The sequence below is a fragment of the Saccharopolyspora dendranthemae genome (genome assembly GCF_007829955.1).
Lineage (GTDB): Bacteria > Actinomycetota > Actinomycetes > Mycobacteriales > Pseudonocardiaceae > Saccharopolyspora > Saccharopolyspora dendranthemae.
The window spans coordinates 402059-515208 of sequence record NZ_VIWX01000002.1; the positions used below are offsets into that span (position 1 = coordinate 402059).

Below are 113150 nucleotides of genomic sequence, written 5' to 3' on the forward strand. Positions count from 1 at the left end.
AACGCCGCGGACGGAGCGGAGGACGACGAGGCCGGTCCCGATGTCGAAGCGCTGCGCGGGATGGAACCCGGGCAGGCCCACCGCACGATCCTCGACGCCCTGCGCGGTCGCATCCGTGCTCTCACGGGCTTGGCGGAGGCCGACATCGACACCGCCGCACCGCTGACCCGGCTCGGCCTGGACTCGCTGATGGCGATGCGCGCCAGAACCGCGTTCGAGCGCGACTTCGGCATGACGGTCCCGATCCCCATGCTGCTGCGCGGAGCGAGCCTGACCGAGGTGGCCGCTCACGTGGCCGCCGAGCTCGGATTGCGACCGGTGGAGGAACCCGAGGAGGGCGAGCCGGTGCGGTCGGTGCTCGAACCCCGCGAGCAGGTCGAGCGGTGGGTCGCGACGGTGTGGCGCGAGGCGCTCGGCGTCGACACCCTCGACGTGCACGACGACTTCTTCGCCCTCGGCGGTGACGACGCCTCCTCTCTGCAGGTGCACGACCGCGTCCTCGATCAGCACCCGGGGGCGCCCGGTCGCGCGGAGCTGTTCGCGAGGCCGACCGTCGCCGCGATGGCCGACCTGCTGCGGCCGTTGGTCGAAGCGGCCGCGGAACCGGTGCTGGCGCTGCGCGACCGCGGCGACCGCACGCCGCTGCTGCTGTTCCACCCGGCCGGTGGATCCACCGGCGTCTACCGGCCGCTGGTGGACCTGCTCGACGACCAGCAGCCCTGCTACGGCTTCGAGCGGCTGGACGAGGCGAGTTCGGTGGAGGACATCGCCGAGCGGTACATCGGGATGCTGCGCGAGATCCAGCCGGGCGGACCGTACCGGCTCGCCGGCTGGTCGTTCGGCGGCTGCCTGGCCTACGAGGTCGCCCGCAGGCTCACCGAGCTCGGCGATCAGGTCGAGTTCGTGGCCATGATCGACAGCATCCTGCCGCTGCCCGCGCCGGAGAAGACGCAGGCGGACTTGCTGCTGGACCGGTACGGCAAGTTCGTCGACTACGTCGAGCAGACCTACGGGACCAGCCTCGGCATCCGCGTCGAGGAGCTGGGCGGGCTCTCGGAGGACGAGCAGATCCGCTTCGTCATGGACCGCATCGCCGAGCGGGTCCCGGACATGGGCGAAGCAGTGCTGCACCACCAGTACACGTCCTACGTGGACGCCCGGATCGCCGAGCGCTACCGGCCGCGCCCCTACCCGGGGCGGGTGGTGCTGTTCCGCTCCAGCGAACCGCATCCGCTGACGACCTCGCTGGACCCGCGCTACCTGCGCACCGATGAGTCGCTGGGATGGGACGAGTTCTGCTCCGACCTGCGCATCGTGCGGGTGCCGGGCGACCACGTCTCGATGATCGACCCGCCGCACGTCTCGGTGATCGCGCACCACCTGGAGGGAGAACTGGCATGTTCGAAGCGCCTGTCGACCGCACGACCACCGCGGATCGGATAGCCGATCTGGCCGCTCGCCACGAGGAGGTCACGGAGGCGGCCGAGAAGCGCGCGCGGGACCGCCAGCACGCCAAGAACAAGCTCACCGCCCGGGAACGGATCGACCTGCTGCTCGACGCCGATTCGTTCGTGGAGCTCGACGAGTTCGCCCGGCACCGCTGCACCGACTTCGGGATGGACCGCAGCCGGCCCTTCGGAGACGGCGTGGTCACCGGGCACGGCACCGTCGACGGTCGCCCGGTGTGCGTGTTCTCGCAGGACTTCACGGTCTTCGGCGGGAGCATGGGGGAGACCTTCGGGCGCAAGGTGCTCAAGGTGATGGAGCTGGCGATGAGCATGGGGTGCCCGGTCGTGGGCATCAACGACTCGGGAGGCGCCCGGATCCAGGAAGGCGTCGAGTCGCTGGCGTACTACGCCGAGCTGGGCAGGCTCAACACCCACGCCTCGGGAGTGGTGCCCCAGCTGTCGATGATCACCGGACCGTGCGCTGGTGGCGCGGTGTACTCACCGGCCATCACAGACTTCACGGTCATGGTCGAGAACACCTCGCACATGTTCGTCACCGGCCCGGACGTCGTGCAGGCGGTGTCGGGCGAGCGGCCGGACCTGGACGAGCTGGGCGGCCCGCGCACCAACGGCGAGGTCTCCGGCAACGCGCACTACGTGGCCTCCGACGAGGAGGACGCCTTCTCGTGGGTGCGGACGCTGCTCGGCTACCTGCCGGCCAACAACCTGGAGCCGGCACCGACCTACGAACCGGAGGAGCCGCCGCACCAGGACGTGGAGCTCGACCGCATCGTGCCCGACTCCGAGCACCAGGGCTACGACATGTACGAGGTCATCGAGCGCATCGTCGACGACGGGGAGTTCCTGGAATCGCACTCCCGGTTCGCACCGAACATGATCTGCGCGTTCGCGCGGATCGAGGGCAGCACCGTCGGCGTGGTGGCCAACCAGCCGACGCGGCTGGCCGGGGTGATCGACATCGACGCCTCCGAGAAGGCGGCGCGGTTCGTGCGGTTCTGCGACGCGTTCAACATCCCGCTGCTCACCTTGGCCGACGTGCCCGGGTACCTGCCCAGCGTGGCCCAGGAGCGCAGCGGGATCATCCGGCGCGGGGCGAAGCTCATCTACGCCTACGCGGAAGCGACGGTGCCGAAGGTGACCGTGGTGGTGCGCAAGGCCTACGGAGGCGGTTACGCGGTGATGGGGTCCAAGCACCTGGGCGCCGACGTCAACATCGCCTGGCCGACCGCGGAGATCGCGGTGATGGGAGCGCGCGGTGCTGCGGCGATCCTGCACCGGAAGCAGTTGGGGGAGGCCGAGGACGATCAGCGCGGCGCCCTGCACGAGCAGCTCACCGGCGAGTACGCGGAGGCGTTCGCCAACCCCTACCGGGCGGCCGAGCGCGGACACGTCGACATGGTCGTCCAGCCCTCTCGGACCCGGTTCCACGTTGCGCGGTCATTCCGGTTCTTGCGAAACAAGCGGCAGTCGTTGCCCGCCAAGAAGCACGGGAACATCCCGCTGTGAGCCGGTTGGTGCGGGTGCTGGCGGTGCTCGTCGTCTCGGCCCTGGCGGTGGCGACGGGCACGACCGCGTCGGCGCTTCCCGCGACCTCGGCGGACGACGGAGCCCGGGTCGTCCGGGAGTCCGTGGTGGACCGGCGCACGATCGACCTGGAGATCGCCTCGCCGGCGCTCGGTGCGACGGCGATGGTCCGGCTGCTGCTTCCCACCCGGTGGGCGGCGCAGCCGCACCGGACCTGGCCGGTGCTGTTCTTGCTGCACGGTTGCTGCGAGACGGCCGACTACCAGGCGTGGACGTGGTTCACCGACGTCGAGGACTACACCGTCGAGAAGGACGTGCTGGTCGTCATGCCCAGCGGTGGCCCGGCCGGGATGTACTCGCCGTGGTGGAACTTCGGCGAGCACGGGAGCCCGGACTGGGAGACCTTCCACGTCACCGAGCTGCGCCAGATCCTGGAGCGGCGCTACCGCGCGGGCACCGCCCGGGCGGTGGCCGGCGTGTCGATGGGCGGGTACGGCGCCCTGGCCTACGCCTTCCGGCATCGGGGGATGTTCGGCGCCGCAGCGTCGCTCAGCGGAATCCCGAACACGCTCAACCCCGGTGCGCCCGCGGTGATCAAGGGGCTGCTGGTGCGCGAGGGATTGAATCCGCTGGCGCTGTGGGGAGACGAGGTGATCAACCGCCGGATCTGGTCGGAGCACAACCCGTTCGACCACGTGGCGGAACTGCGCGGCATCGGTGTGCACGTCTCCTCCGGCAACGGGCTGACGGGGCCGCTGGATCCGCCGGGGCAGGCGGACCCCCTGGAGGCGGCGTCGCTGGCCACGTCGAAGAGCTTCACCGATCGGCTGGCGGCCGAGGGAATTGCGGTGACCGCGCACTTCTACGGCACCGGAACGCACGATTGGCCCTACTGGCAGCGGGAACTGCGGGCCGCGTGGCCGGTGCTCGCCCCGGCTCTCGGGTTGAATTCCTCGCCCGGTGGAATCGGATACGGGCCCGACGGGAATTCGTCAAAACGGACCGATTAGTCGCTTTGAATAAATTCCCCCGCCGCTTCCGCCCTGGAAAACTGGGAAAAACGGTGATGTGAAGCTTCTTCGCAAAGCCCTGGTCATGATGCTTAAGTAGGAGCCCGGTGGTGCCGGCGCGGTGTGCGAGCGGGTTTTGTCATCTTCTGCACAAGTGGAATCCGCAAAATTAGCACCGGCCAAAAGAATCGCCACCCGAATAGCCGAAAGCGGCATGTGCGGACGCAAACCGGAAGGGTGATGCGTTGACAGTTCCAGCTGTCGTCCATATGTTCTCATGATTGCGAACGCGTTATCGAATGACACGCGTTGAGCCCCGATTAGCTGCGCTTGGGGGAGAGATATGCCGATCGACGTCGGGTCCGGAGCTGTCCGGGAAGGGGGGTCGCGCGGGAGGAGTCCGTTCAGCGGCGCCGGCCAGCGGACGGATTCCCGGCGTCTGATTCCGGCTTCGCACAACGAGATGAAGACGGGGATCGCCGAGAAGGGCCGTGCTAGAACGCTGTTCACCGCGCTGCCGAAGGAGATCGGCGAAGGGTTCCGGCCCTACGTCGCTCCGCTGGCCAAGGCGATCGTGCGCGAGATCCAGGGCGTGGTCCCGGAGTACGCACAACCCTTGGACACCGCCTTCGGCGTGTACTTCACGCGCGGAATCGAGCACGCGATCCTCCAGCCGCTCAACAACATTCGCGACGACGGAGAAGACGGAGTCGACAGCTGGTCGGAGTACTTCCGCCTGCTGGGCAAGCTGGAGTTCGCCGCGGGTCGTGGCCTGGAGAGCCTGCAGACCGCCTACCGGGTGGGCGGCCGGGTCGCCTGGCGGCACTTCGCGGAGTTCGGCAAGCGTCTCGACGTCCCCGTCGACATGCTGTGCCTGTGCGCTGAGGCGATCTTCGCCTACGTCGACGACCTGTCCGCGCTGTCGATCCAGGGTTACACCACCGCCCAGGAGCGCGAGGTGGGAACGCTGGCCCGGCGCAGGCGACGACTTCTGGAACTGCTGCTGGCCGACCCGCCGGCGTCACCGCAGGCGATCGGGGACCTCGCCGACAGCGCCCGCTGGGACGTTCCCGAATGGGTCACCCTGATCGCCTTGGAAGCCGGTTCCGACGAGTGGGAGCAGGACCCCGCGCAGCCCTTCGGCGAGGTGCTGTCCAACGTCGACGGCGGCGCGCCGTACATGCTCGTGCCCGGCGAACCGGCCGACCCGGAGGAGCTCGCGGCCGAGCTCGGCGGGAGGCGCGCCGCGATCGGACCGAAGGTCCGGCTCGGCGATGCTGCCCGCTCGCTGCGCTGGGCGCGTCAAGCCATCGACCTGGTGCAGCGCGGAGTCCTGCCGGACCGCCCGCTGACCCGCTGCGCCGAACACCTCACCTCGCTGTGGCTGCTCAGCGACGAGTACCTGGTCCGCCAGATCGGGGCCCATTGCCTGGCTCCGCTCGACGAGCTCACGGTCAAGCAGCGGGCGAGGTTGAGCGAAACGCTGCTGGTCTGGCTCCAATCGCGCGGCAGCGCGAGGGAACTCGCGGAACGGCTGGGGGTGCACCCGCAGACCGTCCGCTACCGCATGAACAAGCTGGAGCAGCTCTTCGGCGACCGCCTCAACGACCCCGAAGACCGGCTCACGATGGAAATCGCCCTCCGCGCCGAAACCCTGCTGGCCCGCAGCGCCTGACCGATCACCGAAGACCTGCTGCTCGCCGCGCCGACGAGGTGGCGAGTGCCGGTGCGGCCCGGGATCCTGGCTCAGCTCGTCGGTGTTCCGGGTACTTCCTGGTCACTCCACGATGCCGCGGGTGACCATCTGGTACAACGGATCGACCGCGCTCTGCACCGTCGTTCGATGGCCGGATCACTCGCCCAGGAGGAGCCCGCATGTCCCCCTTCGAGCCGTTGGACATGGCCGTGCTCCGGCTGATCGCCGAGGAGCCCCGGGCCGGTGTCCGCGAGTACGCCCGCCGGCTCGGCGTCGCCCGGGCAACGGTGCAGTCCAGAGTGGACAAGCTGCAGCGCCTCGGCGTCCTGATCAGCTGGCAACCGCAGTTCGACCCGGCCGCGCTGGGCTACCAGGGCCTGGCCTACGTCCGGCTCAATCTCGCGCAGGGCAAGCTGGATCGCGCGCTCGACGGCCTCGGCCGGATACCGGAGGTCGTCGAGGCGAACGCGGTCGCCGGTGACGCGGACCTGCTGTGCCGGGTCGTCGCCAAGGACAACGCGGGGCTGGAGGAGGTTCTGCAGCAGATCATCGCCGTGGAGGGCGTCGAGCGGATCTCCACGGAGGTCGTGCTGAGCCGGCGCATCAAGCCGAGGCTCTCGCCGCTCATCCGCAAGCTGCACGACGAGATCGGTCGCTGACCCCGCGGCGAGGACCGTCCTCGGTTGCCGATGCGCACGCAACCCAGCCGATCTCAGGGCCAGTGGTGCAATTCGATCGCGCTTTCAGCCCACCACGGCCTACCACCTGATCAGCGCATCGCGGGCTGACGTCCGGTTGTGCACCAGGAGCACACTGGGAACGACCGTTGGCCCAGGTCCTGGATCGCTTGTCACCGAGGGAGGTGACCAGTGGTCCATATATGCGCGAACCAGTTGAACAACCGGGCAAACGGTGCTTAACGTGAGCTGCGTCTCGTCCCCGAAGCGCAGGAAGAGGTGCCGGCTTGAGCTCGTCCATCGACACGCCGACCCGCGAGCCGTTCTCGCTCGACGCCCGGTACCTGACCGAGGACGGCCCGGTCTACCTGACCGGTGTGCAGGCGCTGGTGCGCGTCCTGCTCGACCGGAGCCGGCACGATCGGCGCCGCGGCCACCTCGGTTCGCTCTACGTCAGCGGGTACGAAGGGTCGCCGCTGGCCGGTTACGACCTGGAGATCCAGCGGCGTGCGGCGCTGATGGCCGAGCACGGCGTCGTGCACGCCCCCGCGCTCAACGAGGAGCTCGCCGCGACGGCGCTGGCGGGCACCCAGCTCGCCGGTCAGGTCGCCGAGCTCAACACCGCTGGCGTCACCGGTTTCTGGTACGGCAAAGCGCCCGGTCTCGATCGGTCGACCGATGCGATCCGGCACGCGGCGATGGTCGGCACCTCGCCCCGGGGCGGCGTGGTCGCGCTCGTCGGTGACGATCCGAGCGCGAAGTCGTCCAGCGTGCCCTGCTCGTCCGAGCCGGCGCTGGCCGACCTGCAGCTGCCCACGTTCTACCCGGCCGATCCGCAGGAGGTCATCGATCACGGCCTGCACGCGGTCGAGCTCTCGCGGGCGAGCGGGTTGTGGACGGCGATGAAGATCGCGACCAACGTCGCCGACGGCGGCTCCACCGCGCTCGTCGACACGACGTGGACCCCGCCGGTGATGAACGGTCTTGCCGGTGGTCTGCGCGCCTACTCCCACATCCCGCACGCGCGGCTGCTCGGACCCGACCTGGCCGAGCTCGAACGCAGCCTCCACCAGATCAGGACGCCGATCGCGCTGGAATACCTGCGCCGCAGCGGCGTCAACCAGGTGCTGGGCGCGAGGAGTTCCGCGCGGATCGGGATCGTGGCCGCGGGCAAGACCTACCTCGACGTCCGGCAAGCGCTCGACGAGCTCGGACTGGTCGAGGACGCCTGGGAGCGGCGGGGCGTCCGCGTGCTGAAGCTGGGCGCGGTCGTGCCGGTGGAGCCCGAGATCGTGCGCGAGTTCGCCTGCGGGCTCGATGAGATCGTGGTGGTGGAGGACAAGCGCGCCTTCCTGGAAGTCGCGATCAAGGAGATCCTCTACGGCACGGCCACGGCACCGCGCGTGACCGGCAAGCGCGATCCGGGCGGTGCCCGGTTGTTCAGCGACGTCGGCGAGCTCGATCCGGACTCGGTGGCAGCCGGTCTCCGGCGGAGGCTGCGGGACAACGGCTGTGATCATCTGTCCACGAAGGACGGAGAACGCCGGGAGCGGATCATGCTGCCGCTGGCGGCCCGGACTCCGCACTTCTGCTCCGGTTGCCCGCACAACTCCTCGACGAAACCGCCGGAAGGGGCGTTGGTCGGTGGTGGCATCGGCTGCCACGCGATGGTCCTGCTCATGCCCGAGGAGCAGGTCGGCTCGGTCACCGGCATCAGCCAGATGGGCGGGGAAGGCGCGCACTGGCTCGGGATGGCCCCGTTCGTCAACGAGACGCACTACCTGCAGAACCTCGGCGACGGCACCTTCGCCCACTCCGGCAGCCTCGCCATCCGGGCGGCGGTGGCCGCAGGCGCGCGGATGACGTTCAAGGTCCTGTTCAACTCAACGGTGGCGATGACCGGAGGGCAGGACGCCGTCGGCGGTCGTGGCGGTCTCCCGCAGCTGGTCGGTACCGTGCTGGCCGAAGGAGTGAGCCGAGTCGTCATCACCGGCGAGCGCCCGGAGAAGGTGCGGAAGACGTTGCGCCGCGCGGGAGTGGGCGATCGCGACCGGGTGTCGGTGCGGCATCGCGACGAGCTCGTCGAGGTGCAGGCCGAGCTGGCCGGTGAATCGGGCGTGACCGTGCTGGTGCACGACCAGGAGTGCGCGGCTGAGAAGCGGCGCAAGCGCAAGCGCGGCACCCAGCCGACCCCGACCACCAAGGTGATGATCAACGAGCGGGTGTGCGAGGGCTGCGGTGACTGCGGGCAGAAGTCGAACTGCCTCTCGGTCCGCCCGGTCGAGACCGAGTTCGGCCGCAAGACGCAGATCCACCAGTCCTCGTGCAACCTCGACTACTCGTGCCTGGACGGGGATTGCCCGTCGTTCCTCACCGTCGTGCCCGATCCCGACGGGCGCGCTGCCGTGCGGGTCGCTCCGCCGGTCGGCCCGCTGCCCGACCCCGAAACTCAGGTCACGGCCGCGAACTTCACCGCGCGCATCACCGGTGTCGGCGGTACCGGCGTGGTCACCGTGGCCCAGGTCCTGGCCACCGCCGCGGCGATCGAGGGCAAGCACGTGCGCGCGCTGGACCAGACCGGCTTGGCGCAGAAGGGCGGCGCGGTCGTCTCCGACATCAAGGTCAGCACCGCGCCGATCGCTAGAGCGGCCAAGGTCGCCGACGGCGAGTGCGACCTGTACCTGGGCTGCGACTCGCTGGTGGCCACCGATCCGGTCCAGCTCAAGGCGACCAGCCCGGCTCGCACGATCGCCGTGGTCTCCACCGCCGAAGTCCCCACCGGCAGGATGGTCGTCGACCCCGCCTCGACCTTCCCGGACCAGGCCGGCATCCGCACCGCCGTCGACGAGCAGGTGGCGCGAGCGCACCACGTGGCCGCGGACCAGCTGTCCGCGGAGCTGTTCGGGGACGAGCAGTTCGCGAACATGCTGCTGGTCGGGGCCGCCTACCAGGCCGGAGCCCTGCCCCTGTCCGCGGAGGTGGTCGAGGAGGCGATCCGGCTCAACGGGGCGCGGGTCGAGGAGAACCTGCTGGCCTTCGGCCACGGACGCCGCGCGGTCTCCGGCGAGCAGGCGCCGGAACCGCAGGTGACCAGCCTCGACGACCTGATCGACAGCCGGGCCGAGGAGCTCACCGGCTACCAGAACGCCCGCTACGCCGGCGACTACCGGCGCTTCGTCGACCACGTCCGGGAGCACGAGCGCGCGGCCGTGCCCGGCAGCACCCGGCTGACCGAGGCCGTGGCGCGGCACCTGTTCAAGCTCATGGCCTACAAGGACGAGTACGAGGTCGCCAGGCTCTCCCTCGACCCCGCGCTGGAGGATCGCGTGCGCGAGCAGTGGGGTCCGCGGGCGCGGCTGAGCTACCGGCTGCACCCGCCCGCGCTCCGCGCCCTCGGGATGCGGCGGAAGATCACCCTCGGGCCGTGGATCCGGCCCGCGTTCCGCGCGCTGCGCGGACTCCGGCGACTGCGGGGCACCGCCCTCGACCCGTTCGGCCGCGCCCACGTCCGCAAGGTCGAACGCGCTCTCATCGGTGAATACCGGGCGGCCGTCGAAGAAGTTCTGCCGCTCCTGGCCGAAACCACCTTGGCCACCGCGGTCGAGCTCGCGGAACTCCCCGACGTGATCCGGGGCTACGAGCAGATCAAGCTCGACTCGGTGGAGGAGTACCGCGAGCGGATGCGCGGAATCCGCGGGACCCTGACCGAACTCCCGGCCGAGGTGCAGGTCTGAGGTCTCGCCGGAGCGGGTGAACGGGTTCGAGGGAGGCCAGCCATGACGACGATCGCGATCATCGGTGCCGGTCCGGGACTGGGCGCCGCCGTGGCGCGCAGGTTCGGGCGAGAGGGCCACTCGGCTGCGGTCATCTCGCGCACGAAGGCCAACGTCGACCGCCTCGCCGCAGAGCTCGCCGAGGACGGGGTGCGGGCGCGCGGGTACGAGGCCGACGTCGTGGACCGGCAACGCCTGGTGGACGCGCTCGAGGCAGCTGACCGGGAGCTGGGGCCGATCGAGGTGCTGCAGTACAGCCCGGTCCCGCACCGCGACTTCCTGCGCCCCGTCCTCGACACCGCCGTCGAGGACCTCGGTGCAGCGCTCGAGTTCTCCGTGCACGGCTCCGCCACCGCCGTGCGCCAGGTCCTGCCGGGCATGACCGAGCGGGGCAAGGGCACGATCCTGCTGGTCAACGGTGGGAGCGCGGCGGTCCCCAACGGCAAGGTCGCGGGTACCTCCGTCGCCTTCGCCGGTGAGTCCGCCTACGGCGAGATGCTGCACGACGCCCTCGCGACCCAGAACGTGCACGTCGGTCAGCTCGTCGTGCCCGGAGCCATCGGCGGGGGAGACCCGCTGTTCGCGCCGGACGCGCTGGCCGAGCGGCTGTGGACGATGCACTCGCAGCGCGGGAACTTCCGCGTCACCGTCGGCCCGGCGTGACGGGCAGAAAGCCTCTGGCCACCTGCTCGCGGCGGGCTGATGGTCGTGGACGTCGGGTTGCGCGGAAGGAGTTGATCATGACGATGCACAGCACGCAGGCGGTCGAGAGCCGCGATTTCGACCGCCCTGATGACGTGCGCGAGTTCGAGCACGGCCGCGCAGAGGTCCTCGACATGGCCGGGGGCACCATCGGGCGTTTCGTGCTGCATCCCGGGTGGCGGTGGAGCCAGGACGTCAAGCCCATGGCGGGGACCGAGTGGTGCGAAGCGCCGCACTTCCAGTACCACCTGTCCGGGACGTTGCACGTCCAGATGGCCGACGGCCAGGAGTTCGACGTCGAGGCGGGCTCGGTCAGTTCGCTGCCTAGGGGTCACGACGCCTGGGTCGTGGGCGATGAGGACGTCGTGATCGTCGACTGGTGCGGAGCCAGCGACTACGCCAGGACCGGGTAGCGCTTCAGAGCGCGCGGCGGGTTCGCTCCGAGCCCGCCGCGCTCGCGCGTCCGCAGCTGTGAGCCCCGAGACGAACGGGCTGCTCTTCGGCGTCCGAAGTGGTTGCATGACGGGTCGGTAGCGGGACCGCTCGGTCCCGCGGAGACGAACCCGACAGACCGGAGGAACGGAACCGATGGGCCACGGGGCTTTCGAGCAGACCTACGCGGCGAGCGAGGACCGCTACGAGAAGATGGAGTACCGGCGCGCGGGGGCTTCCGGCCTCGACCTGTCCGCCTTCTCGTTCGGCCTGTGGCAGAAGTTCGGCACCGACTACCCGTACGAGACGCAACGCGAGATCGTGCTGCACGCCTTCGACCTCGGGATCACGCACTTCGACAACGCCGACCGCTACGGTCCGCCGCACCGCGCCGCGCAGAAGTGCCTCGGGAAGGTGCTGGCCAAGGATTTGGCGCCGCACCGCGACGAGCTGCTCCTGTCGACCAAGGCCGGCAACCCGATCGGACCGGGGCCGTACCAGAAGGGCGGTTCCCGCAAGTCGCTGCTGTCGTCGCTGGACCACAGCCTGCGCGATCTGGGCACCGACTACGTCGACATCTTCTACAGCCACAGCCCGGACGAGAGCACTCCGCTGGAGGAGACGGTGGGTGCGCTGGTCAGCGCGGTGCAGCAGGGCAAGGCGCTCTACGTCGCGCTGTCGAACTACCAGCCCGAGCGCGCGCATCAGGCCGCCGAGCTGCTGCGGGAGGCGGGCGTGCCGCTGCTGGTCCACCAGCCGCGCTACTCGATCTTCGACCGCACGCCGGAGAACAGCGGTCTGCTCGAGCTGGCGCAGCAGGACGGCTTCGGGCTGGTGGTCTACTCGCCGCTGGCGCAGGGGCTGCTCACCGACAAGTACCTCAAGGGCGTTCCCTCGGGGGCACGCGCGGAGAACAGCGCCTTCCTGTCGCCCGACGTCATCGACGACACCTACCGGCAGCGGGCCTCGGCCCTCAACGACCTCGCCGCGCAGCGCGGTCAATCGCTGGCGCAGCTCGCCCTCCAGTGGGTCCTGCGACGCCCCGAGGTCACGTCGGCCCTGATCGGCGCGAGCTCCGTCTGGCAGCTCGACCACAACGTCGAGGCCCTGCAGTTCCCGCCGCTCACGGACGACGAACTCGCCGTCATCGAGCAACACGGAATCCACGGCACAGGCCTCAAGAAGTAGAGCTCACCTCACCATTTCCCAGTTTTAGTCCAAACCGAGCCATGATCATGTCCGAAATGTCTGCTCAGTTAGGACTAAAACTGGGGGAGGGGAGCTCTTCTGCGGTCGGAGGCTGGGCGCCTGGGCGTGAGCAGGTGAGGGCGGCGGCGGTGGCCGCGTAGGTCAGGGCCTCCCGCCACCGGTCCGCTCCCATGTCCGCGACCACCGGGCGCTCCAGGGCGTCGTTGTGGGACAGCCAGTGCAGCAGCGCTGCCTGGACGGTGTCGCCGGCGCCGATGGTGTCGACGATCGCCGCCTCGCGGCAGGCGACGTCAACGCGACTCCCGTCCGGGAGGACGACCGAGAGCCCGTCGGCGCCGCGGGTGAGCACCACTGCCGCCGGGCCTGCACCCGCCCACCGGCGCACCGCGTCCGACACCGGTTCGGCGTCCGGGGCGAGCCAGTGAGCGTCCTCTTCGGACACCTTCAGCAGGCCGAGGTGAGGCAGCCAGCGCTCGAACCGCTCGCGGTACGCCTCGGCGTCGTCGATGAGGTCCGCCCGCACGTTGGGGTCCAACGCCACGAACACACCGCGCGCCGACTCCCGCCGCAGCAGCGATTCGTAAGCGCTGGCACCGGGTTCCAGCACCATCGACAACGTGCCCAGCGACAGCGCGCGCACCTGCGGCGGGAGGGTGCCGGGATCGGTGACGAACCGGTCGGCCGTGCCCTGGACGTAGAAGCTGTACCGGGCCGACCCGTCGGAGCCGGGGGAGGCGACGGCGAGCATGGTCGGTTCGGGGCCGCGCTGCAGCAGGCTCGTGTCCACTCCGGACTCGCGCAGGCCGCTCACCAGGGCCTCGCCGAAATCGTCGGTGGAGATCCGCGACAGCATCGACGCGGGTGAACCGAGCCGCGCCAGCGCGATCGCCACGTTGTGCGGTCCGCCCCCGGGGTGCGAGGTCCGCACCGGCAGGTGCGCGGCGGTCACGGGTTCGGTGGCGACCAGGTCGATCAGCGCTTCGCCTCCGACGACGATCATGATGGGCTCCTTCTCGGGTGCGGTTCAGCGGCAGCCGCAGGAATCGCGGTGCACGAAGCGGGATTCCAACCGGCGTTCCACCGGATCACGGGTGGGATCGTCGAGCCGGTTCAGCAGCAGGCGGAGCGCTTCGGCTCCGATCTCGCGGCTGGGCTGGGCGATGGCGGTGAGTCTCGGTGTGAACAGGTCCGCCCAGGGGAAGTCGTCGAAGGCCACCAGCGCCACGTCGTCGGGAACCATGCGGCCGAGATCGCGCACCGCCCGCATGGTGCCGATGGTCATCGCGTTGTTGGCCGCGATGATCGCCGTCGCCGGGCTCGGCGAGGTGAGCAGGGCGGTGGCGGCGCGCCGGGCGGATTCCGATTCTGACGCGCCCTCCTGGCACAAGTCCGGATCCGCGTCGATGCCGTTGCGGCTCAAGCCCTCCCGATACCCGGCCAGTCGCTCGGCGGTGGTGCTCAGACCTGCCAGCCCGGCCACGAAGCCGATGCGTCGGTGTCCGAGCCCGGCCAGGTGGTCCACCAGCGATGCGGTGGACTCGGTGTTGTCGGTGCTGACCTGGTCGTAGCCCGCCGTCACGACGCGGTCGGCCAGGACGGTGGGCACATCGTGCTCGGCGAGGTAGCGCATCGTCCGCGAGGGCTCCGGCGACGGCGCGAGCACGATCCCGTCGATGCGGCGCTGGTGGAGGTGGGAGACGACGCTGAGCTCGTGCTCCGGGTCGTCGCGCGGGTCGGCCACCAGCAGGCTGTAGCCGCGATCGACCGCCTCGGCTTCGATGCCCTGGAGGATCTCGGTGAAGTAGGGGTTGCTCACCGAGGAGATGGCGACCCCGATGGACAGGGTGCGGGCCGTGGCCAGCGAGCGGGCGAGCGTGTTCTGGATGTAGCCGACCTGCTCGATGGCGTTGCGCACGGATTCGGCCGTCTCCGGTCGCACCTTGCGGGTGCCGTTGAGCACGTAGGACACCGTCGCCGACGACACTCCTGCGACGCGTGCGACATCCGCGATCGTGGCCACGGGCGACTCCCTCGTTCCCAGTTCGGGTTGGGAATTTAACATGGAGTTAAGCGCTTGCCTAAGCGCTTAACCGAAGTTAGCTTTTGCGGCACATCGCGCCGGGGCGGCCCAGTCCGAGCACCCCTCGGCCGGTGCGCGGACCAGCGAGCGTGCGCCGAGGCACGCCGGACGGGATGAGTGATCGTGCAAGCCGTAGTGATCGAAGGACCAGGCAAGGCCGCAGTCGCAGACGTCGCGGATCCGACACCGGCGGCCGGGCAGGTGATCGTGCGAGTGCACGCCTGCGGCCTGTGCGGCACCGATCTGCACCTGGTCGATGGGGTGCTGCCCGTCGAGTACCCGCTGACCCCGGGGCACGAGTTCGCCGGCGAGGTCGTGGAGCTGGGCGAGGGCGTGACCGGCTTAGCGGTCGGTGATCGGGTCGCGGTCGACCCGAACCTGCCGTGCGGCATCTGCCGCTGGTGCCGTGCGGGCCGCGGGAACCTGTGCACGGTCTGGGACGCCATCGGCGTGAGCAAGGCCGGAGCCGCCGCCGAACTCGTCGCCGTGCCCGCGGGGATCTGCTTCTCGCTGCCTTCGACGGTCTCCTACACGGCTGCGGCGATGGTGGAACCGCTGTCCTGCGCGGTCCACGGCCTGAGCCGATTGCCCCGGCTGCCCGGATCGCACTACCTGATCTACGGAGCAGGCACGATGGGCCTGCTGATGGCCGCGCTGGTGCGCCTTGCCGGGGCCGCATCGGTGTCGATGGTCGACATCAACGACTCCCGCCTGGGCTTCGCGCGGTCCTACGCCGCCGACCGCGCCACCACCCGCGCCGACGCGCTGGAGCAGCAAGATGGCTACGACGTGGTCATCGACGCGACCGGTGCGGTGCCCGCGATCGAGGACGGTTTGGGGCGGGTCCGCAAGGGCGGCACCTTCCTGCAGTTCGGCGTCTCGGACCCGAACGCGACCGCGAGCTTCTCGCCGTTCCGCGTCTACCACGAGGAGATCGACATCCTCGGTTCCATGGCCGTGCACAACGGTTTCCAGCCGGCCATCGAGCTGATCGCCTCGGGCGCGGTCGATGTCGAACCACTCGTGTCGGCGACGCTCCCGCTGTCGTCCTACACCGAGGCGATCCAGAAGTTCCGCGCCGGAGAAGGTCACAAGATCCACGTGAGCCCCACCGCGCGCTAGGGGCGGGTCAGGAGCGCCGGTCCCGCACGTGGAACAGCGGTTGCGGCCGGATTCCTGGCAGCTCCCAGGCGTCTCGCCACCAGGCGCGTGGTGAGACGCCCTCCTGCAAAATCAACGAAGGGTTCGTGCAATGACGCCAACCACCCCCGCGCCAGGGCGCTCGCGCACGCGCAACGCGATGATCTGGATATTCGGGGCGCTCGGCGGCATCTTGTGGGGTTATGACACGGGAGTGATCTCCGGTGCCATGCTGTTCATCAAGCAGGACATCCCGCTGTCCCCGCTCCAGCAGGGACTCGTGGTCAGCGGGTTGCTGGTCGGTGCGATGGCGGGTGCGGGCGCGTCCGGCCGCCTCGCCGACGCGTGGGGCAGGCGACGGCTGATCCTCTGGGCGGCCGTGGTGTTCACCGCCGGAACCGTCGGCGCGATGCTCGCGACCACGGCGTGGATGCTCGTCGCCTTCCGGTTCGTGATCGGCATCGGTGTGGGCATCGCCTCGGTGGTCGTTCCGCTGTACCTGACCGAGCTCGCGCCGAAGCAGTCGCGCGGCGGGCTCACCTCGCTGATGCAGCTGCTGGTCACGATCGGCATCCTGGTCGCCTACGTGACCGACTACGCGCTGGCCGACAGCGGTGCCTGGCGCTGGATGCTCGGTCTCGGCGCGGTCCCGGCGGTCCTGCTGGGCATCGGCATCTACTTCCAGCCCGAGAGCCCGCGCTGGCTGGTCAAGCACGGTCGCGCCGACCAGGCCCGCGAGGTGCTGACCCGGCTGCGGGGGACCGGTGCCGAGGAGGTCGAGCAGGAGCTGGACGAGATCCAGGCCGCCGACCGCGAGAAGGAAGCCGAGAACGCCGTCGGCGTGCGGGAACTGCTCACCCCGCGGCTGCGCAGGGTCGTGCTGCTGGGCCTGGGCCTGGTGTTCTTCCAGAACTTCATCGGGATCAACACGATCATCTACTACGCCCCGACCCTGCTGACGACGCTGGGCTTCGGCACGTCGGGCGCGATCCTGGCCAACGTCGGCATCGGTGTGGTCAACGTGCTGATGACCTTGCCCGCGCTGCGCATGATCGACCGCGTCGGCCGGAAGTCGCTGCTGGCGGTGGGAAGCATCGGCATGCTCGTGTCGATGCTGGTCCTCGGCGTGGCCAACGTCGTCGGCGTCTCCTACGGTCCGCTGCTGGTCGCGGTGACGCTGGGCAGCATCCTGGTCTACATCGCGTCGTTCGCGGTCTCGTGGGGCCCGGTGCAGTGGGTGATGCTGCCCGAGCTGTTCCCGCTGCGGATGCGCGGTTCCGCGGTGGGGATCTGCCTGGTGTTCAACTGGCTGTTCAACATGGCCGTCGCGCTGGTCTTCCCGGTGCTGCTGGACATCACCGGTCCTGGCGTGATGTTCCTGTTCTTCGCGCTGATGGCGGTGTTGTCCTTCTGGTTCGTCCAGCGCGGACTGATCGAGACCAAGGGCAAGAGCCTGGAGGCCATCGAGCAGGAGGTCCTGGGAACCGCTGACCCGGCCGAGCCGGCCGAGAAGCAGGCCGCCCACGCCTGATCCCACGAGAACGAGGTCCCGTCACTCGGCGTGGCCTCGTTCTCGTCTCCGGGCTAGCGGTTCGCCACGCGGCGGGCGAGCTCGTCGAGGACGTCCGCGACCGCATCGGGAACCTCGTACATGGGGCTGTGACCCGCCTCCACGATCCGGAGGGAGGAATCCGGTGCGCCCTCGGCCATGCCCTCGGCGACGTTGAGCGACCGGACCGGGTCGAAACGGCCGTGCACGACGGACACCGGCATGCGCAGGGAGGCCAGCTCCGGTTCGAGGTCGATCACGTGCTGGCTGCGCAGCGCCTCCAGAGCTGCCACCAGCGGGATCGAACGCCCGTAGTCCCGGAGTCGCCGCAGGTCATCGGGCGTGGGAGAGGTGCGGAACGACCGCTCGAGCACCGCATCCACGACCTCGGCGGTCCCGTTCCGCTCCATGTCCTCGATCAGCGAGGCGACGTCCCCGTGGCACTTCATGTTCGGCCCGGTGTTGAGCAGCATCAACCCCGACACGAGGTCAGGACGCGTTGCCGCCAGCTGCAGCGCGATGGCGCCGCCGGTCGAATGACCCATCACGATCGCGGGAGCCGAGATCAACCCGGCGACCCATTCGGCCGCGCCGGAGAGGCTGCGGTCAGCTGCGTCGGTCATCCACGACAGCGCCCGGACCTCGAACCGCGGACCGAGCAGTTGCTGGAGCGGCTCGAACACCAGGGGAGCGCAGAAGGTCCCGGGCAAGGCGAACACGGTCCGCGCCATGAATCCCCTCCGCTCTCAGCAGCCCGCAGCGTAGACGTAGCAGCGCAGCCGAGGCTCGCGGTCGACGGACCTACCACCCACCAGGTTGACACCGGGCAGAGCGGTGCTGAGCAGTCCCGGGATCGCCGCGACCGGTTGCAGGTAGGTGTCCACCGAGGCCGGGTCGACGTGCGGCATCAGCGGCTGCCCGCAGACCGAGGAGTCGACCCGAGCGGGGTCGGCCGGGCCGGGGTTGTTCAGCGCGTCCTCGACCAAGGCGTAGGTGACCGGATCGATGGTGCCGACCAGCAGGTGCGACGAGGTGTTGGTGGCGCAGACGTCCTGGGTCGCGACGTTGGAGATCAGCCCTCCACCGGTGTGCAGCTCCGAGGATTCCGGAGGTGTCACCACTTCGTCGAACCGCGAGTACACGACGGTGTAGCTGATGCCCTCGAAGGTCTCGGTCCTGCTGTTGAGCGCCCGCATGAACTCCGAACCGGCGAGCTGCTGCCACACCGCGGGCTCGCACTCGGCTGGTGCGGGCCCGCAGCCCTTCAACGACTGGGTTCCGTGGTTGGAGGGTGCCATTCCGATCACGTCGTCGACCAGAGGACGCAGGTCGGGCCAGAAGCGGAGTGACCAGCGCATGTTCATGCCGCCCTGGGAGTGTCCGAGGACCGCGATGCGCTTCCCGGTCAGCCGGTGCACCTCGCGGACCGAGTGCGCCAGGTACTCGCCTGCGACCTGGATGTCGCCCAAAGTGTGCTCGGGCATCGTCACCGCGCACCAGAACCTGTCCTGCTCGGTGAAGGCCTTGGCGTAGGTCCAGGAGTAGTTCTGCTCCGGGGTGACGCTGGTGGCCGGGTTGAGCAGCACCGGCTGTTGCCCGCTGCCCGGGTCGCCGTGGCAGCGCAGCGCCTCCCGCAACTGCTCCGGCGGGACGCTCAGCTCGGGACCGGGACGATCGATCGGAGCGAATCCGGAGGTGGTGCCTGCCTGAGCGAAGGCAGGCGCCAGGCCGAGCAGCAGGGCGAGACCCAGTGAGAGCACGACGATGTGCACCCGACGACTGATCATGCCGCGTACAACGACGGACCCGGCCCGACGATGCGGTCCGGCCGGGAATTGAGGCTACGACCGCTGCTTCTCGCCGATGCCGAACCACGCGTAGGGCCGCATCTTCTCCGCCTCGGCGATCGACTTCGGGCAGGTGATGAGGTCGGGACGCAAGTCCGGCAGCTGAGCGACGCCCGGGGCCAGCAGGTTCCACTGCTCGCCGAGTCCGGTGAACCAGTCGGTGAGGGTGTCGCGGTCGCGCAGCCACAGCGGATTCGGCGTCACGTCGCACTCGGTCCGGAACCGCTCCATCGACGCGCGCGCCGCGGGATCGGGGACGTCGGAGGCGAAGTGCGTCACGGCGATCCGCGAGCCGGGAGCGAGTCTGCTGCCGTACCGCCGCAGGACCTCGGGCACGTCGCCGTCCGGGCCGATGAACTGCAGCACCGAGACCGCGAGCAGGCACACCGGCTGATCCAGGTCGAGCAGCCGCTTCGTGGTGGCGTGGGCGAAGACGTCCCGCCAGTTCAGCAGGTCGGCCTCGACGACACCGGCCCAGTCGGTGCCGCGCAGGTTGACCCGGGTGTGCGCGGTGGCGACCGGCTCGCAGTCGACGTAGACCACGCGAACCGGTTCCTCGCTGTGCTCCCGGAGGATCTCGTGCACGTTTCCCATGGTGGGGATGCCGGAGCCCAGGTCGAGGAACTGGCGGATCCCCGAGTCGAAGGCGTCCACGACGGCCCGCTGCAGGAACGAGCGGTTCTGCCGCGCCACACCGGCGATCTCCGGCCACATGCCGAGCAGCCGCTCGCCGAAGACGCGATCGATGGCCCAGTTCGAGCTGCCGCCCAGGAACCAGTCGTAGATGCGACCGGGATTGGGGCGTGACACGTCCAGGCCAACAGCATCGCGGGACTGCTCGGCCACGGACGTCCTCCTCGGTTCGGTGTGCTCGACGATCATCGCATCTCGACCGGGAAGTTCCGCGGTGGGACTCGCCACGAAAACGCCGGAGCGAGAACCGGAATCGCCTGATCCGGATTCCCGGCGGCCGGTCTGGTCCGGAAGCGGGCTGTTGGTCCGTTCGCGCGCACTCGTCGGGATCTGACACCGCGGGCGGGAGGTCGTCGCTGGTCCCCGGCGCTGCGGGCGGACCAGGAGGTGACACCGGTGGCGAGACGTCGTGAAGTGGCCGGGAGGCGTGGTGCACGGCAGAGCTCGCCCTCGGAATCCTCCGGGCGCCGTGGGAGCGGCGTGCTGCCGAAGATCTGGCTCGCCGTCGGTGGCACGGCGGGGATCATGGCGATCATCGCCGTTCTCGTCGCCGTCTACGCCCGTCCGATCGAACGCTCCTGGGACGACTCGAAACTGCGCGGCCCCCGCGCTCCTGGTCGAGGACGTGAGGAGCGTCGTGAGGGACAGCTCCGACGGCTGGGTCTGGTACTTCCCCCAACGCATGGCGGAAGCCGAAGTCGACGCGCTGGCCGTCGAAGGTCCGCAGGAGGGGAAATCTCCTGAACTCCAACGACCTCATGGAGAGAGCAGGAGGCATCAGGCTCTCCTTCGGGGATGGGGACGCGAGCGCCGGTCGCTACCACCTGAGCCTCGTCGGCAACCGCACCGACCCGGGTCCGGATCAACGACACGAGGGTCAAGGTCCTCGAGCGCAGACCGCCGCCCGTCGACGGAACGCTGATCTCGATCCTCAACCAGGGCGGAGCGAACACCGACAAGGTGGTCGCCGATCTCGACGGACCCGACCACCGCGCGTACGCGAGCGAGGGGAACGCCTCCTGAGACCGCGAGGCGACCTCGCCGTTCCTCGAGAGCACAGCAGGTACGCCGTCACCGGAGAACCGCTGCCCTCCGAGATCGAAGCGACGACCCCCAGCTGCTGGTGCACCTGGGAGCTGGAGGTCGACGTCTCCTGGGCGACCAGAAGGAGACGGTGAAGGTCGGCACCGATTCGTCCGGCAAAGCGCTCCAGGCGATCTGCTCCGGAGCCGACCTCCACTACCAGTCGCAGTACCAGATCAGCCTCTCGACCGGAGAGTTCATCGACTGCGCGAAGGAGGTCGCAGGAGACCCAGAAGAACTCACCAGAGCCGCCGGCGGCGTCCGCTGCCCGGCCTGACTGGGCGGCGAGCAGATAGTTGTAGCGAGTGGTCTCGGGATGGTTCACCGAACGCAGGCTGCGGTCCCAGTCCCGCAGGAATCCGGCCCACACGCTCGACAGGCCTTCGGTGAGCCCGCCAAGATCAAAAACAGCCATTCCACAACTCCGCAGTCAAGGTGTCCATGAGCGGCATGCTTGACCACAGGAAGCAGAACAAGAACAGAAAAAGAGGGCTCCCACAGGCTCTGACCTGCGGAAACCCTCTCACCGGTCGGGACGGCGGGATTCGAACCCACGACCCCTTGACCCCCAGTCAAGTGCGCTACCAAGCTGCGCCACGTCCCGGCCACCCCGTGGGGTGTGACGATAGCTTACCCCACGGTTCCGGCGGCGATCATGACCCCCTGCGTGGTTGCGTTTGCGCAGGTCATCGGCTGTGGGCCAGCTGGCACGCTACCTCGTCGAGCACTCACCGGACTCCGACGCCGACGATGCCGCGGAAGACCCGGCCGATGTCACCCGTGATCACATCGAGGCATTTCAGGCCTGGATGATCGAGATCCGCTCGGCTTCGACGGCGGTGAACAAGCACAAGGCGTTGCGGGTGTTCTTCGGCTGGCTGCTCAACGACGAACGCGAGATCGACCGCTCGCCGATGGAACGGGCCCGCAAGCCCGCGACTCCGGCCAAGCTGATCCCGGTGATCGAGGGTGATGTGACCTCGCAGCTGCTGGAGGCCTGCACCGGCAAGGACTTCCTGAGCCTGCGGGACCAGGCGATCATCCGGCTCTTCGCCAACACCGGTGCGCGTTTGTCCGAGGTTGAGGTTCCCCCGCGATGCCGGAGACTTGGTTATCCGGCGAGGGCTGGGGCTGGTTGGATGCTCTCGGCTTCATGTTGGGTGTGGTGGGCTTGCTCGTGTTCGTCGGGGGACAGTCCGCCGAGATCGTGCTGGATACGGCGGGGGTTGTACCAGCCGTCGATGTAGCGGAACAGTGCCGCGTCGGCCTCGGCTCGGGTGGCGAAGGTCGTGCCCGGCCAGTACACGAGCTCGATCTTGATGGTTGACCACAGGTTTTCCGCGAGGGCGTTGTCGAAAGAGTCGCCGACGGAACCAGTAGAGGGTGCGATGCCGGCATCGGCGAGACGTGAGGTGAACCTGATCGCGGTGTATTGACAACCCTTGTCGCCGTGATGAATTAACTGTCCATTCTGGACATTGCGGTGTTGCGCTGGCCAGTTGAGTCCACCCGGTGTTCAAGCGCCTCCACCTGTGCGACAGGGTCTCGTGCTATTTGTCGTTAGAGGTAGCGAATGCGGACAGGGTCTGCTCGGCTGCGGCATCACCGGCGGTCGCCGGGACCAGCCCAATTTCGTCGAGCCCGGCCTGCTCGTAGGCCAGCAGTCTGCCTCGTATCGTCTCGTGGTCGCCGACGACGCCGAGTGCTTGGACGGCTTCCAGCGGTAGTGCGTTGACCAGCTCGTCGCGAGGCGCGCCACTGGCGGCTCGTGCGACTTCGTCGCCGAACCCCGCAGCGGTGAACATCTCCGCATAGCCGGGCACAGCGAGGTATCCCGTGACGTGGTCCAGCAGTTGTGTCACTGACCGACTGTCCGGAGCGAGGGCGGCCGGTAGCCATGCGGCCAAGCGAGGCGTGGGGCGTCCGGACCGGGCTGCGGCGTCGTCCAAGCGAGAGCGGAAGGCGGATACTTGCTCGGGCGACACGGTGTCGATCAGTACGCGGTCGGCGTGGGCAGCAGCGGTGGCAAGAGCTCGGTCTCCGAATGCGGCAACGCTCAGTGACCCGCCTGCCGGCGCATGACGGCGTCGAAACCCAGCCTGGACCACCAGGTCCCCTTCTGGCAGGTCCGCTCCGAGTCCGCCGGTGAGCGCTGGCGCGATGGCGGCGGCCGTCGACTCCAGGAGTGTGGCCGCTCCTCCGCGCGACCGCCCGTGCAGCCCGCGCACCACTCGCCCGCTCGAGGTGCCCAGCGCCACGCCGACAGGTCGACCGGTGAGCGCGGCGACGGACTCCGCGCCGCGCGCGATGGTCGCCGCGTCTCGCACCGAGACCGGGACCGGGCCTACCGTGATCGCGATCTGCTCGGTGGCCGATCCGATCGCAGCGGCCAGCGCGAACCCGTCCCAGGTCGGACCGGATTCTCCCACCCACAATTCGCGGTAGCCGAGTCGGTCGGCAGTTGCAGCGACCGCGACGGCGTCAGTGGGTCGACTCTTGTCTTCGCGGCCTGCGACGACAACGCTGACGTCCACAAGCTTCTCCGATCATGCTGGGCAGGTACTGCGACGCTACCGCGACACACAAGCAGTTTCCGGCCGGAACGGGGTGAAATAGCGGTTCAACTACACATCGGCCGATTTCACAGGCACAGATCCCGGTGTGACCTACGGAGTGTCGAATTTCGAGCGGCCGTGCCAACTGCGCGTGACCCACGTCGAACACTGGAACCGATCGAGCGCGGCCTGAAAGCCCCCACGCGCCAGCGGCGGCCCGCTGTAACAGGCGCTGACGCGCGGCCCCGTAAGAGGATCGACGAAGGGAACGCCCCTGCGCGTGACCAGGCTGGGTCAGGCCGTGCAGATTCCGGGAACGGCGCTCGCGGCGCACACGTGCGGGGACGCCTCGACGCTGTGCGGGTATCGCGCAACTGCAGCCTGGAACTCCGGCGCGGTGAAGGCGGCGCGCAGTGCGCCGGTCGATTCCCAGGTCGCCATGTTGACAAACGTTGCGCTGCCGCCGGTTCCGCGGTAGAGCTGGGTGCGGATAAAGCCCGGCTGGCGCTTCATGTAGGCGGCGTCGTCTGCCCAGACCTGTAGGAAGCGCTCGATGTCGCCGGCGTCCATGGTGAAGACGTTGATCAGCTCGATCGGCCCGTCATCGCCGCCGAGTTGGTCGGCGTAGGCGACATGTCGGTCCATTTCGCGGAACTTCATGTGGTGGCCCTCCTCATCGGGTCGTGCGGTTGTTCGTGCGTCGTGGTGGCGGACGTGAGCCGTGCCGATAGGGTGCGTAGCAGGTGGGATGCGGCCTGTAGATCGGCGGCGGAAAGACCGGTCGTGAGTCCGCCGATCCAGTCCTGCTGGGCGGCAGCGAGGCGCTCGTAGGCCGCGGCGCCGTGGCCGGTGAGGTCGAACAGCGGGGAGCGCGCGTGCTCGACGTTGGGCTCCGAGGCGAGCATCCCGTCGGCGACGAGCCGATTGACCGAGACTTGGACGCTCTGTCGGGTCAGACCCATCTGGCGCGCGATGTGCGGAACCGGCAGGGGCTCGTGGGCGAGCGCGATGGCGCCGAGTACCTGCCAGCGTGCGGACGTCAAACCTTCAGCGTCGGCCAGGCGATCGCCGGCCGCGAGGAGCAGGCCGTTGATCCTGAACACGTCGAGTACGAGCTCCGTGCCGGCCGATGCTGTATCAGTCATGACAGTAGACTGTCAATGCGACAGGGTCCTGTCAAGATGTGGCGGTCGAGGATGCCGTCGATGATCCTGCGCCTGCGGACGACGTCGAGTCCGTCCCGGAGATCCGGGGGAGTGAGGTGGAGTGGTGATCTCGTCACGGCACGCCAGAACGACCGGTACTCCCTTCAACGAGGCAAGGGGCTATGCGTCGTGAGTTGCTGTGCGCCGGGTAGCTGCTTGCCATCGTCGGGGGCGACGGCGATTTGCGTGTCGAAGGCTTGGCATGGACCTCCGCCGGGACATTGGCGCTGGAGTGCGATGGCCTTGAGGATGTCGTCGCGCTGCACGGGACGTTCGAGCCCATCGGAGTCCTGCCTCTCGCGGAGCGTGCTGATGGTGAGTTCCGCAGAGGACGAGCGCACCGGGGTCGACGGTCACGGGGTCCGGCCCGGGTTCTGGCCGCCGCGGAAGGTGCGGCGGTAGGTTGCCGGCGGAGTGCCCACGACTCGTTGGAACTGTCGGCGCAGGGTCGCGGCGGTGCCCATCCCGGTCTGCTCGGCGATCCGCTCGATCGGCACATCGGTGTGTTCAAGGAGCTCCTGCGCGCGCTGCACCCGTTGAGCGAGCAGCCACCGCAGTGGAGTGGTGCCCGTGGCTGCGAGAAACCGGCGACTGAGGTGACGATCGCTGATGTTGCTGTGCCTCGCTAGATCGGTCACGGAGATCGGTCGGTCCAGGTTGGCCAAGGCCCACGACAACAACTCTCCGAGATCCTCGCGGGGCCCTTCCGGCACCGGTGCGTCGATGAACTGGGCCTGGCCGCCGGCCCGGTGCGGCGCGACGACCAGCCGCCGGGCAAGTGCGTTCGCGACCGCCGAGCCGTGGTCGGTCCGCACCATATGGATGCACAAGTCGATCCCTGCCGCCTTTCCGGCCGAACTCAGCACCCGGCCTTCGTCGACGTAGAGCACGTCCGGATCAACGGTGACCGCCGGATAGTCACGCGCCATTCGCTGGGCGTGCATCCAGTGCGTCGTGGCCCGCCGGCCGTCCAGGAGCCCAGCCTCGGCCAGCACGAATGACCCAGTGCAAATCGAGGCCACCCGGGCACCTGCGTCGTAGGCCGCGCGGACCGCCTCGACGAGCTCGCCCGGCGGACATGCGCTGTCGTGACAGGCTGGCACGATCACCGTGTCGGCCGTCACGAGCGCGTCCAGTTCGAACGGGGTGTCGGCGCGTAGCCACCCTCCCACTTGCGCTCTCGGGCTGGCACACACCCGTAGCTCGTACCAGGGGTCCACAAGATCCGGACGGTCGATCCCGAACACCGCACACGGCGGGGCGATTTCGAAGACCGGCATCCCGTCCGTCACGGCCACTGCCACCGTATGCATGTCCGGAACTGTACGGACGTCGTCGGTTCCGCCGCTCGCGGACGAGTGCCCGCCCAGGCCACCATCACAGGCGATGCCATCGTCAGAGGACCGGACGTACGACAGCGCCGATCGGCGGATCGGGGTCCCGCACGGGGTTGCGCTCTACGTCGGCGCGATCCTGGGCGCCGGGGTTCTTACGCTCCCCGCGCAGGCGGCGCGCCTGGCCGGGCCTGCGTCGATCCTGGCGTGGTTGGCCCTGGTGCTGTTGTGCATACCGGTGGCGGCCACGTTCGCCGCTCTCGGCGCGCGCGAACCCGACAGCGGCGGGATCGCCACCTTCGTCACACGGGCATTCGGCGGGAACGCCGGTGCCGTCGTGGGCTGGTGGTTCTACTTCGCGCTGCCCCTCGGAGCCGCCGCGGTTGCCTACGTCGGAGGGCAGTACGTCGCGCACGCGTTGTCCGCCGGCCCCGGCGTCGGCTACCTCGTCGGCGCGATCATCGTCCTGACCGGCCTGGCGACCAATGCCGCCGGGCTGCAGGTCTCGGGCCGGGTGCAGCTGGCCCTGATCGGCCTGCTCGGCCTCCTGCTGCTGGTCACCATCGCCGTCGCCCTCCCATATTCCGAGCCCGCGAACCTCACCCCCTTCCTCCCGAACGGATGGGTCTCGGTCGTGCGCGCCGCAGGGGTCCTGTTCTTCACCTTCGCCGGGTGGGAGGCCGTCACCCACCTCTCCGCCGAGTTCACCGACCCACGCCGTGACCTTCCCCGGATCACTGTCGCCACCCTGATCACTGTCGGGGTCCTCTACCTGGGCCTGGCGACCACCTGCGTGCTCGTGCTCGGCACCCGGCTACCCACCAGCAGCACGCCGATCACCGTCCTGCTGGAGACGGGCGGGATGGGCGGGGCAGCGCGGATGCTGACCGGCGTCCTGGCCTTCCTGCTCACCGCCGGAGTGATGAACGCCTATCTCGCGGGCGGAGCTCGGCTCGGCGCGGCCCTCGCGCGTGACGGCAGCCTTCCGCACTGGCTGGCCGAGGGGAACCGACCCGGTAGTACACCGCGCCGGAGCCTGGCGCTGCTCGGCGCGGCGACCACGGCCGTTGCCATCGTCGCGCTCGCCGCACGAGCCGACCTCGGCGACCTCATGCTCGCCGCATCGGCCTGCTTCATGGCCGTCTACGTGGCAGGGCTCTGCGCCGGCGCCCGGCTCCTGCCCGCCGGCTCTGCCGTTCGTGCCGGCGCCGGCACGGCCGCCGTGGTCATGGCGATCGTGCTCGCCTTCACCGGATGGTTCCTCCTCCTGCCGATCTCGCTCGCGTTGGCCTTTATGAGCTTCCGGCTGCTCACCCGTCACACACCACGCCGGCGACCAGAGACGGTCCCGCCCGAGAGAAACGGTGCTCTCTGATGTCCCAGCACGTCCCCGCGTGGGTTCGCGACCCCGCTGCGACGCATCCCGCAGCACGGGCTCGACCAGAAGCCGATGCTGCACGCCTGGTTGGACGTCGGCCGGAAAACCATCTTCGGCAAGACCCGCTTGGGCGCCCAGCAGGCGATGACTACCACCGATACCCACCGGTACGGACAGGCCAGAGCCCAGGCGTGGGACCGGCTGCATCCGCGGCTGACTCATCGATCAGCCTGGAGGGAGCACACCGGGCCGCTGCCCATCATCGAAGGCACGGTCATCAGGCTGTGCGTCGATCACCTTCCCAGCGGCGGCGAAGCCGAACCGGTGTGGTTGTGGTGTCCAAAGTGGATGCAATTGCAGCCGATGTTGATCGATGCTGGCAGGCATTCTTGCGCCGCTTCGACATCGAACACACCTTCCGATTGTTCAAACAGACCCTCGGCTGGACCGTTCCGAAGCTGCGAGAGCTCGAGGCTGCCGACCGCTGGAGTTGGCTGATCATCATCGCTCACACCCAACTCCGACTCGCCCGGCCACTCGCGACTGACTTCAGGCGCCCTTGGGAAAAGCCAGCCCCACCCGAGCAGCTCACGCCCGCACGCACCCGGCGCGGGTTTCGGAACATCCGCACGAAGACCCCGTCTCCAGCGGGTGCACCGAAACCCTCCCGGCCCGGCCCGGGACGACCACCCGGCTCCACAAACCACCGCACCGCTCCACGCCACGACGTCGGACGCATCCTCGCCACCGGCGAGAGATACAAACGCCCACCCGGGTCTTTCGCAGGAACGGTGTTTCCAGCGTGTTGATCAGTAGGTTTCGGCGTCCGGCCAGCGGTCACCGAAGGTGATGGCGAAGGCGTCGAGGACTGGCTTCCAACGTGTCGTCCATCGGGTGCGGCCGGCTCCGGTGGGATCCAGGCTGCGGGTTACAAGATACAGGCATTTCAGCGCTGCCTGTTCGTTGGGGAAATGTCCTCGTGCGCGGACCGCTCGACGGTAGCGGGCGTTGAGGGATTCGATTGCATTGGTGGAGCACAGCACTTTCCGGATCTCGACGTCGTAGGAGAGGAACGGCGTGAATTCTTCCCAGGCGTTGCGCCACAATCGGATCATGGCCCGGTACTGCTTGCCCCATTTCTCATCGAGATCGTCAAGAGCGGCCAGTGCCGCGTCCGGGTTCGGTGCGGTGTAAATCGGTTTGATGTCCTTTTTGACCTCATCCCATTTCTGCCGGGGAACGAGCCGGAAAGTGTTGCGAATCAGATGGACGATGCAGGTCTGGACGATGGTGTGCGGCCACACCGAGGCGACGGAATCCGGGAGTCCTTTCAAGCCATCACAGACGCAGAAGAAGACATCGGTGATGCCGCGATTTTTCAGATCCATCAGGACCGACAGCCAGAACTTCGCGCCCTCGCCGCCGGTGCCCATCCACAGCCCCAGCACGTCCTTGCGGCCGTCCACAGTGACCCCGATCGCCGCGTAGACGGGCTGGTTGGCCACCTGACCGTCCCGGACCTTGACCACGACAGCGTCAATGAAGATCGCGGCGTAGACCGAATCCAGCGGACGGTTGCGCCAATCCTCCATCTCCCGTACGACCGTGTCGGTGATACGGGAGATCGTGTCCTTGGACACCGACGCCCCGTAGATTTCCGCGAAATGCGCGGAAATTTCCCCGGTGGTCAATCCCTTCGCATACAGTGACAACACCACCTCGTCCACACTGCCGAGACGGCGCTGCCGCTTTCGTACGATCCGCGGCTCGAATGTTCCTTCACGATCCCGCGGAACCGTGATCTCGATCGCGCCGGCCGCATCGGAGATCACGGTCTTCGGACGGGAACCGTTGCGCACATTCGCTGAATCCCGGCCCGAGTCGGCACGGTTTTTCTCATGCCCGAGGTGCTCGGTCAGTTCCTCGTTCAACGCCGTTTCCAACACATTCTTGGTGAACAGCTTCAAAAGCCCATCCGGACCGGTCAAATCCAGGCCCTTGTCCTTGGCCATCGCCACCATCTCGGCCACAGCGGCCTGCTCAGGAGACAACGTCCGATCCGACTTGCCGATCTTCTTCCGGTCTGCGCTCACAGCGTCAGAGCTCATCACTCACAGTGCCCATCCCGCCGGACCCACGCCCGGCGCGTCAGGCTGGAAACACCGTTACCCCGACAGTCCCCCCCACCCACCACAACAAGGGGTCGTGAGTTCGAATCCCGCCGTGGGAGTGTCCTGATCTTTGTGTGTGGGGCGGTGATCCGACAGGCTGGAAGCGTCCGCTTTCGGCTGGAAGGGGATCATCGTGACCGATGACGACACGACAGCAGCGCAGGATGGCGAACCCGACGAGAGCGCCTCGGGTGGGTTGGATGTGCAGCTGGCCAGGGATTTGATCGAGCGAGCCCAAGCCGAGGGCGTGTCCCTGGTGGGCCCGGACGGACTGCTGGCCGGGGTCACCCGGACGGTGTTGCAGACCGCGCTGGAAGCCGAGATGACCGAACACCTCGGCTATGACAAGGGCGATCCCGCCGGCCGCGGAGCTGGTAACCACCGTAATGGCAGCTCGGCGAAAACGGTGCGGACCGAGGTTGGGCCGGTGCCCATCGAGGTCCCGCGGGACCGGCGGGGTGAGTTCGAGCCGCAGATCGTGCCCAAACACGCTCGCCGTATCCAAGGTTTCGACGAGGCCATTATCTCGTTGTATGCCAAGGGCTTGACCACCGGTGAGATCCAGGCGCACTTGGCTGAGATCTATCAGACCGAGGTGTCCAGGGACTTGATCAGCCGGGTCACCGACCAGGTCGTCGACGAACTCAAGGTCTGGCAGAACCGGCCACTGGATCGCGTGTACCCGGTCGTGCTCATCGACGCGATCCACGTGAAGATCCGGGAAGGCCAGGTCACCAACCGACCGGTCTACGTCGTGGTCGGCATCAACTGCCAAGGCGAACGCGACGTGCTCGGACTCTGGGTCGGCACCGGTGGTGAAGGAGCCAAGCAGTGGATGAGCGTGCTCACCGAACTGAAAAACCGCGGTGTCGCCGATGTGCTCATCGCCTGCTGCGACGGCCTCAAGGGACTTCCTGAGGCGATCAACGAGGTCTGGCCGTTGGCCACGGTGCAGGAATGCGTGGTGCATCTGGTGCGGGCCAGCCTGCGTTATGCCTCCCGGGCTCATTGGGGTGCGATCACCAAGTCACTGCGCACGGTCTACACCGCCCCGACCGTCGAGGCCGCCGAAGAGCGGTTCGACGAGTTCGAGCAGGTCTGGGGCGCGAAATACCCGGCGATCATCCGGTTGTGGCGCTCGTCGTGGGAGCAGTTCACACCGTTTTTGGCGTTCCCTCCGGAGATCCGAAAGATCATTTACACCACGAACGCCGTGGAGAGTCTCAACGCCCGGTTCCGTCAGGCCACCCGCCGGCGCGGGCATTTCCCGTCCGAGCAAGCCGCGCTCAAGGTGCTCTACCTGGTCATTCGCTCACCGCAGCGCAACCGGACTAACGTCACCGGGCGGACGCACGGCTGGAAACAGGCCCTGAACACCCTCGTGATGTTCTACGGCGACCGGATCAGCCTCAACTAGAAACCGACCACCGCCTCACCCACGAAAAATCAGACAGACCCCCCAGACGCGTCCGAATTCGGTGCTGGTGTATTGCCGGCCCCCGGTCTCTGTGGAACCACCCCGTTAATCAGACGGACCCGTCTGGGTGCGATCTGTAATTGGGACCCATCGATGTGGTGGGCCCTGCGGGTGGGTGTAGGGCATGATCGGTGTCATGTTCTCCGGGTTTCGTGAATGGTTCCGGGAGGTCGCCGACGGAGTCAGCTTGCGTGGTCGATGTGGTGGGGTCGGTCCGCCGGTACTGCTGCTGCACGGGCACCCGCGGACACACACCACATGGCATCGGGTGGCGCCGCTGTTGGTCGAGGCCGGTTACAGCGTCGTGTGCCCCGATCTGCGAGGCTATGGACGGTCTTCGAAACCGGCGACGACACCGGATCACGAGCCTTACTCGAAACGGGTCATGGCCGCCGACATGGGGAATCTGATGCGCGGGCTCGGGCATGAACGATTCGCGGTGGTCGGCCACGATCGCGGAAGCTACGTCGCGATGCGCCTCGCCTTGGATGCGCCTGACCGCGTCAGCGCACTGGCCGTGCTGGACTGCGTCCCGATCGGCGAGGCCCTGGCACAGGCTGACGCCCGCTTCGCCACGGCATGGTGGCACTGGTTCTTCTTCGCCCAGCCCGAAAAACCGGAACGTGCGATTCTGGCCGACCCCGAAGGCTGGTACGGCGGTGACGTAGTACAGATGGGCGAGCACAACTACGCTGACTACCTTGCCGCGATCCGAGACCCAGCGACCGTGCGCGCCATGCTCGAAGACTACCGCGCCGGGCTTGGTCTCGATCGTGCCGCTGATGATGCCGATCGAGCTGCCGGCCGTCGGATTGACTGCCCCACACTGGTCGCCTGGTCCTCACGCGATGATTTGCACGACCTCTACGACGATGTCGTTGCGATCTGGCAGAACTGGACCCACACGCTGCACAGCACGGTCATCGACAGCGGCCACCACATGGCCGAAGACGCTCCCGGCCCACTAGCGGACCAGCTCACTAGGTTCCTCAGAACCGAGTACGAATAACGAACTCCGACTGGCACCACAGCGTTTCACTGCCAAAAGGAAGGGTCTGAACAGGGTTTGGTTGACACCCGATGTGTGAGGCTTCGGCCTTGCTTGGAAGGATGTCGTCGTGCCCAAGCCCTATCCGCAGGAGTTCCGTGATGACGTGGTCGCCGTGGCCCGTCGTCGCGAAGCGTCGCTGACGCAGGTGGCCTCTGATGCGCCGTCTCAGGTCGGTCTTCATGATCTTGCCGGCGGCGGATGTGGGCAGCACGTCTAGACCTCGGCGTGGCGGATCTTCTTATGTGGGAGGACCTGTTCGGCGACGAACGCCTTCACCTCGTCGATGTCCAAAACCGCGCCGATTCGGGGTACGGCGAACGCGACGGGTTCCTCGCCGTTGGACGGTGTTGGTCGGCCGACGACCGCGGCGGCCGCAATGTCCGGATGTGTGGAGAGCACACCTTCGAGCTCACGCGGTTTGACGCTGTATCCTCGTAGATCAACATGTCTTCGACTCGGTCGGTGATGAAGACGAATCGCTCGTCATCGCGACCCGTTGAGCTGGTCGTCGTGGCGGCCGTGCGTGCTCACCGGGTCTGCCGATTCGATCGCGTAAGCGACTGCGAGCGTTCGGGTCGGGCATTGGAGCTTCGCGAGAATGCTCGAAACCAGCCGTTTCACGCCGTGTTCGGAGATCGCGAGTTCACGTGCGATGCGCTTGTTGCTCTGCCCCTTCGCCATCTCGGCGAGGACGTCGTGCTCGCGGGGTGTCAAGGCGTTGACCAACGACCTCTCCGGCTTCCTCGCGCTTCGACCGCTGTCGCACCTCTGCGAGCTCCGTCGCAGAAAACGGACCATGAAGTCCGCAGTTCGTGAGTGCTTCATGCTCAGCTCCAGCTATCGACGGGCAGGTCGCTGAGACAAGAGGGCCCTCCCTTGTGAACACAACCGGCTCGTCGTCCCGTGCGATCTGCCTGCCCGAGGTTTGCCTGCTGGGCTTGCTGGGTACGAGGTGTGCACGAGGTGCAGGGTTCTGCGACCGGCTTCGGCGTCCGCACACGTGGTCGCATGGCCGCTCCACACGCTGGAAGGGAAGGACATGGCGAACAACGCGCACTTGGTCACCGCCGGTGAGAGCCCGGGTTCTTGGTTGGTGATTCGCGATGACCGAGGCTCCACCATCACCGAACTGGAGTTGCCGCACTCGGTCACCGAGCCCGCTCAAGCCGAAAAGCACTTGCACGAGGCCGGCTGGAGCCGGAGTGCGAGTGCCGAGTGGACCCGGGCCGACGACGGCTGGGTCGTGCCAGTCGTTCCTTCATGAGAGATGACCGCGCTGTTGGCCGTCAGGATCCTTGAGGGAGCTACGGCCGAGTTTGGAGTAACAGGTCGAGCTTTCGTTGCGGCAGGTGTACGAGCAGGAGGATCCCTCGCGCTGGACGAACCGTGGGATGCCGCGCTCGGCGCTGGGGTCGATGCGCACTGGACGCGGTTGCCGGAACTCGGAGCGTACGTCCGCGAAAAGGCCCGCGCCGTCCGGATGCTCGTTGTCGTGGCCGACCAAGGTGCGCAAATCAGGCAAGAGATCCTTGGACAGCAGCACGAGCCGCGCGAGATGGACACCGAGTGCTTTGAGGGCAGTTCCGTTGAGGGCGTGCACAAGCCCTCCGGAGGCGCCCCTCTCGCACAACCAGATCCAGCGGCGTGCCGATGAGGCGGTTCTGCGCAACGCCAAGGACATCGCCGCGTACCTGCACAGGGCTGCGTCGACTGCCGTGGCTCCATGGCAAGTCGGACAACCGCTCGCGACCTGCGGTCGTTCACCCGCCGAAGCAAACCGCCCGCTCGCCGAGTGGACGTTCGGCGACATCGCTCCATCGTGATCTGGAGAGAGTTGAGATCAGGAGCCTGTCCACCGGGGCGGGCGCTTCTCGGTGAAGGCGCGCGGCCCCTCCTCGGCGTCCGCCGAGGTGAGCATCGCCTGGTAGTTCGGCAGGTCGCCGCTTCGCAGCAGGCGGTAACCGGATTCGACGTCGAGGACGCCGGTGCGGCGGGTGATCTCCTTGACCGCAGCGGTTGCCAGCGGTGCGGCAGCGCAGATCTGCTGGGCCAGCTCCGTGGCCTCGGCCATCAGGTCCCCGGCTGGGACGACCCGGTTGACAAGGCCCCACCGCGAGGCCTCGGGAGATGTCATGCGGCGGCCGGTGAGCAGCAGCTCGGAGGCGATCGCTGGTGGCAAGCGCTTCGGCAACCGGAGCACGCCGCCGGAATCGGCGACCATGCCCAGGTTCACCTCGGGGAGCGCGAATTCCGCGTGCTCGGAGGCGACGATCAGGTCGGCGGCGAGGGCGAGCTCGAAGCCACCGCCCACGGCCAGCCCGTTGACCGCGGCGATCACCGGCTTGTCCAGGTCGAAGAACTCGGTGAGCCCGGCGAAACCGGTGGGCCCGTGGTCGGCGTCGATGGCCTCGCCCTCGACGGCGCCCTTGAGATCCCAGCCCGCGGAGAAGAACCGCTCGCCCGCTCCGGTGAGAACCGCGACGCGCAGCGAGTCGTCCCGCCGCAGGCGGTCGAAGGCCGCGTGCAGCGCTCGGCTGGTGGCGACGTCGATCGCGTTGGCCTTCGGTCGGTCCAGGGTCACCGTCAGGACCCCGCCGTCGATGTCGATCCGCACCTGTTCAGTCATCGGACTCCTGTCTCCGTAGTCGTTGTGTGGGAGCGGCCTACCTCTGCTCGGGGCCGCGAGATCCACCGAGGTGCTGTTGTATGTCAGGGATGGCTGCTGAGGAAACCGCGGTGCGGGGAGCAACCCTGAGATGACCGGTGCACCGCGTCGTGACCGCTGGTCAGATCGGCCCGCAAGACACGCTCTGCGCAGCACTCGTCTTCCGGACCAGGACGTCTACCGCCACGGTCGAGTTCTGAAGGGCCAGCAGCGGGTTCACATCCAGTTCCACGAGGCGGTCTTCGCCGTGCGCGTACTCGACGATCGCGGTGATCGCATCCAGCAGGGCCGGCACGTCCGCGCCGGCCCCTCGGAAACCGGCCAGCAGCGGCCAGACCCTCAGGCCGCGCAACGATTCTTCGATCTGGTCGCGAGTCGCGGGCAGCAGCAGAGTCACCGAATCTCGCACCAGTTCCACCAGAACGCCGCCCGCACCGATGGTCAGGGCCAGTCCGAACTGCGGGTCGCGGTACACGCCAACCAACAGCTCGGCGACCGCTCCTGGGATCATGCGTTCGACGAGGAAGGTATCTGTCAGTGCGGTCATCTCGTCCACGACGTTCCGCACCTGCTCCCGGCTGGTCAGGCCGACGCGCACGCCGCCCACTTCGCTCTTGTGCGCCAAGTCAGTCGATACTGCCTTGACCACCACCGGAAAATCGAGTTCCGCGGCAGCTTCTGGTGCGCCGGCGGCACAGGTCAGCACGCCTTCGGGGACGGTGAGACCGGCTGCCGCCAGCTCGCGTTTGCCCGCGTGCTCGTCCAGCTGGTGGGACTCGCCGGTGACCGCTACCGGAGCTTCCAGCGGAACCATCGATCCCGCTCGCCGCTGCGCGGTGCCGATTTCCACTGAGGCGGCGAGCGCTGCGAGACAGTCCCGGATGCCTTGCATGGGTGCGATCCCCGCTTCGAGCAGTCGTGCTCCGACCGCTTCGGGAATTCCCTCGGGAAGGGAACTCACCACGCATGCCGAACCGCCCACCTGGTGGTGCGCCGCGAGGAACGCGTCTGCGGTCACCGTCCAGGGACCGTCGACGCAGCGGTCGTCGCGGGGAAAGTCGACCAGCAGCAGGTGGCAATCGAGGCCGGTTTCGAGCAGCTCGGTGAAGCATGCCGTCTGCGCTGTTGGATCACCCCAGATGTAAGCGTTGTAGTCGAGGGGGTTCGCTACCGCGACCCGATCGCCGAGAAGGCGCCGCAGCCGCGTCTCGGTGTCTGCCGGGAGGGGTGGCAGTTCGAGCCCGTGCCGGTCGGCCAAATCCGCCACCAGCGCCGCCTCGCCGCCGGAACAGCTGGCGGAGGTGATCCGGTTGTCAGCCAGCGCGCCGTGCACGTGCAGGAACTTCAGGGTTTCCAGGAAGGTGTCAACGTTGTGCACGCGGGCCATGCCCAGTCGCTGGAACAGGGCATCGCAGAGAGCATCCGAGCCCGAGAGGGAGCTGGTGTGGCTGAGGCTGGCCTGGGCCGCGAGTTCAGAGCTGCCCGTTTTCAGCACGACCACGGGGATTCCGGCGCGCAGCGCCTGAATCCCGATCCGCGACAGGCCCGAGACGTCGTCGATGCCCTCCAAGTGAAGACCGATCGCGGTGATGCGGGGGTCCGAGAGCATCGCCTCAACGATGTCCGGAACGCCGGTCACCGCGCTGTTGCCCATGGTGATCAGTTGTGCGAGAGGTAGGGAGCGGCGCTGCATGGTGAGGTTCTGACCGATGTTCCCGCTCTGGGTGATCACGGCGACTCCGCGCTCTACCCGCTGTCCGCCGTGCTGGTCCGGCCACAGCGCGGCGCCGTCCAGGTAGTTGAGGGTGCCGATGCAGTTCGGGCCGACCACGGCCATTCCGGCGGCCGCCTCCACCAGTGACTGCTGGAGATCCGCGCCATCGCTGCCGAGTTCCGCGAAGCCGGCCGCGTGGCAGACCACCCCGCCGCCGCCACGTGCCGCGAGCCCGGCGACCACGTCTACGGTCGCCTCCCTCGGCACCGCGACGAACGCCGCGTCCGGTGCGGCCGGAAGTTCGGCGGCACTGCGGTAGCACGGCAGGCCCTCGATGGCGCTCCGGGTCGGATGCACCGGCCAGATCGGCCCGGTGAAGCCGATGCGGCGGCACTGGCGGATCGCTTCGGCCGCGGCGTCACCACCGAACACGGCGATGTGCCGGGGCGCCAGCATTCGGCGGATGCTCTCCTGCCGGGATGCGGAGATGTGGTGGCGGTCATCGCTCATGGAACACCCTCGGGTTTCTCCGGCACGGCTGAACGACGCTCCCGGTGAAGCGGGACGGTCGCTCGCGGACTTGGACGGCTCACGCGCCCAGCGGGCGGAGCAGGGAGCGGGAAATGATGTGACGCTGGATCTCGCTGGTGCCGTCCCAGATTCGCTCCACGCGGGCGTCGCGCCAGAACCGCTCGATGGGCAGCTCCGCCATCAGTCCCATCCCGCCGAAGATCTGCAGGGCGCGGTCGGTGATCCGGCCCAGTGCCTCGGAGGCGAACAGCTTGGCCATCGCCGCGTCCTGGTCGGTCATGTGACCGTTGTCGAGATTCGCGGCGGCGCGCAGGGTGAGCAGTTCCGCCGCGTCCAGTTCGGTGGCCATGTCCGCCAGCTGGAACCCGACGCCCTGGAACTTGCCGATGGGCTGGCCGAACTGGTGTCGTTCGGCCGCCCACTGGGTGGCCATCTCCAGCACCCGCCGCCCGCGGCCGACACTGGTGGCCGCGACGCTCAACCGGCTCGCTCCCAGCCACTCAGCCATGAGTTCAAAGCCCGCGCCGTCCTCGCCAAGTCGCTGTGCGGCCGGCACCCGGCAGTCCTCGAAGACGAGTTCGCACTGGTGGTAGCCGCGGTTGGAGACGCACGCCGACCCGCGTCGAACGGTCAGCCCGGGGGTGTCGAGGTCCACCAGGAAGGCGGTGATCAGGTTCTTCGGACCGCGCGAGGTCTGCTCGGTCCCGGTGGCGGCGAACAGCACCACGAAGTCGGAGACGTCGGCGTGGCTGATGAAGTGCTTGGTGCCGTTGAGCACGTAGTCGCCGCCGTCGCGCACCGCGCGGGTGGTCATGGACCGCACGTCCGAGCCTGCGCCGGGTTCGGTCATGGCCAGGCAGTCGTGGCGCTCACCGCGGATGGCAGGCATGAGGTAGCGTTCGCGCTGTTCGCCTTGGCAGGCTTCCAGGATGTTGCTCGGACGGGCGACGAGCATCTGCAGCGCGTAGCTGGTGCGACCGAGTTCTCGCTCCACGAGTGTGATCCCGGTGGCGTCCAAACCACCGCCCCCCAGTTCAGCGGGCATGTTGGCGGCGTACAGCCCGGCTTCGAGGGACTTGCGCTGGATGCGTTCGGAGATTTCGGGCGGGACTTCGTTCAGGCGCTCGACTTCCTCTTCGTGCGGTTCCAGTTCAGTGGCCACGAACTTGCGCACGGTGTCGACGATGATGCGTTGCTCGTCGTTCAGGGCGAAATCCACGGTGTGCTCCTCGAATGCTGTTCTCTGGACCGCACATCGGGTGCGGGCGCTTTCGTCCTTGGGCTTGGTTCAGAACCGGCACCGGCCGTGCGGGTGGCGCGACCGCCCACGTTCCTCTGGGCTCCGTGCGCACTGCTGATGTAGGCCCCATGCGACTCGTCGCGGACGCTCGCCAGCAGTCGGTGCGAATTCCCCTGCGCGCAACGACACAACCGTGCCGTCACAGGCTGAAACCCCGCCCGTGCGCGGGGAACGGCGGTTGCCCCGGAAGGTCACGTCAGCGTCGGATACCCATGGGCTTGCCGACGACGTCCGGGGTGGTGAGGGTGGCGTGCGACCGGCGGATCGTTGCCAGCCGTTGTTGCAGTTCGGGTGGCATCTCGCTGGACTTGCCACGCGCGATGTCGACGTGCACGAGCAGTTGCTCGGCTGAGGCCAGAAGCGCGTCGGTTTCCCCGTGGCGCATCTCGTGGAAGACGTGCAAGCGCTTGGCGTCGTGGTCGAGCAGGCGCAGGCTCAGCACCAGCGGCTCGCCTTCAGCTACCTCGCGGCGGTTGTGGATGTGCGTCTCGACCGTGTAGAGCGAGTGCCCGCCTTCCCGGTAGTCCTCGCCGATCCCGAGATACCGGAAGAAGGCATCCGAGTTGTCGCCGAACACCCGCAGGTAGCAGGACTCACTCATGTGCCCGTTGTAGTCGACCCATCGTGAGCTGACCGGGGTCTGGTGCAGGTGCAGCGGCGCCGGAACTTCCGCGCTGTCGTCCCACGGGCGATGCCCGCTTCCTTCGTAAGGGGTAACCAATCGATCCATGAAGACTCACAATGTGCAGTGGTTGTTCGCAATATGCGACGGTACGAGGTGTCAGGGGAGCCGTCAAGGCGGTTCGTTCGGGCTGGTCAAGCCGATGGCTCCATGCGCAGCGCTGCGAAACCAGTCACCTAAGGTGGGGTCATGAGTGTGGAAGTGACCCACGGCCAGGACGAGCCCAGGTCCTCAGCTGGCCGCGTGCAGTCCGTGGACCGCGCGGTCGCGCTGCTCAACGCCGTGTCAGCGAGTTCCCCCGGGGGGCGGCCAGCGGCCGAACTCGCCGCGGACTGCGATCTCAACCGGGCCACCGCGTGGCGGCTGCTGGCCACCCTGGAACATCACGGGCTGATCGAGCGCGATCCGGTGACCAACCGCTACGCGATCGGCTTCGCGGTCAGCCGCATGGCGGCTACTGCGGGCGTCGACGTTCTCGTTCGCCGCGCACACGACGTGTTGGAACGACTCAGCCTGCAAACCAGCGAGACGGCGAACCTGGCCGTCGTGCAGCGGCTCGGTCTGACCTACGTCGACGAAGTGGTACCGCCGGTGGTCCTCAGCGCCCGCTGGCTGGGACGGCAGGTGCCGATCCACGCGACGTCGGCTGGAAAGGCGTTTCTCGCGTGGCTTTCGGAGGACGAGGTCGAAGCCATCCTCGCCTCCCCGTTGCCCGAGTACACCCCGACCACCAGGACCGACCGGGACGCGCTGCGCACCGACCTCGAGGAGGTCCGGGAACAGGGCTACAGCGTCAGCGTTGGTGAGCTGGAGTCGCAGGTGTACGGCGTCGCGGCACCGGTCTTCGATGCCAGCCAGCGGCCTTTCGCCATCGTCAGCGTCTGGGGTCCCCGCGACCGCGTGCCAGAGTCCCGCTTCGCCGAACTCGGTTCCCTGGCGCGCGAAGCCGCTGCTGAGATCGCCGCCTCGATGCGCTGATCTCGATGCCCTGCGGGTTCGTCATCAGCCCGGGAAGAGGCGCTTTCGCGCTTGTGACCGGCAACCAGCGAACCGGCGTGCTGTTCGCGCGCCCGTTCCAGCGTCGGCGCCTCGTGGCCGATGACCACCAACCATGGTCATTGACCAGGAGACGACCCGAGCGCAGTTGCGGTGTTCGGCAGGGGAGACGTCGCTCGCTGGTCTGGAAACCCCCAGGTGCGATGGAAATCGCACCGCGCAGGTTCAGCCCGGTGTTCCGCTGGTCGGCTGCGGCGGTGAACAGGGCTGCGTGCCCCTTGGCTGTGGCCTGCCAGAGCGCCGCAAAGCTCGGGTTCATGCTGGAGCGCACCCCTGGTTGGCCGCTGGATTGAGCGATTTCGCCCTCGTCGTGCAACAACGGGTACGCGTCGAAGACCGAGATAGCAGGCGGATCGTGTCCTCGTCGAGGTCGGCCCGACGCCGGGCGAATCCGGTCGCGGGGACCGGGTGCTCGCCGACACCTTCGGTGTGTCCTGCGATAGCACGCGAGCCAGTACCTACCCGGCCCAGCACCGCTATGGATCCTGTACCCCGCTGTCTGCTACTCGGGTCCCGAGTCGGCGAGGCGCGGCCCCCGGGGTGGGAAGCAGGAAAGGGGGTGTGCAGGGAGGAGTTCTTCGATCGGGGTGGGTTTGCCGAGGTAGTAGCCCTGGGCTTGGTCGCTGCCGAGGTCGCGGAGGAGCTCGAGCTGGCGGGCTGTTTCGATGCCTTCTGTCACGACTTCGAGCCCGAGGGAGTGGGCCATGGTGATGATGCTGGTGACGAGGACCCTGAGATCATCGGAGTCGTCGAGGTTGGTGATGAACGACCGGTCGATCTTGAGGCTGTCGAAGGGGAGTCGTTGCAGCTGCGCCAGCGAGGAGTGTCCGGTGCCGAAGTCATCGATGGCTAGGGACACGCCCAGCTCGCGCAGCTCGTGCAGGACGCGCGCCGCCGTCGAGGGGTCGTGCATGATCGCGTTCTCGGTGACCTCGAAACACAGAGCGCGGGCTGCCAGGCCGGAATCCGCGAGCACCTGCTGGACGGTGGAAACCAGGCCGGGATCTTCGAGCTGGCGTGGGGAGAGGTTGGCGTTCAGTCGGAGCTCAACCCGGTGGCGCTGGCGTTGGGCGGCGAGTTCGTGGGTGGCCATGCGCAGCATGTGCGCGCCGATGGAGTTGATGAGATCGCTTTCCTCGGCCAGTGGGATGAACTCGCCCGGCGAGACGGTGCCGTGCACCGGGTGCCGCCACCGGAGCAGGCCTTCCACGGCCACCGTGCGGTCAGTGCGCAGGTCGATGATGGGCTGGTAGGCGACCCAGAGCTGGTCTTGTGGCGCGGCGTGGTGCAGGTCCTGCTCCAGGACCAGGTGCCGCTGCATGCGTTCCCTCAGCTCGATGTCGAAGAACGCGTAACGCCTGCCGCCTTGTGTTTTGGCCTGGTACATGGCCACGTCGGCATCACGCAGGAGGTCCTGACCAGACCGGGGGTCGTCCGGCTGGAACCTCAGCACACCGATGCTGCCGGTGACGTGCAGCTGCCTGCCCTGCAGGTGGATTGGTTCGGCGAGAGCCCGGAGCAAACGTGAGCTGAGCTGTTCGAGCTTGGTGCGATCACTTGCGTCTGGGGTCAGCACCACGAACTCGTCCCCACCGAGCCGGCCGACCACAGCCTCAGTGGGCGACGTGGACACCAGCTGTTGCCCGACGATCCGCAACACCTCGTCTCCGACACCGTGCCCGAGGGAATCGTTGATGAGCTTGAAGTTGTCCAGATCGACGAACAGCGCAGCCATCGGGTGCGTCCGCTGCGGGTGACTGAGGTGGCGCAGCACCAGGGAGCGGTTATCCAGCCCCGTCAGTGGATCGTGGGTGGCCTCGTACTCCAGGCGTTCCCTGGTGGCACGTTTCTCGGTGATGTCGGTAAACGAGGTCACCACCGCATGGGGCGGCCGGTCTTGCCGGCCCAACAGACGGGTGGTGACCGACAGCCACACGCTGCTCCCGTCGGCCCGTTCGAGCCGGAGCACCCGTGCGGTCTGCGACACTCCGCTGTGCTGGGTCGACACCGTCGGGTAGGCCCGTAGCGGCTGCCCGGCCTCGTCGAACACCAACCAGGTCTCAGGCGCCGAGCCGACGATGGCCGAGCGGGGCGCGCCCAGGATCTGCTCGGCGGCGGGGTTGGCCGAGACGATGAAACCGGTTGGGGCGACCACGAGGATGCCCTCGTCAAGCGCGTCGACGACGGTAGCGAAGTCCTGTTCGGCCCGTCGGCGCGCTGTCTCGTCGGCACACACCAGCACGAACCCGGAGTCCATCTTCGCGACCGAGAGCCGGATCACCAGGGCGGTACCGTCGCTGCGCCGGTGCCGTGCTTCGGTGACCCCACCCGCGGCCAGCAGCGCTTCGGGCTGCAAGGGTGCGCCGACCAGCTCGGTGACGGGCCTGCCCAGCGCCTGGTCGGCGGGCAACGCGTAGACGGTTTCGGCGGCGGGGTTCCAGCTGGTGACCACGCCCTTGCGGTCGAGGGCGATGATCGCGTTGTTGACGTGGTCCACCAGGGCTGCCTGGTAGCGAAGGGTTGCCTCGGCCGCTCGGTCTCTCGTGATGTCGCGTCCGATGACCTGCACCGCCGGATGTCCCTCCCAGGTGATGCGCACCGCCACCAACTCCACCGGAACCATGGTGCCGTCGAGGCTCCGCAGCTCGGCCCGCGCCCGCGGTGTGGCCGCGCCCGAGGTCGCCAGCGCCGCGATCCGCTCGCGCATCTGGGGGATCGAGTCTGGAGCGACGAAGTCGGTCAGCGGGCGCCCGAGGAGCTGCGCGCTGGACTCGGCGCCGAGGACGGTGGTCATGGCGGGGTTGGCGTAACGGATGACCCCGTCCTGATGCACGCAGATCGCATCGGGACTGAGTTCGACGAGCAGCCGGTACCGGCCGGCGAGATCGGTCAACGCCTGCCGGTCCCGATGCAGAGCGGTCACCTCGCGGACCAGCCCGACCAGGCTCCTGGGGTGCCGGTCACCGACAGGGCGGGCGTGGAAGTGGAGCACCCGCGTCTGCCCCTCCGCGGTGGCCACGGACTGCTCCATGTCGAGGCCCTGGCCCGCCACGGTCGTTCGCGTTGCCACTACCCATGGCGCGAGGAGCTCCACCAAGAGGGCCTGGATGTCCTCCTCGTCGGCCCCGGGCATGCCGAGGAGCACATCCATCCCAGCCGTCCAGTTGACCTGCCCCCCAACGAAGTCGAACGTCCAGCTGACCGCGCCCTGCACGGACAACGCCACCTCGAGGAGCTCGCGGTCTAGCCCAGAACTGCCCGAGAGCCCGCCGTCGTTCGGGTCAATCTCCATGAGCCATCCAATGAAGACTCGGTGTCCTCACTCGCCGCCTGGGCCATTCGGCCCGTGGTGGCCCTAGCACCTCACGAACCGGCGCCAGCAGTCTTGCGCGTTGTGCCGACGTCCGCTCTCCACCCCGGGGTTCCCCATCAGCGCTGGTCATCAACCGTTCCCGGAGATGGCGACGACCACAGGGGCCGAGCGCGGGCATGACCGATCTTGAACGCGAAGCCACAGAAGCAACACGTAATGTAGCGAAATGGTGCCGAATTCAATTGATCTTCATCCAAAAGGTGCGTATCGGAGAGAGCGCAAACACAGGCGGTAGCGACCTGGGCTTTCTGCTCTTCACTCTGGCGTGAGAGACCGGGGTTTTCCCGCAGGAACCACAGCGCTTCGATCCCAGCCACCACGGCAATGTCGATCGGGCTCAGCGAGCTGCGGCGACCCCGGACGTGGTCCGCCACCCGCACGGGTGCAGCGGTGATCGCAATCCGGGAGGCGAGCAATGACCGACCAGCACTGCGGACTCAACGGCATCGGAGCGGTGACCGGTTACGGCTGGGGGCGCGAATCCCTCTGGAACGGGTTGGCCACCGGTCAGGTGGCCGCTCAGCTGGCCGAGGGGCACGGTCCCGACCGGGACGAAGCAGCGTGGGTGGCGACCGTTCCGGAAGGCGGCGACGAGCTGGACGGGCCGAGTCGTTTCGCCAGGGCCATGCGAGCCGCTGGCCGCGAGGCGATCCTCGACGCCGAAAGCCGGGGCTGGGAGCCAGGACGACGGGTGGGGCTGCTGCATGCGGCCGTGCTCGGCGACGTGGATCTGTGGCGGGACTTCTACGGCGTGCGTGACGCGGACGTATCGGTCCGCGACTACCTGGCGCTGATGCCCTCGACCCCGGTGTCGACGTTCATGCAGGAATTCGGCTTCCACGGCCCGGCGATGAACATCTCGACAACGTGCGCCTCCGGCAACGCGGGCTTGATCACCGCGAAGGCCTGGCTGGACGCAGGCGTGGTGGACGACGTGATTCTCCTGGCCACCGACCTGTCCTCCGCGCCCGAGACCGTGCTGCACTTCAACCGGCTCGGGGTGGCGGTCACAGACACCGAGCCGCTGCAGGCGTGCAGGCCGTTCCAGGAGGGCAGCCGGGGCTTCATCATGGGCGAGGCGTCGATCGGCATGGTGCTGTCGAAACGGTCGCCGAACCCGTACCTGAGGGTGCTCGGCGGCGCGATGTCGCACGACGCCCACCACGTCACCTCGGTGGATCCGGGTGCGACCGAGCTGAGACGGTGCTTCTCCGATGCGCTCTCCAACGCCGGGGCGGAGCTGTCGCAGGTGCGCTACCTCAACTCCCACGGGCCGGGGACCCAGCAGTGCGACCGCGCCGAAGCGGCCGTGGCCGACGAGATGCTGCCCCCCGAGGCCGAGCTCTACTCGGTCAAACCCCTCGTGGGCCACTGCATGGCCGCAGCCTCAGCGGTGGAGATCACCGCGACCGCCCTGGGCTACGACCGCGGGCTCATCCCGGCCCCACCGCAGGCCGCCCCCGCCCACCCGCGACTGCTGAACGGCCCCACCACCCCCGCCGACGGCCTCACCCTGAAGTCCTCGCTCGGCATGGGGGGCCACAACTCCGCGGTCGTGCTCGCTCCGCCGGCCTGAACCGCGGCTTCCCGCTCCCTCCTTCTGTGCGCTCCTTCAGAAGCCGGCGCGGCCTCAAGGGCGCGGTGCCGCTGATGGAGGAGGACGGCCGGGCGGGACGATACGAGGCCGTGGCTCGCATCGGGGAGCGCTACCACCTCTTCCGAGCCGAATGATCACGTCGCGCGGGCGGCCCGAGAGCGTTATCCCGGCTTCAACTGCTCCTCTGTCCGAAGTGGACTTGTTCGATGGCGATCTGGCACCGGAGCCGCGCACCTGTTCGTCGAAATCGACCAGGACGACACCAACTTCATCCTGCGCATGTGGGACGAGGCACCCGACGGCCGACGCCAGCTGATCACGACCGGCTACCTCAAGGCCTCGCACCGGGAACTCGACGAGCGCAGCGGAGAAGGCGACCCCTACCACCCGCACACCCGCGCCGTACCGGTCGAACCCGGCATGATCGAGGAGTACGTGCTGCGCCTCTACCCGTTCGCCGCCACCTTCCTGCTCGGGCACAAGCTCATCGCGGAGCTGTCCTGCGACGAGCCGCTGGCCGACGCGCACAACGCGATGCTCCCGCCGGACGCCTTCCACCTCCCGGTCGGTCGCCCGGTCACGCACAAGGTCTACCGAGACGCGCGCCACCCGTCCCGGCTCGTCCTGCCGCACACAGCATGAGTGCCCGCGCCTGGCGCGGCGGAGCTCAGAGCGCGGTCTCCACGCGGGACATGCGTGCTCACAACCCTCGCGCCGATTGGGGTCAGGTCCAGCTGTCCCTGCAGAGGTCGGTCATGTGCCGCAGCCGCTTGACGGGGGCTGGGCAAGGTCGCGCGGTCCTGCCGTGTTCTTGATCGGCTGCCCCTGGTCCCGCCGCTCGTTGGCGAGACCGAGAGGTGACAGCTCAACAGCGGGACGGTAGGGCGCGTTCGGGCTTCGCCTCGGGTTGCTCGGCGGTATGAGGGTGTTGGCGCGTGTGAGCCGTTCCGAATCGGGGTACGGAGACGGTGAGGCAGGCGGGTGGCCGCTGGGTATGTGGTCCGCCGGTTGGAGTGGACCGCTCACTCGCTTGTCCGGAGGTATGACCCGACTGGAGTGACCGCCAACTACCGTGAGTGGAGCCCATGAGCACGTACGTGATTGCCAATCCGACCACCGGCAAGATCGAGCAGGAGTTCGACGAGTTGAGCGATGGGGCCGTCGCCGGGGTCTTGGGTCGTTCGGACGGTGCCTACGCCAGCTGGCGAGCGACAACTGCGGAGGAGCGCGCGCAGAGCCTGATACGGGCGGCCGATGCCTATGACGCTCGCCAGGACGAGTTGGGCAAGCTGATCTCGACCGAGATGGGCAAGCCGATCAAGGAAGCGGTGGGCGAAGTCCAGCTTGCCGGCGCGATCTACCGCTGGTACGGCGAGCATGGGCCGGAGCTGCTGAAGACAGAGGTGCTTGATCCGCAAGGATCTGAAGAGTCGTTGGTGCAAACCGAGCCGATCGGCTCGCTGGTCGGGGTGATGCCTTGGAACTACCCCTACTACCAGGTGGCTCGATTCGTCGCACCGAACCTCATGGTGGGCAACACCATCATCCTCAAGCACGCGCGGATATGCCCGGGCTCGGCGGAAGCCATGTCCGAGATCTTGCACGCTGCCGGTGTTCCTGAGGACGCTTACATCAACGTGTTCGCGAGCAACGACCAGGTCGCCGACATGATCGCTGACCCTCGCGTGCGCGGGATTTCGCTGACTGGCAGTGAACGGGCAGGTGCGTCGGTGGCCACCACCGCCGCGCGGAATCTGAAGAAGTCGGTCCTGGAGTTGGGCGGCTCCGACGCATTCATCGTGCTCGATGACGGCGACATCGAGCACACCGCCACCATCGCCGCTCGGGCGCGTCTTTCCAACACCGGCCAGGCCTGCAACTCTCCGAAACGAATGATCGTGCCCAACGGCAAGTTCGATGAGTTCGTCTCGACGGTCACACAGGCCTTCGAGTCCGCCCGGTTGGGTGATCCCACAGACCCGAGCACGCAGGTTGGCCCGCTGTCCTCGATCACCGCCCGCGACGGCGTGGTGCAGCAGGTGAAACGCGCGGTCGAGCAGGGCGCCACGCTGCACACCGGTGGCGACGCGCTCGAAGGGGAGGGAGCCTTCATGCGCCCGGCCGTCCTCACCGGCGTCACCAAGGAAATGGACGCCTACGCCGAGGAGATCTTCGGGCCCGTGGCCGTCGTGTACGGCGTCGATTCGGCCGACGAGGCCGTCGAGTTGGCCAACGACGTGGGCTTCGGGCTCAGCGGTTCGGTGTGGGGCAGCGACATCGACCGCGCCCAGCAGATCGCCGACCAGCTCGAAGTGGGCATGGCCTACGTCAACGAGCACGGCACCACGTTGCCCGGTCTGCCATTCGGTGGGGTGAAGCGCTCCGGTTTCGGCCGTGAGCTCGGTCGCTGGGGCATGGGCGAGTTCGTCAACGTCCGACTGCGCCGGACCTCCAAGACCAAGAAGTAGCCCTTCCTGAAATGGAGTGTGGGGAGGGCCGTCTGACGTTCCGCCAGTGGTCCCATCGCGGTTCCGCGCCGGGTGTGCCCTGATGGGACGGGGTTCTCCTCATCTCCAGGTTGGTTCAAGCACTGCCATCGTGCATCTCGTCTGTGGGACGTCGTCCACACCGCCTGGTCGATCTCATCGACGGTCGAGTTGGTTGCGCAGCGCGCGGTTCCGAGGTTCCTGTGCCTTGACGCCGTTGGCCGGTACGCGCACGCGGGTAGTGAGGCGTGCGGCAGGAGGCTGCTTTGCAACCAGGCCCGGCGGCTCGGTGCTGCTCCCGTTGTCTGCCTGCTCTGCACCGCGACCGGGTTCGTCGAATGCGGGCCGGCGCCCCACGACCCACTATGGGTGGGCGCCCGCTCATGCAGGCGCACGCCAGCATTGCGCTCGATCTCGATGTGGTGAACCCCGAAGCGGATGTCGAAGAGGGAGATACCGATGCCACAGCAGGAGATGCTCGGACGACGATTGGCGCGCCGACTGACCTGGTTGGACCCGGTCGAGGACAAGCTCCAACCGCTGGTGCGCGGCGCGCTTCGAAAGGCCATGCCGTTGAGGAACTTCCTTGATGGGACCTGGCTGGGCGCTCCGCTGCACCCCGCGTTGACCGACATCCCGGTGGGAGCGATGACGACGGCCCTGATCCTCGATGTCGCGGGGTCGGTCTCGGGGTCGCAACGATGCGGCGTGGCCGCGGACGGCGCGCTGTCAGTGGCGGTGCTGGCGACCCTTCCTGCGGCGCTGACCGGTACCTCCGACTGGCGTGACCTGAAGGGTGAGCCTAGGCGGGTCGCGAGCGCGCACGCCTTGCTCAACGCTAGCGGCCTCGTGCTGAACATCGCGTCCCTCGTGGGACGAGTGCGAGGCCGTCGCCGATACGCCAAGGCGAGTGCCGGAGCGGCGTTCGCGCTGACCTCGATCGCGGCTCACATCGGAGGTGAGTTGAGCTATGGCATGGGTGTCCGGGTCAACCAAGACTCGGCGCACGCCGGTCCTGTGGAGTTCACCGAGGTCCTCGCGGATGCGGACCTCGCACCCGATGAGTTCAAACTGCTGGAGGTCGCCGGGGAGCGCGTGCTGCTCGCGCGCTCGCGCACGGGCGATCCCCTCGCGATCGCGGCAGTCTGCAGTCACGCCGGCGGCCCGCTCGAGGAGGGCGAGAGGGACGGTGATCGGGTGATTTGCCCGTGGCACGGCTCCTGCTTCGAGATGGAGACCGGCGAAGTCGTCCACGGACCCGCCGTCTTCGCGCAGCCTCGGTACGAAACCCGTGTGCGAGCCGGTCGGATCGCGATCCGACGCGCTGAGTCCTGAGCGCCCAGAAGCGACCGGCACGGCGGTGCTGCGCGCCGCCCTGCGCGTGTACTCCGGGTTCGGCCTGCCCGCGGGTGAGCAGACCGGTGCACCGCCATACGAGCTTGCCGTCGGCGCCCTTGAACTGCACGTTCGAACATGGCCAGGGCACAGACGCAGGGAGGCTACGGAGATTCGGGCAACGTCGTGCGCAGCTTCGGGGGCAGCAGTCGCTGGTCGCCGAGGGCGGCCAGACCGGCATGGTCGATGGTCTCGGCGGTCTCGGCGGCGAAGTCGGCCAGCTCCTCCACGGCGATGGAGTGCGGGGGATGCTGGCTGTAGGGCCGGATGTGCTCGGTTGCCCGGCGCAACAGAGCGGTGGCTCCGGTAGCGTTGCCTCGGCGTAGGTGGGTCAGGCCGACGGCGAGTTGGGCCAGTCCCTTCCACAAGGCACGCTGCGTGCTGGGCGCGGTCTTCCATGCCCCTTCGAGGACTTCGTGGGCGTGGAACGGGCGTCCGTCGTCCAGGAGTTGCTGGGCCTGCTGCAGGCTCTCCTGCGGGGTGAGTACGAGGTCCTCATCGATGCGTTCGACGCCCGGGGTGCCGTGCGGCAGCGGGCGGCCGAGCCCATCGCGCGGACGGGCACTGCGGGCCCGACCCTGTGCATCTCGGTCGCGTTCAGCCATAGCCCCGAGTGTCCCAGGCCTCTCGCTCTCGTCTCAGGGGCCGAGACGAGGCAGCCCCGGTTGATCCAGGAAACCGGCTCCTATGCCGTGCCGTTGCCGCGTCCGACTCGGTGGTGAGCCTCCTGAGTTCGAGCGGCTTCGTGAACCCGCGTACGCCGTCCGCGCGTCGAGCGTGAGCGTCGGCTCACAGCCCGTGGCAGCATCGGTGACCAGCGTGGCCGTTCTTCCGGGTTGCACACGACCCGGGGCGCCGCAATCGGGGGAGCGCGCCGCCGTTCCTGAACGATCGCAGGGTGCATACCGTCCACGCTGGTCCTCCGCACGGGCTGAGCCCCCTGCGTGCATGTGGAGGTGGCAACGTGATCGATGAGCGACATGCGCGAGAGGACGTGCGAGCGGCTCTTACGTGGGCTCCCTGCGTACATCCTGCTCGTAGCAGCGAAGTTCGAAACCGGAGAACGCGGGGACGCCGTCGGGCGCGCAGGTTCGCTGGTGCTACTGCGCGGACTTCCGCCTGGGACGGGGGTGCTGCCAGGTCACGGAAGGGAGAGGTGTGAGCGCCGAACGTCCGGTCGGGCCAAACGTGCCGCGCGATTGGGAGCGCGCCACCAGTGGCGGTCCCCGTCCGTTCACCTCGTGGATCGCCTACCGGCGGCCGCAAGATACCCCCTACCTGTGGGAGTCCCGGCACTCCGGCAAGGGCGCAGGCCCGGTCACTGCTGCAGGACGGGTGGCACCGCACACGCCCGAGGCTGAGGATTCGCCCAACCCCTGGTTGCAGTTCTGGGCGCCGCAGCGGCTGGCCTGGTGGATCGCGCTGGTCTTCCTGGTCGGCTCGCTGCTGTTCATCGCAGGAGCGGCCGGATCGTTGGTGCCGTCGGCGTTCGGCGGGCAGCACCGGATGGCCATCTACGCCGAGTCCTGCTACTTCCTCGGCGCGCTGCTGTACACGATCAGCATTTACGGGCAGGTGTTCGAGAGTCTCAACGCCGATGACCGGATAGGCCCGGACGGCGTTACGCATGCCCCGCAACGCTACCGCTGGTTCGGCTTCGAGCCTCAGAAGCTGTCGTTCTGGACGCCGTCCGTGCTGCTCATCGGGTCGCTGATGTTCAACTACGAGACGACGTTCGCGCTCGGTGCCAACCTCGAGCTCCTGCCCAAGGCGGGATTGTGGTGGACCAGCTTGATCGGCAGCGTGCTGTTCCTGGGCTCCAGCTTGCTGCAGCTGGCCGAAGCCGGGCACGGTCACTTGAGGTTCGATCCAAGGGACGTCTCGTGCTGGGTCGGGCTGATGTTCGTGCTCGGCTCGATGGGGTTCATCGTCGGGTCGTTGCCGGGGTTCCCGGACACCGGGTTCCCGACCGCGGAGAATCCCGCGGGGGCGTCGATCGTCAAGGTGGGGTTCTTGGTCGGCGGGGTGGCGTTCCTGGTGGGCAGCTACCTGATGCTGCCGGAGCTGTTCATCCAACTCCGCTCTCGGGGGAGGCGGAAGTGATCGCGGACCGGCACATGCTGGGCAGAGCGCGTTCGCTTCGGTCCTACGCGGGCTTTTGTTCCACCTGTCTGGCGAGGATTCCCAGCGTGGCGCGCAGCCCCGATTCCGGGATGACGGGGAAGATGCCCTTCTCCCGGTATCGCTGCTCGATCTGGCTCCAGTCGTAGTAGGAGGTCACCAGTGTCCCGTGCTCGCTCGGTTCGAGCCGATAGCCGTAGAGGTGCTTGATCGGGGGTTGGATGGTCCCGGAGATCGTCCATTCCAGGAGCCGGTCCTGCTCGAAGCGGGTGATGATGACCCGGACGTCATAGGTGCCCATCGGGTAGTCGTTGAGGGCCTCGCGGTCCATGTGCACCAGGAAGTCGTCGCCCACCTGCCGCACAGGCTTTCCCTCGGCGGACTGCAACATCCCTGAGCTGTCGATCGTCACGTGCCCGGTCGGCTCGCACAGCAGCGCGAAGACTCGCCGCGGAGGTGCTGCGACTTGTCGGCGCACCTCGAATCGTTCTGTCGTCATGGTCATCAGACTGGCACGTCGCACGGCGAGGTGTCCTGGGGCCGCGGAAGGTCCCAAGTCGTGACGTTGTTGCGTCCGGCCGAGCGAGTGATCGGCTTGCCGAGGCCGATGCGCTGGGAATTCGGAGGGAGGACATGCCCCTCTCTTCTCGCCAAGCGGGCGATCGCCCCGTCGGGACCACTTTTCAGCACGGGCCGTGGGACGAACGCCAGATCGCCGAGGCGGGTGACTGCGAATCGTTGCCAGTCCCACTGCTCGCTCGCACAGCGGTGCCGGTGGCCGCGCGAGCCCGCCCTCGTGGCCGGTACCTGCGGCGCAGCCCCGTGCACCGATGGCACCGCGTGGTCATGGCCACCGCGTGGCCGTGATCGTCGATCAACTCGGCAGTGCGCGTCGTGCGGTTCCCGCAGCGGGGGCAACCCTGTTCGGCCACTGCGGCGCTAACCCGAACCTCCGGCCGCCGCTCGTTCATGCCGGCGGGCGCGTGCCGCGCCGAAATCCGCTCAGCTGACGACACGAACCGGCCCCTCACAGGCAGGCGTCAGCTCGGCGACCGCTGCGGCGAGGGTGGCGTAGGTCGGGATGGTTCCGCTCCATCCGGCGGCGCGCAGCGCCCGCTCCACGCAGGGCGGTCCGTCCACGATCCAGACCCTCATCGCGCGGTGGTCGGCACGCTGGCGGACATGGGCCACCATCTCCAGCCCGGCCACGCCCATGAACCGCAGCCCGGACAGGTCGAGGACCAGCGTCTCGATGGTCGAGGACAACCGCGGTGCCAGCAGTTCGTACAGGCCCGGGGCGGTATTGGTGTCGAGCTCGCCCGCGATGTGAACCACGACCGACGTGCTGGTGGGGCGCCACAGCTGCAGCACGAGGTCCTGGCTTCCGCGCGGCACCAGCTGTTCGGCAGATCCGCTGAGGATGCGATCCGGAATGGCGGTCTCGCGTGCGGAAAGAGCGGTCACGATTGCCTCCTCGAAAACGAGGGCAGCAAGCGAAGGGAACAGACGACCCGTTGACGACATCCCCATCCCACATCGGGTGCAACGCGGGAGGACGACCCCGAAAGACAGACGCGAACACTTCGATCAAGCTGTCGCGTTCATTGGGGCGGGCTGGATGCTCAACCGACCAGTTTCAACATCCCAGAGCGGAGGCCGTATGTCCACCCGGGGGCCACGGCCCTCTCAGAAGATTCGTTACCGCCGCAGCGCGTCGGTGGAGCGGGCAGTGCAGGTGCGTCGCGACTCGTCCTGGCTGGAATCCCCGGTCGAGGAGTCGATCAGCCGGGCAAGTTGATGCTGAGCTTCGACGAACTCCTCGACCAGGCGGTGGGCATCGGTCTGCAGACCCCGGTAGACGGCCCACGGGCCGGGGCCGTCGAGTTCCGTGCTCTTGGCCTGTTCGGCGAGTTCGCTGTACGCCCGGCGCGCCCGGGCGGTCGCATCGCCGAGTCGATCGGCTTGGTCGGCGGCGTCGGTGCTGTGCATTTCACCGATCGCGCCGGCGGCCTCGGCCGTGGCGGCCAGCACTTCGCCGTAGCTGCGGAGGAACCGTTCGCGTTCCGGCTGCAGCGCAGTGTTCTCCTGGACGGCGAAGGTCAATCCTCGCATGGCCAAACGCAATTGACCGGTGGCTCGTTCCAGCGTGTTGATGATCGTGCGGTAGCCCTCGAACGAAGCCGGGTAGGCCAGGAACAACCGCCGCGGATTGAACCGCCGAACCTCGACCGCCCGGCTCACCGCAGCGCTTGCCTGGGCGACCGCGTGCGGGAACCGGTTGGCCTGGTGCAGCCAGGTCTCGGCCTGATCCTGGTCCGGGATCCCTTGATCGAGACCCTGGGCCACGTCGGTGAGCATTTCGCGCAACGAGTGGGCAAGCGCGCTGACGCCGAGCCGGGCGCTGCGATACCGCATAGGCGGTGCGATCACCAGGTTCGTGACCACTCCGATCACGCAGCCCATGAGCACCAGGCCGGCGATGCTGCCCAGCTGAACGAAACCCGACGGGGACGTGCCGCCCTGGGTGAACGAGGCGTAGGCGAACAGCGCCGTCACGCCGACCTGCGGTCCCTGCTGGCCGAGCTTGCGCCACCGCCCCAACACGAGTGCGACCAGGATCAGCACGGCGAAGGTCAGCGTCGCGGCGCCCATGACCGGCGTCACCAACCCGGCCAGCAAGACGCCGAAGACCATCGCGCCCGCGTAGCGAATCGACTGGTCCAGGGATTGGGAGATGGTCGCTTGAACCATGAGCAACGCGGCGAACGGGGCGAAGGTCGCCGTCGGAGCCCGCAAGAGGTTGTTGGCGATCACCCACGCCACGGTCGCCGCGATCACGCTCTTGATGATCAGCAGGAGGACGTCACGATCCGGCCCGGTGTGCTCGAAAGCCCGCTTGAGCACGCACATCAGCCGGTGGAATCGCGTCCGTGCCCTGGTCTTGTTCCGCCGTGCGCCGCCTCCGCTCTCGACCTGGTCCGGTTCGGTCATCGCTCGCCTCTCCGCAGCACGTCGTTCGGCCATCCCGGGGCGATCCCTTCCGGGCGACGCGTTCTCATCGGCCCGCCGGAGACCCCGGATCTGATGAAGATCGCCACCAGGGCGCTTACCCGCGGTGACGCGTTCGCAATCGGCGCAAAGGCGTGATTTCTGCCCGAGGTCGCGTCAGGGCGTTGTGGGTGCTGCGGTGGCTTGACCGAGGACGGAGCCTGGATCGAGACTTCCGGGTGGCGATGCCGCGGGCGAGTTCGGGGAGGTGCGGGCGTGGTCGCGCAGCAGCTCGTACGCGGTGCGCTGGGCAGACCGCCGTGCTCTGCCAGGAATCCCTCTCGCGCTGGTCGGAGAGGAGGATTCCGGCGGCGACGTTGAGGTGTTCGCGTGGCGTTCTCGGCCAGCATTCGAGGAAGTGCAGCAGGTCGAAGTCGTCGGCCGGGGCGCTGCTTCGGACACGCTCATCTCGCCCGCAGATGAGGCTCATCCACGAGGCGCCGGGCAGCCTCCGGCGTAGGTGGTCAGCAGTGGCTCCAACGCCCGGCGCCGCTGTTCGCTCATGTCCCGGTCCGCTCCGGCGCATCCCCCGCGCGGTCGTGTCAGCACGAGGTCTGAACTGACACGACCTAAGCCACCTGCGCACCCGGGCACACCGACGGCCTGCCCCTGGGGTCTCCCCATTCGGGCAAGTCTAAGCGTGCGGCGGGCTCCCGATGTTCGTCGCCGGTCAACCGGCCGGCCGCGTGACGAGCTCTATTCCTGTGCCGTCAGCGGTCAATCGCCCGCTGACATGCGTGGCGACCTCGCCTGGAAGATGCGCGTCTTCGACCTGCTCGCACGGCTGAAGCGGTCTCGAGAGGCCTGGCCGCCGTCACCGTGCCGATCCCTGATTCGACGGTCGAGGCTCTTGCTGCTCAGACGCATCGGGCTCGGCCGAGGTCGATCGCTGTCCACGCCATCGCGGTGGCGCCGTCGAGCACCGCCTGGTCGGCGGCCTGGGTGATGCACGCCGCGGTGAACTCGGGCTGGTGGTTCACCGCGGGCAGGCAGTCCAGTCCGAGCATCGGGTGGATGGTGGGGACGGCATGGGAGACGTTGCCCATGTCGGTCGCCGCACCCGCAGGGGAGCCGCCGGACAGGTCCGGGAAGACACGCCCGAGCGCTTCCGCGTTGGCCCGGTACATCTGCAGCATGTCCGGGTCCGGCCGCAGGTCGGCGTAGTCGAGGGAGAGCGGTGTGGTGGTCAGGTCGCAACCGGTGGCCAGCGCCCCGGCCTCGAAGCAGTGCTGCACGCGCTGCTTGAGCTCGGCGAGGGCCTCCATGGTGGACGACCGGACGATCCACCCTCCGCGGCTCGCGTCGGGGATGATGTTCGCCGCGGTGCCGGCCTCGGTGACGACGCCGGCGATGCGGTCCTCCGGGCTCGTCTGCTGGCGGAGCAGCCCGACCGCGACCTGCGCGACCGTCATGGCGTCGGCGGCGTTGACACCGAGCTGCGGATAGGCACCAGCATGCGCGGGCTTCCCGCGGTACGAGACCTCGAACTGGGAGACGGCGGAGCCGGGCATCGCGGCCATCTCCACTGCGGCGGGATGGACCATCATCGCCGCGTCCATCCCAGCGAACGCGCCGCGCTCGAGCATGAGGATTTTGCCTCCGCCGCCCTCCTCCGCCGGTGTTCCGAGGACGGTCACCGTCAGCCCCAGGTCGTCGGCCAGACCGGCGAGCGCGGCCCCAGCCCCGACAGCGGCGGCGGCGATGATGTTGTGTCCGCAGGCGTGACCGATGTCGGGGAGGGCGTCGTACTCGGCGCAGATCCCGATGTGGAGCGGGCCCGTTCCGACGGTCGCGCGGACGGCGGTCGGCAGGTCGTAGCAGCCGTGCTCGACCTCGAACCCGGCCGCAGCCAGCGCGTCCGCCACCCATGCGCTCGCCAGGGTCTCCTCGAACGCCAGCTCTGGGTGGGCGTGAACGCGGTGGGAGAGCTCGACCAGCCGGCCGCTCCATGCGCTGACCGCGTCAGCGGCGTGCTGCTTGGCGCCGGCCGCCAGTGCGGTGTGGGTGGAGGCCGGGCGGGTCGGGCCGATCACCTGGTGGAACGCCTCGTCGCGGGAGTTTTGCCCGCGTCCGCCGATCAGGTTCTGCAGGGTCTTCACAGGGTACTGCTCCTTCGCTGGGTCGGCGGGCGGTCAGCCGATGCGGTCGGCCATCAGTTCGCCGACCATGATCGATGCCAGGTTGGTGTTGGCCCGCGGGACGGACGGGAAGATCGATGCGTCGACCACGCGGAGGCCCTCGATCCCGCGCACGCGGCAGGAGGGGTCGACCACCGCGGAGTCGTCCTCGGGCGCACCCATCCGGCACGTGCTGGTGCCGTGCTGGGCGTCGACCGCGGTCGCCAGCAGGTGGCCGTCGAGCTCCGCGTCGTCGTTCAGCACCGCGAACAGGTCGCTGTTGGCGGCCTCGACCGACCTGTCGACGATGGTCGCGGCCTCGGGACCGCAGGCCAGTTCGGCCAGGGCGCGGACGCCGTCGCGCAGTTGCGCGAGGTCGCGGTCGTCCGACAGCATCCGCTGCCGGACTTCGGGCTGGGCCTGCGGTTCGGTGGATTTGAGCGTGAGCACGCCGCGTGAGTGGTTGTGGTTCAGCCACACGCCGAAGCCGCCCGCTGGGAACCGCGTGTCGGCGTTCGCCATCGACAGCACGTTCATGTTCAGCGACACCAACATCATGTCGTGGGGCGCGCTGCCGGGCGCCCCGCTGCTGTAGCGGACGCAGACGTTGGTGTGGCGGTCGTCGTCGGTCTTGATCGCGGCCTCCGCGGTCAGCGGAAGTCCGACGACGATCATCGGGTGGTCCTGCATGCCGCGGCCGACCGGGAGGTCCGCCCGGATCGGGATGTCGAGGCGACGCAGGTCCTCCGCCGGGCCGATGCCCGACCGCAGCAGGATCGCGGGGGAGTGGATCACTCCGGCGCTGAGCACGATCTCGTCGGCGTACTCGGTCGTCGCCGTGCCGTCCGCGATCACGCGGACTCCGACGGCCCGGCGGCCCTCGAAGACGACCTGGTCGACCAGTGCGTCACCGCGGACGGTGAGGCCGGTCAGCGACCGAACCGGTTCGAGATAGCCGTCGTTGACCGTGACCCGGCGGCCGGCGCGGGAGTTGATCGGGTACGGCGAGACCCCGGCCGCGCCGGGCGCGTTCACGTCCGGCGCCCAGGAATGCCCGGCGGCCTGGGCCGCTGCTGACAGCGCGGCGTCGACCCCGCCCCATCGCTCCGGCGGCATCCGGGTGATCGGCGTCGGCCCGCCGCGCCCGTGGTAGGACTCGTCCCCGAATTCCTCGTCGTCCTCGAGCTTCGCGAAGTAGGGCAGCACGTCCTCGGGCGACCAACCGGCGCAACCGGCGGCGGCCCAGTCGGCGAAGTCCTCCATCGGCGGGCGGATGGCGATCTGCCCGTTGATCGACGAACTGCCGCCGGCGCCCCGGCCGCGCCAGTACGGGGTCTGCGACTGCGTGTCCGTCCGAGCCGAGTTGACGCCCTCCCAGACCAGGCCCGCGACGGCGGTGGGATCCATCAGCGCGCGAGCGGGATTCGGCGATCGCCATGCCTCAGGCATCTGATCCTGCCGGTAGTCGGGGCCGGCTTCCAGGAGCAGGACGCGCTTGCCGCGCTCGGCCGAGCGAGCGGCGAGGACCGCGCCCGCGGACCCCGCTCCCACGACGATGATGTCCCAGCCCACGTCTGCCACGGCGAACCTCCAGCGTTCGGCACAGGAGCGCGGACCCGAGGGATGTCCGGACCGCTGCTGCACGGTAGAGTGCCCCGCAGGCGAAGTTCAGTCAAGAGTGAATGTTCATTCTGATCTGATCGATTGGAGTCCGGTGATGTCCAGCCGCGTTGGCGACGATCCTCCCGGCGATGCGAACGCACTGATCGAGGACTTCGGGCTGCGCATCGGGAGCGCGATGGGTTGGCCGCCGATGGCTGGGCGGGCCGCGGGCGTGCTGATGCTCAGCGAGAGACCCATGACGATGGCGCAGCTCCAGGACGTTCTCCGCGCGAGCAAGGGCTCGATGTCGGAGACGACGCGCCTGTTGGTGCTGAGCGGGACCGTCCGGCGTTTCAAGGAGCCGGGATCCCGCCAGTACGTGTACGAATGGCGTGACGACGCCTGGGTCGGCTGCTTGCAGCACCAGGTCGAGGGGACGACCGACCTGCTGGCACTGGCGGAGAACGCGCAGGCGCGAGGGGCGGCGCTCCCCGAACGGCAGCGCGCGCGCCTCCGCGAGATGCACGAGTTCTACACCTTCATGGTGCAGCGTCTCGAAACGCTTCTCGACGAGTACAGAGCGTTCCGGGAGAACGGGGCTTGAGGAATCTGCGCTTTGGATCGCGCACTGGGCCTCATCCGAGTTCGTCACCGCGTTGATCTCGCCGAGCTGCGCGCCTTCGCCCACCTCGTCGGGAAGTCCTGGCCCCGCAGTGCGCCTAGCGCACACGACGTTTGTCCGGTTCGCCTAGAGTGGGTGGCGTGCGGGAAGTGTTGAACGCCGAACTGGAAGCCCTCAATGAGCATCTCGCGGCCATGGCCGGACTGGCCGCCGTGGCGATGCGGCAGGCCACCCAGGCCCTGACCACAGGTGATCTACCGCTCGCAGAGCGAGTCATCGCCGCCGACGCCGAGCTCGACGCCGCCCGAGACACGTGCGAGGAACACGCCCAGCGGCTGCTGGCTCTGCAATCCCCGGTTGCCGGCGACCTGCGCACTGTGATGGCCACGCTGATCTGCGCGGTGAAGATCGAACGCATGGGCGACCTCGCCGCCCACCTCGCCGATCTCGTCCGTCGCCGCCACCCGGAACCGGTCGTGCCGGACGCCCTGGTCGAAACCGTGGACACCCTCGGCGAGCTGACCGTCACGATGGCCGACCGGCTGCACGATCTCATCACCGGTGAAGCCGCGCGCGGCTTCACCGAGATGGACGACGCCGACGACTCGGTGGACGCCCTGTGCGCCAGGCTGATGTCGATGATCACCAGCGAAGACTACGAACACGGCGTGGCCGCAGCGGCGAACCTCGCATTGCTGGCCCGGTTCTACGAACGCTTCGCCGACCAGGCCGTTTCCGTCGCCCGCCGCCTCGAATTCGTCACCACCGGCACGCTTCCCTGAGCAACAGCGCGAAACCGCCAGTGCCGGAGACCGAACAGGCGGTGACTACCGCCACTCGACAGAGCTGACGTCTCGAAGGCGACATAACATCCAATGTGAGCCGGTGGACGAGTCCTGATGAATGGTTGCTCCTACCAGCATCGCCGAGGGGCATCGGGAAGCCCAGAGTGGTCGCGGGCTCGGAGTGACTCCAGGCGCTCCGAGCCCGCGACGTCGTGTCAGTTGGTCCGCGTGGCGGTCAGCAGCTGCACTTGGCCCATGAGCGGCTCGATCCCGGCGGGCAGCGGCCTGCCATAGCTCTGCGCGCGTTCGGATGCGGTGTTCGCCGTGGTGGTCCAGCCTTCGTTGCGGAGGCGTTCGGCCGGATCCTGTCGTGGTGCGTCGTTGTAGAACAGTTCACGCGGGTCGATGCCGATGCGTTCGGACAGGGACTGGAACTTGGGGTCGTCCATCACGGCGTCCATGGACTGGGCGACGTGTTCCACGGCAACGCGGCTACCGGGCGCCGAGAGCTTCTGGATGTCGGCGAACAGCGCCTCCTCCGCTGCCGCGGGGAGATAGGGCAGGAGTCCCTCAGCCAGCCACGCAGTGGGAAGGTTGGGGTCGAAGCCGGCCTGGATCAGCGCTGTGGGCCAGTCGTGCCGGAGATCGACACCGATGACGGTGCGCCTGCCGCGGGATGCTCCGGTGGTCTGGTGCCGGGACAGCACGTCGTCCTTGAACTCGAGCACTGCGGGCTGGTCGATCTCGTACACAGCGGCGTTCTCGGGCCACGCCAGTCGCAGCGCGCGCGTGTCGAGCCCAGCCGCCAGCACCACAGCTTGCCGCACACCAGCCGTCGAAGCGTCGGTGAAGAACTCGTCGAAGAACCGGGACCGGACGCCGATGTAGGTGGCCTGCTCCCGCCAGATCTCGTCCCCGAGGAAGTCGGCGGGCAACGTGTCCGCAGGTACCTCGTCGACGAAGGCCTGAGCGTAGGGGTCGTGCACGAGACCGTCCTCGCGAGAGGTTTCCACCGCGCGTCCCGCGGCCACGCCGAGTGCCGTCACTCCGACACTGGTCGCGATGTCCCACTCGTCGTTTTCCGCGCGCATCAATGCACCTTCCGTTGTTGGGGTGATCGCCTCTGCTGCCGCGGGCTCAGCGCCGGGTGGCGCGCAGCGGCCAGATCGGGAGCAGCACGCGACCGCTGTCATCGACCTTGGCGCCGTCCACATTGACCTCGAAGCCCATCTCCCGGGTGGTTTCCGGGTCGAGCTTCTGCAAGACGTCCGGTGTGAAGGCGCTCGTGTAGTGGTCGGCGGTGATGTCCCAGTGCTGCGCGAGATTCGCCCGCAGGTCGTCCGGTGCGACCACCACCGGCATGCGGAATCCTGCGGATTCCACGTCCGCGCCACAGCACCGGGCAGTGCCGCACGTGCAGCTGCGCGCGGCCCAGCGCGGCCGGGCCGGTTGCAGGCGAACGTGATGCGCTGGAGGTGATCGGCCGTGCTGGGTGGGCAGCGACCAGCAGCTGGGCCGTCGAGCGAGTCCGGAGTGTCACGACGGGTTGTGTCCGCGCGCGCCGTACACCTGCGTGGCTACCTCGTGGTGGAGGTCTTCGAGTTCGGTGAGCTGTTGCTGGGCGCGATCGAGCAGCGTTCGCAGGTGTTGCGCGTCGAGGTCGGTTTCCCGCTCGGCAGCCGCGAGGAGGGTGCGCCAGGCGCTCGCCTTGCCCTGCACTCCCAAGTAGAGGGCTTCGATCTCGATCAACGCGCTCAACGGGGAGCGTCGGAACACTCCTGCGTTCGGTTTGAACCGGCCCGCCTTTTCGCCCAACCACGCCGCGAACACCTTGTAGTGCGCAGGTTTCGCACCGAGCGTGGCCATGATCTCCTGCAGGCTTCGGCGATCTGCACGGACTTCTTCGGTCAGCGCCCTGACGCGCGCCGAGATATCGGGTGTTCGTCCCTGATTGGCGCGCGCGGCGCGAGCGGCCAGCTCCACGCCACCGGTGGCACCGGCGAGGTGGTCGTTGAGGTAGATCGACAGCAACCTCCGCTGCGAGACGTTCGCCGGTGGTGTGTCCATGAATGAGCCCCTTCTCAGCCGGTGAGGGTCTGACCTTGAAGAACGTGCTGTCGCTACCACGTGTGTGATGTGCTCAGCGTGGGTCCCATACGGCCCGGTCATGATCTGGCGGTACCCGGGGCGCTGAGCCGGCGGTGGATCGCGGCCATCAGCCGCTCGGGCATGATTCGCGAGATCGCGACCTGCACCCGGTTGCTGCGCGAGCCGGCGACCACGGAGTCGCGGCCGGCGACCATCGCGGCGTAACCCTGACGCGCGACGGTCACGGCGCTGTCCTTGGGGCCGGCCCCGATCTTGGTGTCTCGCATCCGGGCTCGGTTGAAGAACTCGGTATCAGTGGGGCCGGGCAGCAAGGCGGTGACAGTCACGCCGGTTCCGCGCAGCTCCTCGCGCAACGCCTGCGCGAAGGACTGCACGAACGCCTTCGAGGCGTTGTAGACGGAGAGGAAGGGCCCGGGTGCGGTCGCCGCGATCGAGGAGGTGAACAGCACCCGGCCGTGGCCTTGCTCGACCATTCGGGGAACGAGCAACTTCGCCAGGTGCACCGTGGAGCGCACGTTGAGGTCGACCACTCGCAATTGATCGTCGAGGGCGGTCTCGCCCGCGAAGGACCCGCCGGAGCCGACGCCGGCGTTGAGCACCACTACGTCGATCGGTCGCCCGGTCGCGGCGGCCCGCCCGGCGAGCTCTTCGACGCCACCGCGCTCGGTGAGGTCGACCTGCACGGTCTCCACGTTCGCGCCGATCCGCTCCATCTGGCGCGCGGTGTCGTGTACCTGGGCGTTCTCCGCGGTCAGCAGGATGTCGTGGCCGTCCTGTGCGAGGCACCGCGCCAACTCCCGCCCGATGCCGGTCGATGCGCCGGTCACCAGGGCCATCGGAGTGCGAGTGTCCACGTCTTCCTCCCAGGCGCTCGGCGAAAGGGGCCGTAATCCGGGTTGCCGTGGCCGTTGCGCCTCAAACACCTCGGAAGCCGAGCGGGCCGCGGTATCGGCTTGGACGAGCCGGAGGGACAGCCCTAGTACCAGTCATGGCTTATATAAGTGGGGAGTGCTATTCTAGTCGCCGTGCACGCGTTCGACGTTCTCGGTGACCCGGTGCGACGCCGGGTTTTGGAACTGCTCGCCGATGGCGAGCAGTCCTCCGGCGCGATCACCGCCGCCGTCCAGGAGGAGTTCGGGATTTCCCAGCCGGGGGTCTCGCAGCATCTGCGCGTGTTACGGGAGCACGGGTTCGCCGTGGTCCGAGCGGAGGGCACCCGGCGGCTGTACGCGGTTGATACCGCGCCCCTGCAGGAGGTCGATGAGTGGTTGGCCCACTTCCGCAAGTTCTGGACGCAGCGCCTGGATGCGCTGGCGACCGAACTCGCCCGAGGCAAGCGCGAACGAAGGAAAGCACCATGAACGACATCGTGGACAGGATCAACGTCGTCCACCGGGAACTGGGCGCAAAGAACATCCCCGCCGGTGAGGGCAAAGTCGTGCTGCTGCGGCGCAGCTACGACACGACGATCGACGACGTCTGGGACGCCTGCACGGACCCGGAACGGCTCAAGCGCTGGTTCCTGCCGGTCACCGGCGAACTCCGAGTCGGTGGGACGTACCAACTCGAGGGCAACGCGTGGGGTGAGATCCTGCGCTGCGAGCCGCCGAGCCTGCTGAAGGTGACGTGGATCCTCGGTGAGAACACCTCGGAGAAGGACATCTCCGAGGTGGAGATCCGGTTGACCACGGGGGGCGATGGTGCGGCGGTCCTCGAGCTCGAGCACGCTGCGGTCGTCGACCCTGATTTCTGGGGCAGGTTCGGACCGGGCGCGGTCGGTGTCGGCTGGGACACCGGCCTGTACGGACTGGCCGAGTACCTGGGCGGCGAGGACTTCGAGGAGAACGCGTGGCAGCACACGCCCGAGGCCAAGGACTTCCTGACGCGCAGCAGTCAAGCCTGGGGAGAGGCCCACCTCGCTTCGGGCGCCAGCCCGGACGTGGTGGCTGCCGCGGTCGAGGCCACGACGAACTTCTACGCACCCACGTCTTAAGCGACGAGGTCACTGCGGCGCGCTCTGCAGCAGGTGTTGGCCGACCAGGTCATGGTGCGCTTGAAATCAGGGCCTCGATCGCGTCATCGGCGGAGCGAGCGATTGAGCTCGTCGTGTCGATCCGGATCGCCTCCGGCCATTCGTCGGTGTCGCCGCGAAGCGACTGGGCTACGCGCTCATCGGCGTCCGAGGCCGTGCGGTGACGGTGGCGGAGGCGTTCGGCAGTGGTCGTGCTCGGGGCCGTGCACTGCAGGGCGACCGCTGTGCTGCGCGTGCGCCGGGCCGCGTCGACTGCGAGTTCTCGATGCTGTTCCCGCGACCACGAAGCGTCCAGCACGACGGATTCGCCGTGGGTGAGCAGCTCGGCTGCGCGGTCGGCGAGTTCCCGGTAGGTCCGATCGGTGTGTTCGGGAGCGTACAAACCGGACTGGTAATCCGCCGCGGCGGAGTCCGCGGAGGAGAGCCCCGCCAGCTCCTTCCTGACGCGATCGCTGGACAACGAGTGGAGGCCGAGGCGGGCGGCGACCTGTTCGCTGAGCGTGGTCTTCCCGGAACCGGGCGGACCTCCGATCATCACCAGCTGCGGTACTGCCCTCCGAATGTGGTCGGCGGCCAAGCGGAGGTGGTCGCGAGCGTCTGCCGCCGTCGCGTCGTCGCCTGGTGCGTGCTTGGCGCAAGCGACCTTCGTCCGAACCAGTGCGCGGTAAGCGGTGTAGAAATGGCCCAGCGACGTGGGAGCAACATCGCCGCTGTACTGTCCGTACCAGCCCAGGAATCTTTGCGCGAGGTCGGGAGCTCCGCGATACTCCAAGTCCATCGCGAGGCAGGCGGCGTCGTCCCAGGCGTCCAGCCGGCGCAGCTTGTCGTCGAACTCGAGGCAGTCGAGGATCCGCGGGCCGTCGTCGAGGCAGAAGATGTCCTCCGACAGCAGGTCCCCATGTCCATCGACGATGCGGCCGGCGTGGACGCGCCGCTCCAGCAGTGGCGCTCGTCCGTCCAGGAAATCGCGACCGCGGTCGGCGATCCCGCCGAGCATTTCCGCATCTAGCAGCCCGGTACCGAAATCCCGCAATCCGGCGATGTTGTCGTCCCAGCGCTGCATCACCGCATTCGGAGAGCCTTCCGCTGAAACCGGTTCATCGCGCTCCGCGCGGACGTGGAAATCCGCCAGCTCCTCGGCGATCTCACGAACCGCGCCATCAACCGGAGATCCGGTTTCGACGAGTGCGGCCAATGACCGCTCCTCCGGCATGCGGCGCATGACGAGCGCGTGGTCGCACGGGTCGTCGCCCGAGGGGCCGATGTCCACCAGGCCCAGGTACACGTCAGGGGCGAGGCGGCGATTGAGCTCCAGTTCGCGCCGGCACGCCCACAACCTCGCCTCCCGATCGCGGAAGTCCAAGAACCCCAGATCGATCGGCTTCTTCAGCTTGTACACGCGATCACCGATGAAGATCACAGCGCCGGCGTGGGTTTCGGCGGTGCTCACGTACCGGTCCTGCGCGGACGTTCGGTTCTCCGTGCTCACTACGACCTCCTCCTCGCTCCCGCGGAAAGCAGCCGATCTCGACGGGGCCAGGCCTTCGTGTGACTGTTCGATCGCACGGCGTCGGTCGTAACGGTATTCCCCACCACGCCCGCGCTCACCCTCGCGCGCAGGGCTCGTAGCTGCGAGTTCCGCCAGACGTGAGCTGCGCAGCGCTGGGATCCCGTCGCGGCATGGTTTGCGAACGAGCGTGTCCGGGTAGAGCACGAGCGTGGCTATCGCGACGACGAACCCGAGCACTGGCGAACTGATCCGCGAATTCGACGCGTTGAACGACCGGCAGGTGCGGGAAGCTCTGGAACGTGCGACAGCGGCGTTCGAGGACTTTCGGCTCACCACGTTCGCGCAGCGCAGCCGATGGATGCACCGGGCCGGTGAGATTCTGGACGAGGAAGCTCAGGAGCTGGGTGAGCTCGCGACGCTGGAGATGGGGAAGACCATCACAGCCGCGGTGGCCGAGGTGCGCAAGTCCGCCGCCGGGTGCCGCTACTACGCCGAGCAGGCCGAGCGGATGCTCGCCGACGAGTCCTGGCCCATCGAGGGCGATGCGGTGTTCACCCGTTACGAGCCGCTCGGCCCCGTCCTGGCGGTCATGCCCTGGAACTTCCCGTACTGGCAGGTCTTCCGCTTCGCCGCGCCCGCGCTGATGGCGGGCAACGTCGGGTTGCTCAAGCACGCTTCGAACGTGCCGCAGGTGGCGCTGGCGATCGAAGACGTTCTGCGCCGAGCCGGGTTTCCCGACGGTGTGTTCCAGACGTTGTTGGTTCCGTCCAGCGCCGTGGAGGGACTCATCGAGGATGAGCGCGTGCGCGCGGTGACGCTGACGGGAAGTGAGGGAGCCGGCCGTCAAGTCGGGGCGGCCGCGGGCCGCAGCATCAAGACCAGCGTTCTGGAACTCGGCGGTAGTGACGCCTTCATCGTGATGCCCTCGGCCGACCTGGACGACGCCGTGAACAACGCTGTGGCGTCGAGGCTGCTGAACAACGGGCAATCCTGCATCAACGCCAAGCGCTTCGTGGTGCACGACGACGTCGCCGGGGAGTTCACGCGCCTGTTCGTCGAACGGATGGAGGCGCTTCGAACCGGTGACCCGACCGACTCCGGCACCGACCTGGGCCCGCTGTCCTCCGCTGAGGCCGTGGACACACTCGACCAGCAGGTCCGCGACACCGAGGCGGCCGGGGGCCGGGTGCTCGCCGGTGGCAAGCCGCTCGGCGGGCCGGGGTTCTACTACCCGCCGACCGTGATCACCGACATCCCAGACGGCTCTCCCGCGCACCGGGAGGAGTTCTTCGGCCCGGTCGCGCTGCTGTGGCGGGCCGCTGACATCGACGAGGCCATCCGCATCGCCAACGACTCCCGATTCGGCCTCGGTGGCAGCGCCTGGACCAGGGACCGCGAAGAGCAGCTGCGATTCGTGAACGAGGTCGAGACCGGGATGATGTACATCAACAAGATGACCACCTCCACGCCCGAAGTTCCCTTCGGCGGAGCGAAGGACTCCGGCTACGGACGTGAACTCGCCGAATTCGGCACTCGGGCGTTCGTCAACGCCAAAACGGTGTGGATCAGCGAGCAGCGCTAGTGACAGGTGTGCTTCGCCGAGCACGCGAGGAGAACCCGATCCAGCGGATCGGCCGGACAGCAACCGCGACGAATCCGTGTGCGCGGTTACCAGGACGCACGTCGGCTTCTACTGGTGGGACGTCGTGATGTGGACCGTGGTGGTGACGCCGGCTTCCTCGGCGAGGACGGTGCAGTAGGCGGCGGCATAGGCGTGGCTGACCAACACCGATGCGGGCTCTCCAGCTACGGGCGGGCGGGGTTCTGCGTGCCGGGAGCCGAGTACGAAGTCCTGGCGGACGCCCGTGCCGGCATCGGTCAGCGTGGCGTGGCGGTTCTGGACCAACCAGGCGGCTACGGGTGAATCAGCGGGCTCGATGTGCACGCTGGCTTGGCCCTCGCGACTGAGTTGCCACGCCGAGCAACGCTTCATCAAGTCGCCTGCGGCCCACCGGCCAGCGGCGCAAGCCGCCCGATGTAGATCCTCCCATTCATCGCAGGGCTGCGGCATCTCCGGCGCTTCCGGAATCATGCTGGTCATTCCCGTCTCCTCCTCACTGCGAGGCGCGTTCGCGAAAGGGAAGCCCAAGACGAGCTCGACTCTCGGCTGTCTCCTGCCACGAGAATTCCCAAGCCGGAGCACGTGAAACCTGTCCGGGCGGGCCGGCGGCGAAGCATCGACCCCGACGTCGTGCTCTGCTCGGACCCGCGCTGTTCCCACGCGTTCGGTGAGGAGTGGGGTTGCTGGTTCGGTGCTGCGGGCGTCGTCGATCACGACGCTTCGTCACTGGGACGAAAACCCTTCTGCCGTCGGGAGTGACGCGTTCACGCAGGCGATTCACCACGTCGTCGAGCAGGTCTCCGGATTTCCAGCCGCGATCGGCTTGTGCTGAGCGCTCTGCACCGCAGCGGATCGCACCGGGCTGGTCAGCCGGGGTGGTCGAGGCGGAGGTGAACGCCGCCGAACCGGTGCGCAACCATGCCGGACGGAGCCAGAACGACGCTGTCCGCCTCGCGTGCCGGGCCCGGCGCACGACCCTCCAGGCTCTCCGTGACGAGTCGATCCATCCGCGCGGCGCAGTGGCGGTAGAAGCGCAGCTGCGTGCTCCTGCCGAACGCGGCCCAGCCCAGTCGCGTCAGGGGGGCCAAGCCGGGGGAGTGCTGTGAGTAGCCGGAAACGAGGAACTCCACGCGGCCCGAGGTGGGGTGCTTGATCACCAGGTAGCTCATCTTCCCGCGTTCTATGTGCCCTTCGAGGGTTTCGTACGACCAGCCCCACACCCGCTCGGGGCTGGACTCGTCGAGCACCTCGGTAACGCGCACACCCATGTGGAACCGCAGCCCGTAGAAGGCGCCTTCCAACAGCATGTCCCGGCCCAGCAGCGGGGAATCGCGCCGGTAGATCGCACGAATCCGACGGGGAACGGCGAACTCGTAGTCGCGGACCAGCCGGCAGGCCGTCTCCCAGACACCGCCGGGCTCGGGTGGGCCGGGTTCTTCCGAGCCGAGGGAACGGCGGTGGGCATCGAAGTTCCAGGCCGGCTCGCGCACCTCCGCGGCCGAGTAGTTGACCTGTCGTCGTCCCAGGTCCTCCAGTGCCGCGAGGTGATCCACCCCGGCGAGCAGGTCACCCCGCGAGCCGGTCACTCCACCTCGCGGAGGCTGTCGCCGACCAGCCACAGGGTGGGCGGCCACAGTCCGACGAACAGAGCCCTGCGCTCGGCGTTGCCCCGCTCCGCCTGGTCGACGGTCTTGGCCCGGATCCACAGGCCGATGCAGAGGCCTATCGCTCCGATGGAAGCAATCTGCAAGTACGCGCTGCGCAGACCGATCCGGTGTAGTAGCGCGATCACCGATGACACCTCGCTGACGTGTGATCCTGGCTCGACAGGGGGACCATGCCAGCATCCCTGTTTCCAGCTGGTTCCGCGAAGGGAACGAGATGGCCAAGACCACCGGGTACATCACCCTGCTCGCGAAGTGGCTGATTGGCGTGGCGCTGATCTCCTGGCGCTACCTGTGGCAGACCACGCCTCTGCACCGGAGCGAGGTGTGCGTGCACACCGATGAGCGGTTGCCGCCGGAGGTCCCTGAGGAGCTGCTCGACGAGCGCTGCCAGCCGGCCGTGGCAGGGGTCGGCGAGCTCTACCACCGCCTGTTCAGCGTGCGGGTCGTGGATGGAGCACATCATCCCGACGAACTGATGCTGCGGGTGAAGGAGGACCTCAACTGCGCGGCGCCCACCGAAGTGGTGCGGTTCTACAAGACCAGGGGAGGCATGGACGACATGCGTCTCGGCGACGAGTTCGTCGTGCGCATGCCCGGTCCCTGGGACGGGCCCGTGCGCGTCGTGGCTTGCGGTCCCGACCGCTTCCGCTTCGTCACGTTGAGGGGGCACCTCGAAGCGGGGCAGATCGAGTTCCGCGCCGTGACGGAGGACGACACAGTGCTCTTCGAGATCGAGACGTGGGCCCGGCCGAGCAGCAGGCTGGTGCACCTCCTCTACACCCGGCTCCGGTTGGCCAAGGAGATGCAGCTGAACATGTGGGTGCGCTACTGCCTGAGCATCGCGAGCGTGTGCGGAGGCCGGGCCAGCGGAGGCGTGCGCATCGAAACGAAACGCGTCCTCGCCTGAGGCCGACGTCGTGCCGACCGCACCCGCGACGATCCCGCGCACCACGTGAACCATTCGCAACCATTTTCGCCTACGTCGCCCCGGTGTACCAGGCGGATTGACGGAAACGTGCCGGTTCAGGTGGCGCGTTGGGGACGCTGGAGCCAACGCCGGGCCACCACCCCGCCGACGACCGCTGCGCACGCTCCGCCGATGCTGTTGCTCAGCACGTCCTGCCCGACGCAGGAACCGGTGTCGAACATTCCCTGCGCCACCTCGAAGACCACCGAAGTGGCCACGCAGAACAGCACGGCGCCCACGATGCGACCGGTGGCCAGAGCGGCGAACAACCCCAGTGGCATCAGCATGGCGACGTTCAGAGCCGCCTCGTTGAGCCCCGCTGCGCCCGAGGTCAGCGCGCAAGCGGAGAAGTTCAGCTCGACGAACTGAAAGGGCTGGCGGCCCTGGGTCACCGACAAGGCCAGCGCCAGGCTGACCCCGGCGAGCACGGCGGGCACTCGGCGCCAGCCGCGGCGGTGGGCCACCAACCACGAGGCCGATCCCAGCAGCACGGCCCCCACCGCGAAGATCACCAGCACGCTTCGCTGCCCGAGCACCGCTCCGGCCACGGACCCCAGGGCCTCGTGTTCCATCCACACCTCTCTGCACGCATCACAGGCGGTGCGGCCACAACGACGGGCGAGCACACATGCCAAGCCCTTGCCTACCCGAAGCAACACCGGCCCAAGCCGGCGGGGGCCCGTGATCCTGGTCATCCTGCCCGGTGCTTCCGAACCTGACCCGAGACGCAGGGCAGGGCGTCTCCACAGTTCACCGGGAGCACTCCGGGACGCGTTCGCGAGTGCCAGGTCCGCCGTGAGTTCAGCGACGGGGTGAAGGTTCTCCGGTAGGAATCCACGAGGGGCCCAGTTCTCCCGAAACTGCTCGATGGGTTCCTGCTCGACCGCGGTTCCAGGTGCTACCGCGCGTTCGCCGGTGATCCAATCGGGGTACTGGGAGTACCCGGCTGAGTGGACACTCCCAGGTGGGTCGCGGTGGGCTTAGCGTCGAGGGCATGACGATTTCGACGTTCAGGCTGAACAACGACGTGGTGATGCCATCGATCGGGTTCGGCGTCTTCCAGTCGGCGCCGGAGGAGACGACCGCAGCGGTGGCGGAGGCGTTGCGGGTCGGCTACCGGCACATCGACACCGCCGCGGCTTACGGCAACGAGCGGGAGGTCGGTGAGGCGGTCCGGCGTTCGGGTCTGTCCCGGGACGAGGTGTTCCTGGAGACCAAGGTCTGGATCACCGATTACGGTTACGATGCGGCGTTGCACGCCTACGGCAAGGCGGTCGGCAAGCTCGGAGTCGAGCAGCTGGACCTGCTGATCCTGCACCAGGCGTTGCCCGGTGAGTTCGACCTGACGATCCAGGCCTACCGGGCGCTGGAGAAGCTGCACGTCGACGGCAAGGTCCGCGCGATCGGTGTCTCGAACTTCATGCCCGGCCACCTGGACCGGCTGCTGGCTGAGACCGAAGTCGTGCCTGCGGTGAACCAGATCGAGGTGCACCCGTACTTCCGGCAGTCCGAGCTGCTGGGCTACGACGCCGAACGCGGTATCCTCAACCAGGCTTGGTCGCCGATCGGCGGGATCACCTTCTACCGCGACGGTTCCAAGGGCTCCACGTTGGAGGATGCCGTGATCCGCGGGATCGCCGATGGGCACGGCAAGACCCCGGCGCAGGTGATGCTGCGCTGGCACCTGCAGCAGGGGCGCCAGGTGATCCCGAAGTCGGTCACCCCGGCGCGCATCGCGGAGAACTTCCAGATCTTCGACTTCGAGCTCACGGCTGATCAGCTCGCCGCGATCGACGGTCTGGACACCGGTGTTCGGGGTGGCCCGGAGCCGGAGAAGTCACCCGCGAGAACTTCGGCGTCGAGATCCCGGAAGCATGAGGAGGAGTCGCACGATGCACACGCGCACGCTTGGTCAAGGTCTGGAGGTCTCGGCGATCGGTCTGGGCTGCATGGGCATGTCCCAGAGCTACGGGCCCAATCCCGGTGACCGCGGTGACATGATCGGGGTGATCCGGTACGCCGTCGAGGAGTCGGGGGTCGACTTCTTCGACACCGCCGAGGTTTACGGCCCGTACGTCAACGAGGAGCTCGTCGGCGAGGCGTTGCGGCCTCTTCGGGACCGGGTCGTGATCGCCACCAAGTTCGGGTGGGACATCCAGGACGGGAAGATGGTCGGCACGAACTCCCGGCCGGAGCAGATCCGTCGCGTCGCCGACGAGTCCCTGCAGCGACTGGGCATCGACGCGATCGATCTGTTCTACCAGCACCGGGTGGACCCGAACGTGCCGATCGAGGACGTCGCAGGGACAGTGGCCGAGCTGGTGCAGGCCGGTAAGGTCCGGCACTTCGGGCTGTCGGAGGCCGGTGCGGGCACGATCCGCCGCGCGCACTCGGTGCACCCGGTGACCGCTGTGCAGAGCGAGTACTCGCTGTGGACCCGCGACCCAGAACCCGAGGTGTTGCCCGCCTGCGCCGAGCTGGGGATCGGGTTCGTGCCCTTCAGCCCGCTCGGAAAGGGATTCCTGACCGGTACGGTCAACACGTCCGACTTCACCGAGGGCGACATCCGCAACACCATTCCGCGCTTCGCCGCCGGCAACCTCGACGCCAACCGGTCCCTGGTCGACCAGGTCCGCGCGCTCGCCGAGGACAAGGGTGTCACCCCAGGTCAGGTCGCCCTGGCCTGGCTGCTGGCCCAGCAGCCGTGGATCGTCCCGATCCCCGGCACGCGCCGCCCCGAGCGCATCGACGAGAACGCCGGTTCCACCCAGGTCGCCCTGTCGGCCGATGAGGTGGCCGACCTCGACGCCCTCGCCGCCCGAACCGGGGTCAAGGGCGACCGCTACAACTCTGCGGGCATGTCCATGGTCGGCCTCTGACGAGCTCGACGGTGAGGTGCTCCGGCCACCTCGTTTACAGCTCACGTGAACGGGAGGAAACCCGCCGAACCGCGGCGCCTTCAGCGGGTTTCCGCCGGAGCGCCGGCCGGGGGAGGACCGGGTTTTCCAGGTAACACCAGTACCTGGTTGTGCTGCGGCCAGTGGCTTACGTTGGGTGCATGGACCAGAGCGACCACCGCGCCGAGGTCCGCGAGTTCCTCAGCTCGCGGCGGGCGCGCATCACACCGGAGCAGGCCGGTTTGCCGGCCTACGGCGGTAATCGGCGGGTCAAGGGCCTGCGCCGCGAGGAGGTCGCGATGCTCGCGGGGGTTTCGGTGGACTACTACGTCCGCATGGAGCGAGGCACCCTGGCCGGTGCCTCCGACAACGTGCTCGACAACCTGGCGCGGGCGCTCCAGCTGGACGAGGCCGAGCGAGAACACCTGTTCGGCCTGGCCCGCGCGGCGGGCCCTGGCCGTCGGCGGCGCACCACCGTGCCGACCAGCGTGCGTGCGACCGTGCAGCAGGTCCTCGACGCGATCAGCGACGCTCCGGCGTGGGTGCGCAACGATCGCCACGACATCGTGGCGATGAACACCCTCGGTCGTGCGCTGTACGCGCCGGTGCTGGCCGATCCCCGGCGCCCGGCGAACACCACGCGGTTCGTCTACCTGGATCCGGCCGCTCGGGATTTCTTCGTGGACTTCGACAAGATCGCCAACGATGCCGCGGCGATGCTGCGCCTGCAGGCAGGCCGCAATCCGCACGACCGCGCGCTGATCGAATTGGTGGGGGAGCTCTCGACGCAGAGCGAGCTGTTCCGCGAGCGGTGGGCCTCGCACGACGTGCAGCTGCACCGCAGCGGCCGCAAGCGCCTGCGCCACCCGGTCGTCGGTCAGCTCGACCTGGACTACGAGTCGATGGAACTGCCCTCGGAACCGGGACTGACGCTGAACATCTACACGGCACCGTTCGACAGCCCGACCGCGGATGCGTTGAAGATGCTCGCCAGCTGGGCCGCCACCCAGGACCACAACGAACCCGACCCGGCCGAGGCCGAGAAGAGCTGACCTGGCACCGATTTGTCCACTGAGGACGAGCGGAACATCGAAACCATCGATGAACGGCACGAAGTCGAGCCGGTGTGATGGGAGAAGAGCACTGGCACGGCGGGACCGAGAAGACGGTGATGGCCCACCGAAGAGCAGTACCTGGCTGCCCACGATCTCGGTTGACTCGGGGCGGAGCCAGCAGGCACGCGTTCTCGCGCTCCCGAAGCCGACGGCATGCGTGTGTCATCACCGGATCCGAGGGGTACTCCTGATACCTGGCACGACGGGCCCTGTCACGCGTCGACGCGACGCGATGGACTGGGTGTGCAGGCAAGACTGTGGAAGTGAGTGCTCATGAAAGCGACTTTGATCTACGGCGCGGGCGACGTTCGCGTGGAGGACGTACCCGACCCGAAGCTGCAGCATTCGACCGATGCCCTCGTTCGAGTGCTGCGCACGTGCGTCTGCGGCAGCGACCTGTGGCCGTACGGGTCGAATCCGACGTCCGAGCACGGTGATCGGATCGGGCACGAGTTCCTCGGCGTGATCGAGGAAACTGGTTCGGCGGTGTCCGGGTTCAAGCCGGGCGACGTCGTGGTGGCGCCGTTCGTGTGGTCGGACAACACCTGCGACTTCTGTGCCGAGGGTTTGCAGACGTCCTGCCGGCACGGTGGTTTCTGGGCCGCCGGCGACGTCGACGGTGGCCAGGGTGAGGCGGTCCGCGTGCCGCAGGCGGCGGGCACGCTGGTGAAACTGCCCGTCGGTGAGGATTCGGCGCTGCTGCCCTCGCTGCTGACGCTGTCCGATGTGTTCCCCACCGGCCACCACTGCGCGGTGACCGCTGGGGTGAACCAGCGCACGACCGTGACCGTGGTCGGTGACGGCGCCGTCGGTCTGTCGGCGGTGCTGGCTGCGAGGCGGCTCGGCGCGGAGCGGATCATTCTGATGGGGCGGCACGCTGACCGCACCGACCTCGGTCGTGACTTCGGTGCCACCGACGTCGTCGCGGAGCGCGGTGACGAGGGCGTCGAGAGGGTCCGGGAACTGACTCGTGGTGACGGCACGCATCGGGTCCTGGAGTGCGTGGGGACGAAGCCGGCGCTGGAGACCGCGTTCGGAGTGACGCGCAAGGGTGGTGCGGTCAGTCGGGTCGGTATGCCGCAGTACGAGGAGGGGCCGATCGGGTTCGACCCGATGTTCTTCGGCAACATGACCCTCACCGGCGGTGTCGCGCCGGCGCGTGCCTACATCGAGGAATTGCTGCCCGACGTGCTCGAGGGGAAGGTCGAGCCGGGCAAGGTGTTCGACCGCACCGTCCGCCTCGACGAAGTGCCCGAGGGCTACCGCGCCATGGCCAACCGCGAGGCGTTGAAGGTCCTGGTGCGGCCGTGAGCGTCCGGATTCTCGAAAGGAATTGGGGATCCGGTCTGCACAGCGAGTTCCTCACCCCGGTCCGCCCGGGCGAGGACGCCAGGCGCGTGGTCGACCGCAGTGGCGACGTCGCCCGCCGCTCGGCGCAGAACTTGGAGATCTTCTTCGGCCGGGAAGCACCGCGGAGCGCGGTCGCTCTGTTCGACCGCTCTTGAGCAGCTCCCCCAACCGGTGGTGTTTGGGTCACGGGTGCCGTGGGAACTCCTGTGTGCAGCGACGGAAGGTGGCCCCTGCCATATTTCCCGGCGGGCATGGAAACCGAACCGGTTTCAGGCGCGTCGCGGACGACAGGGCGCCCGGCTCAGGAAGTGGGAAACGCGTTGTCAACAGAAACGTCTCCTCCCCCGGACACATCAGCTCCTCCCACGGCGCTCTCACCGCAGCAGCGGCACGTCAGCACCTACACCGCGTTGTCGCGCATGGTGCGGCAAGAGGGGCTGCTGCGCCGCCGTTACGGCTACTACTGGACGCGCATCGTGGCGGTGGTGGCCTCCCTCGCGCTGGTGGGGGTCGCGGTGGCACTCCTCGGCGATACCTGGTGGCAGCTGGTGCCGGCGGCGGTGCTGGGTTTGGTCAGCGCCCAGTTCGGCTTCCTCGGCCACGATTTGGCCCACCACCAGGTGTTCACCTCGAAGGGGTGGAACGTCTGGTCTGCCCGGGTGATCTCCGGGCTGTTCACCGGACTGAGCTACACCTGGTGGAAGGGCAAGCACAACAAGCATCACAGCGCCCCCAACCAGGAGAACCGGGATCCGGACATCGGGCCGGGCGTGTTGGCGTTCACCCCGGCCGACGCCGCACCGAGGACCGGTCTCGCGGCGCGGTTGACCCGCCACCAGGGTTGGGCGTTCTTCCCGCTGCTCACGCTGGAAGGGCTGCAGTTGCACGTCGCGAGCGTGCGGACGCTGCTGGGGCAGAAGACGGACCGGTACCGGTGGGTGGAGCTGTGGTTCATCGCCGTGCGGCTCGGTGGATACGCGGCGGTGCTGCTAGCGGTGCTGCCGGTGGGCAAGGCCGCCGCGTTCGCCGGTCTGCAGCTGGCGGTGTTGGGCGTGTTGCTGGGTGGGGCGTTCGCGCCGAATCACAAGGGCATGCCGATCGTGCCCGCCGACATGAAGGTGGACTTCCTGCGTCGCCAGGTCGTGATGTCCCGCAACATCCGCGGCGGTGCGTTCACCGATTTCATGATGGGCGGGCTGAACCATCAGATCGAGCATCACCTGTTCCCCAGCATGCCCCGCCCGAACCTCAAACTGGCCAAACCGCTCGTGCAGGCCCACTGCGCCGAACACGACGTGGCCTACGTCGAGACCGGCCTCTGGCGCTCGTACCAGATCGTGGTGCACTACCTCAACGCGGTGGGACTTCGCGCGCGTGACCCCTTCCAGTGCCCGCTGATCCAACGCTACCGAGCCTGACCGGACTTCAGAGGATCCCGCGGCTCAAAAGCAGCAGCGCAGTGCTCTGAGGCCCTGCGGCCGTTCGAGCGAGCGACACCAGCGCTGTGCGTCAGCTCGGGTGCTGGGGCACACTGTAGATATCCAGGTGTGTTGGGACGGCAGCGTCCACGTGACGTTGATCGGGTGGTGGGGTGTCCGACGAGAGCGACGCAACCGCAGGGCAGTTCCGGGACGACGAAGGAACACCTTCCGATGAGTTCGGTTTCCCGGCCCGGGGGTGGCGGATGCTCGCTCGCCACCGTCCGCCGGGTTTCGGGCGGAGCCGACTGTGGCGGAGCCCGTTGCGCGGCCCGTGGTTGACGTCGGTGTTCGGTGCGGTCCTGTTGGCTGGTCTGCCGCTGGTGATCATCACCGGGCTCCTGTCGTACATCGCTTACGGGCCGCAGTTCGGGCAAGCAATGCCTCCCGAGGTGGGGTGGTTGCGGCTGCCTTCGTTCGACTGGCCGACCCGGCCTGCCTGGCTGTATCGGTTGAGCCAGGGTGTGCACGTCGGGCTGGGCTTGGTTCTGATCCCCCTGGTGCTGGCCAAGCTGTGGTCGGTGGCCCCGAAGCTGCTGAGTTGGCCGCCGAGCCGATCAGTGGCCCAGCTCTTGGAACGGCTGACGTTGCTGCTGCTGGTCGGCGGCGTGTTGTTCGAGATCGTCACCGGGGTTCTGAACATTCAGTACGACTACGTTTTCGGGTTCAGCTTCTACACGGCGCACTACTTCGGGGCGTGGGTGTTCATCGGAGCCTTCGTCGCGCACGTCGTCCTGAAGGTCCCCCAGATGATCAGAGGACTGCGATCCCGATCGTTTCGGCAGATGCTGAGGACGTCTCGGGCGGAGACCCGCCCGGAGCCGGTCGAGGACGACCTGGTCGCGCGCGAGCCGTCCGAGCCCACGCTGTCGCGGAGAGGCGCGCTCGCTCTGGTCGGCGGTGGTTCGCTCCTGATCGGTGCGCTCACCCTGGGGCAGAGCGCAGGAGGATTCACTCGGCAGAGCGCGCTGTTGCTGCCGAGAGGCCGGGTCAGCGGTGAGGGGCCGAATGGCTTTCCCATCAATCGCACTTCGGAGGCGGCGGGTGTCACCGCGGAGTCCACCGGCCCGACGTGGCGGCTGGTGCTCCTGGGTGGGCCGATGCCTGTCGAACTCGACCTTGCCGGGCTGCGGGAAATGGCGCAGCACTCGGCGAAGCTGCCCATCGCATGCGTGGAGGGTTGGTCGACGACACAGGTGTGGAGCGGTGTGCGGCTGCGTGATCTCGCGACTCTCGCGGGGGTGTCGACGCCGTTGTCCGCGCATGTGAGATCCCTGGAAGCTGCAGGCGCGTTCAACCAGGCGACGCTGCAGGCGAACCAGGTGAGCGATCCAGATTCCTTGCTGGCGCTTCGCGTCAACGGCGCGGAACTGTCGCTGGACCACGGGTACCCGGCGCGGGTCATCGTCCCGGCGCTGCCTGGGGTGCACAACACGAAATGGGTCCAACAGCTCGAGTTCCGGGAGGGCTGAGATGGCCGGGGGAGGGTGGTTCACCAAGCTCTACGGAGCGGGTCCCGTCCATCTGCTCGCGGTCGTCGGCTGTTTCGCGCTGGCCTCCTACAGCGCCCTTCTGGTCTGGGAGGAACCACAGGTTGTGCGGATGGCCGTGTGGTTCGGTGCGGCTGTCGTGGTGCACGATCTGGTCTTGTTGCCGGTGTACTCGCTGGCGGACCGGGCCCTGGCCGGATCGTTGCGCTCGCCCCCCAAGGCGCGGGTGCCGATCGTCAACCACGTTCGGTTGCCCGTGCTGGCCGCCGGGCTCCTCTTCCTGGTGTTCTTCCCCGGTGTCGTCCAGCAGGGAACGGCGACGCATCTCGCCGCGACCGGTCAGGACCAACAGCCCTACCTCGGTCGCTGGTTGGCTCTCAGCGCGACGTTCGTCGTGGTGAGTGCGGCCATCTACGTGATTCGCAGGGTGATAGCACTCCGAAGGGAGCGCAGCCGCGAGTCCTCCGGCGTGGATGATCCGACCTGAGCCCATCCTCTGATCAGCGGTGCTGACTACTTCCGTCGTGGCTGCGGACCGTGCGTGGTCGGCGGTCGTGCCAGGACCGCCCCGAGCCGGAAAAGCCGATCCGGCAAGCAGCGCCGGGTTCTGGACGAGCGTGTCATGCGCGGAGTTCGGCTGTGCCGAACTCCTTCATGCCGTCGTCGAAGTCGATCTGGGGCCGGAAGTTCAGGTCCTGCTCGGCTCGCGCCGGGTCGGCGGTGATGTGGCGGACGTCGCCGAGGCGGTACTGGCCGGTGGTGATCGGGCTCGGTCCGTTGGCCGCCTGCGCGAGGGCGGTGGCCATGTCGGCAATGGTGCGCGGTTGCCCGGAGCAGATGTTGTAAGTGGTGAACCCGGGTGATTCGCCTTGGATTGCCGCCAAGTTGGCGCGGGCAATGTCGTGGACGTGGATGAAATCCCGTCGTTGGGCGCCGTCTTCGAAGACCTTCGGTGCTTCGCCCAGTGCGAGTGCCGAGCGGAAGAGTGAAGCGACTCCTGCGTAGGGGGTGTTGCGGGGCATTCGTGGTCCGTAGACGTTGTGGTACCGCAGTGCGACAGCGGACCCCCCGGTGTGGCGTGCCCACACAGCGGCCAGGTGCTCTTGGGTCAGTTTGGTGACGGCGTAGGTGTTTCGGGGGTCCAGCGCCGCGTCTTCCGGGATGAGTTCGGGGTCCAGGGGACTGCCGCATCGCGGGCATCGCGGTTCGAAGAGCCCGCGGTCGAGATCGGCCGGTGTGCGGGGGCCGGGTTGCACCGGGCCGTGGTCCGGGCAGGAGTAGCGCCCTTCTCCGTACACGACCATCGAACTCGCGAGCACCAGCCGACCGATGTCGGCGTCGGCCATCCCGGCGAGCAGGTGGGCGGTGCCGAGGTCGTTGTGCGTCACGTAGTCCGGCATGTCGCTCATGCCGGTTTCCAGTCCGACCATGGCGGCTTGGTGGCAGACCACGTCGATCCCGGTCAGCCCGCGGCGCAGAACCGCGGGGTCCCGGATGTCGCCCCGGACGATTTCGTAGCCCTCAAGGTGATCGGGCACGGTTTGACTGCCGTGCGCGGCGGGGAGCAGCGCGTCCAGGAGCCGAACGCGGTGTCCGCGGGCGTGCAGGACGTCGGCGATGTGCGAGCCGATGAATCCAGCTCCACCGGTGATGAGTACGTGCATCTCGTGCTTCCTTCCACCATCGTCTTGGTTCAGCAGGCGTGTGAGGTGGCTACGGGTGTTCGGACGTCGGTGCCGGCGGCGCTGAAATCCGCGGCGGTCCCTGCCAGCCCCATCGGGAGGTCCACGTCGATTCGGTGTCGTAGCCGTCGGTCCGCAGCGGGTAGGCCACGGTCTCGACCTGCCCCCACTGCTCGTTGCGGGGTTCGTCCTCGCTGCCGAGGAGCCGGGTGGGGACTTCGCTGCGGGTGCCGAGTTCGTTCACCCCGGTGAAGCTTCCGCCGACCGCCCGTGCGTAGGCGGCCTCGCCGGCGAACTTCAGAGTTTCGGGCGGGTTGAACAACAGCCTCGGTGGTTGGACCAGACCGTCACCAACGGCGGCCAGGTCGCGCACGCACGGCAGCGACCAGGTCATCGACCAGTCCACATAGGTCGGTTCCGGACTGGGCCTCCGCATCAGGAATTGCCGAAGCGGCACCGCCTCCCTGATGCGCGGCCCGGTGACGGCCATCCAGCCCGCCGGGTCGGTGGTGGCGTCGGTGGCTCGAACGCGGACGCGGTCGGCACCGGGAGGAACGGCTCGCGAGTCGAGGTGCAGGGTCCGCCACTCCGGGTTGTCCTGCGGTTGCTGGGTGATGACGTGGTCGGTGGGGTAGGTCGCGCGTTTGTCGGAGTCCTTGTAGGAGTCGTCGATGATCCGTTGGCCGAGCGGGCGAGGTGCGCCGCCGGGCTGGGACCGCGCGAACTCCAGGGCCAGGCTGTTCCCGTCGCCGGTTCGTCCCGAGACCGTCACGGCGAGTTCTCGGTCGGTGAGTGATGCGGGCAGGGTGAACCACCGGCTGGTCATCGATCCGGTGCTGATCGCTCCGCCGGTGAGGCTGCCCCACGACCAGCGCGCCGCACCGGTACCGGGTGGGTCGGGTGGGTCCGAGGCGAAGCCGGCATCAGGGGTGAATCCGCGCAGCTGATCGGTTCCTTCGCCGGGTTGAAGCGTTCCGTTCGGGATTTCAGGTGTGGCGATGAGTTCGTCCATGATTCCGCAGTTCGGGTCGCCCCGGGTCTGCGAGAGGTTCTGGCCGCCGAGCGAATAGCTGTCCTGCTGGCGCATCGGCGCCACGGCGAACGACACCAGCAACATTCCCACCGACGAGACGACGGCCGCGACGGCCAGCACTGCTGGTGCGCGAAGGATCATCCGCGCACCAGCGCCGGGATGGCTGCGGCTTCGCAGCAGCCCCACCACGAGCATCGCAGCGGCGAGCAACGACCAGCAGAGCGGGCTGTTCAACGGGCGCAACGGCTGATGTCCCCACAGCACACCGAACTGCGAGTGCAGGAACCAGTTGTTGGTACTGGAGAACGAGGTCGCGGCGGCGACGACGGCCAGGCCGGTGCCGATCAGGCCGATCACGACCGCGCCGGAATCGTGCTGCCATCGTCGGCACGCGACCACGAGCACGACGATCGAGGACACCAGCGCCGCGGCGCCGATGCCGGCGAACGCGCCGAAGTAGTGCGTCCACTTCGACGGGGTCAACCACAACAGCGCGATGCTGATGGCCGTGCAGGCGGGTGCGACGTGGATCAGCCGCATTCCGGGCAGGCGCCGGGCTCCGCGAGCGACCAGCAGCGCGGTGCAGACCAGCAGGGTCAGCATGAGCAGGACGGGAACACGGCGGGCGATCGACCCTTCGAGGTCGAAGCCGAGGAGGTGGTCGTACCGCTGCACTTCCTGGAACCAGGGCACGTTCGGACCGTAGAACTGGTGCAGTTCGGTGGCTCTGGCCGCCCCGAACCAGGACTGGTCGGCGAACATCGCGATGAGGCCGACCGCTGCCGCCGATCCCAGCAAGGCCAGCTGTGGGATCGTCGACCACACCGGTCGAGCCGGGTCGCGTTCCCGCAGCCGGCGCAGAATTCGCGGTGCGAGGACGAGGAACGGGACGAAGCTGGTGAACCCGACGGGGCTGGCCGCGGTCGCCAATCCCGCTGCCAGCGCGCCCAGACCGAGCAGGGCGTGTCCGTCGGCCCGGGTCGCTCCGCGGACAGCGCAAGCCAGGGCGACTGTGCCGCCGAGGGCGGTGAGCGCTTCCGGCCGGGTTCCCATCCCGAACGGCAGCCACCAGGCCAGGAAGCTCAGCGCCAGCAGGGCGCGGATACCGACCGCGCGGCTCATCCGGGGCAGCAGCACCGGCGCCGCTCCCCGGCTGAGCACGAGCCAGGTCAGCAGGCCGGCCAGCACGCTGGGGATCCGCAAGACCATCGGATCGCCGCTGATGGCGACGAACGGTTCGAGCACGTGGTGGGCCAGGGCGAACGGGTCCTCGGAGGTGTTCTCCCACCGGTAGTAGTTGCTGGCGACCCCGGTCAGCTGGCTTTGACGGGCGATCACGCTGGCGAAGCCGTCGTCCGGTGTCGCGGGCCCCAGCACGGTCCAGAAGCCCAGCACGCCGACCACGCCGACATCGACCGCGCGAGGCGGCCATCCGCCCCGAAGGCGTGACATGGCCCGTCGGACCAGGCGGCGGCCCGGTGCTCTCCTTCGGTGTTGCCGGTCGGCCGAGACCAGCAACGCCAATGCTGCGGTGGCCAGCGCGAGTTGGATGACGATGAGCACGACCTTGGGCGCACTCGGCGTGTTGCTGAACCAGTCGCTGGTCGTAGCGCGCACCGTCAGGGCGCTCGCCTCCTGCGGTGGGAGGTCGGTCGCCAGCGCGTCGACCTCTTCGACGTGCGCCTGCGGCTCCGTGCGCACCTGATCGCCTGCTCGCACGGTCGTTCCGCTCGCATCGGCGTCGAGCACCACCGAGCACTCGCCGTCCGGGACTGGAGCGGACAAGATCTCCCGCCCGCCGACCAGGACGAGAATTCGATCGTCTGCGGTGGTCACCGCGAAACCCTCGGTGGGGCGTCCGGGAGCGGTGCTGCTGACCAGGGTTGTCGGCTCGGCTCGTTGCTGGCCCGAGCGCACCGCGGAGCAGGGGAGGTCCAGGTGCACCTGCGCGGGGGCGTACGGCACGAACAAGGCCATCGTGGACTCGGCCGGGCGTCCGTTCGGCGGCCAGCTCACGGTCGTGCTCTTCGCGAGTACCGGCATGAACGGAACCAGCAACGCCGCGATGATCCCCAGACTCCCGACCAGCAGGGCCGCCCAGCGCCAACTCGTCCGCTGCGGGTGTTCCCGCTGGTCGACGAGCGTGGCGGAGTCGCCGTCGGTGGACTTCACCGGGCCTTGTCCTCCCCGTGGCCGTTGTCGTCGGGCACCGTGCGCTCGACGTCCTTCGACGACCTGGTTCGGCGCCCCCGGGCGAGCACGGCGCCGCCGGCGAGGAGAACGGCCAGCGCGGAGACGACGAGGATCGACACCGGCGACTGCAGCGACGTGGCTCGGTCTCCCAATGTGACCAGCACGACCGTCACCGGCATGATGCCGATGCCGGTGCCGATGACGTACTGGTGCAAGCGGACCGGAGTGATGGCGAAGGCGTAGTTGACCAAACCCAGCGGGACGACCGGCACCAGGCGCGTCACCGCGACCGCCCAGGTGCCGTGCCGCTGGAGGAATCCGCGCCGCGCACCAGCAGCCGGGTCCACGGCCGCTGCGGTACGGCCACCGCCGAGCAGGAACGCTGCGGTGGATCCGAGCATCGCACCGCACCACACGACCGCGATCCCGATCGGTATCCCGAACAGGGTTCCGGCGAAGGCGGACAGCACCGTCATCGGCAACAACGACACCGTGGCCGTTGCGTACACCAGCACGAACAGCAGCGGCGCCCACGAGCCGAAATCGGCGACCCAGGACTGCGCGGTCGCCAGCGTCGGCACGCCGTTGCGGAGGACCCCGATCCCGACCGCACCGACGACGAGCAGCAACGTCCCCAAGCGCGTCCAGGCGGACCACATCGGCCGAAACCGGCTCGTAGGGGCCGGGTTCCGATCGGCGGAGGCGGTGCCGCCGGTCGGTGATCGCTGATTCATCCGAACTCCTCGTCCGTCGTTCAACGGACTGCCCCTCGGGGGATCACGATGGGCCGAAAGCCGATTCGGGTATCTGCTGAACCTGGGCATCCGTTCGCCCCACGACGTAGGCGGTGCCGGTGCGCGGGTCCGAGGCGACGTCGTCGGGCTGGCGTACGGTGGCCAGCGTCTTGGGATCGCGCAAGGAACCGTCCGGGCCGGTTCGCCAACGCACCACCTGGTTCGTGTTCGACAGCGCGGTGTAGAGCAGTCCCCGACCGGGATCGGAGCTGAGCCCGTAGGCCCTACCGGGAACTGTATTCCGGCTGATCTGCCGCGGCATCCCGGTGACCTGGTAGGTCAACACGGCATTGCCGCGCGTGTCCGCCACCGCGACCCGACCCGCTCCGATGGGTCGGACGTGACTGGGCCCCGCACCGGCGGGCAGTTCCGCGATCTCGGCCATCGTGGTTGGCTCGATGATGTGCAGGGTGTTCTTCCGCACGTCCACGACGACGAGCCTGTCGCCGCTGATCGTGAGGCCGCCGGGTTGAGCGAACCCCGGGATCTCGCGGGACATCTTCCCGTCCTGCACGACCCCGACGCTGCCACCGCCCTCGTTGGACACGAAGAGGCTCCGGCCGAACGACGCGGCGTCGTGCGGCTGACGACCCACCTGGACCTGCTCGGTGATCGTGCCCTGCGGCAGAGCGACCCGGATGAGCATGTCGGTGTTCTCGGCCGACAGGAGCAGTTCTCCGGGACGGGACGACGAGAGGTGCCGCGCAGCTCCCGGCGTCGCAACCGTGCGCACCTCCCCGGAATCAGGGTCGACCAACGCCACACCGTCCGGTTGCCGCAACGCCACGGCCAGAATGCCGGTAGCCGGATCCACGACGGCGCCTTCCGGAGAACCACCTGGAAGTGGCAGGATTCGCCCAGGAGGCAGCCCCGAGACCGGTCGTGCTTCTTCGGGTTCGGCCGGTGGAGGAAGGGGCCCGCCGGGTGTGGTGTGCGGCGGAGTGGCCGGTGGTTCGGGCGGTGGTGGAGCGCTGGGCCCGCCGCACCCCGGAAGCACGGTCATCACCAGGGCCACTCCACCGAGGCGCATGCCCCAGGTCGTGGTCGTTCGGTACGTTCGCTGCATGATCTCCCCTCGCACTGGTCCTGCGGTCCGTCACAGGTCCGGAAGGCCCGGTGCGGTCGCCTAGATCCGGATCAGTTCGGCGAACCACCGATCGTCGCGGTGGGCCGTCCACCCGGTTCGAAAGCCGGCGGTTTCGGCGATCCCGTCGACCGCATCCATCCCCACGTGCGCCCAGCGGAACCAGCTGCCGCCGCGGATGCTCCCGCGTCTGCACCGCACGCCGATGCCCGGTGGTTGGAGTTCGACGACCGCGCTGCCGCCGTGTGCCAGCAGCTGGTGGATCCGGCCGAACAGGCTCACCGGGTCGCCACCGATACCCACGTTGCCGTCGGCCAGCAGCACGTGACGCCAGCTCCCTTCGCCCGGAATTCGCTCGAACACGCTGCGGCGCATGACAAAACCCCCGCGTTCCGCGGTCATCCGCGCCGCCACCCCGGAGGTATCGATGCCGATCGCAGCAGTTCCCCGGACGGTCAGCGCCCGAGTCATGCGTCCAGGACCACAACCGACATCCAGCGTGGGCCCGAGGCACCGGTCGAGCATGAGGACATCGGCGGCATCCGGTTCGCCGTTCCAGCGCCGCACCGGCAATTGCTCGCGTTCACCGCTGTCCAGGAGCAGGCAACATTCGTCGGCGAGCAACGCAGGATCGAACGCACTCGCGTTCACGGTCGGCCGCCGATGTTCATCGCCACCTGCTGGACCGCTGTGGCGAAGCGAGATTCCGGTACCGACTTCGCGACCTGCTGGGCGTCCACCATGGTGTCCACGTCGGAGAGCTCGGCGAGCAGCTCGACGCGAAGCCCGGCCGCGCGCAATGCTCGCAATGTCCGGTCACCCGTGTCCGGCCGTGACATCGGAGCGCTCCGCAGTGCCTCGGCGAAACGAGGTTCGCGCAGGCCCAGTGCCCACCACCCACCGTCGCTGGCCGGGCCGAGCACGGCATCCGGTCCCGCGGCGCGGTGCAACGGCTCGGCGCCCGCAGCGAGGAGTTCGGGAGTCACCTGCGGGGTGTCCATCCCGATCTGAAACACCGGGCTCTCCGGGAACGCGCGCCCGGCATCCGCGTGCGCCGCTGCCAGGCGGTCACCGAAAGCGGCGCCACGCTGTGCGAGCACGGTCGCTCCGGCGAGGGCCGCGGCGATGTCGCCCGCCCGTTGAGCAGCCGCGATCTCGCCCGTCCAAGCCACGATGGGCTCGGCGCGCATCGTCTTGATCGCGTCCAAGGTGTCCAACAGGCTGGCCGCGGCGATCTCGGCGGCCTGATCGGCGGTGGCGGGCGGCGTCAGCCTCGTCTTGGCCTTCCCGGGCACCGGAGCCTTCGCCACGACCAGCACGACGGTCCGCGAGGTCATCGCAGCACCCCCAGCATGTCGCGCACCGCGCGGGCGGTCCCCAGCGCAGAACCGGTTACCTTCGACTGCGTTCCGGCCGATCTCTCGTGGTAGGTGACCGGGAATTCCCGTATCCGCCACCCCGCACGTCCAGCTCGCGCCAGAACCTCCAACGGGTAGCCGAATCCGCGGTCGGTGACCTGCAGTCCGAGGATGTCGGCACGCCACCCCACCCGCACCGGCCCCAGGTCCCGCACCTGCACACCTCGGTGGCGCAGAACCGCGGCCAGCACCGCGTTGCCCGCCCGTGCGTGCCACGGAAACGCGTTGCGCTGCACGGGCACCCGCCTGCCCACCGCGAGATCAGCGCTGCCTTCCCGCACGGGTTCGACCAAGGCGGGCAACTCGGCGAGATCGATCGAACCATCGCAGTCGGCAACGCACACGATCTCCGCGGTCGCCTGCAGCAAACCGGTGTGCACCGCAGCTCCGTAGCCGCGCTGCGGCTCGTGCACCACGGTGGCGCCCGACCGCGCGGCGACCGCGGCGGAGCCGTCCGAGGAGCCGTTGTCCACGACCACAGCGCGGTACCCGGCATCACGGGGCAATCCCGCCAACACCCCCGGCAGCGCTGCGGCTTCGTCGAGACAGGGAAGGACCACATCGACTGCGGGTTTCATCCGCACCCCCCCGCCCGATCCGATGCGGATTCGGCCCCGGACGTCACCCGCTCGTGGAATTGGCATCGCCATCACCCCGGAATCGCTGATCGTTCTGCCGTCTGGGAACGGTGGACCAGCGGGTTGACGCACCGGTCCACCGTTGTAGCGGGTTCGGAGCTGTTTGGCGCGTGGATTGGTCGCCGTTCGCGGAAACCTCGCTGGCCTCGTGTCGCGGCTTCCTACTCGCCGGTAGATAGCGGTAGCGTGTGGCGTGTGGGAGTTGTTGAAGGAAGCAGCCATCGTGAAGCAGAACGCGCGGTATCCCGCAGCGTCGACGTGTCGGCCAAGCCGCACGAAGTGTTCGATCTCCTGGCCGATCCACATCAGCACAGCACCTTCGACGGTTCCGGCAGCGTTCGCGGCCGCCTGTCGGGGCCCGATCGATTGGCGTTGGGTTCTCGTTTCGGCATGCGCATGCGCATCGGTGTCGCCTACACGATCCGCAACACCGTCGTATAGTACGAGCCCGATCGGGTGATCGCATGGCGCCACTTCTCCGGACACCGATGGCGTTACCGCCTCGAACCTCTGGACGAGGACCGCACGCGCGTCACCGAGACCTTCGACTGGTCCACCGCGCGCACCCCACGACTGCTCGAATGGATGCGAGCCCCGCAGAAGAACGCCCGTGCGATCGAACGCACGCTCGAACGGCTCAAGAGCATCGTCGATGCCTGAGCGCCACGGTCTGCAGCGGTCACGGCCGAACCCGGCCCCGGGCCAGCGGGTGCCGGAATCAGGGGACGGAGCCGCGTTGACCGTTCGACGGACTGATCAGCATGAACGCACCGAACCCGTGGCGACCGACCGAAGGATCGATCACCACGGCTGCGCGGGGTGAGGTCCTAGGGACGAGTCCGGAACCAGCCTCCGGTTCAGATTCCCGAAATCGCTTGAGACAAGCGGGTGTTGTCGTGCTGCCTGCTCCATCGTGGGTCTGCTCTCGATTGAGCAGACGGGCATGCCGTGCGAGGTGTGGGAAAGGGTCGACGCGGATGGTGCGCGGGTTTCCGATGTCCGGCGCGGGTCATGCCGGGTCGGTCAGGTCGCGCAAGAACAGTCCGGGGGCGGGTTTCGGCGCGAACCACGTCGATTTCGGTGGCATCACGAGGCCCGCGTCCGAGACCGCCATGATCTGCCCCATGCTGGGCGGGTGGGCGACCAGCAGCACCGCCTCGTCGGCGGGGTGTCGACAGCTTTCGGGCGGGCCGGTGCCGCACGAGGCCTGCGTGATCCCGAGCGCGGGCAGGACTTCCTCGTCGAGCGTGACGATGTCCAGCGACGCGCGCACGTGCCCGTCCGCATCGCGAGGTCGGAGCTTCAGCCGGTGGCGCTCCCCGGCGAAGCGAACCACCACGACACCCGGCTCCGGGGCCGCGGCGGAGTGCTCCTCCCACCTCTCCGCCACCGCGAGGGATCTCAGCTTCTCCAGCGTCCTGGCGGCGGAGTCGCGCGGGACGGGGAGGCAGCGGTGGAAGCCGAAGACCCGCATCTCGTCGGCGGGGAACAGCGCGGCGAGCGTGAACGCGGCAGGGTGGTCCGGGCCGAGGTGGTGGCGTCGCGTGGCGTAGCGCTCGGCCGCGGCCATCCGGTGGTGGCCGTCGGCGATGTAGAGCGCGTCGACCCCGCGCAGGCCCAGCTCGGCGGCCCGCGCGAGCTCGGGGTCCCTCCGGAACCACGCGGTGTGCCGCGTGCCGTCCCCGGCGGTGAGGTCGACGTCGGGCTCGGTCGAGGTGAGGCTCTCGGTCACCGACCGCAGGGCTCGGTCCGGGGAGTGGGCGAGCGTCACGGGCGTCCGCTCGATCCCGGACGCCTCGGTGGATTCCTCCAGGAGCCGTTCGCGTTCGGGCTGCGTGGCCTCGTGCTGCCGGATCCGACCGGCCCGGTAGTCCTCGATCGAGACCTCCACGACGACTCCGGTCTGCTGGTGACGCCCGTTCGCGATGCGGTACACGACCACGGCCGGACCGGGCATGCGCTGGTACCGGCTGGAGCCGAGCGATTCGCGGAGCCGCGCTGCGCCGACCGGGTTCTCGCCCCATCGGCGGTCCAAGCCGAGGTTGCGCGGCAGCCGTGCGGTGAGGCCTGCCCCCGTGGCCTCGGTGGGTGGCGTGCTCATGTCCGGTCGCTCGTCGGCAGGGACGAGGCGAACTCCCGTGGGGTCCGGGGGTTCACGCAGTGCAAGACGGTCCCCGCGGCGAACTCCTCGATCACGTGCACGGCCTCGGCGGCAACGGCCTCCTGTGCCTGCTCGGTCGAGGCTCCGATGTGGTGGGTGCCGCAGACGTTCGGGTGCGCGGCGAGCCGGGATCGGAAGGTTCCGGTGCCTGCGGTGGGTTCGTCGGCGAAGACATCGATCCCAGCCCGCACTCCCTTGGTCTCCATCGCCTCGATCAGAGCGTCCTCGTCGATCAGGTCGCCGCGCGCGGTGTTGAGGATGATCGTGCCGGGCCGCATCTGAGCCAGCAGTTCCCGGTCGATGAGCCGCGTGGTGGTGTCGGTGGCGGGCACGTGCAGCGACAGCACGTCGCAGGTGCGGGCGAGTTCGGGGAGGTCGTCGACGAAGGTGATTCCGATGGCCTGGGCGCGGTCCAGCGTCGCGTCATCGCGGCCGGGCTTGGTCACGGCGTGCACCCGCGTTCCGAAGGCGGCGGCTCGTTCGGCGAAGGCGAGGCCGACCTGGCCGAGCCCGACGACGCCGACGTCGCGACCGAAGAGCCCGCGCGCTCGCGAGTAGCGCTTCTTGTCCCAGCTGCCCGCGCGGAGATCGGCCACGTTGTCCGCGACGTTGCGGTCGATGGCCAGCAGCAGCGCGCAGGCCAGCTCGGCTACCGCGATCGCGTTGCGTCCGGGCACGTTGCAGACGTGGATCCCCAGGCGGGAGGCGGCGTCGTGGTCGATGGTGTTGGTTCCGGAACCCGCTCTGAGCACCAGCCGCAGCGCGTCCGCGGATTCCAGCGCCTGAGCGGTGACGCGCGTGCTGCGCACGACCAGCACCTCGTACCCGGCGAGCTCCGCGGGCAGCTGGTCGGCGGTCGTGTCCGGCTCGTAGTCGCAGTCGTGGGCTGCGACGAGCCGATGCCGGTATTCCTCGGGGAAGGCGTCGGCGACCAGGATCCTCATCGGGCCCTCCAGCGTCTTGCGGGATACCGGCGCCCGTTGGAGGAACGAGTGCCGGACGTGCCTCCTGGAACGATCAGCGCACTGCGGGCGCGACAGGGATCGGTGTTGTTGCTCATCGCGCACCGTGGTGCTGATGGCGCAATGGTGCGGCTGCTGTTCCGGGCGCGTCAACACCTCGTTCGGGGCACTCGGATTCCGGAGCACGATGTCGATGTCCGGGAGGACGCTTCGACCGGTCGGCGTCCGATCATCGTCTGGTGCGGGAGCACGTTCTCGCTCGCTCCGCGCAGCCGCGGTCAGTGGATGCGGGCGACGGCGCCGTATCCGAGGGTGCTGGCGACGTCGGTGAACTCCGACAGGTCGTCGCAGTGCCACTCGGGCAGGGTGACCAGCCCTGGTTCGACCAGCGTCGTGCCCTCGAACCAGGGCACGAGCTCGGCGTGATCGCGGGGATACACGGGCTCGCCGGCGTCGGCGTAGGCGGCGCGAAGACGTTGGATCTCGTCGCGCAGCGCGGGGGCGGCGTGTTCGTCGGTCAGCGTGCTCACGGCGACGAGACTTCCTGCCGCGAGGTGCTCCCGGTAGCCGCGGATCAGCTCGATCGGTTCCGGGTCCGGCAGGTAGAGCAGCACTCCGACCACCAGCAACGCCATCGGCTGGCTGAAGTCGAGCAGCCGCTGGGTTTCGGGGTGGCCGAGGACGAGTTCCCGATCGCGCATGTCGGTCTGGATGATGGTGGCGTTCGGGTGCTCGCCGAGCAGGCTGCGGCTGTGGTGGTAGGCGACCGGTTCGCTGTCGACGTAGACCACGCGTGCGTCGATGCCGGCCGCGTCGGCGATCTGGTGCGTGTTGCCCACTGTGGGGATGCCCGAGCCGAGGTCGAGGAACTGCCGGATGCCCTGGTCGAGGCTGTACTGCACGACCCGCCGCAGGAAGTTCCGGTTGAGCCTGGCCACGTTGGGGACGCTGGGCGCGATGGCCTTGACCTGCTCGGCGAAATCCCGGTCCGCGGCGAAGTTGCTGTTCCCGCCGAGGAAGTAGTCGTAGGCGCGGGCCGCACTGGGCTGACTGGTGTCCGTGGGCATGTCACGACGCTCGGAGGACGACATGTCCGCAGCCTAGCGGCCGACGGGGTCAGGATCACCTTCTCGAGGTTGTTCGCCCACGCGTTTCGCGGCTGCCGGTGCGCGAACCCGGTTCGATGGTGCTCGGGACGGGCATCCCGCGATGAGTCCGCGCATCTGGTGCCGGGGAGTGCTCGGACTCCGGTGAGGAGACGTCTCAATGAGAGGCGCGGTCTCGCAGGCCCTATAGAAGCTCTCTATCGAAGCCCTTCAAAATCCATCTAGCCGAACCTCTCTCGACGCTTCGCTCTCCCTTCGGGGCGAACGAATAGGGCGGGTGCTTGGTCGGGTACGTGCGCAACAGCTGGACGGAGTGCGGGCCGCATCGTGGTGGCGGCGGTAACCGTTCGGGAAGCTCGCCGGGCAGGCTGCGAGACCGCAGCCGGATTCGGTTGAATCCTCGGCGGGAGTTCGCGGCGTCCCCCCACCGTTCGCGGAAGCAGTGCTCGACGTCGTCGACCGCGGGCCCGTGCAGCTGCAGGTGCGCGTCGTGCCAGGCCGGTCGCCGGCCGTAGGTGCCTGCGTCGATGGAGCGCTGCACGTGCTCGTCGCCGTGGTGCGCGTGATCGTCCAGGCGGCTCGGGCAGGGGTCGATCCCGCCGACGAACGCGACGTCGGCTTCCGGTCGCTGCGGCCGGCGGATCACGAGGAACTTCTGGTGGTGGCAGCCAGCGGGACGAACCCGCTGGTCGAGCACCACGTTCCCGCCCGCTGCCCGCAGCGATGAGGCGAACTCCCTGTTGATGGAAACCAGCCCGCCATCGACGTTCAGGTACGGCCACCACAGCAGCGCGTGCACCGATGCTCCGCTGCGCAGGACGCGGGCGAACAGCTCTCTCATCGAGGTACCCGGGCCGTCGAGCCGCTTGTCCTGATCGACGAGCCACGCAGACAAGAAGACCTGATCGCCTGCGCGGACGTCGGCCAGTTCCGCCGCCAGCAGCGGGAAGTACTCCGCGCCGTCGATCAAGGGCCGCGCGAGGTTGCCCTCGGACCACGAATGCGTCGCCGGGGCGAACCCGTCGAGCATCGTCGACGGGTTTCCGCGCTCGGACGGTGTCAGGAACCACTTGGCCGCGTCTCGCCAGGTCACTCCGGTCAACCGCATCCCAGCCCTCTCTCGCCCCTCAGAACCAGTGGGAGCGACCGCCGATCGCGTGGCCGGTCTTGCCTGCGATGACGAACACCGCGCCCACCACCACGGCGGCGATGCCGAGGATCCAGATGACCTGAACTCCGGTCAGGAAGCCGACGATGAGGAGCACGATTCCAAGCGTGATCATGGGTTTTCGTCCTTTCCTTGTCATGTGATCTCGTGATCCAGATCTACCCGGGCCGATCACTTTCTAAGCATTCCGATTCGAAAATCCCGCTGATTCGACCGTGCCCTGCGGGAACGGGCGTCAACGAGGACGGGCGGGGTCGGATGGAGGGCGTGCTCGTGGCCAATCGCGGCGAGAGGTTGCGGCCGTGGTCGGCCGCGCCGGCCGGGACCTCACCGTGGCGGAGCCCGCCGAGCACATCGCGGGTTTGGTGGTGTTCAACGAACTTGCGCATGATGGACGACGAGGCCCGCACGGCCGCGCGTTCTTCTTCGGTGGACTGCCGCCGCGATCTGCGGACCGGACGACCACGTTCTGCTTCCGGCCGAGTCCTCGCAGGTCGACGACGTCAGCGCGCAACCTCCCATTTCCCGCTGAGCACAGGCCGTTGGGCGGTGACTGGATCCGGGCGAGGAACCGGCCCACCTTCCTGCCGACCGGGCCGTTCCTCGTCCCGACCGAGCTGCTGGGGACTACCGGGAACTGGAGATCACCCTCGATCTCAACGGGGAGCGCAAGCAGTCCGACGTCGCGGCGAACCTGCTCTTCGACGTCGAAGCGCTCGGTGCGCAGCGCAACACTTGCGTCCCGGAGTCCCGATGAGCCGGCCGGGCGCAGGAGGTCTCCGACGGGGTCCACGCCTTCGTGCAGCCCGACGGCAGCTGGACGACGAGGTTCTGTGCGGTAGGGCGTCTTGCGCGCTTCGCTTCGTGTTGCTGCTGGGCGAGAAGCGGTTCAGTCGTTGCTGGCGCGGGATGCCAGCAGCGGGATCACGCCACCTGCGATCACCGCCTCGACCTGTCGGGGGGACAGGCGGTGCCGCACCCGGAAGGTCCGGTCGCGGGTGGTGTTGCGGACGTCGAGCTCGTCGGCCGTCGACAGGCGGTTGCGCAAGTCGTCGATGAGGAGGGCGTCGTCGACCGCGATGTCGTCGTAGTCGTCGGGATCGGTGAACTCCAGCGGCACGATGCCGAAGTTGGCGAGGTTCTGCCAGTGGATTCGTGCGAACGACTTCGCGATCACGACCTGCAGGCCGAGGAAGCGAGGCGTGATCGCGGCGTGCTCCCGCGAGGAGCCCTGGCCGTAGTTGTGCCCGCCGACCACGATGTGGCCGTCGGGATGGGAGCGGGTGCGGGTCGGGTAGTCGGTGTCGATGCGCGTGAAGGTGTGCTCAGCCAGCGCGGGGATGTTGGAGCGCAGCGGCAGCGCGCGGGCGCCCGCCGGGGAGATCTCGTCGGTCGAGACGTGGTCACCGGCCTTGAGTAGGACCGGTGCCTCGACCCTGGCGGGCAGCGGTGGGAAGTCCGGCAGAGCGGATATGTTGGGGCCTTTGACGAGTTCCACCGCGCGTGCCTGCTCCTCCGGAAGGGGGCGCACGAGCATGGCGGTGTTGACCGATGCGTGGTCCGGGAGCGCGAGTTCGGGGTAGTCCTGGTCCGCATCGCGCGGGTCGGTGATCATGCCGGTGAGCGCTGAGGCCGCTGCGGTTTCCGGGGAGCACAGCCACACCGAATCCTCGCGCGTGCCGGACCGGCCGGGGAAGTTGCGCGGAAAGGTGCGCAGGGAGTTGCTCCCCACGGCAGGTGCCTGTCCCATGCCGATGCACCCCATGCAGCCCGACTGGTGGATCCGCGCACCCGCCGCGATCAGCTCGAACGTCGCACCCATGCGGGTCAGGTCTTCGAGGATCTCCCGCGAGGTGGGGTTGATGTCGAAGCTGACCGCGTGATGGGTCTGGCGGCCGCGGACCATCGCCGCAGCGATGGCGAAATCGCGGAGCCCCGGGTTGGCCGAGGAGCCGATGACGACCTGGCTGACCTCGGTCCCGGCGACTTCCCGCACCGGTACGACGTTGTCCGGGGCGGAGGGTCGCGCGATCAGCGGTTCCAGCGCCGACAGATCGATGTGGTCCTCGACGTCGTACGACGCGTCGGTATCGGCAGCCAGCTCCAGGAAGTCGTCCTCGCGGCCCTCGGCGCGCAGGAATTCGCGGACCGCGGAATCGGCGGGGAACACCGTGGTGGTCGCGCCCAGCTCGGCGCCCATGTTGGCGATGACGTGCCGGTCCATCGCCGTGAGCCCGGCCAACCCGGGCCCGTGGTACTCGATGATGCGGTTGACACCACCGGAAACTCCGTGGCGGCGCAGCATCTCCAGCACCACGTCCTTGGCGGAGACCCAGTGCGGGAGTTCGCCGGTCAGCTGCACGCCCCAGATCTCGGGCATCCGCACGCGCAGGGGCTGGCCTGCGATCGCCAACGCCACTTCCAGGCCTCCGACACCGATGGCGAGCATCCCCAGCGAGCCCGCCGCGCAGGTGTGCGAGTCGGATCCGACCATGGTCTTGCCGGGCACGCCGAAGCGCTGCATGTGGGTGGGGTGTGAGACGCCGTTGCCGGGCTTGGAGAACCACAGGCCGTAGCGCCGGCTGGCCGACCGGAGGAACTCGTGGTCTTCGGCGTTCTTCTCGTCGGTCTGCAGCAGGTTGTGGTCCACGTATTGCACGCTGATCTCGGTCCTGGCGCGGGAGAGTCCGAGCGCCTCCAGTTCCTGCATGACCAGCGTGCCGGTGGCGTCCTGGGTGAGGGTCTGGTCGATGGTGAGGGAGATCTCGGCGCCGGCCGAGAGATCGCCGTCGACCAAGTGCGAGGCGATGAGCTTGTGGGCGAGGTTGCGGGCCACCGATATCTCCTTCCCGCGGGGTTCGTCCACCCGACCTTCTGCTCCCGGTTCCTGCAGCGTTCCTCGTGCCGAGCCGATGATCGACGTGGTTGTTCCTGGGGTGCCAACCCTGCCACGGGCATCCACGTGGTGCTCGCAGGTTTGCCCGCAGGTCGTCACCACCGACGTCTGTCGATCCGGCCGACCTGGCTTCGGTCGAGTAGGAGCGATTTGAGGTTCGAGCGAGGTGCTGCAGGTCTTGTGCTGCGGGAGACGTGTGTCCAGCCGGGTTCGCCATGTCCTGCGACTCCCAGGTGTCCTTCCGCAAGGGCTACCCGAGCTTCGCCGAGCCGAATCCGCTGGGCCAGGAATCGGAATCCTGCGGGTCGTCGCGCCGCACGGCCTCGACACCGCCGCCGAGGCTCACGGCGGTGGCTTCGTGGGTGGCCGGGAGAGCTCCTCCCGGCCACCCACTCGTGGCGGGGTCACGCGCCGGTGTGGAGGCCCTGGGAGATCAGGTCCATCACCGAGGAGTCGGCCAGGGTGGTGACGTCGCCGACTTCGCGGTTCTCGGCGACGTCGCGCAGCAGGCGGCGCATGATCTTGCCGGAGCGGGTTTTGGGGAGCTCGGGTACGACCATGATCTGGCGTGGTTTGGCGATGGGGCCGATCTCCTTGGAGACGTGGTCGCGGAGTTCGGCCAGGGCGGTTTCGCCGCCGGCTTCGTCGGCGACGCCGCCGCGCAGGATCACGAAGGCCACGATGCCCTGGCCGGTGGTCGGGTCGCTGGCGCCGACGACGGCGGCTTCGGCCACGTTGGGGTGCGAGACCAGCGCGGATTCGACCTCGGTGGTGGAGATGCGGTGGCCGGAGACGTTCATGACGTCGTCGACGCGGCCCAGCAGCCACATGTCGCCGTCGGCGTCGTACTTGGCGCCGTCACCGGCGAAGTAGAAACCCAGGTCGGCGAACTTGGACCAGTAGGTGTCCTTGTAGCGCTCGTCGTCGCCCCAGATGCCGCGCAGCATCGCCGGCCAGGGCTTGTCCAGGACCAGCAGCCCGCCGCCACCGGGGCCGACGTCGGTGCCGTTCTCGTCGACGACCTTGGCCGAGATGCCGGGCAGCGGTGTTTGCGCCGAGCCGGGTTTGGCGGCGGTGGCGCCGGGCAGCGGCGAGATCATGATCGCGCCGGTCTCGGTCTGCCACCAGGTGTCCACGATCGGGGTGCGGTCGGAGCCGATGTTCTTGCGGTACCAGATCCAGGCCTCGGGGTTGATCGGTTCACCGACCGAGCCCAGCACCCGCAGCGACGAGAGGTCGTATTTCGCGGGGATCTCCGCGCCCCACTTCATGAAGGTGCGGATCGTGGTCGGCGCGGTGTAGTAGATCGTGACGCCGTACTTCTGGACGATCTCCCAGTGGCGGCCCTCGTGCGGCGCGTTCGGGGTGCCTTCGTAGATGACCTGGGTGGCGCCGTTGGCCAGCGGGCCGTAGACGATGTAGGTGTGCCCGGTGACCCAGCCGATGTCGGCGGTGCACCAGTAGACGTCGGTGTCGGGTTTGAGGTCGAAGACGGTGTGGTGGGTGTAGGCGGCCTGGGTGAGGTAGCCGCCGGAGGTGTGCAGGATGCCCTTGGGTTTCCCGGTGGTGCCCGAGGTGTAGAGGATGAACAGCGGGTGCTCGCTGTCGAAGGCCTGCGGGGTGTGGGTGTCGGGCTGGCGGTCGACGACGTCGTGCCACCACTTGTCGTGCGCGTCGTTCCACTGCACGTCGATGCCGGTGCGCTGGACGACCAGCACGTGCTGGATGCTCGGGGCCTCGGCGATGGCCTCGTCGACGCCTGCCTTCAGGGGCATGGCCTTGCCGCGCCGGTACTGACCGTCGGCGGTGATGACGACCTTGGCCTCGGCGTCGTTGATCCGCGAGCGCAGCGCTTCGGCGGAGAAGCCGCCGAACACGACGCTGTGCATCGCGCCGAGACGCGCGCAGGCCAGCATCGAGAACACGGCCTCGGGCAGCATCGGCAGGTAGATCGCGACCCGGTCACCCGCGCCGACACCGAGTTCGGCCAGGGCGTTGGCGGTGCGGGACACCTCGCGCTGCAGCTCCGCGTAGGTGATGGCGCGGCTGTCGCCCGGCTCGCCTTCCCAGTGGATGGCCACGCGGTCACCGTTGCCGGCCTCGACGTGCCGGTCCGCGCAGTTGTAGGCGACGTTGAGCGTGCCGTCGACGAACCACTTGGCGTAGGGCGCGTCGGACCAGTCCAGGACCTGGCCCCACTTCTGATCCCAGTGCAACCGCGACGCCTGCTCGGCCCAGAACGCCTCGCGGTCCGCATCGGCCTGGCCGTACAGCGCCGACGTGGCGTTGGCCTGCGCCGCGAACTCCTCGGACGGTGCGAATCGATCGTGGGCTGCGTTGCTCACGGACACTCCTTCGTGCTCGGTGCGCGGTACTGGGCACGCAACGTAAGCAACTCCCGTGATCTGTGGCACCACCTGCGCGACCGATCGCCGTGCTGACGCGTCCGAACGTCCCTGCACCGCGACGAGCGGCGGATGAGCGGTCTCGCTCACGTCAGCCGAACGGATTAGCATCCCAGCATCCATCAATGGCGATTTGGGGTTCTCGATGCCGGCACCGACCCACCGCACGCCGTCGGGCGCGTGGTCGTTGCGGCGCTCGGACTCCGAATCGGTGCTGCGCACCGCGCGACGCCTGGCCGTGAACCTGCGCGCCGGTCCCGCCGGACCCGGGGTGCCCAGCGCGCTGCGCGACCTCCGCAGGCTCCTGGACGTGAACGCGGTCGGGATCAGCGATCTGTCGGGGTCGCTGCAGTGGTCCGGCCGGTCCAAGGCCGAACCGGACGCGGTGACCTCGGTGGCCGACGTGCTGCACACCGAAACCCGCAGCGGCCGCCCACCGCTGGTGGCGATGCCGCTGCTGGTCCAGGACGAGCTCGCCGGGGTGCTGGTCATCGACGGGGAGGTCCGGACGTCCGCGGTGCGTGAAGCCACCGCCTGGGTCGAGGACGCGCTGGAGCACGGCAGGCTGGAGCACTCGGCGGAGCTGGCCGCGCAGTCCGAGCTGCGCGCGCTGCGGGCCGAGATCTCCCCGCACTTCATGTACAACGCCATGACCGTGATCGGCTCGCTCGTGCGCTCGGACCCCGAGCGCTCCCACGAGCTGATGCTCGATTTCGCCGAGTTCATCCGCTACGGGCTGGCCCGGCACCGCGACTACACCACCGTCTCCGACGAGTTCCACGCGATCGAGACCTACCTCGCTCTGCAGCGCGCGGTGCTGGGGGAGCGGCTGCGGGTGCAGATCCGCGTCGCGCCCGAGGTGCTGGCCGTGGCGATCCCGTACCTGGTGCTGCAGCCGCTGGTCGAGAACGCCGTGCGGCACGGCATGGAACCCCGGTTCACCCCGGGCACCCAACGGGTCGGCACCGTGCAGGTGCGCGGCGAAGCCGAGGGCAACGACCTGGTCATCAGCGTCGAGGACGACGGGGCCGGGATGGACCCCGCCCACGCCGAGGCGATCCTCGCCGGGCACGGGCCTGCCGACTCGGTGGGACTGGCCAACGTCGACCGGCGGCTGCGCAGCGTTTACGGCGCCTGGTACGGGCTGGTCGTGGAAACCGCCGAGGGAGCGGGCACCCGAGTGGTCGTCCGCGTCCCGCGATTCCATCCGGGAGTGGTGCCGAGTTGAGCGAAGGACTGCGCGCGCTGGCCGTGGACGACCTCCCGCCCGCGCTCGACGAGCTGTGCAGGCTGCTGCGGGAGGCGCCCGAGGTCGCCGAGGTCGTGGCGGCCTCGGACTCGCTGAGCGCGCTGCGCACGTTGCAGAGCGACCGGTTCGACGTGGTGTTCCTGGACATCTCCATGCCCGGGCTGGACGGCATGGAGCTGGCATCGCTGCTGGCGAAGATGAGCGAGCCGCCGGTGATCGTGTTCGTCACCGCGTACGAGCAGCACGCCGTGCAGGCCTACGACATCGGAGCCGTGGACTACCTGCTCAAACCCGTGCGCGCGGAACGGCTCTCGGCGGCGTTGGACCGCGTGGCCCGGCTGTTGACCACTGAGGACGTCGTGGAACCCGTTCCGGCGCAGCCGGACGCGATGGTCGCGCTCCCGGTGGAGACGGCGGGCCGGACCCGCTACGTGCGGCGCAGCGAGGTGCTGTTCGCCGAGGCGCACGGCGACTACGTGCGGCTGAACACCCGCAGCGGCGTGCACGTGGTGCGCATGCCCCTGTCGCGGCTCGAGGAGTACTGGGAGGGAGCCGGTTTCGTGCGGGTGCACCGCAGCTTCCTGCTGTCGCTGGGGGCGGTGCGGGAGTTGCGCAGCGATTCCGCCGGAGCGCTCAACGCCCACACCGACGCCGGGGACGTCCCGGTCAGCCGCAGGCACGCCCGGGACCTGCGGGAGCGGTTGCTGGACAACGCCCGTCAGGCCGAGGCGGCCCAGCCGCGGGGGCGCGGATGAGCGGTGGCCCGAAGCGGGTGGCGGTGACCAGCCCGCAAACCCGGGTGGCGCACGCTCGCCGCGTGATGCGGCGGCGTTGGCGAGCGCCGCGCCTGGAACCGGGTGAGGCCGTGCGGGCGAGGTCCCTGCACCGGGCGCAGCGCAGGCTCGGCGCGGTGACTCTTCTCCTGCTGTTCGCGCTGGTCTTCGGGTTGCCCTTGGTGTTCGCGGCGGCTCCGGTGCTCGACGAGGTGCGGGTCCTCGGCGTCCCGGTCTCCTGGGCGTTGCTGGTGCTGCTGCCGTTCCCGGCGATGGCCGCGCTGGCGCGCTGGCAGCTGCGCGCGGCCGAGCGCGTCGAGGAGCGCTGAGTCGTGTTCGCCCTGCTGGCCGTCGCGGTCGTCGTGCTCCTCACGCTGCTGATCGGGCTGCGCGGGGTGGCGGCCATGCGCACCACCTCGGACTTCCTGGTCGCCTCCCGGCAGGTGTCGCCGCTGGTCAACGCGGCGGCCGTTTCGGGGGAGTACCTCTCGGCGGCGTCCTTCCTCGGCGTGGCCGGGCTGATGCTGTCCCACGGCGCGGGCGCGCTGTGGTACCCGGTGGGGTTCACCGCCGGGTACGTCGCGATGCTGGTGCTCGTCGCGGCACCGATGCGCCGGTCCGGGGCGCTCACGGTGCCCGACTTCGCCGAGGCCCGCTTCGCCTCACCGGAGCTGCGGCGGCTGGCGGCGGTGGTGGTGCTGATCATCGGCGGGCTGTACCTGGTCCCGCAGTTCCGCACCGCGGGCCTCGTGCTCAGCGTCGTCAGCGGGACGCCGTACTGGGTGGGCGTGGTGATCGCCGGGACCGCCGTGTCGGTCACGCTGGCACTCGGCGGCATGCGAGCGGCGACCTACGTGCAGGCGTTCCAGTTCTGCCTGAAGCTGCTGCTGTTCGTGATCCCCGCGGTGTGGCTGGTGCTTCAGGTGGGCCCGGCGGTGCGGCACGAGGCGCTGAATCCGGTGCAGTTCACCCACTTCGCCGAGGACACCCCGGTGACCTTCCGCGTCGCCGTCGACCTCGACATCACCGAGCCGGTGACCGCGCGCGACGCCGAGGGACGACCGGTGCCGCTGCAGCCGGGCGCTCACGAGATCGAGGCGGGCCGGACGCTGACGTTCCCGGCCGGCGCGGCGGTCCCCGCGATCGACGGCATGGACGTGCCGGGCGGTCCGGACTGGCGGCGCCCGCTGCTGGACCTGGAGAACGCGGGCCACCCGCTGCTGGGGACCTGGGCGGTGCTGATGGCCACCATGTTCGGCACGATGGGATTGCCGCACGTCATCGTGCGGTTCCACACCAGCCGCGACGGGCGCGCGGCGCGGCGGGCCGCCGCCATCACGGTGCTGCTGCTGGGCAGCTTCTACCTGTTCCCGGGCATCTACGGTGCGCTCGGCCGGGTGCTCGTGCCGCAGCTGTACCTCTCCGGCGTCACCGACTCGGTGGTGGTCGGACTGCCCGCGCAGGTCGACACCGGCTGGGTCGGCACGGTGTTCACCTCGCTGCTCACGGGCGGGGCGTTCGCGGCGTTCCTCGCGACGTCGCTGGGCCTGCTGCTGGTGGTGTCCGGCGCGATCTCCCACGACCTCACCCCGGGCGGTCTCGGCCAGCTCCGCTGGACCGTGCTGGGCGCGGCGGCCGTGGTCGTCCTGCTCGCGCTGCAGGCCGCCCACCTGTCCGCCGGCGTGCTCGTGACCTGGGGATTCACCGTCGCCGCCGCCACGTTCTGCCCGCTGCTGGTGCTGGGGATCTGGTGGCCTCGGCTGACCCGGACCGGAGCGCTGTGGGGCGTGCTCGTCGGGTTGACCGCCACGTCCGGAGCCATCGGCGCGACCCTGTTCGGTCCGCCGGTCGACGGCGCGCCCGCGATCCTGCTCGCCCAGCCCGCGCCGTGGGCTGTGCCGCTGTCCTTCGCCACCATGATCGCGATCTCGCTGCGCGGGAAGCCCCCGACGTGGGCGGAGACCGCCATGCTGCGCCTGCACCTGGACGAACCGTCGCGCTCCTGAGCGCGTTGTCGACGCGCAGGTAACGGGCCGGAGAAGGGCGCGACCGCTCGTCCTGGTCGGCGGGCCGCTCGTCGACCGTTCGTCTCGTGCGCCGGTCATCGGTCCCGGACGGCTCCCGCTGCGGCTCGCGGCTTCCTTAGCGTGGCGCTCCTCACACGTTAGGGAGGCATCCGTGAGCACCACCGAATCGGCCCATCCGCCGCCCAGCGAAGATGTGTGGCACGAGGCCCACGCCAGCGAGGACTTCGCCACGCTGCGCCGCAGGCTGCGGTCGTTCGTCTTCCCGGTCTCCGTGCTGTTCCTGGTCTGGTACCTGGTCTACGTGCTGCTGGCCGACTACGCGCACGAGTTCATGTCGATCAAGCTCGTCGGCAACATCAACGTCGGGCTCGTGCTGGGCCTGCTGCAGTTCGTGTCGACCTTCGCCATCACCGCGCTCTACGTGCGCTACGCCAACCGGAACCTGGACCCGGTAGCGGAGCGCATCCGCGCCAAGGTCGAAGACGCGCCCCGGAACCCCGAGAAGGAGCTGGGATGAACCACCTCGCGCAGGGGTTGCAAGGGAGCAACCCGCTGCTCAACATCGGCATCTTCGCGGCCTTCGTCGTGGTGACGCTCGTGGTCGTGCTGCGCGCCAGCAGGAACACGAGCACCGCGGCCGACTACTACGCGGGCGGGCGCGCGTTCACCGGCCCGCAAAACGGCATCGCGATCGCCGGTGACTACCTGTCGGCGGCGTCGTTCCTCGGCATCGTCGGTGCGATCGCGCTCTACGGGTACGACGGATTCCTGTACTCGATCGGCTTCCTGGTCGCCTGGCTGGTGGCGTTGCTGCTGGTGGCAGAACTGCTGCGCAACACCGGCAAGTACACGATGGGCGACGTGCTGGCCTTCCGCATGCGCCAGCGCCCGGTGCGCGCCGCCGCGGCGACCTCGACGTTGATGGTCAGCTTCTTCTACCTGCTGGCTCAGATGGCCGGAGCGGGCGTGCTCGTCTCGCTGCTGCTCGGCGTGTCCAGCGGCAGCGGGCAGGCGCTGGTGATCGCGATCGTCGGCGTCATCATGATCGTCTACGTGCTGGTCGGCGGCATGAAGGGCACCACCTGGGTGCAGATCATCAAGGCGGTGCTGCTGATCAGCGGCGCGGCCGTGATGACGGTGTGGACGCTGGGCCTCTACGGCTTCGACTTCTCCGGGCTGCTGCAGGCGGCGGTGGACCGGGCGTCCTCCGGGGAGAAGCTGCTCAACCCCGGCGCCAAGTACGGCAAGTCCGAGACCAGCAAGCTGGACTTCCTGTCCCTGGGCATCGCCCTGGTTCTCGGTACCGCCGGTCTGCCGCACGTGCTGATGCGCTTCTACACGGTGCCGACCGCCAAGGAGGCCCGTCGCTCGGTGGTCTGGGCGATCTGGCTGATCGGTCTGTTCTACCTGTTCTCCCTGGTGCTGGGCTACGGCGCAGCGGCCATCGTGGGACCGGAGACGATCAAGAACGCGCCCGGTTCGTCGAACTCCGCAGCACCGCTGCTCGCCCAGGCGCTGGGCGGACCGCTGCTGCTCGGGTTCATCGCCGCCGTGGCCTTCGCGACGATCCTGGCCGTGGTGGCGGGGCTGACGATCACCGCGTCGGCGTCGTTCGCCCACGACATCTACGCCAACGTGATCAAGCGGGGGAAGGTCGAGGACAAGGACGCCGAGGTCCGCGTCGCGCGGATCACCGCGGTGGTCATCGGCGCGGTCGCCATCGTCGGCGGCATCCTGGCCCGCAACCAGAACGTCGCGTTCCTGGTCGCTCTGGCCTTCGCCGTGGCCGCCTCGGCGAACCTGCCGACGATCCTCTACTCGCTGTTCTGGAAGCGGTTCAACACCTCCGGCGCGTTGTGGAGCATCTACGGCGGTCTGATCACCACGGTGGTGCTGATCGTGTTCTCCCCGGCGGTGTCGGGCAGCGAGGAAGCGATGCTGCCGAGCGTGGACTTCCACTGGTTCCCGTTGCAGAACCCGGGTCTGGTCTCGATCCCGGCGGCGTTCTTCTTCGGGTGGTTGGGCACGATCCTGTCCAAGGAACACCTGGAGGACGAGTACGCCGAGATGGAGGTTCGTTCCCTGACGGGAGCGGGCGCGGAGAAGGCCTCCGCGCACTGACCTCTCGCGGTGCACGGCGAGCCCGGGGCGCCCCCTCGCGCCCCGGGCTCGCAGGCGTGCGAAGCGCGGCGTCGCGATGAGCCTGTCGATGCCGCCAGCGCGGCGAGCCTCCCGGTGATCGCGGGCCAGCGCACCACATGGGGCGAGGGCGTGCCGTCGTTGAACCCGACCTTGCCCGACTTCCTGTGCGGGGCATCACCTCACTCGCGGAATACCCCGGGGGGTACCCTGCGTTGCAGGGAGCGAAGGGAGATGGTCACCGTGGAGATGAAGCCGGAGATGGTCGGCGACGCATTGACGAGGCTGAAGCGGGCGCGCGGTCAGCTGGGTGGCGTGATCGAGGCGATCGAGGAGGGGCGGGATTGCGCTGAGGTGCTGACGCAGCTCGCGGCCGTTTCCCGCGCTCTGGACCGGGCCGGTTTCAAGATCGTGGCGAGTGGCATGCGGCACTGCCGGCAGGTCGAGGAAGACGGCGAGGAGCCGCCGATGACCGAGCAGGAGCTCGAGCGGCTGTTCCTCGCGCTCGCCTGAGCGAACTCGCGGCTGAACCACGGGAGACGTGCATCTGAAACATACCCCCCGGGGTAATAGGGAGTGAGTGATCGTGACTGCGCTGGACGAGAAGCAGCGGGCTGACGGCCTGGTCGGCGGGCCGGCGGTCGAGGTGATCGAGACGTCGTCGCTGGGGGACCGCAGCTACCTGGCCACCGATGGTGAGGTCGCGGTCGTGGTGGATCCGCAGCGCGACGTCGACAGGGTGCTCGCCGCGGCCGGCCGGGCCGGTGCGCGCATCGCCCTGGTCGTCGAGACGCACGTGCACAACGACTACGTCTCGGGTGGTCTGGAACTGGCTCGTCTGACAGGCGCGGAGTACGGCGTGGCCGCGGCCGACGAGCTGCCCTTCGCGGGTCGTGACCTGGCCGACGGCGACGTGGTCGAGCTGTCGGGACGGATGCGCCTTCGCGTGGTGGCCACGCCCGGGCACACCTTCCACCACCTGTCCTACGTGCTCGAAGGCGAGGAGGGGCCGGTCGGCGTGTTCACGGGTGGTTCGCTGCTGTTCGGCACGACCGGGCGCACGGATCTGCTGGGTGCCGAGCACAGCGAGGAACTGGCCCGCCACCAGCACACCTCGGTGCGCAGACTCGCCGATCTGCTGCCGGACGGCGCTCAGATCTGGCCGACCCACGGGTTCGGGAGCTTTTGCTCGGCCACGCAGGCCTCGGGCGACTCGGCGACGGTCGGGGAGCAGAAGCGCAGCAACCCGGCGCTGACGTTGGGGGAGAGCGACTTCGTGCGGCAGACCCTGACCGGCCTGGACGCCTACCCGGCCTACTACGCGCACATGGGCGTCCGCAACAGCGAAGGACCGAAGCCGCTGGACCTGCGCGAGCCCGCCCGAGCGGAGCCCGAAGAGCTGCGGCGGCGGCTGGAATCGGGCGAGTGGGTCGTGGATCTGCGCTCGCGCAAGGCGTTCGTCGTGTCGCACCTGGCGGGCACGGTCGGGCTCGGCCTGGACGGGCCGATGGCGACGTGGCTCGGGTGGATGATCGAGTGGGGCGCACCGATCACGCTGCTCGGCGAATCCCGCGAGCAGGTCGCCGCGGCGCAGCGGGAACTCGCGCGCATCGGCATCGACGCGTTCGCCGGGGCCGCGGTGGGAACCCCCGAGCAGCTGGCGACCGATCCGGCTCAGCTCCGCAGCACTCGGACGGCGAGCTTCGCGGACCTGGCCGCCGCGCTCGACGGCGACCCCGGCGAGTTCCCCGCGCCGGAGGTGGTGCTGGACGTGCGGACCCACAACGAGTTCACCGCCGCCCACATCGCCGACGCGGTGCACATCCCGCTCTACGAACTGGCGCAGCGACTCGACGAGGTCCCCGCCGGTGTGGTGTGGGTGCACTGCGGCAGCGGCTACCGCGCCACGGCAGCCGCCTCCGTGCTGGAGGCCGCCGGACGCACCGTCGTGCTCATCGACGACCACTTCGGCACCGCCGCCGAGGCCGGCGTCCCGATGAGCAGCTGATCACTCCGAACCGACCGAGAGGAAATCAACGGCATGACCCCGTCCTTACCGGCGCACGTGGACCCGGCGCGACTGCGAGAGTCGCTCGACGGCGAGCGGATTCGCCTCATCGACGTGCGCACACCTGGTGAGTTCTCCGCGGCCCACATCCCCGGTTCGCACAACGTTCCTCTGGACCTCGTCCAGGAACACCGCGACGAGCTTACGGCGCGGCACGAGGACCCCGTGGTGCTGGTCTGCGCCTCGGGCAACAGAGCCGATCAGGCCCGCGCGTTGCTGGAAAGCGCCGGGTGGAACCGGATCAGCGTCCTGCGCGGCGGGATCGCGGCCTGGGAGAACGAGAACGGCGAGCTCAGCCGCGGTCGCGGGGCCTGGGCGATGGAGCGGCAGGTGCGGTTGACGGCCGGACTGCTCGTGCTCACCGGCGTGCTGGCCAGTACCCGCTACGAGAAGACCAAGTGGCTCGCCGGATTCGTGGGCGGCGGCCTGACCTTCGCCGCGATCACCGACACCTGCGCGATGGCCCGGGTGCTCTCGTTGTTGCCGCACAACCGCGCACCCCGCTCGAACTCCCGGGCGCAGCTGGCGTCGCTGACCCGCGGATGAGGTGACGTTCCTTGTTGCTGGCAGCGGGCTTCGGCGCGGTCATCGGTCTGATGCTGGGGCTGCTCGGCGCGGGCGGATCGATCCTCGCCATCCCAGCCCTGGTCTACGGCGTCGGGCAGCCCTGGGAGACTGCGATTCCCACGTCACTGGCCGTTGTCGCGCTGTCGTCGGCGGGCGGGCTGGTTCCTCGGCAGCGGCGCAGCGCAGTGCGGTGGCCGGTCGCGCTGGTCTTCGGCGCGGCCGGTATCCCGGCCGCCTTCGGCGGCGCAGCGCTCGGACGAGGGGTGCCGCAGCGGTGGCTGCTGCTGGCCTTCGCGGCGCTCATGGTCGTCGTGGCGGTGCGCATGCTGCGCGGCGGTGACGAGCGGGTCGGCGCCTGCCGCACGCACGACGGCGGGGTGCGCTGGCGCAGCTGCCTGCCCACATCCCTGCTGACCGGGGCAGCGGTGGGTGTACTCACCGGACTGTTCGGCGTCGGCGGGGGCTTCATCATCGTGCCCGCCCTCGCCCTGCTGCTCGGTCTGGGCGCTCAGGAAGCCGTGGCCACATCCGTGGTCGTGGTGCTGATCAACTCGATCGCCGGACTCGCCGCCCACGCCGGCACGGCGGCCGAGATCGACTACGGAACCCTGATCGCCTTCGCCGGTGCCGCCGCAGTGGCCTCTGCTGTGTCCGCGCTCTTCTCGAGCGAGCTGAACCCGGCCACCGTGCGCCGCTGGTTCGCCGTCGTCGTCATCGCGGTCGCCGTCTTCGTCGCCGTGGCCGCCGTCCTCGACCCAGCCGCGCTGGGGTGAGGCGACGTGGGAAGAAGGCCTCCGCATCCGGGAGATGCCCATCGGCGCATCCCCGTCCGGGGCGACCCGGTTGCCGTTGCCGGCGCTGATCGCCTTCAGATCGGCGCCCGCGCAGAACGTACCGCCCTCGCCGTGCAGCACGGCCACGGATGCGTCCTCATCGGCGTCGAAATCTCGGAAGGCTTCGGCGAGCGCCGATGCGGTGGGGCGGTCCACGGCATTGCGCACCTGCGGGCGGTTGAGGCTGATGGTGGTCACCGGCCCGGCACACCGGACCACCACGGCATCGGTCGTCATCGCGTCAGCACTCCTCGTAGGTGATCCTCTGTTCCCACGAGCGGCTAGTCGGATGCACCCGATGCTGGTGGGCGCGGGTTGATGGCGGTCTCGAAGGGCGGCTTGCCGGTACCCGCGATCCTGTACCTGTCCCAGGGGTCCGGGTCTGACAGGGTCGCGGTGGCCTCGCCGCTGGTCGTGCGCAGCGTGACGGTCGCTTTCCGGCCACCGACGAGGTCGCTGATCCCGGCGTGGGGAGCAAGGCGGCCGTACCAGTGGAAGCGGCCATCGATGGGCTGGAAGTGCCCCCGGAGAACGACATCGACGGTGATCTCGGCGCTTTGGTCGAGCACGACCGCGGTTCCTGCGTAGTCATGGTCCGCGTGCGCGTCGTCAGGTGACATCGGCTCTGTCATCGTAGATCCCTCCGGCTGGTGAGACGGTTCCTGCTGCTCTCCACTCGGTTCCGCTTCATGCCGGACGCCGTTGCACCGAGTCCAGAAGGCCGGCGCGACGCAGCACGGCGCTGCTGGGACCGCGGATGATGCCCATGTCCGCGAAGAGCTCGACGGCTTTGCGGGCCCAGTCGGCCTTGGCCTGGCGCCAGTGCGGGTTGGAATCGGCGACGCGCTTCGCCTCGCGCGGGTCGAGCCCGACGGAGGTGTAGACCTTGGGGTGCAGGAACTCCTCGGTGGCCACGAGCATCATGCCGGTCAAGGCCCAGCGGAGCGCTTCGCGCGCGAGGGGGCCGTGCGAGCGCCAGGCGCGTTCGAGTTCGTCCTTGGCGAAGCTGATGTGCCGCGCCTCCTCCAGGACGTGGATGCGGGAGACCATCCGGCCCAGCGGTTGCAGGCTCTCGTCGCGCATGATCTCCCGCTGCATGGCGTCGGCCAGTTCCTCGACGTAGATGGCCCCGGAGAACAGGAGCGTCGGCCCGACCACCGCGCCGAAGAGCTTTCCGGCCCGGTGGCCGAACCTGCTGGGCCGGTGCACGATTCCGTCGATCTTGTCGATGGCCTTGCCGAACATCGTGGAGTGGCGGCACTCGTCGGCGATCTCGGTCAGCGCGTACTGCGCGCGGTGCGAGGTCGGGTCGGCGCTGTAGGCGTACCGGGTCAGGCCCTGCATGAGGATCAGCTCGAACCAGACCCCGGAGGCCGTGCTGGCACCGAGTTCCTGCATGCTCAATTCGGCTCGCTGCCGCTCTGAAAGCCCCTCCCACAGGGGCGTGCCGTACAGCGAGCAGCGGTGCGCCGGTTTGCCGTAGGCGCCGTCGACCAGCGGTGCGTCCCAGTCGATGTCGACATCGGGGTCGTAGGAGTGCTTCGCCGAGGAACGCTGCAAGCGCTCGGCGACGCGGTCGCTGGGTGCGGAGTCGGCGTTCGTGGTCATGGTGTCCTCCAGAGGAGCGGCGGGGAAAATCCGGTCGATCAAGCTTCGGGAGGCCGGCCTCCACCGTCCGGGATGACCTGCCCGGAGTCGCGGTAGGCGACGGCGGCGTGGAACCCGTCGCGCTCGGCGAAATCGTGGAACCAGCGGCCTTCCGGCGAGTGCCGGGTGATGCCGTCGGACTGCTTGAGGTCGTAGCCCGCGCAGAACGCCCGGCCCGCGCCCTGCAGCACGATGACCCGCATGCGATCGTCCTCGTCGGCCCGCCGCACCGCCTCGCGGATCTCCGAGGGCATCACGTCGTTGATGGCATTCAACCGGTCCGGCCGGTTCAGCGTCAGGTACGCCTTCCGATCCCGCACCTGGTCGTCGAGCGTGCCGAAATCACTCATCACTTCCTCCATCCGGCGTCAGTCCTGTTCCCGGCGGACGCGGTCGATGATCGCTCGGGTGTCCACACCGGAGGGAAGGGTGCCGAATGCCACGCCCCAGTCGCGATCGAGACGGGAGGCCGTGAACGCGTCGGCGACCGCCGGATGACCGTGGCGATGCAGCAGTGAACCTTGCAGGACCAGCGCCATGAGTTCCACGATCCGGCGAGCGCGATGCTGGACGTCGTCGAAGTCGCCGAGTTCCTTGCGCAACTGGGAGATCGCCAGGTCCAGCCGCTCGTCCGCGCCGAACGCCTGCTCGACTTCCGCGAAGTACGCTTCCACGCACTCGGGCTGTTTCGCCATGGCGCGCAACGCGTCCAGGGCGGCGACGTTGCCCGATCCTTCCCAGATCGACGGCAGCGGTGATTCGCGGAACAGGCGGGGCATGCCCGATTCCTCGACGTACCCGTTCCCGCCGAGGCATTCCAACGCTTCCGCTGCGTGCGCGGGTGCGCGCTTGCACACCCAGTACTTGGTCACCGCCAAGCCGATCCGGCGGAACAGCTCCTCCTGCGCATCGCCGGCTGCCGCGCGGTCCACCGCACCGGCCAACCGCATTCCGGCGATCGTGGCGGCTTCGGACTCGACCGCCAGGTCGGCGAGCACGTTGGCCATCAGGGGCTGGTCGATGAGCAGTTCGCCGAACGCGCGGCGGTGCGCTGCGTGGTGCACCGCCTGCACGACGCCCAGACGCATGCCGGAGGCCGAACCGATCGCGCAGTCCAGCCTGGTCATGTTGACCATCTGGATGATCGTGGCGACCCCGCGGCCCTCGTCGCCCACCAGGTGGCCGACTGCGCCGTCGTACTCGATCTCCGAGGAGGCGTTGGAGCGGTTGCCCAGCTTGTCCTTCAGCCGCTGCAGGTGGATCGCGTTGCGGCTGCCGTCGGGCAGCACGCGGGGAACCAGGAAGCACGACAGCCCGCCGGGAGCCTGCGCCAGCGTGAGGAACACATCCGACATCGGCGCCGAGGTGAACCACTTGTGCCCGGTGAGGACGTGGCCGTCCGCGGCCGGGGTGGCCGCGGTCGTGTTGGCGCGGACGTCGGAGCCGCCCTGCTTCTCGGTCATCGACATGCCCGCGATCAGACCGCGCTTTCCCGTCGGCTCGCGCAACCCGTAGTCGTAGTGCGGAGAAGCCAGCAGCGGAACGTAGGTCGCGGCGAGCGCGGGCTCGGCGCGCAACGCGGGCACAGCCGCGTAGGTCATCGAGATCGGGCACAGGTGACCGGGATCGGTCTGCCCCCACACGTACATCTTCGCCGCGCGGGCGACGTGCGCACCGACGCGTTCCTCCTGCCACGGAGCGGCGTGCAGCCCGTTGCCCGTTGCCACCGTCATCAGGTCGTGCCAGTGCGGGTGGAACTCAACCTCGTCCACCCGGTGCCCGTACCGGTCGTGCGCGCGCAGCACGGGCGGGTTCTCCTCGACCAGGCGGCCCCACTCCTGGACCTGCGAACTCCCCGCGAGCACGCCGAGTTCGCGGACCTCGCGCTCGGCCCATCCCGCGCCTTCGCGCCGGAGCCCCTCCAGCAGCACCGGGTTGTCGGCGACGTCGTGGTCCACCAGCTGCGGAACCTGGTTGGTGACCTCATGTGTCGCTGGCATGCGCAACTCCCAACGCTCGCATCGTGAAAGTGACCAAGCCGGGGATCGTGTCCGGACCCACCGCGCCCTCGGCCAGCGGACCCACCAGCGCCTCCGCCCCGGCACCGACCAGCGCCGAGGCGGTCAGCAGCGGATCCTGGGCCGGCAGCACCCCGGCTTCGACGCCTTCCCTGATCCCTTCGGCGAAGAAGTCGCGGAAGGCCTCGCGGAACACCAGCCGCTCGGCATCCACCGCCGGGTCCACGGGTTCCGCCAGCAGGGCGTAGGCCAGCCGCGGGGCTTTCATCGCCCGCCCGGCGAACGTCTCGATGACCGCGACGATCCGTTCGACCACGTCGCCCGAACGCTCCGAAGCCTCGGTCACCGCGGCCACCTCGCGGGAGACCACCGTGCGGAACAGTTCGGCGGCCAGTTCCGCCTTGCTGGGGAAGTGCTGGTACACGCTGCCCGTGGCGATCCCGGCCCTGCTCGCGACGGCGGCCATCGAGCACCCCGCGTACCCCTCCTCGGCCAGCAGGGCGATCGCGGCCTCCAGCACCACGTCCCGCTGAGCGTTCATCCGGGCTTGCACCGCAGGCGTGCGTCGGTATGGCATGTGAAGCAGTGAACCACTGATTCACTGCTTCACGCAAGCGGCACCGAACAGCGGAACTGGAGGGACGTCCGAGGTGTCGTAACGGCGGTGCTCACGGATCCCCGGTGGGGCGGCCGGTACGAGGATGACGGGGTCTGCGGTGAACCGGCGTGCGAAGGACACAGAAAGGCGGTGAGCGGGGTGAACCCGTTCGACGATCCCGATGCCACGTTCCTGGTGCTGGTCAACGACGAAGGTCAGCACTCGCTGTGGCCCGCGTTCGCCGATGTGCCCGACGGGTGGCACATCGCTCACGACCAGGACACGCGCGCGGCCTGCATGACCTACGTCGAGGAGAACTGGACGGATCTGCGTCCCGCGAGCTTGATCGAGGCCATGGGCGGCTGACCGGCCCGCCGCGCGAACACGACCTGAGTTCCGTACCGATGAAGGAGATTCCGTTGTGACGCAGTCCCTCTCCCCAGGGGCCACCACCATCGATGGTGCCGCCGGGCAGCTCGACATCCGGCCCGTCTCCGGCGCCATCGGCGTCGAGGTGCGCGGGATCGATCTGAACGAGATCACCGACGAGCAGGCGGCCCGGGTCCGCGCGCTCATGCTCGAACACCTCGTGCTGTTCTTCCCCGGCCAGGAGAACCTGACCCCCCGGGGTCACGTGGCCCTCGCCAAGCGCTTCGGTGACGTCGAGGTTCACCCGTTCCTGCCGAGGGTGGAGGAGTATCCGGAGGTCACGCGGATCGAGTCCGACAAGGGCGGGAAGGCCGACGAATGGCACATCGACGTCAGCTTCGCGCCGAATCCGCCGGTGGCCTCGATCCTGCACCTGATCACCTGCCCACCCGCGGGCGGCGACACGATGTGGAGCAACCAGTACCTCGCGTACGAGACGTTGTCCCAGCCGTTCCGCGAGATGCTCGAAGGCCTCACCGCCGTCCACGTGCTGAAACTCCCGCACGTCATCGAGATGTCAGCCGAGCATCCCGTGGTGCGCGTGCACCCTGAGACCGGGCGCCGGTCGCTGTACGTCACGCGGATGTGGACCTCGCACATCCCGCAGCTGAGCCGCCACGAGAGCGACGCCGTGCTCCAGCACCTGTTCGAGCATTCCGAACGGCCGAGCTTCCAATGCCGGTACCGCTGGGAACCGCACACGGTGGCGATCTGGGACAACCGCGCCACCCAGCACGTCGCGGTCAACGACTACCAGGACTACCGCGCCGCCCAACGCGTCGTCGTGGTCGGAGACCGGCCCGCGGGCGACACCCCGCGCCGGCCCGACTACGAGCCGAGCGCCGACGAGAGGTACTACCCGCGCCGGATCAACGCCCACCGCGGCTACTGAGCGACGCCACGACGAAGGGGGCCGGTCTTCCGAGGAAGACCGGCCCCCTTCGTCTTTCACCAACCGAGGAAGCTCGCACCGCCGAGCAACCGCGAAATGCTCAGCGGTTCAGCCAGTCCAGGAACGGTTGCGGAGCCAGCGCGCTGACCCGCTTCCGGTACGACTCCAGGTCTTCCTCGGTGAGGACGTCGCGTCCGGCGCCGGAGCGCCCTCCGTGGAAGAAGTCCGACGGGTTCACGAGAACCTGCTTGTCCGGTGCCACCCAGTCAGCGCGGGCCTTCATCTCGTCGAAGGTCGCGGCCTTCACCAGCTCGCGCCGCTTCGCCTCGTCCAGCGGGATGCCGAGCCACTCCGCCAGCGACGCCATCTGGCCCTCCAGGTCGGCGGCGAGGTCGGCGTAGTGCATGAGCCGCACGTTCGGCTCCGCGCGCCGGTTCCAGGCGTCGAGGGGGTGGTGGAGCTCGGCCGCGGCGATGTCCCGGTTCTCCTCATCGGACGCCCCGGGCGTGCACCAGTTCAGCAGCCACTCGCGCACGGGAGGGAGCGTCGGTGCGGACCGTTGCGACGACTGCTCGTCCGGTTCGGTCTGGAAGGCGCGCAACCACTCCGCGTGGATGTTGCCGGCCTGGTGGTACATCGACAGCGCCCGGTCGAGGGGATGCCGGGCCACCACGATGTAGCTGACGCGCGGATCGAGCGGGAGGCCGTCGAGCGGGACGTGCGTCTTGATGACGCGGCGGTGCTCCTGCTCGGCCAGCTTCGCGTACATCTCCTCCTGCGAGACGAACAGCTGGTCCAGCCACGGTGACAGCGTCGACAGGGGTTGCGGCAGCTCGGGTTCCTGGAAGATGAGCAGTGCGCACATCATCTGCACCCACGTCGTGCCGGACTTCGCCGGCGCGCTGATGACGATGTCACCTTCGCGCAGCGGGAAGTCATCCCAGCGGGCGCTGTCCTGTTGCGGCGAGCGGTACCGGCGACGCTC

The 113150-nt window shown here is 68.6% G+C and carries 107 protein-coding genes, 1 tRNA gene and 4 pseudogenes (2 of these 112 running past the window's edge); 53 read left to right on the forward strand and 59 right to left on the reverse strand.

Features of this window, described 5'->3' with window-relative positions; genetic code table 11:
- The 9 genes from FHU35_RS10760 to FHU35_RS10800 all read left to right on the forward strand — a co-directional run.
- Positions 1 to 1443: the end of a type I polyketide synthase gene (locus tag FHU35_RS10760; protein ID WP_145738360.1), read on the forward strand. The gene continues 5133 nt to the left of window position 1, outside the view; only the last 1443 of its 6576 coding nucleotides appear in the window; its start codon lies off the left edge, out of view; it ends in the stop codon at positions 1441 to 1443.
- The gene (locus FHU35_RS10765) at positions 1398 to 2975 is read left to right on the forward strand and encodes an acyl-CoA carboxylase subunit beta (RefSeq protein ID WP_145738361.1); all 1578 of its coding nucleotides are present in this window, start codon (positions 1398 to 1400) and stop codon (positions 2973 to 2975) included. The genes FHU35_RS10760 and FHU35_RS10765 overlap by 46 nt, the downstream gene beginning before the upstream one ends.
- A complete protein-coding gene (locus tag FHU35_RS10770) occupies positions 2972 to 4003 on the forward strand; it encodes an alpha/beta hydrolase (protein ID WP_246110226.1) in 1032 nt (343 codons plus the stop codon). Before FHU35_RS10765 ends, FHU35_RS10770 begins: the two co-directional genes overlap by 4 nt.
- Before the next feature lie 463 nt (positions 4004 to 4466).
- A complete protein-coding gene (locus FHU35_RS10775; RefSeq protein WP_145738362.1) occupies positions 4467 to 5678 on the forward strand; it encodes a PucR-like N-terminal domain-containing protein in 1212 nt (403 codons plus the stop codon).
- A 200-nt stretch (positions 5679 to 5878) separates the two neighbouring features.
- A complete protein-coding gene (locus tag FHU35_RS10780) occupies positions 5879 to 6358 on the forward strand; it encodes an Lrp/AsnC family transcriptional regulator (protein ID WP_145738363.1) in 480 nt (159 codons plus the stop codon).
- Between the two features lie 305 nt (positions 6359 to 6663).
- Positions 6664 to 10110 (forward strand): indolepyruvate ferredoxin oxidoreductase family protein, encoded by a 3447-nt coding sequence (locus FHU35_RS10785; protein ID WP_246110227.1) that lies wholly within the window; start codon positions 6664 to 6666, stop codon positions 10108 to 10110.
- Between the two features lie 42 nt (positions 10111 to 10152).
- A complete protein-coding gene (locus FHU35_RS10790; protein WP_145738364.1) occupies positions 10153 to 10812 on the forward strand; it encodes an SDR family NAD(P)-dependent oxidoreductase in 660 nt (219 codons plus the stop codon).
- A gap of 77 nt (positions 10813 to 10889) precedes the next feature.
- Positions 10890 to 11264 (forward strand): cupin domain-containing protein, encoded by a 375-nt coding sequence (locus FHU35_RS10795; protein WP_246110228.1) that lies wholly within the window; start codon positions 10890 to 10892, stop codon positions 11262 to 11264.
- Positions 11265 to 11439: 175 nt separating this feature from the next.
- A complete protein-coding gene (locus FHU35_RS10800; protein ID WP_145738365.1) occupies positions 11440 to 12471 on the forward strand; it encodes an aldo/keto reductase in 1032 nt (343 codons plus the stop codon).
- A 64-nt stretch (positions 12472 to 12535) separates the two neighbouring features.
- Here the strand turns inward: FHU35_RS10800 and FHU35_RS10805 are convergent, their stop codons facing one another.
- Positions 12536 to 13492 carry a carbohydrate kinase family protein gene (locus FHU35_RS10805; protein ID WP_145738366.1) on the reverse strand — a complete coding sequence of 319 codons (957 nt, stop codon included), beginning with the start codon at positions 13490 to 13492 and terminating at the stop codon, positions 12536 to 12538.
- A 24-nt stretch (positions 13493 to 13516) separates the two neighbouring features.
- Positions 13517 to 14512 carry a LacI family DNA-binding transcriptional regulator gene (locus FHU35_RS10810; protein ID WP_145738367.1) on the reverse strand — a complete coding sequence of 332 codons (996 nt, stop codon included), beginning with the start codon at positions 14510 to 14512 and terminating at the stop codon, positions 13517 to 13519.
- A gap of 183 nt (positions 14513 to 14695) precedes the next feature.
- Between FHU35_RS10810 and FHU35_RS10815 the strand changes: the two genes are divergently transcribed.
- Positions 14696 to 15694: a zinc-dependent alcohol dehydrogenase family protein gene (locus tag FHU35_RS10815; RefSeq protein WP_145738368.1), complete on the forward strand. Its 999-nt coding sequence runs from the start codon at positions 14696 to 14698 to the stop codon at positions 15692 to 15694.
- 130 nt (positions 15695 to 15824) lie between these two features.
- A complete protein-coding gene (locus tag FHU35_RS10820) occupies positions 15825 to 17243 on the forward strand; it encodes a sugar porter family MFS transporter (RefSeq protein ID WP_145738369.1) in 1419 nt (472 codons plus the stop codon).
- A 53-nt stretch (positions 17244 to 17296) separates the two neighbouring features.
- Here FHU35_RS10820 and FHU35_RS10825 read toward each other — a convergent pair whose 3' ends face one another.
- From FHU35_RS10825 to FHU35_RS10835, 3 genes are read right to left on the reverse strand one after another with little or no spacing between them, the layout of a single operon-like run.
- The gene (locus tag FHU35_RS10825) at positions 17297 to 17992 is read right to left on the reverse strand and encodes an alpha/beta fold hydrolase (RefSeq protein WP_145738370.1); all 696 of its coding nucleotides are present in this window, start codon (positions 17990 to 17992) and stop codon (positions 17297 to 17299) included.
- A 15-nt stretch (positions 17993 to 18007) separates the two neighbouring features.
- Positions 18008 to 19048: an esterase/lipase family protein gene (locus tag FHU35_RS10830; protein WP_145738371.1), complete on the reverse strand. Its 1041-nt coding sequence runs from the start codon at positions 19046 to 19048 to the stop codon at positions 18008 to 18010.
- A 54-nt stretch (positions 19049 to 19102) separates the two neighbouring features.
- The gene (locus tag FHU35_RS10835) at positions 19103 to 19954 is read right to left on the reverse strand and encodes an SAM-dependent methyltransferase (RefSeq protein ID WP_246110229.1); all 852 of its coding nucleotides are present in this window, start codon (positions 19952 to 19954) and stop codon (positions 19103 to 19105) included.
- 1021 nt (positions 19955 to 20975) lie between these two features.
- Between FHU35_RS10835 and FHU35_RS29225 the strand changes: the two genes are divergently transcribed.
- Positions 20976 to 21161, forward strand: coding sequence for a hypothetical protein (locus tag FHU35_RS29225; RefSeq protein ID WP_186459369.1), 186 nt, complete (start codon positions 20976 to 20978; stop codon positions 21159 to 21161).
- Between the two features lie 253 nt (positions 21162 to 21414).
- Here FHU35_RS29225 and FHU35_RS10845 read toward each other — a convergent pair.
- From FHU35_RS10845 to FHU35_RS10875, 8 genes and pseudogenes are all read right to left on the reverse strand, one after another.
- A tRNA-Pro gene (locus FHU35_RS10845) sits at positions 21415 to 21488 on the reverse strand.
- Between the two features lie 195 nt (positions 21489 to 21683).
- Positions 21684 to 21944, reverse strand: coding sequence for a hypothetical protein (locus FHU35_RS30405; protein WP_425474126.1), 261 nt, complete (start codon positions 21942 to 21944; stop codon positions 21684 to 21686).
- Between the two features lie 51 nt (positions 21945 to 21995).
- Positions 21996 to 22190, reverse strand: coding sequence for an IS3 family transposase (locus FHU35_RS30410; protein ID WP_425474127.1), 195 nt, complete (start codon positions 22188 to 22190; stop codon positions 21996 to 21998).
- A 26-nt stretch (positions 22191 to 22216) separates the two neighbouring features.
- Positions 22217 to 22352, reverse strand: a pseudogene (locus FHU35_RS29870) (IS3 family transposase); the annotation flags it as partial.
- An 82-nt stretch (positions 22353 to 22434) separates the two neighbouring features.
- Complete coding sequence (locus FHU35_RS10860; protein WP_145738374.1) at positions 22435 to 23418, reverse strand: LLM class F420-dependent oxidoreductase; 984 nt, start codon at positions 23416 to 23418, stop codon at positions 22435 to 22437.
- Positions 23419 to 23733: 315 nt separating this feature from the next.
- A complete protein-coding gene (locus FHU35_RS10865) occupies positions 23734 to 24099 on the reverse strand; it encodes an antibiotic biosynthesis monooxygenase family protein (RefSeq protein ID WP_145738375.1) in 366 nt (121 codons plus the stop codon).
- Positions 24096 to 24584, reverse strand: coding sequence for a MarR family winged helix-turn-helix transcriptional regulator (locus FHU35_RS10870; RefSeq protein WP_145738376.1), 489 nt, complete (start codon positions 24582 to 24584; stop codon positions 24096 to 24098). Before FHU35_RS10870 ends, FHU35_RS10865 begins: the two co-directional genes overlap by 4 nt.
- A 413-nt stretch (positions 24585 to 24997) precedes the next feature.
- Positions 24998 to 25957 carry a helix-turn-helix domain-containing protein gene (locus FHU35_RS10875; protein ID WP_145738377.1) on the reverse strand — a complete coding sequence of 320 codons (960 nt, stop codon included), beginning with the start codon at positions 25955 to 25957 and terminating at the stop codon, positions 24998 to 25000.
- 73 nt (positions 25958 to 26030) lie between these two features.
- Here FHU35_RS10875 and FHU35_RS10880 point away from each other — a divergent pair, with 73 nt between their 5' ends.
- Positions 26031 to 27353, forward strand: coding sequence for an APC family permease (locus FHU35_RS10880; RefSeq protein WP_145738378.1), 1323 nt, complete (start codon positions 26031 to 26033; stop codon positions 27351 to 27353).
- A gap of 296 nt (positions 27354 to 27649) precedes the next feature.
- Here FHU35_RS10880 and FHU35_RS29230 read toward each other — a convergent pair whose 3' ends face one another.
- A complete protein-coding gene (locus FHU35_RS29230) occupies positions 27650 to 27868 on the reverse strand; it encodes a hypothetical protein (protein WP_186459370.1) in 219 nt (72 codons plus the stop codon).
- 297 nt (positions 27869 to 28165) lie between these two features.
- Positions 28166 to 29377, reverse strand: a complete 1212-nt coding sequence (locus FHU35_RS10890; RefSeq protein WP_246110309.1) for an IS256 family transposase — start codon at positions 29375 to 29377, stop codon at positions 28166 to 28168.
- 346 nt (positions 29378 to 29723) lie between these two features.
- Here FHU35_RS10890 and FHU35_RS10895 point away from each other — a divergent pair, with 346 nt between their 5' ends.
- The 3 genes from FHU35_RS10895 to FHU35_RS29560 all read left to right on the forward strand — a co-directional run bounded on the left by FHU35_RS10895 (position 29724) and on the right by FHU35_RS29560 (position 32272).
- Entirely contained in the window at positions 29724 to 30944 is a 1221-nt protein-coding gene (locus FHU35_RS10895) for an IS256 family transposase (protein ID WP_145737879.1), read from the forward strand.
- Between the two features lie 184 nt (positions 30945 to 31128).
- Positions 31129 to 32013 carry an alpha/beta fold hydrolase gene (locus FHU35_RS10900; protein WP_246110231.1) on the forward strand — a complete coding sequence of 295 codons (885 nt, stop codon included), beginning with the start codon at positions 31129 to 31131 and terminating at the stop codon, positions 32011 to 32013.
- Between the two features lie 109 nt (positions 32014 to 32122).
- Positions 32123 to 32272, forward strand: coding sequence for a hypothetical protein (locus FHU35_RS29560; RefSeq protein WP_222429341.1), 150 nt, complete (start codon positions 32123 to 32125; stop codon positions 32270 to 32272).
- Here the strand turns inward: FHU35_RS29560 and FHU35_RS29565 are convergent.
- The 7 genes from FHU35_RS29565 to FHU35_RS10940 form a co-directional block, all read right to left on the reverse strand.
- Positions 32269 to 32454 carry an AMP-binding enzyme gene (locus tag FHU35_RS29565; RefSeq protein ID WP_222429342.1) on the reverse strand — a complete coding sequence of 62 codons (186 nt, stop codon included), beginning with the start codon at positions 32452 to 32454 and terminating at the stop codon, positions 32269 to 32271. The genes FHU35_RS29560 and FHU35_RS29565 overlap by 4 nt on opposite strands.
- Positions 32455 to 32538: 84 nt before the next feature.
- The gene (locus tag FHU35_RS10910; RefSeq protein ID WP_246110232.1) at positions 32539 to 32781 is read right to left on the reverse strand and encodes a response regulator transcription factor; all 243 of its coding nucleotides are present in this window, start codon (positions 32779 to 32781) and stop codon (positions 32539 to 32541) included.
- Between the two features lie 532 nt (positions 32782 to 33313).
- Positions 33314 to 33655 (reverse strand): hypothetical protein, encoded by a 342-nt coding sequence (locus FHU35_RS10920; RefSeq protein ID WP_145738381.1) that lies wholly within the window; start codon positions 33653 to 33655, stop codon positions 33314 to 33316.
- Between the two features lie 240 nt (positions 33656 to 33895).
- Entirely contained in the window at positions 33896 to 34681 is a 786-nt protein-coding gene (locus FHU35_RS10925; RefSeq protein ID WP_145738382.1) for a carnitinyl-CoA dehydratase, read from the reverse strand.
- 160 nt (positions 34682 to 34841) lie between these two features.
- On the reverse strand, positions 34842 to 36944 hold the full coding sequence (locus FHU35_RS10930; RefSeq protein ID WP_145738383.1) for an acetate--CoA ligase family protein: 2103 nt from the start codon (positions 36942 to 36944) through the stop codon (positions 34842 to 34844).
- Between the two features lie 79 nt (positions 36945 to 37023).
- Positions 37024 to 38184, reverse strand: a complete 1161-nt coding sequence (locus FHU35_RS10935) for an acyl-CoA dehydrogenase family protein (RefSeq protein WP_145738384.1) — start codon at positions 38182 to 38184, stop codon at positions 37024 to 37026.
- Between the two features lie 277 nt (positions 38185 to 38461).
- Complete coding sequence (locus FHU35_RS10940; protein ID WP_145738385.1) at positions 38462 to 38995, reverse strand: thioesterase family protein; 534 nt, start codon at positions 38993 to 38995, stop codon at positions 38462 to 38464.
- Between the two features lie 204 nt (positions 38996 to 39199).
- Here FHU35_RS10940 and FHU35_RS10945 point away from each other — a divergent pair, with 204 nt between their 5' ends.
- Entirely contained in the window at positions 39200 to 39925 is a 726-nt protein-coding gene (locus FHU35_RS10945; protein WP_246110233.1) for an IclR family transcriptional regulator, read from the forward strand.
- Between the two features lie 580 nt (positions 39926 to 40505).
- Here FHU35_RS10945 and FHU35_RS10950 read toward each other — a convergent pair.
- Entirely contained in the window at positions 40506 to 43295 is a 2790-nt protein-coding gene (locus FHU35_RS10950) for a sensor domain-containing protein (RefSeq protein WP_145738387.1), read from the reverse strand.
- A 197-nt stretch (positions 43296 to 43492) separates the two neighbouring features.
- Between FHU35_RS10950 and FHU35_RS29235 the strand changes: the two genes are divergently transcribed.
- From FHU35_RS29235 to FHU35_RS10970, 6 genes and pseudogenes are all read left to right on the forward strand, one after another.
- Positions 43493 to 43645 (forward strand): hypothetical protein, encoded by a 153-nt coding sequence (locus FHU35_RS29235; RefSeq protein WP_186459372.1) that lies wholly within the window; start codon positions 43493 to 43495, stop codon positions 43643 to 43645.
- 146 nt (positions 43646 to 43791) lie between these two features.
- Complete coding sequence (locus FHU35_RS10955; protein WP_145738388.1) at positions 43792 to 44952, forward strand: beta-ketoacyl synthase N-terminal-like domain-containing protein; 1161 nt, start codon at positions 43792 to 43794, stop codon at positions 44950 to 44952.
- 26 nt (positions 44953 to 44978) lie between these two features.
- Positions 44979 to 45107 (forward strand): hypothetical protein, encoded by a 129-nt coding sequence (locus FHU35_RS30165; RefSeq protein ID WP_281290231.1) that lies wholly within the window; start codon positions 44979 to 44981, stop codon positions 45105 to 45107.
- A gap of 91 nt (positions 45108 to 45198) precedes the next feature.
- Positions 45199 to 45615: pseudogene (locus tag FHU35_RS10960) on the forward strand (CocE/NonD family hydrolase C-terminal non-catalytic domain-containing protein); the annotation flags it as partial.
- Positions 45616 to 46058: 443 nt separating this feature from the next.
- On the forward strand, positions 46059 to 47441 hold the full coding sequence (locus tag FHU35_RS10965) for an NAD-dependent succinate-semialdehyde dehydrogenase (protein WP_145738389.1): 1383 nt from the start codon (positions 46059 to 46061) through the stop codon (positions 47439 to 47441).
- Positions 47442 to 47918: 477 nt separating this feature from the next.
- Positions 47919 to 48794, forward strand: coding sequence for a Rieske (2Fe-2S) protein (locus FHU35_RS10970; RefSeq protein WP_145738390.1), 876 nt, complete (start codon positions 47919 to 47921; stop codon positions 48792 to 48794).
- Positions 48795 to 48958: 164 nt separating this feature from the next.
- On the opposite strand, the gene FHU35_RS10975 is transcribed toward FHU35_RS10970, so the two are convergent.
- Positions 48959 to 49459, reverse strand: coding sequence for a DUF309 domain-containing protein (locus tag FHU35_RS10975; protein WP_145738391.1), 501 nt, complete (start codon positions 49457 to 49459; stop codon positions 48959 to 48961).
- Positions 49460 to 50012: 553 nt separating this feature from the next.
- Here FHU35_RS10975 and FHU35_RS10980 point away from each other — a divergent pair.
- Positions 50013 to 50957, forward strand: coding sequence for a hypothetical protein (locus FHU35_RS10980; protein ID WP_145738392.1), 945 nt, complete (start codon positions 50013 to 50015; stop codon positions 50955 to 50957).
- 43 nt (positions 50958 to 51000) lie between these two features.
- On the opposite strand, the gene FHU35_RS10985 is transcribed toward FHU35_RS10980, so the two are convergent.
- The 5 genes from FHU35_RS10985 to FHU35_RS11005 all read right to left on the reverse strand — a co-directional run bounded on the left by FHU35_RS10985 (position 51001) and on the right by FHU35_RS11005 (position 57721).
- The gene (locus tag FHU35_RS10985; protein WP_145738393.1) at positions 51001 to 51474 is read right to left on the reverse strand and encodes an SRPBCC family protein; all 474 of its coding nucleotides are present in this window, start codon (positions 51472 to 51474) and stop codon (positions 51001 to 51003) included.
- Positions 51475 to 51977: 503 nt separating this feature from the next.
- Positions 51978 to 52439 (reverse strand): STAS domain-containing protein, encoded by a 462-nt coding sequence (locus FHU35_RS10990; RefSeq protein WP_186459373.1) that lies wholly within the window; start codon positions 52437 to 52439, stop codon positions 51978 to 51980.
- A 234-nt stretch (positions 52440 to 52673) separates the two neighbouring features.
- Positions 52674 to 53966: an FUSC family protein gene (locus FHU35_RS10995; protein ID WP_186459374.1), complete on the reverse strand. Its 1293-nt coding sequence runs from the start codon at positions 53964 to 53966 to the stop codon at positions 52674 to 52676.
- Positions 53967 to 54880: 914 nt separating this feature from the next.
- Positions 54881 to 56122, reverse strand: coding sequence for an amidohydrolase (locus tag FHU35_RS11000; protein ID WP_246110234.1), 1242 nt, complete (start codon positions 56120 to 56122; stop codon positions 54881 to 54883).
- A 33-nt stretch (positions 56123 to 56155) separates the two neighbouring features.
- Positions 56156 to 57721 carry a GMC family oxidoreductase gene (locus tag FHU35_RS11005; protein ID WP_145738396.1) on the reverse strand — a complete coding sequence of 522 codons (1566 nt, stop codon included), beginning with the start codon at positions 57719 to 57721 and terminating at the stop codon, positions 56156 to 56158.
- Positions 57722 to 57857: 136 nt separating this feature from the next.
- On the opposite strand from FHU35_RS11005, the gene FHU35_RS11010 reads away from it, so the two are divergent.
- Both FHU35_RS11010 and phoU read left to right on the forward strand, forming a co-directional pair.
- Complete coding sequence (locus FHU35_RS11010) at positions 57858 to 58346, forward strand: GbsR/MarR family transcriptional regulator (RefSeq protein ID WP_145738397.1); 489 nt, start codon at positions 57858 to 57860, stop codon at positions 58344 to 58346.
- Between the two features lie 149 nt (positions 58347 to 58495).
- A complete protein-coding gene (phoU, locus tag FHU35_RS11015) occupies positions 58496 to 59146 on the forward strand; it encodes a phosphate signaling complex protein PhoU (protein ID WP_246110235.1) in 651 nt (216 codons plus the stop codon).
- A 218-nt stretch (positions 59147 to 59364) separates the two neighbouring features.
- Here phoU and FHU35_RS11020 read toward each other — a convergent pair whose 3' ends face one another.
- The 4 genes from FHU35_RS11020 to FHU35_RS11035 form a co-directional block, all read right to left on the reverse strand.
- A complete protein-coding gene (locus FHU35_RS11020; RefSeq protein ID WP_145738398.1) occupies positions 59365 to 60240 on the reverse strand; it encodes an SAM-dependent methyltransferase in 876 nt (291 codons plus the stop codon).
- Between the two features lie 46 nt (positions 60241 to 60286).
- A complete protein-coding gene (locus tag FHU35_RS11025; protein WP_145738399.1) occupies positions 60287 to 60511 on the reverse strand; it encodes a hypothetical protein in 225 nt (74 codons plus the stop codon).
- 174 nt (positions 60512 to 60685) lie between these two features.
- The gene (locus FHU35_RS11030; protein WP_246110236.1) at positions 60686 to 61180 is read right to left on the reverse strand and encodes a hypothetical protein; all 495 of its coding nucleotides are present in this window, start codon (positions 61178 to 61180) and stop codon (positions 60686 to 60688) included.
- A gap of 134 nt (positions 61181 to 61314) precedes the next feature.
- Positions 61315 to 62112, reverse strand: coding sequence for an SDR family NAD(P)-dependent oxidoreductase (locus FHU35_RS11035; protein ID WP_246110237.1), 798 nt, complete (start codon positions 62110 to 62112; stop codon positions 61315 to 61317).
- A 171-nt stretch (positions 62113 to 62283) separates the two neighbouring features.
- Here FHU35_RS11035 and FHU35_RS11040 point away from each other — a divergent pair, with 171 nt between their 5' ends.
- A complete protein-coding gene (locus tag FHU35_RS11040) occupies positions 62284 to 62619 on the forward strand; it encodes an ArsR/SmtB family transcription factor (protein ID WP_145738401.1) in 336 nt (111 codons plus the stop codon).
- Entirely contained in the window at positions 62616 to 63251 is a 636-nt protein-coding gene (locus FHU35_RS11045) for an SRPBCC family protein (protein WP_145738402.1), read from the forward strand. Before FHU35_RS11040 ends, FHU35_RS11045 begins: the two co-directional genes overlap by 4 nt.
- Positions 63252 to 63300: 49 nt before the next feature.
- Here the strand turns inward: FHU35_RS11045 and FHU35_RS11050 are convergent, their stop codons facing one another.
- Positions 63301 to 65037, reverse strand: a complete 1737-nt coding sequence (locus tag FHU35_RS11050; RefSeq protein WP_246110238.1) for a bifunctional aminoglycoside phosphotransferase/ATP-binding protein — start codon at positions 65035 to 65037, stop codon at positions 63301 to 63303.
- On the opposite strand from FHU35_RS11050, the gene FHU35_RS11055 reads away from it, so the two are divergent.
- Complete coding sequence (locus FHU35_RS11055) at positions 65009 to 66382, forward strand: NAD-dependent succinate-semialdehyde dehydrogenase (protein ID WP_145738403.1); 1374 nt, start codon at positions 65009 to 65011, stop codon at positions 66380 to 66382. The two genes, FHU35_RS11050 and FHU35_RS11055, sit on opposite strands and share 29 nt — an antisense overlap.
- A gap of 108 nt (positions 66383 to 66490) precedes the next feature.
- Here the strand turns inward: FHU35_RS11055 and FHU35_RS11060 are convergent, their stop codons facing one another.
- The 3 genes from FHU35_RS11060 to FHU35_RS11070 form a co-directional block, all read right to left on the reverse strand.
- Positions 66491 to 66901 carry a hypothetical protein gene (locus tag FHU35_RS11060; protein WP_145738404.1) on the reverse strand — a complete coding sequence of 137 codons (411 nt, stop codon included), beginning with the start codon at positions 66899 to 66901 and terminating at the stop codon, positions 66491 to 66493.
- Positions 66902 to 67287: 386 nt separating this feature from the next.
- The gene (locus FHU35_RS11065; RefSeq protein ID WP_145738405.1) at positions 67288 to 68007 is read right to left on the reverse strand and encodes a DUF1990 family protein; all 720 of its coding nucleotides are present in this window, start codon (positions 68005 to 68007) and stop codon (positions 67288 to 67290) included.
- A complete protein-coding gene (locus FHU35_RS11070) occupies positions 68004 to 68213 on the reverse strand; it encodes a hypothetical protein (protein ID WP_145738406.1) in 210 nt (69 codons plus the stop codon). The genes FHU35_RS11065 and FHU35_RS11070 overlap by 4 nt, the downstream gene beginning before the upstream one ends.
- 89 nt (positions 68214 to 68302) lie before the next feature.
- On the opposite strand from FHU35_RS11070, the gene FHU35_RS11075 reads away from it, so the two are divergent.
- A complete protein-coding gene (locus FHU35_RS11075; RefSeq protein WP_145738407.1) occupies positions 68303 to 68995 on the forward strand; it encodes a DUF1990 family protein in 693 nt (230 codons plus the stop codon).
- Positions 68996 to 69111: 116 nt separating this feature from the next.
- On the opposite strand, the gene FHU35_RS11080 is transcribed toward FHU35_RS11075, so the two are convergent.
- The gene (locus FHU35_RS11080) at positions 69112 to 69627 is read right to left on the reverse strand and encodes a VanZ family protein (protein WP_186459375.1); all 516 of its coding nucleotides are present in this window, start codon (positions 69625 to 69627) and stop codon (positions 69112 to 69114) included.
- Between the two features lie 422 nt (positions 69628 to 70049).
- Between FHU35_RS11080 and FHU35_RS11085 the strand changes: the two are divergent.
- The 8 genes and pseudogenes from FHU35_RS11085 to FHU35_RS11120 all read left to right on the forward strand — a co-directional run bounded on the left by FHU35_RS11085 (position 70050) and on the right by FHU35_RS11120 (position 77872).
- Positions 70050 to 70933: pseudogene (locus FHU35_RS11085) on the forward strand (aldo/keto reductase).
- Between the two features lie 14 nt (positions 70934 to 70947).
- The gene (locus FHU35_RS11090; protein WP_145738409.1) at positions 70948 to 71934 is read left to right on the forward strand and encodes an aldo/keto reductase; all 987 of its coding nucleotides are present in this window, start codon (positions 70948 to 70950) and stop codon (positions 71932 to 71934) included.
- Between the two features lie 179 nt (positions 71935 to 72113).
- Complete coding sequence (locus FHU35_RS11095) at positions 72114 to 73004, forward strand: helix-turn-helix transcriptional regulator (protein ID WP_145738410.1); 891 nt, start codon at positions 72114 to 72116, stop codon at positions 73002 to 73004.
- Positions 73005 to 73340: 336 nt separating this feature from the next.
- The gene (locus tag FHU35_RS11100) at positions 73341 to 74378 is read left to right on the forward strand and encodes a zinc-dependent alcohol dehydrogenase family protein (RefSeq protein ID WP_145738411.1); all 1038 of its coding nucleotides are present in this window, start codon (positions 73341 to 73343) and stop codon (positions 74376 to 74378) included.
- Entirely contained in the window at positions 74375 to 74572 is a 198-nt protein-coding gene (locus tag FHU35_RS11105) for a hypothetical protein (RefSeq protein WP_145738412.1), read from the forward strand. The genes FHU35_RS11100 and FHU35_RS11105 overlap by 4 nt, the downstream gene beginning before the upstream one ends.
- Before the next feature lie 264 nt (positions 74573 to 74836).
- On the forward strand, positions 74837 to 75835 hold the full coding sequence (locus FHU35_RS11110) for a fatty acid desaturase family protein (RefSeq protein ID WP_145738413.1): 999 nt from the start codon (positions 74837 to 74839) through the stop codon (positions 75833 to 75835).
- Between the two features lie 347 nt (positions 75836 to 76182).
- On the forward strand, positions 76183 to 77367 hold the full coding sequence (locus FHU35_RS11115; RefSeq protein ID WP_246110239.1) for a molybdopterin-dependent oxidoreductase: 1185 nt from the start codon (positions 76183 to 76185) through the stop codon (positions 77365 to 77367).
- Between the two features lies 1 nt (position 77368).
- Positions 77369 to 77872, forward strand: a complete 504-nt coding sequence (locus FHU35_RS11120; protein WP_145738415.1) for a hypothetical protein — start codon at positions 77369 to 77371, stop codon at positions 77870 to 77872.
- Positions 77873 to 78005: 133 nt separating this feature from the next.
- On the opposite strand, the gene FHU35_RS11125 is transcribed toward FHU35_RS11120, so the two are convergent.
- The 7 genes from FHU35_RS11125 to FHU35_RS11155 form a co-directional block, all read right to left on the reverse strand.
- Positions 78006 to 79049 carry an NAD-dependent epimerase/dehydratase family protein gene (locus tag FHU35_RS11125; RefSeq protein WP_145738416.1) on the reverse strand — a complete coding sequence of 348 codons (1044 nt, stop codon included), beginning with the start codon at positions 79047 to 79049 and terminating at the stop codon, positions 78006 to 78008.
- Between the two features lie 49 nt (positions 79050 to 79098).
- A complete protein-coding gene (locus FHU35_RS11130; protein WP_246110240.1) occupies positions 79099 to 82272 on the reverse strand; it encodes an arabinosyltransferase domain-containing protein in 3174 nt (1057 codons plus the stop codon).
- Entirely contained in the window at positions 82269 to 83027 is a 759-nt protein-coding gene (locus FHU35_RS11135) for a TVP38/TMEM64 family protein (RefSeq protein WP_186459376.1), read from the reverse strand. Before FHU35_RS11135 ends, FHU35_RS11130 begins: the two co-directional genes overlap by 4 nt.
- A 43-nt stretch (positions 83028 to 83070) precedes the next feature.
- The gene (locus FHU35_RS11140) at positions 83071 to 83901 is read right to left on the reverse strand and encodes a YncE family protein (RefSeq protein WP_145738418.1); all 831 of its coding nucleotides are present in this window, start codon (positions 83899 to 83901) and stop codon (positions 83071 to 83073) included.
- A 312-nt stretch (positions 83902 to 84213) separates the two neighbouring features.
- Entirely contained in the window at positions 84214 to 84822 is a 609-nt protein-coding gene (locus FHU35_RS11145; RefSeq protein ID WP_145738419.1) for a methyltransferase domain-containing protein, read from the reverse strand.
- Positions 84819 to 85508 (reverse strand): TIGR04282 family arsenosugar biosynthesis glycosyltransferase, encoded by a 690-nt coding sequence (locus FHU35_RS11150; RefSeq protein ID WP_145738421.1) that lies wholly within the window; start codon positions 85506 to 85508, stop codon positions 84819 to 84821. The genes FHU35_RS11145 and FHU35_RS11150 overlap by 4 nt, the downstream gene beginning before the upstream one ends.
- Positions 85505 to 86167 (reverse strand): glycosyltransferase family 2 protein, encoded by a 663-nt coding sequence (locus FHU35_RS11155; protein WP_145738422.1) that lies wholly within the window; start codon positions 86165 to 86167, stop codon positions 85505 to 85507. Before FHU35_RS11155 ends, FHU35_RS11150 begins: the two co-directional genes overlap by 4 nt.
- 255 nt (positions 86168 to 86422) lie before the next feature.
- On the opposite strand from FHU35_RS11155, the gene FHU35_RS30310 reads away from it, so the two are divergent.
- Positions 86423 to 86668 (forward strand): SRPBCC family protein, encoded by a 246-nt coding sequence (locus FHU35_RS30310; protein ID WP_342788504.1) that lies wholly within the window; start codon positions 86423 to 86425, stop codon positions 86666 to 86668.
- Positions 86669 to 86683: 15 nt separating this feature from the next.
- The gene (locus FHU35_RS30315) at positions 86684 to 86887 is read left to right on the forward strand and encodes an SRPBCC family protein (RefSeq protein ID WP_342788505.1); all 204 of its coding nucleotides are present in this window, start codon (positions 86684 to 86686) and stop codon (positions 86885 to 86887) included.
- A 349-nt stretch (positions 86888 to 87236) separates the two neighbouring features.
- Here the strand turns inward: FHU35_RS30315 and FHU35_RS11165 are convergent, their stop codons facing one another.
- The 5 genes from FHU35_RS11165 to FHU35_RS29240 form a co-directional block, all read right to left on the reverse strand.
- Positions 87237 to 88328, reverse strand: coding sequence for a DUF1015 family protein (locus FHU35_RS11165; RefSeq protein WP_145738423.1), 1092 nt, complete (start codon positions 88326 to 88328; stop codon positions 87237 to 87239).
- On the reverse strand, positions 88325 to 89332 hold the full coding sequence (locus FHU35_RS11170; protein WP_145738424.1) for an NAD(P)-dependent oxidoreductase: 1008 nt from the start codon (positions 89330 to 89332) through the stop codon (positions 88325 to 88327). Before FHU35_RS11170 ends, FHU35_RS11165 begins: the two co-directional genes overlap by 4 nt.
- Positions 89333 to 89628: 296 nt before the next feature.
- Positions 89629 to 90441: an SAM-dependent methyltransferase gene (locus FHU35_RS11175; protein ID WP_145738425.1), complete on the reverse strand. Its 813-nt coding sequence runs from the start codon at positions 90439 to 90441 to the stop codon at positions 89629 to 89631.
- 199 nt (positions 90442 to 90640) lie between these two features.
- Positions 90641 to 91564 (reverse strand): phospholipase D-like domain-containing protein, encoded by a 924-nt coding sequence (locus tag FHU35_RS11180; protein WP_186459377.1) that lies wholly within the window; start codon positions 91562 to 91564, stop codon positions 90641 to 90643.
- 19 nt (positions 91565 to 91583) lie between these two features.
- Complete coding sequence (locus tag FHU35_RS29240) at positions 91584 to 91739, reverse strand: DUF6131 family protein (RefSeq protein WP_186459378.1); 156 nt, start codon at positions 91737 to 91739, stop codon at positions 91584 to 91586.
- A gap of 187 nt (positions 91740 to 91926) precedes the next feature.
- Between FHU35_RS29240 and FHU35_RS30415 the strand changes: the two genes are divergently transcribed.
- Positions 91927 to 92466: a fumarylacetoacetate hydrolase family protein gene (locus tag FHU35_RS30415; RefSeq protein ID WP_186459379.1), complete on the forward strand. Its 540-nt coding sequence runs from the start codon at positions 91927 to 91929 to the stop codon at positions 92464 to 92466.
- A gap of 47 nt (positions 92467 to 92513) precedes the next feature.
- On the opposite strand, the gene FHU35_RS11190 is transcribed toward FHU35_RS30415, so the two are convergent.
- Positions 92514 to 94460 (reverse strand): aconitate hydratase, encoded by a 1947-nt coding sequence (locus FHU35_RS11190; RefSeq protein WP_145738428.1) that lies wholly within the window; start codon positions 94458 to 94460, stop codon positions 92514 to 92516.
- A gap of 464 nt (positions 94461 to 94924) precedes the next feature.
- Complete coding sequence (gene acs / locus FHU35_RS11195) at positions 94925 to 96865, reverse strand: acetate--CoA ligase (RefSeq protein WP_246110241.1); 1941 nt, start codon at positions 96863 to 96865, stop codon at positions 94925 to 94927.
- A gap of 205 nt (positions 96866 to 97070) precedes the next feature.
- Here acs and FHU35_RS11200 point away from each other — a divergent pair, with 205 nt between their 5' ends.
- From FHU35_RS11200 to FHU35_RS11245, 10 genes are all read left to right on the forward strand, one after another.
- Positions 97071 to 98153, forward strand: coding sequence for a sensor histidine kinase (locus FHU35_RS11200; RefSeq protein WP_145738431.1), 1083 nt, complete (start codon positions 97071 to 97073; stop codon positions 98151 to 98153).
- Positions 98150 to 98929 (forward strand): LytR/AlgR family response regulator transcription factor, encoded by a 780-nt coding sequence (locus FHU35_RS11205; protein ID WP_145738432.1) that lies wholly within the window; start codon positions 98150 to 98152, stop codon positions 98927 to 98929. Before FHU35_RS11200 ends, FHU35_RS11205 begins: the two co-directional genes overlap by 4 nt.
- Positions 98926 to 99276 carry a hypothetical protein gene (locus FHU35_RS11210; protein ID WP_145738433.1) on the forward strand — a complete coding sequence of 117 codons (351 nt, stop codon included), beginning with the start codon at positions 98926 to 98928 and terminating at the stop codon, positions 99274 to 99276. The genes FHU35_RS11205 and FHU35_RS11210 overlap by 4 nt, the downstream gene beginning before the upstream one ends.
- 3 nt (positions 99277 to 99279) lie before the next feature.
- On the forward strand, positions 99280 to 100953 hold the full coding sequence (locus FHU35_RS11215) for a sodium/solute symporter (protein ID WP_145738434.1): 1674 nt from the start codon (positions 99280 to 99282) through the stop codon (positions 100951 to 100953).
- A gap of 172 nt (positions 100954 to 101125) precedes the next feature.
- Entirely contained in the window at positions 101126 to 101491 is a 366-nt protein-coding gene (locus tag FHU35_RS11220; protein ID WP_145738435.1) for a DUF485 domain-containing protein, read from the forward strand.
- Positions 101488 to 103095 carry a solute symporter family protein gene (locus FHU35_RS11225; RefSeq protein ID WP_145738436.1) on the forward strand — a complete coding sequence of 536 codons (1608 nt, stop codon included), beginning with the start codon at positions 101488 to 101490 and terminating at the stop codon, positions 103093 to 103095. The genes FHU35_RS11220 and FHU35_RS11225 overlap by 4 nt, the downstream gene beginning before the upstream one ends.
- Before the next feature lie 261 nt (positions 103096 to 103356).
- Positions 103357 to 103626 carry a metal-sensitive transcriptional regulator gene (locus tag FHU35_RS11230; protein WP_145739908.1) on the forward strand — a complete coding sequence of 90 codons (270 nt, stop codon included), beginning with the start codon at positions 103357 to 103359 and terminating at the stop codon, positions 103624 to 103626.
- A gap of 73 nt (positions 103627 to 103699) precedes the next feature.
- Positions 103700 to 105121: an MBL fold metallo-hydrolase gene (locus FHU35_RS11235; RefSeq protein WP_145738437.1), complete on the forward strand. Its 1422-nt coding sequence runs from the start codon at positions 103700 to 103702 to the stop codon at positions 105119 to 105121.
- Between the two features lie 33 nt (positions 105122 to 105154).
- Entirely contained in the window at positions 105155 to 105727 is a 573-nt protein-coding gene (locus tag FHU35_RS11240) for a rhodanese-like domain-containing protein (RefSeq protein ID WP_145738439.1), read from the forward strand.
- An 11-nt stretch (positions 105728 to 105738) separates the two neighbouring features.
- Complete coding sequence (locus FHU35_RS11245; protein WP_145738441.1) at positions 105739 to 106521, forward strand: sulfite exporter TauE/SafE family protein; 783 nt, start codon at positions 105739 to 105741, stop codon at positions 106519 to 106521.
- Positions 106522 to 106608: 87 nt separating this feature from the next.
- On the opposite strand, the pseudogene FHU35_RS11250 reads toward FHU35_RS11245, so the two are convergent.
- The 6 genes and pseudogenes from FHU35_RS11250 to FHU35_RS11275 form a co-directional block, all read right to left on the reverse strand.
- A pseudogene (locus FHU35_RS11250) lies at positions 106609 to 106818 on the reverse strand (enoyl-CoA hydratase-related protein); the annotation flags it as partial.
- Between the two features lie 44 nt (positions 106819 to 106862).
- On the reverse strand, positions 106863 to 107213 hold the full coding sequence (locus tag FHU35_RS11255; RefSeq protein WP_246110242.1) for a DUF4873 domain-containing protein: 351 nt from the start codon (positions 107211 to 107213) through the stop codon (positions 106863 to 106865).
- 55 nt (positions 107214 to 107268) lie between these two features.
- Positions 107269 to 108189 carry an AurF N-oxygenase family protein gene (locus FHU35_RS11260; RefSeq protein ID WP_145738443.1) on the reverse strand — a complete coding sequence of 307 codons (921 nt, stop codon included), beginning with the start codon at positions 108187 to 108189 and terminating at the stop codon, positions 107269 to 107271.
- A gap of 38 nt (positions 108190 to 108227) precedes the next feature.
- The gene (locus FHU35_RS11265) at positions 108228 to 108578 is read right to left on the reverse strand and encodes an enoyl-CoA hydratase/isomerase family protein (RefSeq protein ID WP_186459380.1); all 351 of its coding nucleotides are present in this window, start codon (positions 108576 to 108578) and stop codon (positions 108228 to 108230) included.
- A gap of 18 nt (positions 108579 to 108596) precedes the next feature.
- Positions 108597 to 110228: an acyl-CoA dehydrogenase family protein gene (locus tag FHU35_RS11270; RefSeq protein WP_145738447.1), complete on the reverse strand. Its 1632-nt coding sequence runs from the start codon at positions 110226 to 110228 to the stop codon at positions 108597 to 108599.
- Positions 110212 to 110823, reverse strand: a complete 612-nt coding sequence (locus FHU35_RS11275) for a TetR/AcrR family transcriptional regulator (RefSeq protein WP_145738449.1) — start codon at positions 110821 to 110823, stop codon at positions 110212 to 110214. The genes FHU35_RS11270 and FHU35_RS11275 overlap by 17 nt, the downstream gene beginning before the upstream one ends.
- Before the next feature lie 171 nt (positions 110824 to 110994).
- Between FHU35_RS11275 and FHU35_RS11280 the strand changes: the two genes are divergently transcribed.
- Both FHU35_RS11280 and FHU35_RS11285 read left to right on the forward strand, forming a co-directional pair.
- Positions 110995 to 111210: an MbtH family protein gene (locus FHU35_RS11280; protein WP_281290232.1), complete on the forward strand. Its 216-nt coding sequence runs from the start codon at positions 110995 to 110997 to the stop codon at positions 111208 to 111210.
- A gap of 55 nt (positions 111211 to 111265) precedes the next feature.
- A complete protein-coding gene (locus FHU35_RS11285; RefSeq protein ID WP_246110243.1) occupies positions 111266 to 112165 on the forward strand; it encodes a TauD/TfdA dioxygenase family protein in 900 nt (299 codons plus the stop codon).
- Between the two features lie 100 nt (positions 112166 to 112265).
- Here FHU35_RS11285 and FHU35_RS11290 read toward each other — a convergent pair whose 3' ends face one another.
- A protein-coding gene (locus FHU35_RS11290; protein WP_145738452.1) for a sulfotransferase domain-containing protein crosses the window boundary here: on the reverse strand, positions 112266 to 113150 show its 3' portion. Its footprint extends 27 nt past the window's final position; only the last 885 of its 912 coding nucleotides appear in the window; its start codon lies beyond the right edge, outside the window; it ends in the stop codon at positions 112266 to 112268.

What these genes read in the sequence shown, in the direction of transcription:
- FHU35_RS11095 (WP_145738410.1), top strand. Translation starts at nt 72,114, where the DNA reads ATGGACCAGAGCGACCACCGCGCCGAGGTCCGCGAGTTCCTCAGCTCG.
- FHU35_RS10880 (WP_145738378.1), top strand. Translation starts at nt 26,031, where the DNA reads ATGCCATCGTCAGAGGACCGGACGTACGACAGCGCCGATCGGCGGATC.
- FHU35_RS11080 (WP_186459375.1), bottom strand. Translation starts at nt 69,627, where the DNA reads ATGGAACACGAGGCCCTGGGGTCCGTGGCCGGAGCGGTGCTCGGGCAG.
- FHU35_RS10875 (WP_145738377.1), bottom strand. Translation starts at nt 25,957, where the DNA reads ATGCATACGGTGGCAGTGGCCGTGACGGACGGGATGCCGGTCTTCGAA.
- FHU35_RS10940 (WP_145738385.1), bottom strand. Translation starts at nt 38,995, where the DNA reads ATGGATCGATTGGTTACCCCTTACGAAGGAAGCGGGCATCGCCCGTGG.
- FHU35_RS11045 (WP_145738402.1), top strand. Translation starts at nt 62,616, where the DNA reads ATGAACGACATCGTGGACAGGATCAACGTCGTCCACCGGGAACTGGGC.
- FHU35_RS10795 (WP_246110228.1), top strand. Translation starts at nt 10,890, where the DNA reads ATGACGATGCACAGCACGCAGGCGGTCGAGAGCCGCGATTTCGACCGC.
- FHU35_RS10965 (WP_145738389.1), top strand. Translation starts at nt 46,059, where the DNA reads ATGAGCACGTACGTGATTGCCAATCCGACCACCGGCAAGATCGAGCAG.
- FHU35_RS11255 (WP_246110242.1), bottom strand. Translation starts at nt 107,213, where the DNA reads ATGACAGAGCCGATGTCACCTGACGACGCGCACGCGGACCATGACTAC.
- FHU35_RS11275 (WP_145738449.1), bottom strand. Translation starts at nt 110,823, where the DNA reads ATGCCATACCGACGCACGCCTGCGGTGCAAGCCCGGATGAACGCTCAG.
- FHU35_RS10780 (WP_145738363.1), top strand. Translation starts at nt 5,879, where the DNA reads ATGTCCCCCTTCGAGCCGTTGGACATGGCCGTGCTCCGGCTGATCGCC.
- FHU35_RS11150 (WP_145738421.1), bottom strand. Translation starts at nt 85,508, where the DNA reads ATGACCTCGCGGACCGTCGTGCTGGTCGTGGCGAAGGCTCCGGTGCCC.
- FHU35_RS10790 (WP_145738364.1), top strand. Translation starts at nt 10,153, where the DNA reads ATGACGACGATCGCGATCATCGGTGCCGGTCCGGGACTGGGCGCCGCC.
- FHU35_RS10825 (WP_145738370.1), bottom strand. Translation starts at nt 17,992, where the DNA reads ATGGCGCGGACCGTGTTCGCCTTGCCCGGGACCTTCTGCGCTCCCCTG.
- FHU35_RS11270 (WP_145738447.1), bottom strand. Translation starts at nt 110,228, where the DNA reads ATGCCAGCGACACATGAGGTCACCAACCAGGTTCCGCAGCTGGTGGAC.
- FHU35_RS10970 (WP_145738390.1), top strand. Translation starts at nt 47,919, where the DNA reads ATGCCACAGCAGGAGATGCTCGGACGACGATTGGCGCGCCGACTGACC.
- FHU35_RS11265 (WP_186459380.1), bottom strand. Translation starts at nt 108,578, where the DNA reads ATGAGTGATTTCGGCACGCTCGACGACCAGGTGCGGGATCGGAAGGCG.
- FHU35_RS10995 (WP_186459374.1), bottom strand. Translation starts at nt 53,966, where the DNA reads ATGACCGAACCGGACCAGGTCGAGAGCGGAGGCGGCGCACGGCGGAAC.
- FHU35_RS29235 (WP_186459372.1), top strand. Translation starts at nt 43,493, where the DNA reads ATGACCGATCTTGAACGCGAAGCCACAGAAGCAACACGTAATGTAGCG.
- FHU35_RS10985 (WP_145738393.1), bottom strand. Translation starts at nt 51,474, where the DNA reads ATGACGACAGAACGATTCGAGGTGCGCCGACAAGTCGCAGCACCTCCG.
- FHU35_RS11200 (WP_145738431.1), top strand. Translation starts at nt 97,071, where the DNA reads ATGCCGGCACCGACCCACCGCACGCCGTCGGGCGCGTGGTCGTTGCGG.
- FHU35_RS10805 (WP_145738366.1), bottom strand. Translation starts at nt 13,492, where the DNA reads ATGATCGTCGTCGGAGGCGAAGCGCTGATCGACCTGGTCGCCACCGAA.
- FHU35_RS11135 (WP_186459376.1), bottom strand. Translation starts at nt 83,027, where the DNA reads ATGAATCAGCGATCACCGACCGGCGGCACCGCCTCCGCCGATCGGAAC.
- FHU35_RS11210 (WP_145738433.1), top strand. Translation starts at nt 98,926, where the DNA reads ATGAGCGGTGGCCCGAAGCGGGTGGCGGTGACCAGCCCGCAAACCCGG.
- FHU35_RS11225 (WP_145738436.1), top strand. Translation starts at nt 101,488, where the DNA reads ATGAACCACCTCGCGCAGGGGTTGCAAGGGAGCAACCCGCTGCTCAAC.
- FHU35_RS11100 (WP_145738411.1), top strand. Translation starts at nt 73,341, where the DNA reads ATGAAAGCGACTTTGATCTACGGCGCGGGCGACGTTCGCGTGGAGGAC.
- FHU35_RS10870 (WP_145738376.1), bottom strand. Translation starts at nt 24,584, where the DNA reads ATGACTGATACAGCATCGGCCGGCACGGAGCTCGTACTCGACGTGTTC.
- FHU35_RS10830 (WP_145738371.1), bottom strand. Translation starts at nt 19,048, where the DNA reads ATGATCAGTCGTCGGGTGCACATCGTCGTGCTCTCACTGGGTCTCGCC.
- FHU35_RS11240 (WP_145738439.1), top strand. Translation starts at nt 105,155, where the DNA reads ATGACCCCGTCCTTACCGGCGCACGTGGACCCGGCGCGACTGCGAGAG.
- FHU35_RS11165 (WP_145738423.1), bottom strand. Translation starts at nt 88,328, where the DNA reads ATGAGCACGCCACCCACCGAGGCCACGGGGGCAGGCCTCACCGCACGG.
- FHU35_RS10775 (WP_145738362.1), top strand. Translation starts at nt 4,467, where the DNA reads ATGAAGACGGGGATCGCCGAGAAGGGCCGTGCTAGAACGCTGTTCACC.
- FHU35_RS10950 (WP_145738387.1), bottom strand. Translation starts at nt 43,295, where the DNA reads ATGGAGATTGACCCGAACGACGGCGGGCTCTCGGGCAGTTCTGGGCTA.
- FHU35_RS10900 (WP_246110231.1), top strand. Translation starts at nt 31,129, where the DNA reads ATGATCGGTGTCATGTTCTCCGGGTTTCGTGAATGGTTCCGGGAGGTC.
- FHU35_RS11090 (WP_145738409.1), top strand. Translation starts at nt 70,948, where the DNA reads ATGCACACGCGCACGCTTGGTCAAGGTCTGGAGGTCTCGGCGATCGGT.
- FHU35_RS10800 (WP_145738365.1), top strand. Translation starts at nt 11,440, where the DNA reads ATGGGCCACGGGGCTTTCGAGCAGACCTACGCGGCGAGCGAGGACCGC.
- FHU35_RS29240 (WP_186459378.1), bottom strand. Translation starts at nt 91,739, where the DNA reads ATGATCACGCTTGGAATCGTGCTCCTCATCGTCGGCTTCCTGACCGGA.
- FHU35_RS11260 (WP_145738443.1), bottom strand. Translation starts at nt 108,189, where the DNA reads ATGACCACGAACGCCGACTCCGCACCCAGCGACCGCGTCGCCGAGCGC.
- FHU35_RS11110 (WP_145738413.1), top strand. Translation starts at nt 74,837, where the DNA reads ATGGTGCGGCAAGAGGGGCTGCTGCGCCGCCGTTACGGCTACTACTGG.
- FHU35_RS10955 (WP_145738388.1), top strand. Translation starts at nt 43,792, where the DNA reads ATGACCGACCAGCACTGCGGACTCAACGGCATCGGAGCGGTGACCGGT.
- FHU35_RS10975 (WP_145738391.1), bottom strand. Translation starts at nt 49,459, where the DNA reads ATGGCTGAACGCGACCGAGATGCACAGGGTCGGGCCCGCAGTGCCCGT.
- FHU35_RS11060 (WP_145738404.1), bottom strand. Translation starts at nt 66,901, where the DNA reads ATGACCAGCATGATTCCGGAAGCGCCGGAGATGCCGCAGCCCTGCGAT.
- FHU35_RS10865 (WP_145738375.1), bottom strand. Translation starts at nt 24,099, where the DNA reads ATGAAGTTCCGCGAAATGGACCGACATGTCGCCTACGCCGACCAACTC.
- FHU35_RS10820 (WP_145738369.1), top strand. Translation starts at nt 15,825, where the DNA reads ATGACGCCAACCACCCCCGCGCCAGGGCGCTCGCGCACGCGCAACGCG.
- FHU35_RS10925 (WP_145738382.1), bottom strand. Translation starts at nt 34,681, where the DNA reads ATGACTGAACAGGTGCGGATCGACATCGACGGCGGGGTCCTGACGGTG.
- FHU35_RS10890 (WP_246110309.1), bottom strand. Translation starts at nt 29,377, where the DNA reads ATGGTGGCGATGGCCAAGGACAAGGGCCTGGATTTGACCGGTCCGGAT.
- FHU35_RS11120 (WP_145738415.1), top strand. Translation starts at nt 77,369, where the DNA reads ATGGCCGGGGGAGGGTGGTTCACCAAGCTCTACGGAGCGGGTCCCGTC.
- FHU35_RS11125 (WP_145738416.1), bottom strand. Translation starts at nt 79,049, where the DNA reads ATGCACGTACTCATCACCGGTGGAGCTGGATTCATCGGCTCGCACATC.
- FHU35_RS11020 (WP_145738398.1), bottom strand. Translation starts at nt 60,240, where the DNA reads ATGCGCGCGGAAAACGACGAGTGGGACATCGCGACCAGTGTCGGAGTG.
- FHU35_RS11180 (WP_186459377.1), bottom strand. Translation starts at nt 91,564, where the DNA reads ATGCGGTTGACCGGAGTGACCTGGCGAGACGCGGCCAAGTGGTTCCTG.
- FHU35_RS11170 (WP_145738424.1), bottom strand. Translation starts at nt 89,332, where the DNA reads ATGAGGATCCTGGTCGCCGACGCCTTCCCCGAGGAATACCGGCATCGG.
- FHU35_RS11075 (WP_145738407.1), top strand. Translation starts at nt 68,303, where the DNA reads ATGGCCAAGACCACCGGGTACATCACCCTGCTCGCGAAGTGGCTGATT.
- FHU35_RS11025 (WP_145738399.1), bottom strand. Translation starts at nt 60,511, where the DNA reads ATGCCGGTGGTGGTCGCACCGGACGACCTGCGGGCGAATCTCGCGCAG.
- FHU35_RS10930 (WP_145738383.1), bottom strand. Translation starts at nt 36,944, where the DNA reads ATGAGCGATGACCGCCACCACATCTCCGCATCCCGGCAGGAGAGCATC.
- FHU35_RS11155 (WP_145738422.1), bottom strand. Translation starts at nt 86,167, where the DNA reads ATGAAACCCGCAGTCGATGTGGTCCTTCCCTGTCTCGACGAAGCCGCA.
- FHU35_RS11010 (WP_145738397.1), top strand. Translation starts at nt 57,858, where the DNA reads ATGTCCAGCCGCGTTGGCGACGATCCTCCCGGCGATGCGAACGCACTG.
- FHU35_RS11175 (WP_145738425.1), bottom strand. Translation starts at nt 90,441, where the DNA reads ATGTCGTCCTCCGAGCGTCGTGACATGCCCACGGACACCAGTCAGCCC.
- FHU35_RS10765 (WP_145738361.1), top strand. Translation starts at nt 1,398, where the DNA reads ATGTTCGAAGCGCCTGTCGACCGCACGACCACCGCGGATCGGATAGCC.